This is a genomic window from Pseudorhodobacter sp. MZDSW-24AT (assembly GCF_002794355.1).
GTDB lineage: Bacteria > Pseudomonadota > Alphaproteobacteria > Rhodobacterales > Rhodobacteraceae > Pseudotabrizicola.
This window is the reverse complement of record NZ_PGOI01000002.1, coordinates 278,726-379,611: the sequence shown is the minus strand read 5'-3', so window position 1 is coordinate 379,611 and position 100,886 is coordinate 278,726. Positions and strand designations below refer to the sequence as shown.

The 100,886-nt window shown below is 64.8% G+C and carries 89 protein-coding genes (1 of these 89 cut by a window edge); 49 read left to right on the top strand and 40 right to left on the bottom strand.

The window, feature by feature from the left end; translation table 11 throughout:
* Positions 1–228 precede the first annotated feature (228 nt).
* From CUR21_RS03405 to CUR21_RS03375, 7 genes are all read right to left on the bottom strand, one after another.
* Entirely contained in the window at positions 229–2,649 is a 2,421-nt protein-coding gene (locus CUR21_RS03405; protein ID WP_100195595.1) for an FAD-dependent oxidoreductase, read from the bottom strand.
* 102 nt (positions 2,650–2,751) lie between these two features.
* On the bottom strand, positions 2,752–3,348 hold the full coding sequence (locus CUR21_RS03400) for a hypothetical protein (RefSeq protein ID WP_100195594.1): 597 nt from the start codon (positions 3,346–3,348) through the stop codon (positions 2,752–2,754).
* Between the two features lie 260 nt (positions 3,349–3,608).
* A complete protein-coding gene (locus CUR21_RS03395; protein WP_100195631.1) occupies positions 3,609–4,928 on the bottom strand; it encodes a branched-chain amino acid ABC transporter permease in 1,320 nt (439 codons plus the stop codon).
* Between the two features lie 23 nt (positions 4,929–4,951).
* Complete coding sequence (locus CUR21_RS03390; RefSeq protein ID WP_100195593.1) at positions 4,952–5,962, bottom strand: branched-chain amino acid ABC transporter permease; 1,011 nt, start codon at positions 5,960–5,962, stop codon at positions 4,952–4,954.
* A 3-nt stretch (positions 5,963–5,965) separates the two neighbouring features.
* The gene (locus CUR21_RS03385; RefSeq protein ID WP_100195592.1) at positions 5,966–6,676 is read right to left on the bottom strand and encodes an ABC transporter ATP-binding protein; all 711 of its coding nucleotides are present in this window, start codon (positions 6,674–6,676) and stop codon (positions 5,966–5,968) included.
* 101 nt (positions 6,677–6,777) lie between these two features.
* Positions 6,778–7,560, bottom strand: coding sequence for an ABC transporter ATP-binding protein (locus CUR21_RS03380; RefSeq protein ID WP_100195591.1), 783 nt, complete (start codon positions 7,558–7,560; stop codon positions 6,778–6,780).
* 116 nt (positions 7,561–7,676) lie between these two features.
* A complete protein-coding gene (locus CUR21_RS03375; protein WP_100195590.1) occupies positions 7,677–8,858 on the bottom strand; it encodes an ABC transporter substrate-binding protein in 1,182 nt (393 codons plus the stop codon).
* A gap of 223 nt (positions 8,859–9,081) precedes the next feature.
* Here CUR21_RS03375 and CUR21_RS03370 point away from each other — a divergent pair, with 223 nt between their 5' ends.
* A complete protein-coding gene (locus CUR21_RS03370) occupies positions 9,082–10,272 on the top strand; it encodes a PQQ-dependent sugar dehydrogenase (protein WP_232622667.1) in 1,191 nt (396 codons plus the stop codon).
* Positions 10,273–10,547: 275 nt separating this feature from the next.
* Here CUR21_RS03370 and CUR21_RS03365 read toward each other — a convergent pair whose 3' ends face one another.
* Both CUR21_RS03365 and CUR21_RS03360 read right to left on the bottom strand, forming a co-directional pair.
* Positions 10,548–12,245 carry a hypothetical protein gene (locus CUR21_RS03365; RefSeq protein WP_157791927.1) on the bottom strand — a complete coding sequence of 566 codons (1,698 nt, stop codon included), beginning with the start codon at positions 12,243–12,245 and terminating at the stop codon, positions 10,548–10,550.
* A gap of 211 nt (positions 12,246–12,456) precedes the next feature.
* Complete coding sequence (locus CUR21_RS03360; RefSeq protein WP_100195588.1) at positions 12,457–13,473, bottom strand: GlxA family transcriptional regulator; 1,017 nt, start codon at positions 13,471–13,473, stop codon at positions 12,457–12,459.
* Positions 13,474–13,653: 180 nt separating this feature from the next.
* On the opposite strand from CUR21_RS03360, the gene CUR21_RS03355 reads away from it, so the two are divergent.
* Positions 13,654–15,024, top strand: coding sequence for a class II 3-deoxy-7-phosphoheptulonate synthase (locus tag CUR21_RS03355; protein WP_100195587.1), 1,371 nt, complete (start codon positions 13,654–13,656; stop codon positions 15,022–15,024).
* A gap of 89 nt (positions 15,025–15,113) precedes the next feature.
* On the opposite strand, the gene CUR21_RS03350 is transcribed toward CUR21_RS03355, so the two are convergent.
* Positions 15,114–15,734: a PAS domain-containing protein gene (locus tag CUR21_RS03350; RefSeq protein WP_100195586.1), complete on the bottom strand. Its 621-nt coding sequence runs from the start codon at positions 15,732–15,734 to the stop codon at positions 15,114–15,116.
* 229 nt (positions 15,735–15,963) lie between these two features.
* Between CUR21_RS03350 and CUR21_RS03345 the strand changes: the two genes are divergently transcribed.
* From CUR21_RS03345 to CUR21_RS03335, 3 genes are read left to right on the top strand one after another with little or no spacing between them, the layout of a single operon-like run.
* Positions 15,964–16,860, top strand: a complete 897-nt coding sequence (locus tag CUR21_RS03345; protein WP_100195585.1) for a YicC/YloC family endoribonuclease — start codon at positions 15,964–15,966, stop codon at positions 16,858–16,860.
* Positions 16,861–16,862: 2 nt separating this feature from the next.
* Complete coding sequence (gmk, locus tag CUR21_RS03340) at positions 16,863–17,498, top strand: guanylate kinase (protein WP_100195584.1); 636 nt, start codon at positions 16,863–16,865, stop codon at positions 17,496–17,498.
* Positions 17,495–18,016, top strand: a complete 522-nt coding sequence (locus tag CUR21_RS03335) for a gamma carbonic anhydrase family protein (RefSeq protein WP_100195583.1) — start codon at positions 17,495–17,497, stop codon at positions 18,014–18,016. Before gmk ends, CUR21_RS03335 begins: the two co-directional genes overlap by 4 nt.
* A 6-nt stretch (positions 18,017–18,022) precedes the next feature.
* Here the strand turns inward: CUR21_RS03335 and CUR21_RS03330 are convergent, their stop codons facing one another.
* The gene (locus CUR21_RS03330; RefSeq protein WP_100195582.1) at positions 18,023–18,394 is read right to left on the bottom strand and encodes a hypothetical protein; all 372 of its coding nucleotides are present in this window, start codon (positions 18,392–18,394) and stop codon (positions 18,023–18,025) included.
* Between the two features lie 152 nt (positions 18,395–18,546).
* Between CUR21_RS03330 and CUR21_RS03325 the strand changes: the two genes are divergently transcribed.
* Positions 18,547–19,581, top strand: a complete 1,035-nt coding sequence (locus CUR21_RS03325) for an ATP-binding protein (protein WP_232622666.1) — start codon at positions 18,547–18,549, stop codon at positions 19,579–19,581.
* On the opposite strand, the gene CUR21_RS03320 is transcribed toward CUR21_RS03325, so the two are convergent.
* Entirely contained in the window at positions 19,582–20,526 is a 945-nt protein-coding gene (locus CUR21_RS03320) for a nucleoside hydrolase (protein WP_100195581.1), read from the bottom strand.
* A gap of 126 nt (positions 20,527–20,652) precedes the next feature.
* Between CUR21_RS03320 and CUR21_RS03315 the strand changes: the two genes are divergently transcribed.
* Complete coding sequence (locus CUR21_RS03315; RefSeq protein WP_100195628.1) at positions 20,653–21,720, top strand: sialidase family protein; 1,068 nt, start codon at positions 20,653–20,655, stop codon at positions 21,718–21,720.
* 48 nt (positions 21,721–21,768) lie between these two features.
* Here CUR21_RS03315 and CUR21_RS03310 read toward each other — a convergent pair whose 3' ends face one another.
* Entirely contained in the window at positions 21,769–22,776 is a 1,008-nt protein-coding gene (locus CUR21_RS03310) for a Fe(3+) ABC transporter substrate-binding protein (protein WP_100195580.1), read from the bottom strand.
* 76 nt (positions 22,777–22,852) lie between these two features.
* Positions 22,853–23,677 (bottom strand): nucleoside triphosphate pyrophosphohydrolase, encoded by an 825-nt coding sequence (gene mazG / locus CUR21_RS03305; protein WP_100195627.1) that lies wholly within the window; start codon positions 23,675–23,677, stop codon positions 22,853–22,855.
* A 66-nt stretch (positions 23,678–23,743) separates the two neighbouring features.
* Here mazG and CUR21_RS03300 point away from each other — a divergent pair, with 66 nt between their 5' ends.
* From CUR21_RS03300 to CUR21_RS03290, 3 genes are all read left to right on the top strand, one after another.
* Positions 23,744–24,907 carry an amidohydrolase gene (locus CUR21_RS03300; protein ID WP_100195579.1) on the top strand — a complete coding sequence of 388 codons (1,164 nt, stop codon included), beginning with the start codon at positions 23,744–23,746 and terminating at the stop codon, positions 24,905–24,907.
* A 248-nt stretch (positions 24,908–25,155) separates the two neighbouring features.
* The gene (speB, locus tag CUR21_RS03295) at positions 25,156–26,121 is read left to right on the top strand and encodes an agmatinase (RefSeq protein WP_100195578.1); all 966 of its coding nucleotides are present in this window, start codon (positions 25,156–25,158) and stop codon (positions 26,119–26,121) included.
* Between the two features lie 17 nt (positions 26,122–26,138).
* Positions 26,139–26,564, top strand: coding sequence for a DUF1499 domain-containing protein (locus CUR21_RS03290; RefSeq protein WP_100195577.1), 426 nt, complete (start codon positions 26,139–26,141; stop codon positions 26,562–26,564).
* Between the two features lie 28 nt (positions 26,565–26,592).
* On the opposite strand, the gene CUR21_RS03285 is transcribed toward CUR21_RS03290, so the two are convergent.
* Entirely contained in the window at positions 26,593–27,759 is a 1,167-nt protein-coding gene (locus tag CUR21_RS03285; protein WP_100195576.1) for an AI-2E family transporter, read from the bottom strand.
* Positions 27,760–27,922: 163 nt separating this feature from the next.
* Between CUR21_RS03285 and prfA the strand changes: the two genes are divergently transcribed.
* From prfA to CUR21_RS03270, 3 genes are all read left to right on the top strand, one after another.
* Complete coding sequence (prfA, locus tag CUR21_RS03280) at positions 27,923–28,978, top strand: peptide chain release factor 1 (RefSeq protein WP_100195575.1); 1,056 nt, start codon at positions 27,923–27,925, stop codon at positions 28,976–28,978.
* Positions 28,975–29,805, top strand: coding sequence for a peptide chain release factor N(5)-glutamine methyltransferase (gene prmC / locus CUR21_RS03275; protein ID WP_232622665.1), 831 nt, complete (start codon positions 28,975–28,977; stop codon positions 29,803–29,805). Before prfA ends, prmC begins: the two co-directional genes overlap by 4 nt.
* A gap of 248 nt (positions 29,806–30,053) precedes the next feature.
* Entirely contained in the window at positions 30,054–31,067 is a 1,014-nt protein-coding gene (locus CUR21_RS03270) for a DUF4167 domain-containing protein (RefSeq protein ID WP_100195574.1), read from the top strand.
* A gap of 168 nt (positions 31,068–31,235) precedes the next feature.
* Here CUR21_RS03270 and rsmA read toward each other — a convergent pair whose 3' ends face one another.
* The 6 genes from rsmA to lptF all read right to left on the bottom strand — a co-directional run bounded on the left by rsmA (position 31,236) and on the right by lptF (position 38,827).
* Positions 31,236–32,078: a 16S rRNA (adenine(1518)-N(6)/adenine(1519)-N(6))-dimethyltransferase RsmA gene (gene rsmA / locus CUR21_RS03265; RefSeq protein WP_100195573.1), complete on the bottom strand. Its 843-nt coding sequence runs from the start codon at positions 32,076–32,078 to the stop codon at positions 31,236–31,238.
* Positions 32,079–32,143: 65 nt separating this feature from the next.
* Positions 32,144–33,124: a 4-hydroxythreonine-4-phosphate dehydrogenase PdxA gene (gene pdxA / locus CUR21_RS03260; protein WP_100195572.1), complete on the bottom strand. Its 981-nt coding sequence runs from the start codon at positions 33,122–33,124 to the stop codon at positions 32,144–32,146.
* Positions 33,121–34,356 (bottom strand): peptidylprolyl isomerase, encoded by a 1,236-nt coding sequence (locus CUR21_RS03255; RefSeq protein WP_198431603.1) that lies wholly within the window; start codon positions 34,354–34,356, stop codon positions 33,121–33,123. The genes pdxA and CUR21_RS03255 overlap by 4 nt, the downstream gene beginning before the upstream one ends.
* A gap of 72 nt (positions 34,357–34,428) precedes the next feature.
* Positions 34,429–36,597 carry an LPS-assembly protein LptD gene (locus CUR21_RS03250; protein ID WP_100195570.1) on the bottom strand — a complete coding sequence of 723 codons (2,169 nt, stop codon included), beginning with the start codon at positions 36,595–36,597 and terminating at the stop codon, positions 34,429–34,431.
* Positions 36,597–37,694, bottom strand: coding sequence for an LPS export ABC transporter permease LptG (gene lptG, locus CUR21_RS03245; RefSeq protein ID WP_100195569.1), 1,098 nt, complete (start codon positions 37,692–37,694; stop codon positions 36,597–36,599). The genes CUR21_RS03250 and lptG overlap by 1 nt, the downstream gene beginning before the upstream one ends.
* A complete protein-coding gene (gene lptF, locus CUR21_RS03240) occupies positions 37,691–38,827 on the bottom strand; it encodes an LPS export ABC transporter permease LptF (protein WP_100195568.1) in 1,137 nt (378 codons plus the stop codon). The genes lptG and lptF overlap by 4 nt, the downstream gene beginning before the upstream one ends.
* A 200-nt stretch (positions 38,828–39,027) precedes the next feature.
* Here lptF and CUR21_RS03235 point away from each other — a divergent pair, with 200 nt between their 5' ends.
* Entirely contained in the window at positions 39,028–40,500 is a 1,473-nt protein-coding gene (locus tag CUR21_RS03235) for a leucyl aminopeptidase (protein WP_100195567.1), read from the top strand.
* A 5-nt stretch (positions 40,501–40,505) separates the two neighbouring features.
* The gene (locus CUR21_RS03230; protein WP_100195566.1) at positions 40,506–40,970 is read left to right on the top strand and encodes a DNA polymerase III subunit chi; all 465 of its coding nucleotides are present in this window, start codon (positions 40,506–40,508) and stop codon (positions 40,968–40,970) included.
* A gap of 149 nt (positions 40,971–41,119) precedes the next feature.
* Here the strand turns inward: CUR21_RS03230 and CUR21_RS03225 are convergent, their stop codons facing one another.
* From CUR21_RS03225 to serS, 5 genes are all read right to left on the bottom strand, one after another.
* On the bottom strand, positions 41,120–41,695 hold the full coding sequence (locus CUR21_RS03225; protein ID WP_100195565.1) for a TIGR02281 family clan AA aspartic protease: 576 nt from the start codon (positions 41,693–41,695) through the stop codon (positions 41,120–41,122).
* A 47-nt stretch (positions 41,696–41,742) separates the two neighbouring features.
* On the bottom strand, positions 41,743–42,357 hold the full coding sequence (locus CUR21_RS03220; protein ID WP_100195564.1) for a MarC family protein: 615 nt from the start codon (positions 42,355–42,357) through the stop codon (positions 41,743–41,745).
* A gap of 74 nt (positions 42,358–42,431) precedes the next feature.
* Positions 42,432–44,279, bottom strand: a complete 1,848-nt coding sequence (locus CUR21_RS03215; protein ID WP_100195563.1) for an ABC-F family ATP-binding cassette domain-containing protein — start codon at positions 44,277–44,279, stop codon at positions 42,432–42,434.
* 57 nt (positions 44,280–44,336) lie between these two features.
* Entirely contained in the window at positions 44,337–45,053 is a 717-nt protein-coding gene (locus tag CUR21_RS03210; RefSeq protein WP_198431602.1) for a tryptophan-rich sensory protein, read from the bottom strand.
* 52 nt (positions 45,054–45,105) lie between these two features.
* Positions 45,106–46,410, bottom strand: a complete 1,305-nt coding sequence (serS, locus tag CUR21_RS03205) for a serine--tRNA ligase (protein ID WP_100195562.1) — start codon at positions 46,408–46,410, stop codon at positions 45,106–45,108.
* Between the two features lie 244 nt (positions 46,411–46,654).
* On the opposite strand from serS, the gene yajC reads away from it, so the two are divergent.
* Genes yajC through CUR21_RS03185 form a run of 4 tightly spaced genes read left to right on the top strand, consistent with a single transcriptional unit; the run spans position 46,655 to position 50,018 of the window.
* Positions 46,655–46,981 carry a preprotein translocase subunit YajC gene (gene yajC / locus CUR21_RS03200; protein WP_100195561.1) on the top strand — a complete coding sequence of 109 codons (327 nt, stop codon included), beginning with the start codon at positions 46,655–46,657 and terminating at the stop codon, positions 46,979–46,981.
* Positions 46,982–46,994: 13 nt separating this feature from the next.
* Positions 46,995–48,662 carry a protein translocase subunit SecD gene (gene secD, locus CUR21_RS03195; protein WP_100195560.1) on the top strand — a complete coding sequence of 556 codons (1,668 nt, stop codon included), beginning with the start codon at positions 46,995–46,997 and terminating at the stop codon, positions 48,660–48,662.
* Positions 48,663–48,673: 11 nt separating this feature from the next.
* Positions 48,674–49,645 (top strand): protein translocase subunit SecF, encoded by a 972-nt coding sequence (secF, locus tag CUR21_RS03190; RefSeq protein ID WP_100195559.1) that lies wholly within the window; start codon positions 48,674–48,676, stop codon positions 49,643–49,645.
* Between the two features lie 4 nt (positions 49,646–49,649).
* The gene (locus CUR21_RS03185) at positions 49,650–50,018 is read left to right on the top strand and encodes an Mth938-like domain-containing protein (RefSeq protein WP_100195558.1); all 369 of its coding nucleotides are present in this window, start codon (positions 49,650–49,652) and stop codon (positions 50,016–50,018) included.
* Positions 50,019–50,055: 37 nt separating this feature from the next.
* Here CUR21_RS03185 and CUR21_RS03180 read toward each other — a convergent pair whose 3' ends face one another.
* The 6 genes from CUR21_RS03180 to miaA form a co-directional block, all read right to left on the bottom strand.
* Positions 50,056–52,176, bottom strand: a complete 2,121-nt coding sequence (locus CUR21_RS03180) for an ABC transporter ATP-binding protein (RefSeq protein WP_100195557.1) — start codon at positions 52,174–52,176, stop codon at positions 50,056–50,058.
* A 101-nt stretch (positions 52,177–52,277) separates the two neighbouring features.
* The gene (locus CUR21_RS03175; RefSeq protein ID WP_100195556.1) at positions 52,278–53,429 is read right to left on the bottom strand and encodes an ABC transporter permease; all 1,152 of its coding nucleotides are present in this window, start codon (positions 53,427–53,429) and stop codon (positions 52,278–52,280) included.
* Between the two features lie 10 nt (positions 53,430–53,439).
* Positions 53,440–54,525, bottom strand: a complete 1,086-nt coding sequence (locus CUR21_RS03170; protein WP_100195555.1) for an ABC transporter permease — start codon at positions 54,523–54,525, stop codon at positions 53,440–53,442.
* Positions 54,526–54,629: 104 nt separating this feature from the next.
* Complete coding sequence (locus tag CUR21_RS03165; protein ID WP_100195554.1) at positions 54,630–56,258, bottom strand: ABC transporter substrate-binding protein; 1,629 nt, start codon at positions 56,256–56,258, stop codon at positions 54,630–54,632.
* Positions 56,259–56,523: 265 nt separating this feature from the next.
* Positions 56,524–57,321, bottom strand: a complete 798-nt coding sequence (locus CUR21_RS03160) for an AraC family transcriptional regulator (RefSeq protein WP_100195553.1) — start codon at positions 57,319–57,321, stop codon at positions 56,524–56,526.
* A 121-nt stretch (positions 57,322–57,442) separates the two neighbouring features.
* On the bottom strand, positions 57,443–58,309 hold the full coding sequence (miaA, locus tag CUR21_RS03155) for a tRNA (adenosine(37)-N6)-dimethylallyltransferase MiaA (RefSeq protein ID WP_100195552.1): 867 nt from the start codon (positions 58,307–58,309) through the stop codon (positions 57,443–57,445).
* Between the two features lie 139 nt (positions 58,310–58,448).
* Between miaA and pyrH the strand changes: the two genes are divergently transcribed.
* From pyrH to lpxB, 13 genes are all read left to right on the top strand, one after another.
* Positions 58,449–59,183 carry a UMP kinase gene (pyrH, locus tag CUR21_RS03150; protein ID WP_100195551.1) on the top strand — a complete coding sequence of 245 codons (735 nt, stop codon included), beginning with the start codon at positions 58,449–58,451 and terminating at the stop codon, positions 59,181–59,183.
* A 113-nt stretch (positions 59,184–59,296) separates the two neighbouring features.
* Entirely contained in the window at positions 59,297–59,860 is a 564-nt protein-coding gene (gene frr, locus CUR21_RS03145) for a ribosome recycling factor (RefSeq protein ID WP_100195550.1), read from the top strand.
* Positions 59,861–59,927: 67 nt separating this feature from the next.
* Positions 59,928–60,689, top strand: coding sequence for a polyprenyl diphosphate synthase (gene uppS / locus CUR21_RS03140; RefSeq protein ID WP_100195549.1), 762 nt, complete (start codon positions 59,928–59,930; stop codon positions 60,687–60,689).
* Positions 60,686–61,486: a phosphatidate cytidylyltransferase gene (locus CUR21_RS03135; RefSeq protein WP_100195548.1), complete on the top strand. Its 801-nt coding sequence runs from the start codon at positions 60,686–60,688 to the stop codon at positions 61,484–61,486. Before uppS ends, CUR21_RS03135 begins: the two co-directional genes overlap by 4 nt.
* A gap of 5 nt (positions 61,487–61,491) precedes the next feature.
* Complete coding sequence (gene dxr, locus CUR21_RS03130) at positions 61,492–62,676, top strand: 1-deoxy-D-xylulose-5-phosphate reductoisomerase (protein ID WP_100195547.1); 1,185 nt, start codon at positions 61,492–61,494, stop codon at positions 62,674–62,676.
* Between the two features lie 45 nt (positions 62,677–62,721).
* Positions 62,722–64,059 (top strand): RIP metalloprotease RseP, encoded by a 1,338-nt coding sequence (gene rseP / locus CUR21_RS03125; RefSeq protein WP_100195546.1) that lies wholly within the window; start codon positions 62,722–62,724, stop codon positions 64,057–64,059.
* 61 nt (positions 64,060–64,120) lie between these two features.
* Positions 64,121–64,258, top strand: a complete 138-nt coding sequence (locus CUR21_RS18740) for a hypothetical protein (protein WP_198431601.1) — start codon at positions 64,121–64,123, stop codon at positions 64,256–64,258.
* A gap of 157 nt (positions 64,259–64,415) precedes the next feature.
* Positions 64,416–66,800, top strand: a complete 2,385-nt coding sequence (gene bamA, locus CUR21_RS03120) for an outer membrane protein assembly factor BamA (protein WP_100195545.1) — start codon at positions 64,416–64,418, stop codon at positions 66,798–66,800.
* The gene (locus CUR21_RS03115) at positions 66,800–67,465 is read left to right on the top strand and encodes an OmpH family outer membrane protein (RefSeq protein ID WP_100195544.1); all 666 of its coding nucleotides are present in this window, start codon (positions 66,800–66,802) and stop codon (positions 67,463–67,465) included. The genes bamA and CUR21_RS03115 overlap by 1 nt, the downstream gene beginning before the upstream one ends.
* Before the next feature lie 95 nt (positions 67,466–67,560).
* Positions 67,561–68,049: a 3-hydroxyacyl-ACP dehydratase FabZ gene (fabZ, locus tag CUR21_RS03110; protein WP_232622664.1), complete on the top strand. Its 489-nt coding sequence runs from the start codon at positions 67,561–67,563 to the stop codon at positions 68,047–68,049.
* Between the two features lie 3 nt (positions 68,050–68,052).
* Positions 68,053–68,850 (top strand): acyl-ACP--UDP-N-acetylglucosamine O-acyltransferase, encoded by a 798-nt coding sequence (gene lpxA / locus CUR21_RS03105; protein ID WP_100195542.1) that lies wholly within the window; start codon positions 68,053–68,055, stop codon positions 68,848–68,850.
* Positions 68,847–69,644: an LpxI family protein gene (locus tag CUR21_RS03100; RefSeq protein WP_100195541.1), complete on the top strand. Its 798-nt coding sequence runs from the start codon at positions 68,847–68,849 to the stop codon at positions 69,642–69,644. Before lpxA ends, CUR21_RS03100 begins: the two co-directional genes overlap by 4 nt.
* Positions 69,641–70,777 (top strand): lipid-A-disaccharide synthase, encoded by a 1,137-nt coding sequence (gene lpxB / locus CUR21_RS03095; RefSeq protein ID WP_100195625.1) that lies wholly within the window; start codon positions 69,641–69,643, stop codon positions 70,775–70,777. The genes CUR21_RS03100 and lpxB overlap by 4 nt, the downstream gene beginning before the upstream one ends.
* A gap of 53 nt (positions 70,778–70,830) precedes the next feature.
* On the opposite strand, the gene CUR21_RS03090 is transcribed toward lpxB, so the two are convergent.
* Positions 70,831–71,568, bottom strand: a complete 738-nt coding sequence (locus CUR21_RS03090) for a DsbA family protein (RefSeq protein WP_100195540.1) — start codon at positions 71,566–71,568, stop codon at positions 70,831–70,833.
* 127 nt (positions 71,569–71,695) lie between these two features.
* Between CUR21_RS03090 and CUR21_RS03085 the strand changes: the two genes are divergently transcribed.
* From CUR21_RS03085 to CUR21_RS03065, 5 genes are all read left to right on the top strand, one after another.
* Positions 71,696–72,844 (top strand): pyridoxal phosphate-dependent aminotransferase, encoded by a 1,149-nt coding sequence (locus tag CUR21_RS03085; protein ID WP_100195539.1) that lies wholly within the window; start codon positions 71,696–71,698, stop codon positions 72,842–72,844.
* Between the two features lie 71 nt (positions 72,845–72,915).
* Complete coding sequence (locus CUR21_RS03080; protein WP_369802499.1) at positions 72,916–74,115, top strand: N-acetylmuramoyl-L-alanine amidase; 1,200 nt, start codon at positions 72,916–72,918, stop codon at positions 74,113–74,115.
* A gap of 129 nt (positions 74,116–74,244) precedes the next feature.
* Positions 74,245–76,800, top strand: coding sequence for a penicillin-binding protein 1A (locus CUR21_RS03075; protein WP_100195538.1), 2,556 nt, complete (start codon positions 74,245–74,247; stop codon positions 76,798–76,800).
* Positions 76,801–76,895: 95 nt separating this feature from the next.
* A complete protein-coding gene (prfB, locus tag CUR21_RS03070; protein ID WP_100195537.1) occupies positions 76,896–78,020 on the top strand; it encodes a peptide chain release factor 2 in 1,125 nt (374 codons plus the stop codon).
* Positions 78,021–78,102: 82 nt separating this feature from the next.
* Positions 78,103–78,897, top strand: a complete 795-nt coding sequence (locus CUR21_RS03065; protein ID WP_100195536.1) for a DUF2189 domain-containing protein — start codon at positions 78,103–78,105, stop codon at positions 78,895–78,897.
* Between the two features lie 64 nt (positions 78,898–78,961).
* Here CUR21_RS03065 and CUR21_RS03060 read toward each other — a convergent pair whose 3' ends face one another.
* The 4 genes from CUR21_RS03060 to CUR21_RS03045 all read right to left on the bottom strand — a co-directional run bounded on the left by CUR21_RS03060 (position 78,962) and on the right by CUR21_RS03045 (position 82,297).
* The gene (locus CUR21_RS03060; protein WP_100195535.1) at positions 78,962–79,486 is read right to left on the bottom strand and encodes a polymer-forming cytoskeletal protein; all 525 of its coding nucleotides are present in this window, start codon (positions 79,484–79,486) and stop codon (positions 78,962–78,964) included.
* Complete coding sequence (locus tag CUR21_RS03055; RefSeq protein ID WP_100195534.1) at positions 79,476–80,816, bottom strand: M23 family metallopeptidase; 1,341 nt, start codon at positions 80,814–80,816, stop codon at positions 79,476–79,478. Before CUR21_RS03055 ends, CUR21_RS03060 begins: the two co-directional genes overlap by 11 nt.
* 183 nt (positions 80,817–80,999) lie before the next feature.
* Positions 81,000–81,824 (bottom strand): ferritin-like domain-containing protein, encoded by an 825-nt coding sequence (locus CUR21_RS03050; RefSeq protein WP_100195533.1) that lies wholly within the window; start codon positions 81,822–81,824, stop codon positions 81,000–81,002.
* Positions 81,824–82,297, bottom strand: coding sequence for a peroxiredoxin (locus tag CUR21_RS03045; protein ID WP_100195532.1), 474 nt, complete (start codon positions 82,295–82,297; stop codon positions 81,824–81,826). Before CUR21_RS03045 ends, CUR21_RS03050 begins: the two co-directional genes overlap by 1 nt.
* A 128-nt stretch (positions 82,298–82,425) precedes the next feature.
* Here CUR21_RS03045 and CUR21_RS18545 point away from each other — a divergent pair, with 128 nt between their 5' ends.
* The 9 genes from CUR21_RS18545 to CUR21_RS03000 all read left to right on the top strand — a co-directional run bounded on the left by CUR21_RS18545 (position 82,426) and on the right by CUR21_RS03000 (position 96,598).
* Positions 82,426–85,806 carry a hypothetical protein gene (locus tag CUR21_RS18545; protein WP_157791926.1) on the top strand — a complete coding sequence of 1,127 codons (3,381 nt, stop codon included), beginning with the start codon at positions 82,426–82,428 and terminating at the stop codon, positions 85,804–85,806.
* A gap of 14 nt (positions 85,807–85,820) precedes the next feature.
* Positions 85,821–86,852: a tRNA preQ1(34) S-adenosylmethionine ribosyltransferase-isomerase QueA gene (gene queA / locus CUR21_RS03035; protein WP_100195531.1), complete on the top strand. Its 1,032-nt coding sequence runs from the start codon at positions 85,821–85,823 to the stop codon at positions 86,850–86,852.
* Positions 86,853–87,021: 169 nt separating this feature from the next.
* On the top strand, positions 87,022–88,275 hold the full coding sequence (locus CUR21_RS03030; protein WP_100195530.1) for an MFS transporter: 1,254 nt from the start codon (positions 87,022–87,024) through the stop codon (positions 88,273–88,275).
* 50 nt (positions 88,276–88,325) lie between these two features.
* Positions 88,326–88,913, top strand: coding sequence for a DUF924 family protein (locus CUR21_RS03025; protein ID WP_369802498.1), 588 nt, complete (start codon positions 88,326–88,328; stop codon positions 88,911–88,913).
* Positions 88,914–88,988: 75 nt separating this feature from the next.
* Complete coding sequence (lpdA, locus tag CUR21_RS03020) at positions 88,989–90,386, top strand: dihydrolipoyl dehydrogenase (protein WP_100195528.1); 1,398 nt, start codon at positions 88,989–88,991, stop codon at positions 90,384–90,386.
* A 98-nt stretch (positions 90,387–90,484) separates the two neighbouring features.
* Positions 90,485–91,639 carry an MFS transporter gene (locus tag CUR21_RS03015; protein ID WP_100195527.1) on the top strand — a complete coding sequence of 385 codons (1,155 nt, stop codon included), beginning with the start codon at positions 90,485–90,487 and terminating at the stop codon, positions 91,637–91,639.
* Between the two features lie 99 nt (positions 91,640–91,738).
* The gene (gene uvrA, locus CUR21_RS03010; RefSeq protein ID WP_100195623.1) at positions 91,739–94,603 is read left to right on the top strand and encodes an excinuclease ABC subunit UvrA; all 2,865 of its coding nucleotides are present in this window, start codon (positions 91,739–91,741) and stop codon (positions 94,601–94,603) included.
* A 380-nt stretch (positions 94,604–94,983) separates the two neighbouring features.
* On the top strand, positions 94,984–95,553 hold the full coding sequence (locus tag CUR21_RS18840; protein WP_232622663.1) for a VPLPA-CTERM sorting domain-containing protein: 570 nt from the start codon (positions 94,984–94,986) through the stop codon (positions 95,551–95,553).
* Between the two features lie 67 nt (positions 95,554–95,620).
* Positions 95,621–96,598 (top strand): hypothetical protein, encoded by a 978-nt coding sequence (locus CUR21_RS03000; protein WP_157791925.1) that lies wholly within the window; start codon positions 95,621–95,623, stop codon positions 96,596–96,598.
* Between the two features lie 57 nt (positions 96,599–96,655).
* On the opposite strand, the gene CUR21_RS02995 is transcribed toward CUR21_RS03000, so the two are convergent.
* Positions 96,656–98,155 carry a CoA-acylating methylmalonate-semialdehyde dehydrogenase gene (locus CUR21_RS02995; RefSeq protein WP_100195525.1) on the bottom strand — a complete coding sequence of 500 codons (1,500 nt, stop codon included), beginning with the start codon at positions 98,153–98,155 and terminating at the stop codon, positions 96,656–96,658.
* Positions 98,156–98,249: 94 nt separating this feature from the next.
* On the opposite strand from CUR21_RS02995, the gene CUR21_RS02990 reads away from it, so the two are divergent.
* The 3 genes from CUR21_RS02990 (at position 98,250) to coaD (ending at position 100,321) form a co-directional block, all read left to right on the top strand.
* A complete protein-coding gene (locus tag CUR21_RS02990) occupies positions 98,250–99,143 on the top strand; it encodes a LysR family transcriptional regulator (RefSeq protein ID WP_100195524.1) in 894 nt (297 codons plus the stop codon).
* A gap of 81 nt (positions 99,144–99,224) precedes the next feature.
* Complete coding sequence (locus tag CUR21_RS02985; protein WP_100195523.1) at positions 99,225–99,659, top strand: CBS domain-containing protein; 435 nt, start codon at positions 99,225–99,227, stop codon at positions 99,657–99,659.
* Between the two features lie 161 nt (positions 99,660–99,820).
* Complete coding sequence (gene coaD / locus CUR21_RS02980; protein WP_100195522.1) at positions 99,821–100,321, top strand: pantetheine-phosphate adenylyltransferase; 501 nt, start codon at positions 99,821–99,823, stop codon at positions 100,319–100,321.
* Between the two features lie 7 nt (positions 100,322–100,328).
* Here the strand turns inward: coaD and CUR21_RS18735 are convergent, their stop codons facing one another.
* Both CUR21_RS18735 and CUR21_RS02970 read right to left on the bottom strand, forming a co-directional pair.
* On the bottom strand, positions 100,329–100,499 hold the full coding sequence (locus CUR21_RS18735) for a hypothetical protein (RefSeq protein WP_198431600.1): 171 nt from the start codon (positions 100,497–100,499) through the stop codon (positions 100,329–100,331).
* Positions 100,500–100,618: 119 nt separating this feature from the next.
* Positions 100,619–100,886, bottom strand: partial view of a cation:proton antiporter gene (locus CUR21_RS02970; protein WP_100195520.1) — the final stretch only. It continues 2,291 nt past the right edge of the window; 268 of the gene's 2,559 nt are visible here — the last part of the coding sequence; its start codon lies off the right edge, out of view; its stop codon occupies positions 100,619–100,621.

Sequence of the window (100,886 nt, the reverse complement as noted above, 5' to 3'; positions counted from 1 at the left end):
TTGACCGTGTGGGATTCATCTTTCGTTAAGAAGTGCCGCGGCTTTCCATCGTGCAGTCTGGCCGGGTGGGGCGGGCGCCGCAAGGGAAGATTGGGTCACAGGGGGGGCTGTGACGCGGGCGTGATGATTGGCGAGGCGCCGGGGGCGCGTGTGGGCGGGGGTGGGGAGGGGTGGGTGAACCCGGGGCTTTGCCCCGGAACCACCCACCCTACGGCGGGGGGCGTCGGGTCAGGCGCGCATGCGGCCGCCATCGTCCCAGAGGGGGGCAAGGTGGACGCGGGCGGGGCGGCGTTCGCCGAGGATTTCGATTTCCACCTCGGCCCCGTCGCGGATCTGGTCTGCGGGCAGGAAGCCCATGGCGACCGATTGCCCGGTGGTGTGGCTGTAGCCCCCTGAGGTGCAAAAGCCCTGCACCGTGCCGTTCAGCCAGATCGGCTCCCACGCCACCACATCGGCGTCGCGCGCATCGACGATGAACTGGGTCAGGCGGCGTTTGGGGCCGGTGGCCTTTTCTGCGGTGGCGGCGGCCTTGCCGATCCAGTCGGCAGGTTTGTTCCACGCGATGAAGCGGTCGAGCCCGGTTTCCGCGGGCGTGTAATCGGGACTGAATTCGCGGCCCCAAGAGCCGAACCCTTTGTCCAGACGCAAGGACATCATGGCGCGCATGCCAAAGGGGCGGAGGCCAAGGTCTTTGCCTGCCGCGGTCAGCGTCTCCCACAGATGGCGCACCGACATCTGGTCGGTGAAGATTTCAAAGCCCAGATCGGCAGTGTAACTCACGCGCTGCACAAGGCAATTGGCCATGCCGATGGTCAGGCGTTTGGCATCCATGAATTTAAATGCTTCGGCCGACACATCGGCGCGGGTGACGCGGGCGAGGAGCGCGCGCGCCTGTGGCCCCGCGATCTGAAAGCCCGAGCGGGCGTCGGAGATGTTTTCCACCCGGACGCCTTCAACCGCGTTCTGTTCGAACCAGCGCTGGTGCCAGCCTTGCGCGCCATAGCTGGCGGTCAGCTGGAATTCGGTTTCCGACAGGCATGTGACGGTGAAATCGCCGATGATCTTGCCGGAATGGGCGAGCATCGGGGTCAGGCTGAGCCGCCCCGGTTTGGGGATGCGGCCCGCCATGATACGGTCGAGCCACGCGCGGGCGCCTGCGCCGGTGACAAGGTATTTGCCGAAGTTCTGCACCTCGTTGATGCCGACGCCATTGCGGACCGCCATCACCTCGGCCTTGGTCGCTTCCCAGGCGTTGGAGCGTTTGAAGGAGGGTTCCTCATAACGCGGCTCGCCCGGCAGGGCGTGGTAGTTCACCACTTCGAGCCCGTATTGCTGGCCCCAGACCGCGTTCATTTGATCGAACACCTCATACATCGGGGTGGTGCGGAAGGGGCGGGCGGCAGGGCGTTCTTCGTTGGGGTAAGAGACGGAGAAGCGCATCTGGTAGTTCTCGATCACCTTCGGCACGGTATAGCCGGGGCTGGTCCAGGTGCCAAAGCGGCTGACGTCAAAGCCGCGCGGGTCGCGTTCGACCTCGCCTTCGATCATCCATTGGGCCAGCGCAAGGCCCATGCCGCCGCCTTGGCTGAAGCCGGCCATCACGGCGCAGGCGGACCAGTAATTGCGCAGCCCCTGCACCGGGCCGATCAGCGGGTTGCCATCGGGGGCGAAGGTGAAGGGGCCGTGGATCACGCGCTTGACGCCCGAGCGTTCGAGGACGGGGAAGCGGCGGTAGGCGAAATTGACGGAATCCTCGATCTTGTCGAATTGCTCGTTCAGGAGTTCATGGCCAAAGGTCCAAGGTGTGCCGTCGACGGCCCAAGGCTCGCAGGGCTTTTCATAAAAGCCGATGCACAGGCCGCGGCCTTCTTGGCGCAGGTAGGATTCGCCGCCCGGGTCCATCACATGCGGGAATTCGCGGCCCTGTTTCAGGATATCCATGATCTCGGGGATGTCGTCGGTGACGAGGTATTGATGCGCCATCGGCAAGAGCGGCAGGTAGACGCCGGCCATGGCCCCGATCTCGCGCGCCCAGAGGCCGCCTGCATTGACGAGGTGTTCGCAGTGAATCGTGCCTTTTTCGGTGACGACCTCCCAGCCGTCTTTCGTGGGGTTGGTTTCCAGCACGCGGTTGTGCAGGATGATCTCGGCCCCGCCCATGCGTGCAGCGCGTGCATAGGCGTGGGTGGTGCCGGAAGGGTCGAGATGGCCATCGAGCGGATCATAAAGCGCGCCGAGGATGCCTTCGAGGTTGACCATGCCATCGGTGAGTTTGTGGATCTCCTCGGGGCCGAGGATTTCCGTATCAAGCCCCATGTAGCGATGCTTGGCGCGTTCGGCCTTGAGCTGCTCAAACCGGGCGGGGTTGTCGGCAAGGGTGATGCCGCCCACGTGGTGCAGCCCGCAGGACATGCCGGTGATGGCTTCGAGTTCCTTGTAAAGGCGGATCGTGTAGCCTTGGAGGGCGGCCATGTTGGTGTCGCCGTTCAGGGTGTGAAAGCCGCCCGCCGCGTGCCAGGTGGAGCCGGAGGTGAGTTCGGAGCGTTCGATCAGGGTGACGTCAGACCAGCCCAGCTTGGTGAGGTGATAAAGCACGGAACAGCCGACGACGCCGCCGCCGATCACAACCACGCGGGTATGGGTTTTCATGTCAGGACTCCCTTGGATATGGCGCCAGAGTGGCGGGGCGCTGCGGGAGCGGCATGTCAGCGGGCGACAGGAAATGTCGCGGATGGGGTAGGTGTGGCGGCGTCAGGCCGGGGTGCCGTGGGTCTGGCCGCTGGCGTCGGTCCACCAGCAGGTGAAGCTGGGCTCGGCCCGGGTGCGGCTGTCGGGATCGCCGGGGAGCAGCGCGCGGTGGCAGGCGAGGCCCGCGATGAGGAGGGTGCCGGTGGCGCCATGCCCAAGGCGGGCGGAGAAGACCGTGTCGATCAGCTCGGGCGTGAGGTCCTCGGGGCGGGCGCTGGCAGGATCGGCGAGGATGGCCTCCATCCGGTTGCGCCGCCCGGTGTCGGCGGCGATGATCCGCGCGACCTCGGCCCGGAAGGCGGCTTCGGTGGCGATATAGGCGTCGAGTGCGGGCAGTGCCTTGGCGGGCGGCTTTTTCAGCTTGAGCGCGCCGCTGTCATGCAGGATCCGCAGCACCCGCGCGCCGATGGGCGAGGTCAGTTGCACATGCGCATCGTGAAAGGCAAGCTCCCGGTCTTCGTCGGTCAGGCGCAAGGTGGCGGGCCGCCCTTCGAAGACCGCGCGGCGCAAGGCGGCAAGGGCCGGGGTGCGGTGCACATTGGGGATCATGTCGATGACCGAGAGCGCCGGTCGCATCTGCTTGCGAATGTCCCACAGCATGAAGAGCGCCTTTCCCCGGCGAAAGGCCGGTGCGATGCCTATAGCCTGAAGGCTTGAGGATGGAAACCGCCGCCGGTGCGGTGCGGGCGCCAACGGCCCGAGGCCGCGCCTTGCACCCTCTGTGGGACGCCTCCGGCGGGAGTATTTAAGAAAGGTGCAAATCCACGACAGGACTTGCACCTTTTCCAAATACTCCCGCCGGAGGCGGCGACATCTGCGCCGGGGCGCGCGGCATCAGGCCTTGCGCCCCGGGGAGAGGGTCAGCGTTCGGGCAGCAGGCCCTTTGGAGCGAAGCGCAGCACCAAGAGCAGGATCAGCCCCATGGTCAACAGCCGCATATGGGCGGCGGAGTTGATCAGATGGCCCTTGAGCCAGCCTTCCGCCATGCCGGAGGTGACGACCGTCATCAGCCAGTTGCCGATCGGTTCCACCATCACCCAAAGCCACCAGATGAGAAAACCGCCGAGCACCGAGCCCCAGTTGTTGCCCGAACCGCCGACGATCACCATGACCCAGATCAGGAAGGTGAAGCGCAAGGGCGAGTAGGAGCCGGGGGTGAGCTGGCCGTCGAGCGTGGTCATCATCGCGCCCGCGATGCCGATGACGGCGCTGCCGAGGATGAAGACCTGCAGGTGGCGGCGGGTCACGTCTTTGCCCATCGCCTCGGCCGAGACTTCGTTGTCGCGGATCGCGCGCATCATCCGGCCCCAGGGGCTGTGCAGCGCGGCTTGTGACAGCCAGATCAGCAGCAAGAGCACGATGGCAAAGAGGCCCGTATACATCAGCCGCACCACGATGGAGGAGGCGGTGATCGGGTCAAAGCCGAAGCTGTTGGCCCAGTCGAGGAAGGCCTGCGAGCGTTGGAGATCCACCTCATAGGGCACAGGGCGCGGCAGCGAGATCACGTTCTTCACGCCGCGGGCCAGCCAGTCTTCGTTCTTGAGCACGGCCAGAATGATCTCGGCGATGCCCAGTGTGGCAATCGCCAGATAATCCGAGCGCAGGCCAAGGGCGGTCTTGCCGATGGCCCAAGCGGCGGCGGCGGCCAGAAGCCCGCCCACCGGCCAGGCCAGCAAGACCGGCAGCCCGAGGCCGCCCAGATTGCCATGCACCGAAGGATTGTTCGCCTCGACCGCCTGCACCGCAGGATCGAAAATCGCGCGGAAGATCAGGAAGCCTGCGATCAGGATGGCGGCCACGGCCAAACCACGGACACGGCCCTTGGGCAATTTCGCGGCGGCCATCACGGCGGCGGCAATGGTGGCCGCCCCCATGCAGAGCCCGAGAAGGATGCCGGGGCCGCCTGCGGCCCAGCCGCCCGGTGCCGGGGCCGAGGAGATCAGCACCACAGAGACGCCGCCCAAGGCGACAAAGCCCATGGTGCCCACCGAGAACAGCCCGGCATAGCCCCACTGGATATTGACCCCCAGCGCCATGATCGAGGAGACCAGCGCCATGTTCACGATCAACAGCGCCAGCGTCCAGCTTTGGAAGATCCCGGTGCCCAGAAACAGAAGCGCCACGAAGGCCGCCAGCAGCAGCGCGCGGCCCGGGCCTTGGGCCGGGGCGGCGGCTGTCATCGAAGGGGAAGCTGGTGCGCCGCTCATATCGATTTTCCTTTGAACAGGCCGGTGGGCATCACCAGCAAGACGATGATCAGGATCACGAAGCTGACCGCGAATTTGTAATCGGTGGACATCAACTGCACGAGCCCATCAGGGGCGAGGGAGTCGGGCAGCAGATAGGTGACGACCTTTTTCCAGGCGTAGGTCACCATCACCTCGGAAAAGGCGATGACAAAGCCACCGGCGATGGCGCCGAGCGGGCTGCCCAAGCCGCCGACGATGGCGGCAGCAAAGATGGGGAGCAGCAGTTGGAAATAGGTGAAGGGGCTGAAGCCCTTGTCGAGGCCATAGAGCGTGCCTGCGGTGGTGGCGAGGGCTGCCGCCACGATCCAGGTCACGGTGACCACGCGGTCGGGGTTGATGCCGGACAGCAGCGCCAGATCTTCGTTGTCGGAAAAGGCGCGCATGGATTTGCCGGTGCGGGTCTTTTGCAGGAACCAGAACAGCAGTGCGACCGCGATCAGCGCCACCACGACGGTGACGCCTTGGGTGGTGCGGATGGCCAGCCCTTCGGCAAGGCCGGTGGCGGCGCGGAAATCGCCGGCGGTCAGGATAAAGCGCTCGCCATCGGTGAAGCTGATGTCACTGGTGCCGATGATGAAGCGGGTGAGGGCGTTGAGGATGAACATCACGCCCAGCGAGGCCATCACGAGGATGACCGGGGCGGCCTTGACGCGGCGGTAATAGCGGTAGACCGCGCGGTCGGTGGCCAGAAGCAGGAGGGCGGTGAGCAGGATGCCCACGGGCAAGGCCAGAAGCGCTGTGGGCAGCGGGCCAAAGCCGATGCCCATGGATTGCAGCCCCCATGTCAGCAGGATCACGAAGACCGTGCCGATCGCCATGGTATCGCCATGGGCGAAGTTGGAAAAGCGCAGGATCGAATAGATCAGCGTGGCGCCCAGAGCGCCCAGCGCCAGCTGCGCGCCATAGGCAAGGCCGGGGATGAAGACGAAATTGAGAAAGGCCACGAGGGCGTTCAGGATATCCATGGATCAGCCCCCGAGGAAGGATTTGCGCACATCCGGATCGGCCAGCAGGGCCTGTCCGGTGCCGGTGAAGCGGTTGGCGCCTTGCACCAGCACATAGCCTTTGTCGGCGATCTCGAGCGCCTGACGGGCGTTCTGTTCCACCATCAGGATGGAGATGCCGGTGCGGGCAACTTCGATGATGCGGTCGAACAGCTCGTCCATCACGATCGGGCTGACCCCGGCGGTGGGTTCATCCAGCATGAGGACGGAGGGTTGGGTCATCAGCGCGCGGCCGACGGCGACCTGCTGGCGCTGGCCGCCGGAAAGCTCGCCCGCGGGTTGCAGGCGCTTTTGCTTGAGGATGGGGAAGAGGCCATAGACCTGTTCCATGGTGCCCTTGATGTCGTCGCGGCGCAGGAAGGCGCCCATTTCAAGGTTTTCCTCCACCGTCATCGAGGTGAAGATGTTGCTGGTTTGCGGCACGAAGGCCATGCCTTTGGCGACGCGGGCTTGGGGCGTGAGGCTGGTGATGTCCTCGCCCTTGAGCCGGACGCTGCCGCCGCGCAGCTTGAGCATGCCGAAGACCGCCTTCATGGCGGTGGATTTGCCCGCGCCATTGGGGCCGACGATGACGGCGATTTCGCCCGGTTCCACCGCGATGGTGCAGGCGTGCAGGATGTCGGCGCCGCCATAGCCGCCGGTCATGGCGTCACCGATCAGGAAAGGTTCAGCCATCGGTCCGGTCTCCCCCGAATTTTCTGCGAAAATTCGCGTCGTCCCTCTGCGCGCAAGCAGAGGGCGTGTTCTGATTCTCGCAGAAAATCAGCTGCGTCTGATCAGCCATGTGCCGTTACCTTGTTCTTCAATCCGGTGCCGAGATAGGCCTCGATCACCCGTTCATCATTCTTGACCTCGTCCACCGTGCCTTGCGCCAGAACCTTGCCTTCGGCCATGCAGATCACCGGGTTGCAGAGGCGGCCGATGAACTCCATGTCATGTTCGATGACGCAGAACGTGTAGCCGCGTTCCTGATTGAGCCGCACGATAGCGTCGCCGATGGTGTTCAGAAGGGTACGGTTCACGCCCGCGCCCACTTCATCGAGAAACACGATGCGCGCATCCACCATCATCGTGCGCCCCAGCTCCAAGAGCTTTTTCTGCCCGCCCGAAATCTGGCTGGCCTTCTGATCCGCCAGATGGTCGATGGTGAGGAATTTCAGCACGTCATGCGCCTTGGCGCGCAGGCGTTCCTCTTCGGCGCGCACGGCGCCGCGGCGGAACCACGCGTTCCACAGGGTTTCGCCCATCTGGGCGCCCGGGACCATCATCAGGTTCTCGACACAGGACATGGAGCCGAATTCATGTGCGATCTGGAAGGTGCGCAGCAGGCCCTTGTGGAACAGCTCATGCGGCGGCAGGCCGGTGATGTCTTCGCCCGCCATGCGCACGGTGCCGCTGGTGGGCTTCAGCCGCCCGGCCACCACGTTGAACAGCGTGGTCTTGCCCGCGCCGTTCGGACCGATCAGGCCCGTGATGGAGCCGGTGTCGATAGAGAGCGAGGCGCCGTCCACCGCACGAAAGCCGCCGAAATGGCGGTGAAGGTTGTCGACCTGGATCATTCATCATCCCCTGAGCCTTCCGTCGCAGCATCCGGATTTTCCGGGCGCGGAGGCCTTCGCTTGTGGCAACGGCCCGGAGCGCTCTCCGGGCCGTGCTTGGTGACCTTTGGCCGCGATCAGCGGAACCGGACGGTTTCGATCTTGCCGTCCTTGATCTCGATCTCACGGTAGTTGCCCGCGCTTTCGCCCGGCCCGATGAGTTCGACGGCGGTCGCGCCGACATAATCGATGTCGGTGCCGGCCGCGATCAGCTCCAGCGCCTTGCCGAGTTCGCCCGGCAGGATCGGCTCGCCCGGGGCGTTGGCCAGATCCATCACCTTGGTGGACCATTCCTTGGAGTCGGTCGACCCGGCGGCGGCCATGGCGAGCATGATCAGCGCGGCGGCGTCATAGGATTCCGGTGCGAAGGCCGAGGTGCCGTCGAATCCGGCGGCGGTGGCGAGGCCTTGGAAGAGCTCGGCGCCTTGGCTGTCGGTGCCGGGATACTGACCGAAGGAGCCGGTCAGGCCTTCGCCGATGTCATCGACCAGCTTCTGGCCGACCATGCCGTCGGGCAGAACGAAGGTGTCGAAAGCCCCCGAATCGAGCGAGGCCTGAATGATCGACTTGCCGCCCTTGTCGGTGTAGCCCGCGACCACCAGCACTTCGCCGCCCGCCGAGGCCAGCGAGGCGACTTCTGCCGAATAGTCGGCCTTGTCGTCTTCGTGGGGGGCGTTGATGGTGACGGTGCCGCCGGCCGCGGTGAAGGCTTCGGCGAAGCTGTCGGCCAGACCCTTGCCGTAGTCGTTGTTGGTGTAGGTCAGCGCGACGGTCTTGATGCCCTTGTCCATCAGGATTTCGGTCATCACCACGCCTTGGCGGGCATCCGACGGGGCGGTGCGGAAGAACAGGCCGTCATCTTCGGCGGTCGAGAGCGCGGGCGAGGTCGCCGAAGGCGAGATCATCCCGATCCCGTTGGTGCGGGCCGCGTTTTGCAGGATGGCACCGGTGACGCCCGAGCAATCGGCGCCCATGATGGCCTTGATGCCTTCGGCGGTGATCAGACGGTCGGCCGCAGCGGTTGCGGCGGCAGCGTCGATGCAGGTCGAATCGGCGCGGACCGGCACGACGTTGCCCAAGGTGAACTTGCCCGAGGCGTTCACTTCGCTGATCGCCAGCTCGGCGCCGGTGGCCATATTCGGGGTGATGGATTCCAGCGGGCCGGTGAAGCCGAGGATGATGCCCATCTTGATGTCTTCAGCCGCAGCGGCCCCGGCGAAAAGACCGGTGGCGGCCGTAGCGAGAAGCAGTTTTTTCATTGAATGTCTCCCTTGTCGGATTTTTATCCTGCGCCAGAGGTTAGTGGGCGGTTTGGCAAAAGAAAAGCGCATTGTGGGCGGGATTTTTTCGCGATGACGCATCGTCAAGCGGGGCTTGCCTGCGTCACGCGTGGTCACGCTTGCGCGAGAGGGGTGGAACCGCGCTGCAAAACGCCACGTTGTTAGGGCAGATTTGAAGACCGATCCCAAGACAGGAGAATTCATGACCCGTCCGCGTCCGACCGACCTTCGCCCCCATCCCAAAGCCGCACTCCGCACAACTGCCCTTGACGTGGCACCCGCGGTGGCGCCTGTGGTCCTCCTCGCTTCCGGGTTGGCTTTGATGGCCGGAATGGCCTTTGGCCAGACCACGGTGGAAACCTCGGCAGGCCCCATGCAGATCACGCCGGTGGCGACCGGGTTTGAAGAGCCTTGGGCGATTGGCATCTTGCCCGATGGCGGGGTTCTGGTGACCGAACGCGAAGGGCGGCTGCTGTTGGTGCGCGACGGAGACAGCACGGAAATCACTGGCGTGCCAGAGGTTTACGCGGAAGGCCAAGGCGGGCTTCTGGATGTGATGATCCCGCGCGACTTCGCCCAATCGCGTGAGGTCTGGCTGTCTTATGCCGCAGCGGTGGATGGCGGGGCCGCCACGGCGGTGGGCAAGGGGCGGTTGTCAGAGGATGGCAGCGCGCTGGAAGGCTTTGAGATGCTCTATGTGGGCGACGGATTGCCCGGCGGGCGCCATTTCGGCAGCCGCATCGTTGAAGCGCAAGATGGCAGCGTCTTTGTCACCACAGGAGACCGGGGGACCGGCCCAGAGGGGATGCAGTCGCAAGACCCCATGACGGTGGAAGGCAGCGTGATTCATCTGACGCGGGATGGCGCAACAGCAACCGCGCGCGAAGACTGGCGGCGGGGCGTGTATTCGATTGGCCATCGCAACGCCCAAGGTGCGACTCTTGGTCCCGATGGCAGTCTGTGGTTGGTCGAGCATGGCGCGCAAGGCGGCGATGAGCTGAATTGGGTGCGTGAGGGGGCCAATTACGGCTGGCCGGTGATCAGCTATGGCGTGAACTACAACGGCGACACCATTGGCGAAGGGCAGGCGGCGGAAGGCATGGAGCAGCCGGCGCATTACTGGGACCCGTCCATCGCGCCTTCGGGGTTGATCGTCTATTCGGGAACGCTGGTCCCGGAATGGGCGGGCGACGTGTTCACCGGATCGTTGAACCAAAGCTTCCTGTCGCGTCTGGATATGGATGCGGCGGCCCCGACCGGCTTTGAAGAAGAGCGGATCGAGGCAGAAGAGACGGGGCGGGTGCGCGATGTGCGCGAGGCGCCCGATGGCTCGATCTGGTTCCTGTCGGTGCTGGACGGGGCGATCTATCGGCTGGCCCCGGCGGAGGGTTAAGGTTCAAGGACAGGTCGCAGGCGGCATAGCACAGGCTGTCGCCGCCTGCGGCCCGATCCGCCGGAAAGATCTATTTGCAAGGACATTGAATAAATTGGATGGTTGGTACGCTTGGGACATTGCGCTCTCACCGCGCGAGTTCCCTCAACAAAAGGGCTTTGCTCCCCAGACGCTTCGCTGCCCGGGGAGCAGCCCGATTGCGATCACTACCATATCGCCCTGCGCGCAGACGGCGAGCTTGGGGCAAGCCGCAGAGCGATTTTTTTGTCGGCCTGCTAAACCGCCACAGTCGCCTTGCGACGCCCTGACAGTAAGCCCATAACCCCGAACGCCGTAACGAGTAGTAGCAGGCCGCTGGGCAGCGGCACTGGTGACACAGGGTTTTCTCCGACATACGTGCCGCTAAAGCCGTTATTGGTAACGCCGAGTGCAAACTCGGAACCGTTGATGCCAAGAAAAGAGACCGAGATCAATTCAGGGGTATCAAAAATTGAAGCCGATCCGCTCACTTTCAGAAAATCAAATACCGTCCCGCGCTCGGGCAGGAAGCCGTCAATCAAACTTAAGGTGATTGATAGGCCCTGCATGGCCAAAAGATCGCCAGTCACGAAAAGTTGGTCAAACATTCCGGCCCCCCCGCCACCGACTTCGAAGAACAAAGACCCACCAAAAACTTCTAGATCGCCGTCAATTGTCATACTTCCCGGCGAGGCACCGGGCGAGATCATTCCTCCGTCCAGGATGACATCGCCCACGATTGTGCCACCATTGCCCGACAACACACCGCCATCATTGAGGATCAAGCGGGAGGCCTCGACGCGACCACCCGAGCCGACAGTCAGATAGCCGGTGCCCGGCTCGCCGCTTTTTGACACCACAACATCCTTTGTGGTAGACATCAGACCGCCATTAACAACGGTCGCCTGCGCAGAGGTCGGACCAAAGATCGGTCCGGCATACTCTTCGGGGTTTTCATAGCCGATTAAAGCCTCGCCATATCCAATCTGGATGTTGCGGGTCACCGAAACAGCCGAGCCCGGCCCGTCAACCAACAAAGAGGACTCGCCGACGCCTGATCCAAGGCTAAAGGCTCCAAGGTCGTCTGGATTTATACCAAGAAATGCTGCCACCGCGTCGACGTCGCCAACCTCGTTCTGACGTATTACGCCACCGTCGATGACGAGGATCCTGTTGTTGCCGGAGTTCGTGAAAAAATTCGACGAATACACCAGTTCTGATCCGACACCAGTGATCGTCAGAGTATCAAGCGCCTGACCAGGTGCAAAAGTATCAAACCCACCAAGGGAAACACCGCCGCGCGAAGCCTCTGTCGGATCGAACGATGCATCCACCCGCGCTTCGAAATCATCAGGCTCTTGCACCACCACACGCGCGCCTTCCGAGATGGTCATGTCGTCGCTCAGCGCGTTGCCGAAGCCGAGCTCCAGCCTGCCATTTATCTCTAGATAAGAGTGTTCGCCTGTCACCGTCGTGGTGGTCGTGCCACTTCCAGGAATGAAATCCGCGTAGCTTCCTAATATGACGGCGCCGGTGCGACCGGTTTCAGGTGACGTGTAGATGACCTCCCCTCCGTTCGCGATAAAAAGGGATGTGTCAGCATTTGCTTCTAATCGCAATTGATTGCGCACCTCAACCCGTGCTGATCCGGCAGTGCCATCCCCAATCACGCGCAATGCACCTGCGTTGATTTCAATGTTGCGGACATTAGTCACGTCTGAGACAGCATTTGGCGTCGTCGCGGCGTTGACTTCCAGCGAGCCGGTGATGGACGTGCCCGTGAAGGTTGATCCAATCACAATTCTACCGCCGCCAAGATCGCCGTTGGTCGCGATGCTGACACTGGCTCCGCCCGCCGATCCGACAAATGTGTTGCCTAAGCGCACCGTGGCGGGCAAAGCGACCGAAGTGGATGCCAGCAAGGCGGTAAAAGAAATGACCCCGGTGTACTTCATCGAAATTGCCCCCCTAAAAAACTGTCAACATTGACTGGGAATCAGCCTACGGACGACGCCAAAGTCTGTCAAATGCTGAGGCAGCAAAGACCGAAACTTATCGTTTCCAAGGCTGGAACAATGGTTTTGGTTGGACGTGCAACAATGCTCTTGACAGTCTGCTGCAGAGCAACCTGGCGCGGCTGTTAACCGGACTTTTTGGCGCTGCCCGTCAAATCGACAGGCGGCCCGGTTGGGTTGGGCCTTGCGCGCCGCGTTCGCGGTAAGGCGTGGTGTTGTAATGGCTGCGATAGCATTTGGAAAAATGCGACGGGCTGGCAAAGCCGCAGGCCAAGGCCACGTTGATCACGCTCATATCCGTTTGCATCAGCAAGTTGCGCGCCTTGCCCAGACGCAGTTCCATGTAATAGCGCTTGGGGCTGCGGTTCAGATAGCGGCGGAACAAGCGTTCCAGTTGCCGGGTCGACATGTCGACCTGCTCGGCCAGATCGGCGGGTGAGAGCGGGTCTTCGATATTGCCTTCCATCATCTGGATGACTTGGCTGAGCTTGGGATGGCGCACGCCGATGCGGGTGGGAATGGACAGCCGCTGGGTGTCTTGATCGGTGCGGATGGTGGAATAGATCAAGAGATCGGCCACGGTATTGGCCAGATCCTGACCGTGATCGGCGGCGATGAGCTTGAGCACCAGATCGATCGAGGAAATGCCGCCCGCCGTGGTCAGCCGGTTGCCATCCATCACGAAGACCGATTTCGTCAGCTTCACCTGTTCAAATTCCTCGAGAAACCCATCCTGATTTTCCCAATGGATGGTGGCGCGCTTGCCGTCCAGCAGCCCTGCCTTGGCCAGAGCATAGGCGCCCGTGCACATGCCCCCGATGACATTGCCGCGCCGGGCCTCGCGCCGGAGCCAGTTGAGCACCGGTTTGGTGGTGGCGCGCTGAATGTCGATGCCGCCGCAGACAAGGATGGTGTCTTCGCGGTCGACATCTTCGAGGCCGATGTCGAGCTTGAAGGTGGCGCCGTTGGAGCAGGTGGCCTGTTCGCCGCCTTCGCCCGCGAGAATCCAAGTGTAAAGCGTTTTGCCGGTGACGTAATTGGCCAGACGCAGCGGCTCGATCGCGCCCGAGAACGACATCATGGTGAACCGGTCCAGCAACACAAAGACAAAGCGCCGCGGCGGCGTGGCAACATCGGACTTGGTGGCGCGGGTGAGAGGCGTAGACATCTTGCGACCTGTTCATGTCGGATCTGGCGCTATCAGACAGGAAATCCGGCGCTTCGCAAGGGCTGTATTGCGGCGGCATGCACAGGGTCTGTGGGGCGTTTGGGCCTTTGCAATTGGCGCATCAGACCGTATACAACGCCGCGATACCGCTAACGACCCCGGAGTGGGAAGGAGAAAGCCATGACCAAAGGCTGGCAGAAATCAGACTGGCGCGCGAAACCGCGGGTGCAGATGCCTGATTATACGGATAATGCCGCGCTGCGCGCTGTCGAGGCGCAGTTGGCCAAGTATCCGCCGCTGGTCTTTGCGGGCGAGGCGCGGCGGTTGAAAAAGCAGCTGGCTTTGGCCTCTGAAGGCAAGGCGTTCTTGCTTCAGGGCGGCGATTGCGCCGAGAGCTTTGCCGAATTCAGCGCCGATAACATTCGCGACACTTTCCGCGTGATGTTGCAGATGGCGGTGGTGCTGACCTTTGGCGCGAAAGTGCCGGTGATCAAGGTGGGCCGGATGGCGGGGCAATTCGCCAAGCCGCGGTCGGCGCCGACGGAAGTGATCGGCGGGGTGGAATACCCGAGCTACCGCGGCGACATCATCAACGGCTTTGACGCGACGCCCGAGGCCCGCCAGCCCGACCCGGCCCGCATGTTGCAGGCCTATACGCAGGCGGCGGCCAGCCTCAACCTGTTGCGCGCCTTCTCGACCGGGGGCTTTGCCGACATTCACCGGGTGCACAGCTGGACGCTGGGCTTTGCCGAACATGACAAGGCCGAGCGCTACCGCGAGCTGTCGAACCGGATTTCGGACGCGCTGGATTTCATGAATGCGGCCGGGGTGAATTCCGACACCGCGCATGAGCTGAGCCGGGTGGATTTCTACACCAGCCACGAGGCGCTGCTGCTGGAATATGAAGAGGCGCTGTGCCGGGTGGACAGCATCTCGGGGCAGAATGTCGCCGGGTCGGGCCATATGATCTGGATTGGCGACCGCACGCGTCAGCCCGATGGGGCGCATGTGGAATTCTGCCGGGGCGTGCTGAACCCGATCGGGCTGAAATGCGGACCGACCACGACGGCGGAAGATCTGAAGGTGCTGATGGCGAAGCTGAACCCCGCCAATGAGGCCGGGCGGCTGACGCTGATCGCGCGCTTTGGCGCCGGGAAGGTGGGCGAGCATCTGCCCCGCCTGATCAAGGCGGTGCAGGAAGAGGGCGCCAATGTGGTGTGGTCTTGCGACCCGATGCATGGCAACACGATCAAATCGCCTTCGGGCTACAAGACACGGCCGTTCAATGCGGTGCTGTCCGAGGTGCGTGAGTTCTTTGCGGTGCACAAGGCCGAAGGCACGGTGCCGGGCGGCGTGCATTTCGAGATGACCGGCAAGGACGTGACCGAGTGCACCGGCGGCTTGCGCGCGGTGACGGATGAAGACCTGTCGGACCGCTACCACACGGCTTGCGACCCGCGCCTGAATGCCAGCCAATCGCTGGAACTGGCGTTTCTGGTGGCGGAAGAGCTTTTGGCCGCGCGGCAGGAAGGCCAGCGCGTCGCGCTGTAAGGGGTCGAATTTTCTGCGAAAATTCGGAAAGGGGCGGCACCGGGGGTGCCGCCCCTTTCTGTTGCCGGAAGCGGTGTGCCAGACGCGGCTTAGGCCTTGACCAAGCGCAGATGTGGCACGCCTGCGACAGCGCGCGGCGGGCGTGGCGCGGCGATCGGGGCGGCGTTTGAGGCGGCAGCGGCCCCCAAGGGTGTGAGCCGTGCCTCGGCAATGCCAAAGCGGCAGGGCACGCGGCCAATCTCGCCCAAGGTTTCAATGCAGCCGAGGGCAAGCGTGCAGGCATCGCTGCGGTCGAGCATTGGCAGAATTTGCAGCCGCGCGCGCAAGGGCAGGCGGCCCAGCCGGCGTTCGGCCACGAGCGTGAGCGACAGGGCGGCCGGGGTAGAAAACAGGTGTTCTAGATCGGTTTGCAGGCTGTCCCGCGCCGGGCCAAGAAACAGGCAAGACAGCGGCATCCCGCGAATGTCCATGCCCATCAGATCGTTGTAGAGCAGACCTGCGATGCGGAAGCGGGCGATGCCGGGGGCCACCCGCTCGATGAGAAAGGTGTTTTCCAGCGCGTTCGCGATGCCGCGCGGATCGACCTGCGCCCGGCGCGGCAGGCTGTCGCCGTCGCGCAGCGCCTCCCAATAGGCGCGCACGGCGGCGATCATGCCGCCGGGATAAGGCGGGGGTCCGTCGGAGGGGCTGCCGTTCCATCCAGAAGTCATGGGTGCTGTCCTTATCGTCAAAGCCCGGGCGGTGGCGGCGGCGGGCGGGGATTGGTTGATCCGGCGCTTCGGGCCGTGGTATGTCAGCCGTGCTGGCCGCCGCCGGGAACGGAAGCCGCGCCGACTCGATATCCTTACTGGGATGTTAAGATACACCAGCGCGCGCGCCTTTTCGCCGCGTTTCTAAACAAATGGTAAACACTGCCGGGATGCGGCGAGGAGAAAGCCGATGACCGTTTCGATGACCGGATTTGCTGCCCGCAAAGGGCAGGCTTTGGGCTTTGTCTGGGCATGGGACATCCGGTCGGTCAATGGCAAGGGGCTGGACCTGCGGCTGCGCCTGCCGGACTGGATCGACGGGCTGGAGCCTGCGCTGCGCGCCGAGCTGCAAAAGGCGCTGTCGCGGGGCAATGTCAGCCTGTCGTTGAAGGTGGCGCGCGAGGCGGCCGGTGCTGAATCTGGGGTGCAGGTCAAGCCGCACGCGCTGGCGGCGGTGCTGGCGGCCTTGCAAGAGGTGGAGGCGGCGGCCTTGCAGGCGGGGGTAACGCTGGCGCAGGCGACCGCGGCCGATGTGCTGGCGGTGCGCGGCGTGCTGGACGCTGCGGCTGTGGAAGAGGAAAGCGCACCGCTGCGGGCGGCGCTGCTGGCGGATCTGCCGGCACTTCTGGCGGCCTTTGCCGAGATGCGGGCTGCGGAAGGATTGGCGCTGCAAGGGGTGATCGCCGGGCAGCTTGACCAGATCGCGGCGCTGACGCGCAGCGCCAAGGCCGAGGCCGAGGCCCGGCGCGACACCGCCGCCGCCACCTTGCGCGCGGCGCTGGCGCGGGTGCTGGACCATGCCGAAGGCGTGGATGCGGGCCGCGTGGCGCAAGAGCTTGCCATGATTGCGGTGAAGCAGGATGTGACCGAGGAACTGGACCGGCTGGAGGCACATGTGGCGGCAGCCCGCGCGCTTTTGGCCGAGACCGGGCCGGTGGGGCGCAAATTCGATTTCCTGATGCAGGAATTCATGCGTGAGGCCAATACCTTGTGTTCCAAGGCGCAGGCCTTGGCGCTCACCCGGATCGGGCTTGACCTGAAAACGGTGATCGATCAGATGCGCGAACAGGTTCAGAACGTGGAGTGACGATGCAGCGGCGTGGTCTTTTGCTTATCTTGTCTTCGCCTTCGGGGGCGGGCAAATCGACGCTGGCCAAGCGGTTGATGGGCTGGGACCCCACGATCCGCTTTTCGGTTTCCGCCACCACGCGGGCGCCGCGCCCGGGCGAGGAAGAGGGGCGAGAGTATTATTTCCGCAGCCGTTCGGCCTTTGAAGCGATGATCGCGGATCAGCAGATGCTGGAACATGCCGAGGTTTTCGGCAACCTCTACGGCAGTCCGCGCGGCCCGGTGGAGGCTGCGATGGCCGAAGGGCGCGACACGCTGTTCGACATCGATTGGCAAGGCGGCCAGCAGATCCGCAACTCGGCCTTGGGGCGCGATGTGGTTTCGGTGTTTGTGTTGCCGCCGTCGATCGCCGAGCTGGACCGCCGGTTGCGGGGGCGCGCACAGGATTCGGAGGCGGTGATCGCGGGCCGGATGGCGAAGAGCCGCGATGAGATCAGCCATTGGGCGGAATATGACTATGTGCTGGTGAATGACGATATTGATCAGTCTTTCAAGCAGTTGCAGACCATTCTTGAAGCAGAGCGCATGCGGCGTGACCGTCAGCCTGCGCTGTCGGAGTTTGTGCGCGGGTTGAACCGGGAGTTTGAGCAGCGATGATCTATGCGCTTGAGGATATTGCCCCCGAGATTGATCCCGGCGCGTGGGTGGCACCGGGCGCCACGCTGATCGGGCGGATCGTGCTGGAGGCCGAAGCCTCGGTCTGGTTCGGGGCCATCTTGCGCGGAGACAATGAAGAGATCCGCGTCGGGAGCGGCAGCAATGTGCAGGAGTCCTGCGTGTTGCACACCGATATGGGCTTTCCCTTGACGATCGGTGCCGATTGCACCATCGGGCACAAGGCCATGCTGCATGGGTGCAGCATCGGGGCGGGCAGTCTGATCGGGATGGGGGCCACGGTGCTAAATGGGGCAAGGATCGGGCGGGGCTGTCTGATCGGGGCGGGCGCGCTGATCACCGAAGGCAAGGAGATTCCCGATTTCAGTCTGGTGATGGGCAGTCCCGGCCGGGTGGTGCGGGAGCTGGACGGGGCGGCGCAAGCGCGGCTGATGCGCTCGGCCGAGGGCTACCGCGCCAATGCGCAGCGCTTTCGCCAAGGGTTGCGCCAGATCGGCTGAGGCGCCTTAGCGGAGGATGAGCTTGATCGACATGCGTTTGGCGGCGCGCTTGAGTTCACGCTCTACCATGCGGGGGTTCGGCATCGCGGGCGCGACCACCCAGACCGCGCCGTGATAAGAGGCGGCGGCCAAAGCCTCGATCACATCCAGCGCGTCGACGGTGGTGCCCAGAAGCGGGCAGGCCACTACCACATCGGTCATCCGTGACAGGGTGACCGCGGTCAGATCTTCCGGCACCATGAGCGAGATGCGGCGTGTGCCCGCCAATTCCAAGGCTGTGCTGGCCGAAAGCGCAATGGCGATGAAATCGCCCGGGGTCGAAACGGAGGTATGATCCGGGCCATGGGAGCCATTGGTGGTTCGCGGACGAGTGGTCACGCCGACACTCCTGCATCGGGGGGAGAAAGGGGTACGGGACAAGATGACGCTACGGAAACCAGTGCCCAGAGGTTTAACGAGGAATTGTCACAGTTCAAGTGCATGTCGCTTCACTGTCGCATATTCAGGCTAGCGAAAGGTCGGTCACAAGGATGTGGAACGGGACGATGATCGAAGCGGCTTTGCTGACCGGGGTGCCCTTGCCTGCGCTGATCGTGGATGCGGATGAGCGCATCCGGGTGATGAATCCGGCGGCGGTCGCGCTTTTGGGCGAGGCCATGCTGGGACGGCACCATGCGATTGCGCTGCGCCATCCGGAGGTACAGGCCGCCTTGGGCCGGGCCTTGCGCGAGGGCGTGGGCGGCGTGGCGCGACAGGTGGTGCCGGGGCCGTCGCAGGATGCGGTGCACCGGGTGACGGTGACGCCGCTGCCGCAAGGCGCGGGCGTGCTCTGTGTGCTGGAAGACCTGTCCGAGGCGGAGCAGATGGGGTTGATGCGGCGGGAATTCGTGGCGAATGTCAGCCACGAGCTGCGCTCGCCCCTCACGGCGCTGAGCGGGTTCATCGAGACGCTGAAAGGCGCCGCCAAGGATGACCCGGTGGCGCGGGAGCGGTTTTTGAACATCATGGAGCGTGAAGCGGGGCGGATGAACCGGCTGATCCGCGATCTGCTGCATCTGAGCAAGGTGGAGGCGGAAGAGCGCGTGCGCCCTACCGCTTGGGTGGATCTGGTGGAGATCTTGCGGGCGACGAAGGCGACGTTGCGGCCTTTGTCGGATGCGGCGGGGGTGGCGGTGCGGCTGGAACTGGCCGAGGGGCTTGCGACCAAGGTGCCCGGGGATGCCGATCAGCTGGTGCAGGTGTTCCAGAACCTGATGGAAAACGCGGTGAAATACGGGGGCGCTGGCGGTGATGTGGTGGTGCGGCTGACGGCGGACAGCCTGCCAAAATCACCTGCGCTGCGGGTGGAGGTGATCGATCAGGGCGAGGGCATCGAGGCGCAGCATCTGCCGCGCCTGACCGAGCGATTCTACCGGGTGGATGGCCACCGCTCACGCGAGAAGGGCGGCACCGGGCTGGGGCTGGCGATCGTGAAGCACATCGTGCAGCGCCATCGCGGGCGGCTGAAGATTGACAGCGTCAAGGGTGCGGGCAGCACCTTTGCCGTGATCCTGCCCTTGGAGTGATCAGAGCCGCCCGATCCGTTCGGTCAGCAGGGCGAAGAAGCCCTCTGCATCCAGCGCGCCGATGAACAGCGCATTGGCGGGCCGCTTGGTGACGCCCCACCAATCGGCAACCGTCATGCCCATGGTCAGTTCTGACTGGGTTTCGATCTCGACATTGATGTGACGCCCGCTGAACAGCGCGGGCCGCAGCAGATAGGCGATCACGCACGGATCATGCAAAGGCGCGCCGGAGCTGCCGTATTTCTGCTTGTCGAAGCGTTCGAAAAAATCGGTCCATTCTGCGACCATGCGCCCCGGTTCGGTGCCAAGGGCGCGGAAGGCTTCGATGCGCGGGGCCGTCGCCAGCGCCTTATGGGTGACATCCAGCGGCATCACCACAATAGGAATGCCGGATTTGAAAACCATATCAGCGGCTTGTGGGTCGACGTAAATGTTGAACTCTGCCGCTGGGGTGATGTTGCCCACCTCGAAATAGGCGCCGCCCATCAAGACGATTTCCTGCACGCGCGCGATGATATCGGGCGCGCGCTGGAACGCGGTGGCAATGTTCGTGAGCGGCCCGAGCGGGCAAAGCGTGACCGATTTCGCCGGCTCGCGGCGCAGCGTCTCGATCAGGAAATCGACCGCGTGCTGATCTTGCAGTGGCATCGTCGGATCGGACATCTGCGGCCCGTCCAGCCCGGTCTTGCCATGCACATGCTCGGCCGTGACCAAAGGGCGCTGCAGGGGCCGGTCACAGCCTGCAAACACCGGAATGTCGCGGCGGTTGGCCAGTTCGCAGATGATGCGCGCGTTGCGCTGGGTGAGCGCCAGCGGCACGTTGCCCGCCACGGCGGTGATTCCGAGCACCTCGATTTCATCGGGGCTGCCCAAGGCCAGCAGAATGGCGACGGCATCATCCTGCCCTGGATCGGTGTCGATGATAATCTTGCGCGGCAGATTCATGAAAGCTCTCCTGTTCGGACGCAGTGAATCGACAGGCGCCGTGGATTGTCCAGATCAGAAAGACATGACACATCGGGTTGAGGGATGGTAGTGTCGGGCGTGGCGCAGACGCGGCGGAGACGCGGGATGGCACAAGCACGTTTGACATCAGATCTGCTCGTGGGCACCAGCAAGGGCCTGTTCATTCTGCGCGCGGGCGACGCGCGGCGCGTGGAAGGGCCGCTGTGCGATGGGATGGGGATCAATCATGCCATTGGCCACGGGAACCAGATCTGGGCGGCGGGAGGCGGGGGCTGGCACAAGCCGGGCGTCTGGCGGTGCCGCAGCGGGCAATGGGCGCTGTCACAGGCTGGCTTTGCGCCAGAGGTGCAATCGGTCTGGTCATTGGCGCGGGATGGCGGGCGCCTGCTTGCGGGGACCAAACCGGCGGCCTTGTATGAATCGCGCGACGCGGGCGAAACCTGGGCCAAGTTGCCCGCGCTGAACGCCTTGCCCGGTGCCGATGCATGGTCGCCCGGGGCGGCGGGGCTCACGCTGCACAGCATTTTGACGGATGGCACAGGCGGCATCTGGGTGGGCATCTCGGCGGCGGGTGTGTTTCATTCTCCCGATGGCGGTCAGTCGTGGGAGGTGCGCAACCGCCGCAGCAACCGGCCCGGGCCCGCGGGGGATCTTCCCCGGCATTGGGAGGGCGCGGAGCACCGGCGCGAGGATGAGATCTTCCATTGCGTGCACAACATGGCTTGGGGCGAGGCGCCGGGGCTGATTTACATGCAGAACCATCAGGGTGTGTATCGCAGCCGCGACGGGGCGCTGACGTGGGAAGAGGTGACGCAAGGTTTGCCGTCTACCTTTGGCTTTCCGGTGGCCGCGCATCCGCATGAGGCCGGAACCTTGTGGACCTTTCCCTTGAACGGAGACAGCGCGGGCCGCTTTCCGCCAGACGGACGGGCGGCGGTTTGGAGATCGCGCGATGGCGGCGAAAGCTGGCAGGGTTTGGGTGAAGGTCTGCCCGCAAAAGACTGTTTCTTCACTGTTTTGCGGCAGGCCATGGCCGTGGATGCCCAAAGTGCGGCCGTGTATTTCGGCACCAATTCCGGTTCGGTGTTTGGCAGCACCGATGAGGGCGACAGCTGGCACGAATTCGCGCGCCATCTGCCCACCGTGTTGAGCGTTGAGGTGCTGGCGCCATAGAAAAGGCCCCGGAAACACTGGGGCCTTTTCTTGTTCTCTTTCCGTATATTAGCCGTCGAAATTGACTTCTTCGATCAACTTCAGCGCTGCCGGACGCAGCTTTGCCACCTCGGTCAGCGGTTTGGTGTCGGGGGTGACGTCGCCCCAGCTTGCCACCAGTTCCGAACGGGCCACGCCTGCCTTGACCGGGTATTCGTAGTTGGTTTCGGCATAGATCTGCTGGGCGGTGTCGCTCGTCAGCCATTCCATGAACTGGATCGCGTTTTCCTTGTTCGGTGCGGCCTTGGTCAGCGCCACGCCCGAGACGTTCACATGGGTGCCGCCATCGGTGAAGGTCGGGAAGACGATGTTGACAGCCTCGGCAGCGGGGGCCTGCTCGGGGTCGGCCAGCATTTGACCGATGTAATAGGTGTTGCCGATGGCGATGTCACATTCGCCTGCCGCAATCGCCTTGACCTGATCGCGGTCCCCGCCATCGGGTTTGCGCGCGAGGTTGGCTTTCACGCCTTCCAGCCAGGTTTTTGCGGCCTCTTCGCCATGGTGGGCGATGACAGCAGCGGCCAAGGCGACGTTGTAATCATTGGTGCCCGAGCGCACGCAGATGCGGCCTTTCCATTTCGGATCGGCCAGATCTTCATAGGTGGTGACTTCGCCCGGGGCCACGCGGTCTTTGGAGGCATAGACGATGCGGGCGCGGGTGGTGACGCCGAACCACTGGTTGGCTTCGTCGCGCAGTTCGGCCGGGATATTGGCGGTCAGAACCTCTGACTCGACGGGTTGGATCACACCGGCATCCACCACTTGTGTCAGGCGGGCGATGTCGACCGTCAGCACCAGATCGGCCGGCGAGCGGTCGCCTTCGGCGGTCAGACGCTCGGCCATGCCCTTGTCGACAAAGGCGATGTTCACCTTGATCCCGGTTTCGGCGGTGAAGGCGTCAATGATCGGCTGGATCAGTTCCGGCTGACGGTGGGAGTAGATGTTGATCTCTTGCGCCATGGCGGGCAGAGCCACCGAGGTGAGGGCAAGGGCGGCAAGGGACAGGCGAAGGGTCATGGTTGAGTCCTTTGGTCGGAAATTATGCCGCCCTTAAACCTGACTATTTTACTTCGGTCAATAGTTGAGTGATTTGCTAGGTCAGCTTTTTCGCGGCCTTTTCTTCGGCCTTGGCGCGGTTCCACAGCGCGTCCATTTCGGCCAGATCGGACTGAGCGGGGGTGCGACCAGAGAGTTCAAGAAGATCTTCTATGCGGTTGAAACGCCGTGTAAATTTGGCATTGGCTGCACGCAGGGCCGCTTCGGGATCTACATCAAGATGCCGCGCCAAGTTGGCCATGACAAAAAGCAAATCACCAAACTCTTCGTCCACCTCCGCCTTAGTCAAAGTGTCGCGGGCCTCAATCAGTTCGGCCGCCTCTTCGGTGATCTTGGCCAGCACCTCTTCGGTAGAGGGCCAGTCAAAGCCGACGCGGGCGGCGCGCTTTTGCAGCTTGACCGCGCGCATCAGCGCCGGAAGGCCAAGTGCCACCCCGTCGAGCACCCGGGCGGGCCCGCGTTCGCGCGCCTTGATCGCCTCCCAATCGGCGGTTTGCTGGGCGGCGGATTTGTCACGCGGGTCCGGCCCGAAGACATGCGGATGGCGGGTGATCATCTTGTCACAGATCGCGCGGATCACATCGTCCAGATCGAAATGGCCGGCCTCCTCGGCCATTTGCGCGTGAAACACCGATTGGAAGAGCAGATCTCCCAACTCGCCCCGCAGATCGTCCCAGGCCTTGCGCTCGATGGCGTCGGCGACCTCATAGGCCTCTTCGATGGTGTAGGGCGCGATGCTGGCGAAGTCTTGCTCCAGATCCCAAGGGCAGCCCAAGGCCGGGTCGCGCAGGCGGGCCATGATGGCACGCAAGCGGGGCAGGCCGCCCTGCGGATCGTGAAGGAGCGGGAGATCATCCGGCATGGGGGGCATTGCAGGCACCTTGGTTTTCAGATTTGATCAAAGGCAGTTGTCCAAAGGAGAAGACCCATGCCCGTCCTGAACCGTATCGCGGCTTTTGCCGAAGAAATGAAGGGCTGGCGTCGGCACCTGCATGCAAATCCCGAGCTTGAGTTCGAATGCCACGAGACGGCGGCGTTTATCGTGGCGCGGCTGCGCGAGATGGGGGTGGATGAGATTCACGAAGGCATCGCCAAGACCGGGGTGGTGGCGATCATCAACGGGCAGGCACCGGGGCCGACGATCGGCTTGCGCGCCGATATGGATGCGCTGCCCATCGCGGAGATGACGGGGGTGGCCCATGCCTCGACCGTGCCGGGGCGGATGCATGCTTGCGGCCATGACGGGCATGTGACGATGGCGTTGGGGGCGGCGAAATATCTGGCCGAGACGCGCAATTTTGCGGGGCGGGTGGCGATCTTGTTCCAGCCGGCCGAGGAAGAGGGCGGCGGCGGTGGCGTGATGGTGCAGGAAGGGGTGATGGACCGCTTCAACATCGCCCGCGTCTTCGGGATTCACAACGCGCCCAATGTGCCGCTTGGGCATTTCCAGACCACGCCGGGGGCGTTGATGGCTTCGGTGGACACGGCTTGGGTGACGGTGACGGGGAAAGGCGGGCATGGGGCGACGCCGCATGAATGCATCGATCCGGTGGTCGCGGTGGTGGCGATGGTGCAGGCGGTGCAGACCATCATCCCGCGCAACGTCTATGCGATGGATGAGGCGGTGATCTCGGTCACCCAGATTCATGCGGGGACGGCGTCGAACATCATCCCCGAGGTGGCGACCTTTTGCGCGACGATCCGGGCGTTCCGGCCTGAGGTGCGGGACTTGTTGAAGCGGCGGGTGCTGGAGATTGTGGCGGGGCATGCGCAGGCCTTCAACGTGACGGCGGAGGTCGACTATGACTGGGGGTATCCGGCCACGGTCAACCACCCCGAGGAGGCGGATTTCGCGGCGGCGGTCGCGGCAGAAATCTCGGGGGAGGCGGCGGTGAATGCGCGGGCCAACCGGGAGATGGGGTCCGAGGATTTCAGCTATATGCTGGAGGCGCGGCCGGGGGCCTATCTGTTCATGGGGATCGGGCCGGGGGCAGGGCTGCACCATGCGGGCTATGATTTCAACGATGAGGCGGCCCCGGTGGGGGCGAGCTTCTTTGCCCGGCTGGTGGAACGGGCGCAGCCTTTGGCCTGAGGAGGCGCGCAGAGCCCTCTCCCTGTGTTACACGAAATGAAGCCCTTTGAGATCAAGGGCTTGACCTGCGGGCGTTAAGGAATTTTCAACCTTTGCGCCCGCCGCCCTGTGCCGCAAACGGCAAGGCTGGGGATGAGATCGGGGGCGGGGTTGACAGGCGCGCGCGGCTTGGGTCATGTCAGCCCAACCGGATCTGGCGCGTCTCCGAGGGACAGAACGACGACCCTATTGGCCAAGGGGAGACGAACATGGCTTTGGAAGATGCAAAAAAGCAAGTGGACACCGCCTTTACCCGCAAGGGATTGACGGGGCTGGCGTTTGAGAACGCCTTTGCCGGGGCCACCAGCTTTTTGCGCCGGACCTATAGCAAGGATCTGACGGGGGTGGATCTGGCGATCACCGGGGTGCCGTTCGACCAAGCGGTGACGCATCGCAGCGGGGCGCGCTTTGGCCCGCGCGCGATCCGGGAGGCGAGCGCCCTGCAACCCTTTGATCCGCCCTATGGCTGGCCCACCAACCCGCTGGAAGAGATGGCCATCGTGGATTACGGCGATCTGGCCTTTGATTATGCCCATACGCCGAGCTTTCCCGGCCTGCTCAAGGCGCATATCGGCGGCATTCTGGCGGCAGGTGCGGGCACGGTGACGCTAGGGGGCGATCACTTCATCACCCTGCCGATCCTGCGCGCCTATGCCGAAAAATACGGGCCGATGGCGGTGATCCATTTCGACGCGCATTCCGATCTTTGGGCCGATGACGACATGGAGCGGATCGATCACGGCACCTTTTTCTACAAAGGCGTGAAATCTGGGGTGATCGATCCTGCCGCCTCGGTCCAGATTGGCATTCGCACCCATTGCGAGGATTATCTGGGGGTGGAGTATATCGATGCCCGCACGGTGCATGAGCGGGGCGTGGCCCATGCGGTGGCGCGGGCCAAGGCCATTGTGGGGGATCGCCCTGTCTATGTGACCTTTGACATCGATTGCCTTGATCCTTCGGTTGCGCCCGGCACCGGCACGCCGGTCTGGGGCGGATTGCACAGTTGGCAGGCGGCGGCAGCCTTGCGTGACTTGGCCGGGATCAACATGGTGGGGGGCGATGTGGTTGAGGTGTCGCCCGCCTATGACACCAGCGGAGCCACCGCGATTGCCGGGGCGCATGTGGCGCATGAGCTGATCTGCCTGTATCATTGGGCGAAGGTTCACAGGTGAAACGGGGCAGGCGCAAAATGGAATGGGTGATCGGCGGCGTTGTCGTTGTGGTGCTGGGGCTGATGACGGCCATTCGGCTGGCCCCGCTGGAGCGGGAGACGTGGCATGTGTCGCCGCAGGCCACATGGGGGGCGTGGAATGAGGTGGTGCCGATGACAGGCGGGGCCAGCTTGCGCCTGTCGCCCGAGAAGGGGCGCCCGCAAGAATTGCTGGTGCGGTTGGACAAGGCCGCCATGGCGACGCCGCGCACGATGCGGCTGGCCGGATCCGAAGAGGAAGGCCGGGTGACATGGGTCACACGCTCGGCCTTTTGGGGGTTTCCCGATGTCACCACCGCCGAAGTGCGCGAGGACGGGCTGTATGTGCTGGCCCGCCTGCGCTTTGGCCGCGAGGATATGGGCGTGAACGCCAAGCGGCTGCGGCGCTGGCTGGCGGCGCTGTAGCGCACGCCCGCCCGGCGGCACCGTCCGGCTAGATATTGCCAGACCGCGCGGCGGGGGCGGGTTCATCCTCGGCCAGCGGGACCGGGTCATCTCCGGCAAGGAAGTTGCCCAGCTTTTCCAGCCCCGGCACGTGATCGCAGATCACCGAGATCACCACCAGCAGCGGCACGGCGATGATCATGCCGATGACGGACCAGAGCCATGCCCAAAGAGCGACGGTGAGAAAGACGACCACGGCGTTCATTTGCAGGCGGCGGGCCACGAAATAGGGGGTGATGAGCTGGCCTTCGAGCGTGGTGAGGGTGAGATAGGTGAGCGCCACCATGATGGGCCAGAAGATATCGGAAAAGCTGACCAGTGCCACCAAGAGCGCGATGCCGACCCCGGTGATGGCGCCCAGATAGGGAATGAAGTTCAGCGAGAAGGCCAAAAGACCAAAGAGCAGCGGCGAGGGCATGCCAAGCGCCCACATGGCCAGACCGATGGCAAGGCCAAGGCAGGCATTGATGAGGGTGATGGCGCCAAGATAGCTGCCCAGAGAGTCTTCGATTTCGCGCAAAGCCGAATAGGCGAGGCGCTTTTCGTGCAAGGTGTCAAAGCTTTGCACGATCTTGAGATAGATCATGTCGCCCGAGGCGATGAGGAAGAACAGCAAGAACAGCGTGAGCGCGATTTGCCCGATGATGCCGGGCGTGGTGTAAAGCCCGTTCAGAATGGCCGAGGCCACATCGAAGCCCGGGGAGACCGCGCCTTCTTCCACCGGGGTGGCGGGGTCGGTTTCGGTTTCCATCTGGGCCATGGCGGTGTCGATGGTTTCAAAGGTGCCGCGCAGGCGTTGCAGTTTTTCCGTCAGCGCGGACTGGATTTCGGGCATGTCGGCGATGAGCTGGCCGGCGGGGCCGGAGATGAACCAGACCAGCGCGATGATCGCGAAGAACAGGCCGAAGACGATGAGCGTTGCGGTGATGGCAGGCGCCACCCCCAGCCGCGACAGGCGGCGGCGGACCGGGACGAAGACGAAGAACAGCAGCATGGCAAAGGTGATGGGCATCAGGAAATCGCGCGCCAAGGCGATGGCGGCGATCACGGCAATGATGAACAGGCCGATCACCGGCCATGAATTGGGGCGTCGGGGGCTGGGACGGTCACGCTCGCGTGGGAATTTGTGGACGGCTTGGTAATTGACAGGCGCCATGATTGGTGATTCCCCCCGGACCCCGCTGCGGCGCGCGGGGTGACTGAAGCAGGAACGCAAGGCCGCGCAGGGCGGTTCCGGTGGGGCGCAAAGATTTCCGCCGGGGGATCGCCGGGCGCCGCCGGGCCTTGACCAAAGGGCGCAATCGCGCGACACCGCGCGCATGGTTCCGTTTGACAGACTTGCCCAGATCACCCAGCGGTTCGAGTTTCTCGAGGCGCAGCTGAATGCCGGGGCCTCTCCGGCGCAGATCGCGGCCTTGAGCCGTGAATATTCCGCGCTGAAGCCGGTGGTGGACCAGATTGCCGCCTATCGGCGCGCGCTGGACGATATGCGCGATGCCGAAGGCTGGCTGTCGGACCCGGAGATGAAGGCGCTGGCCGAGGAAGAGCTGCCCCGGCTGCGGGCGCGGATTCCCGAGATCGAGCAAGAGTTGCGGCTGGCGCTGTTGCCCAAGGATGCGGCCGATGCGCGGCCCGCGATTCTGGAGATTCGGCCCGGGACCGGGGGCGATGAGGCGGCGCTGTTCGCGGGGGATCTGCTGCGCATGTATCAGCGCTATGCCGAAACCAAGGGCTGGCGCTTCGAGGTGCTGGAGCAGCAGATCTCGGATCTGGGCGGGATCAAATCAGTGACGGCGCATGTGCAGGGCGAAGGTGTCTTTGCCCGGCTGAAATATGAGGCCGGGACGCACCGCGTGCAGCGCGTGCCCGAAACCGAGGCGCAAGGGCGCATCCACACGAGTGCGGCCACGGTGGCGGTGCTGCCAGAGGCGGAAGAGGTGGATCTGGAGATCCCGGCGAGCGACATCCGGATCGATACGATGCGCGCTTCGGGCGCGGGCGGGCAGCATGTGAACACCACGGATTCGGCGGTGCGCATCACCCACCTGCCCACGGGCATGATCGTGACGAGTTCTGAAAAGTCGCAGCACCGCAACCGCGAGATCGCGATGCAGGTGCTGCGCGCGCGGCTGTTCGAGCTGGAGCGCGAGCGGATCGACGCCGCACGCTCGGCCGATCGCAAGGCGCAGGTGGGTTCGGGCGACCGCAGCGAGCGCATCCGCACCTATAACTTCCCGCAAGGCCGGATGACGGATCACCGCATCAACCTGACGCTTTACGCGCTGGCGCAGGTGATGGCGGGGGATCTGGACGCGATCATCGACGCCTTGCAGGCCGAGGATCAGGCGCAAAAGCTGGCCGAGGCGGGGCTGTGACCACGCTGGGCGCGGCCTTGGTGCAGGCGGTGCGCGCGCTGCGCGCGGCCGAAGTGCCCGATGCCGCCGGGGATGCGCGGCGCCTTTTGGCCCATGCCGCGGGGATCGCGCCAGACCGCCTGACGCTGCACCTGCCCGAACCGGCGCAGGCCCCCGTGCTCGCGCGCTTTGAGGCGCTGGTCCAGCGGCGCGCCGCGCGCGAGCCGGTGTCGCATCTTGTGGGCGGGCGGCTGTTCTGGGGCCGCTGGTTCACGGTGACACCGGCCGTGCTGGACCCGCGCCCCGAGACCGAGGTGCTGGTGGCCGAGGCCTTGCGCGCGCCCTTTGCCCGCGTGCTGGATCTGGGCACCGGATCGGGGGCGATCGTGCTGTCGCTCTTGGCCGAGCGGCCCGAGGCCGAGGGCGTCGCCGTCGACCTCTCCGCCGCCGCGCTGGAGGTGGCGCGCGCCAATGCCCAAGCGCAGGATCTGAGCGCGCGCTGCGCCTTCCACCTTGGAAGCTGGTTTGCCCCCGTGCAGGGCCGCTTTGATCTGATCGTCTCGAACCCGCCCTATATCGCCGCCGAGGAGATGGCCGCACTTTCCCCCGAAGTCCGCCTGCACGAGCCGCACATGGCGCTGACCCCGGGGGGCGACGGACTGGACGCCTATCGCGCCATCGCGGCCGGGGTGGGCGCGCATCTGGCGCCGGGAGGGCGGCTCTTGCTGGAAATCGGCCCCAGCCAAGGGGCGGCGGTGCTGCGCCTGATGCAGGCGGCGGGCCTGCGCGCCCGGCTGATCCCGGATTTCGACGGGCGCGACCGGGTGGTGGCCGCCACCGCCGCCTGATCGCTGACCCGCCTCCGCGCGAAAAACATCACAGAACCGCCGATCCTTGCAATATGACACAGAATCGACTTGTCAGGACCGGTGGGGCGTGATTATTCGACAAAAGGCGCTGTCACAGCGCGGCAGGCCCGGTGGCCTCCGTTCAGACCGTGCTCAAACCCGACCTTGCCTCTGAACCCCTTCGCAGGGCCTGCACCACCCGGGTGCGTCAGAGCGGGGCAAGTCGGACATTCGGATCAAAGGACAAGATGCGCTCTTCCAAGTCCCGTTCGCGTTCCAAGCAGAACCGCCCGCGCACGCTCGGCAATATCATCAACCGTGTCTTCGAAAGCTCTGGGCCCGAAGGCAAGGTGCGCGGCACGCCGCAGCAGATCATCGAGAAATATCAGCTGCTCGCACGGGATGCCCAGCTCTCGAATGACCGGGTGGCTGCCGAGAATTTTCTTCAGCACGCCGAGCATTACACCCGCATGCTGAGCGAGGCGCAGCGCGAGATGGCGGCCGAGCAAGAGGCGCGCCAGCAGCAGTTCGGCCAGAACGGGGGGCAGAACCCGGGCCAGAATGGCGGGCATGGGCAGAACGGCGGGCGCGACACCCGCGACACCCGCCCATGGCGTGATGAGCGCAGCGGGGCCGAGCACGGCTATGCCGAAGCGTCCGAGCCTGTGGCCACAGATGATCCGCGCGGCGAAGACAGCCAGCTGGTCGAAACGCCCGAAGCGCGCCCGGCCGGAGAGCCGCGCCGTGAAGAGCGTCCGCGCCGCAACGACCGCCCCGAAGGTGAGCGCAACCGCAGCCGCGAGGACAACCGCAACCGCGATGAAAACCGCAACAGTCGCGGCCCGCGCCCGCCGCGCCCCGAGCGGGGCCAAGAGCGTGTGAGCGAAGAGCGCGCTGCCCCCGCCGAGGCCGGACAGGCGGACGCGCCGCGTGGTGAAAGCGAAAAGCGCGCCGCGGACGCGACGCGGGGCGAAGGCGAAAAGCGCGCCTTTGACAAGCCGCGGAACGAACGGGTCCGGGCCGATAAGGCGACGGGCGATATGTTCGAACGTGCCAAGGCCCCGGCAAGCGGCGGCACCGAAGCGCCGGTGGCCGCAGCGGCGGGTGCCGACAGCGCCCCCACCGCCGAGGCCGCAAAGCCCGAAGGTGAGGCCAAGGTGCGCCGCCCCCGCGCGCCGCGCAAGCCCAAGGGCAGCGCCGAGGGCGCCGAGACGGGCGCCGACAAAGGGAGCGAAGGCGGCCCGCGCGAGGCTGCCGAATAAGCGCCGCCGACTAAGCCCAAGGGTGGCCCAGTCGCGGCACCTGTGGCACCCCGCATCCCCGACATGCCAAACGCCGCCCGATCGGGGCGGCGTTTTGCGTCTGACAGGGGGAAACCGAAGGCTGGCGAAACGGAAGGCTGGGAAACCAAAGGCCGGGTTGGCCGCGCCTCAGCGCGCGGCCACCGCCCGGGCCAAGGCGCAAAACGCCTCCAGCCCGATCTCTTCGGCGCGCTGGGTGGGGGTGATGCCCACGCTTTCCAGCAGCGCCTCGACATCGCCGCCCAAAGCTTTGAGGCTGGAGCGCAGCATCTTGCGGCGCTGGTTGAAGGCCATCGCGGTCACCCGGCTGAGCACCGCCGCATCGGCGGGAAAACGCGGCGCGTCCAGCCGGGTCAGATGCACCACCGCCGAATGCACCTTGGGCGCGGGCGTAAAGGCCTCGGGCGGCAGATGCATCACGATCTTCGCCTCGGCGCGCCACTGCGCCAAAAGGGCGAGCCGCCCGTAATGATCGGTGCGCGGCTTGGCCACGATGCGCTCGGCCACTTCTTTTTGGAACATCAGCGTGAGCGAGGTCCAGAACGGCGGCCAGACGGGCGGCGACAGCCAGCGGATCAGCAGTTCCGTCCCCACATTATAGGGCAGGTTCGACACCACCCGGATCGGGCCTTGCAGGCGCGTGGCCACATCCAGTTCCAGCGCGTCGCCTTGCACGATCTCCAGCCGTCCGGGATAGGTGGCGGCAATCTCTTCAAGCGCGGGAATGCAGCGCGGGTCTTTCTCCACCACCAGCACCCGGCGCGCGCCTTCGGCGAGCAACCCGCGCGTGAGCCCCCCGGGCCCGGGGCCCACCTCCAGCACATCCGATCCCGCCAGATCGCCCGCCATCCGCGCGATCTTGGCGGTCAGGTTCAGATCCAGCAGGAAATTCTGCCCCAGCTGCTTTTTCGCCACCAGATCATGCGCCCGGATCACCTCACGCAAGGGCGGCAAGCCATCAATCGTCGCCATGGCCTTGCTTCCTCATCATCTGTTTCCAAATATCCCGGGGTCTGGGGCAGAGCCCCAGTCGACGCCTACACCACGCGCTGCCGCGCCAAAGCCATCTCCCACGCCATCCGCGCCGCCGCAACCAGAGAGTCGGGCAGCGCCAAGCCTTTGCCCGCGATGTCAAAGGCGGTGCCATGGTCGGGCGAGGTGCGGATGAAGGGCAGGCCCAGCGTCACATTCACGCCGCCGTCGAAATCCAGCGTCTTGATCGGGATCAGCGCCTGATCGTGATAGGCGCAGACCGCAGCCTCATAGCCCGCGCGGGCGCGGCTGTGAAACAGCGTGTCGGCGGGCCAAGGGCCGGTGACGGCAAGGCCTTCGGCGGCCAGACGCGCCACCACCGGGGCGATCACGGCGCCATCTTCATGTCCCATGGCGCCGCCTTCGCCCGCATGGGGGTTCAGCCCGGCCACGGCGATGCGCGGGGCCGCAAAGCCGAAATCGCGGATCAGCCCGGCATGGGTCAGGCGGATCACCTGTTCCAGATGCGCTTGCGTCAGGGCGGCGGGCACCGCCGCAAGGGGGATGTGGATGGTGGCGGGCACCACGCGCAGCAAGGGCGAGGCCAGCATCATCACCACCGGCACATCACCGGCCAGATGGGCAAGATATTCGGTGTGGCCGGGGAAGGCAAAACCTGCGCCGTCTTTCAGCACCTTCTTATTCAAGGGCGCGGTGACGATGCCGCCCGCCGCGCCTTCCTGCACCAGCGCCACCGCGCGGGCAATCACCTCCACCACGCCGATGGCATTGGCGGGGTCGGCGGTGCCGGGGGTGGCGGGGGCGGCAAAGCGGTGCGGCAAGACCGGCAGGTGGCTGGCGGGCACATCGCGCGCCGCCGCCGGATGCGCGACTTCGGCCCAAGGCGTGCCGGGGGGCAGGTGGCGCGGGTCGCCCAGCCAGACAAAGGGCACCGCGCTGCCCAGGATCGCGCGGGCGCGGGGGGCAAGCTCGGGGCCGATGCCCGCGGGCTCGCCACAGGTCATGACCAGCGGTTGCGGGGTCATGGGGTTTTGATGATGGCTTCCGAGCGCAGCTCTTCCATCAGGGCCTCGGCCTGAAGGGCAAGGCGGCGCGAGGTCAGCTGTTCGCGGATGGCCTCGCGGTTGATCGGGCCTTCGGCGATGACGGGGGCGCGGCTGCACAGCATCAGGAAGACGCGGGCGCCGCCCCGCGTGAGCGCGGTGGAATACTCCCCCGGATCCAGCTGCGCCAGTTGCAGCGCCACATCGGCCGGGATCTCGGAGACCGGGCGGGTCTCGACGCGCAAACGGTCGGCAGGCAGGTCGCGCGCTTCGGCGTAAAGGTCGCTGCAGCTGTCGATCCGGCCATGCAGCGCGGCGGCCTCGGCCTGCACGGTGGCTGTGTTGGGCAGCAGGAATTCGGCATAGCTGAGCTCGACCGGGGTGGCCGGGGCGGTGGTGTCTTCGGCGACGTCCCGCAGCTGGAACACCGCCACCGCATTGGGCAGGGTGATCGGCTGCGACACCTGACCGGGGCCGAGCGCCAGCACGAGTTCCACGATCTGCGGCGGCAGTTCCGAGGTGAGCGTCCAGTCCAGACGGCCCCCGCGCCCGGCAGAGGGCGAGGCGGAATAGCGGCGGGCGGCGGCGGCGAAGGCTTCTTCGCTGCGGATCTCGGCGCGGAGCTGGCGGGCCAGTTCCTGCTGGGCTTCGGGGTCGCCTTCCACCGGGAGGATGATTTCAGACAACAAAAGCCGCATCGCGGTGTTCACGGTGCCGCTGGCGATGGCGCGGTCAATCTCGGCTTCGGAGACGGTGAAGGTGCCCGCATAGCGCGCGCGCACCAATTCTCGCCAGAGCAGCCCGTTGCCGACGAAATCGCGGAAGGTTTCGGTGGCGACGCCCGCCTGTGCGAGGGCTTGAATGAACTCCTCGGCGCTGAGTTGGGCGCGGCCTGCGAATTCTTCCATCCCGGCGTTCAACTGGGCCGGGGTGAGCCGGATGCCGAAGCGCTTGGCCTGATCGATGGCGAGGCGGTCCTGCGTGAGGCCTTCGAGCGCCTCTTTCTCGGGGTCGCCGGGGACACGCAGGAGCTTGAGGAACAGCTTGCGCTGATCCAGTTCATAGCGGGTGATGACCTGATCATTGATTTGCAGCACCGGCGCGAAGGGCGAGGCCCCTTGCGCCATGGCAAGGCCCGGCGCAAAAGCCACCGGGGCTGCGAGCGTTGCAATCAGGGCGGTGGCCCCGAGAAATCTGGACAAAGCTTTCGTCATGCGTTCTGCCGTCACTGGTCTTGCGCCTTTCCCGTCTTGCGCCCGATTGGTCTGCCTGATGTGTCCCATGCGCTAGCGCCTGCAACTGCGCGCGGGGCCGGCGCCGGTTCCTGCGCCAAAGCCGACCAGATCGACCGAAAGGCCGAAATCCGTTGTGGGCTTCACACTAGTCGAGGACGTGAACCGACGCGAGAGAGAAAGATCGACCGCGACGCATTCGTTGCGGAACTGGACGCCAAGCCCGGCGCGGTTGGCGCGCTGTGCCTCGATGTCATAGCGGGCCTGTGCGCGCGCGGTCCAGACATCGGAAAGTTTGTAGCTGCCATCAAAGGCAAGCTCGGCGATGTCGGCGGGGCGGTCTTCCATCGGATCGGCGCTGAGAAACACATAAGAGCCCGCAAGCCCGTAGCGTTCGCCCGACAGATCCAGCCGGGTTTCCGATTTGGTGAGCTGAAATCCATTGTCGAGGAGGACGCGCTGGGTGAGGCCCATGCCCATCGGCAGCGCCAGTTGCGCGGCGGCCAGCCAGTCGGAGCGGCGGCCATCAAGGCCCGAGGCGGCAGAGAACTGGCCAAGGTCGTCGCGCCGCAACACGCGGCCCACGGCGGTGGAGAGCGTCCAGCCCGCAGGGTCGACCCGGGTGTAGGTCACGCCCAGATTGAGCCGCCCGCCGCGTTCGATGGCATCGGAGCCGGGGTAGCGGTTGATGGCAAAGAGATTGCCTTCGTCGAATTCTACGAGGATGGAATCCTCATTGGGCAAGCGTTCGGTGCCTTTTGGCGCCCAGACGAATTGCATCACGGGTTCGATCACATGGCCCGCGCCGCTGGCGCCGGACTTGGCCCAAGGCCAGCGCAATTCGACCGCCGCCCCGCCGTGCAGACGCGAGGGGCTGCCGCCAAAGCTTTCGTCCTGCCCGATCTTATAGGCATCGCCCGAGACTTCGGCCAAGGTGCTGGCGATCATGCCCAAGGGCAGTTCCCAGTTGCGCCGCCAGTCCAGCCGCAGGGAGGCGCGGGTGACATCGCGCCCCAAGGCGGGCAGCGGGCCGTCGATGCCATCGGGATCGGTCGGGTCGGTCGCGCTGCGGTAATGGCCATGGGTCTGGAAGCGCAATCCCGCCTCGCCGCCCAAGGGGCCGCCAGAGAAGCGGCGGTGATAGGTCATGTCGGTGATGACGGTGGGCAGGGTGGAATTCACCTCGCCCGCGCGGATCGAGCGGATGCCGATAAGGCGGCCCGAAATGTATTCGTTGCGGCGGGTCCGGCTGACCTCGACCCGGCTGGTGAGGCGGTCGGCGGCGGGCAGGCCGTAATCGAGCAGATAGGCGGGATCGCTGACAAGAATGCCGTCGAAACTGAGCTGGAAGCCGCGCGGCAGATCGAAATTGCCGGTGGCGGTGAGATAGTGGCGGGTTTCGCCGGGGCGCAGTTCATCGCGCGAAAGCGCGCCGTTCAGCTCGATCTCGCCGCTGGCGAAGGCTTGGCGATAGCGCAGTTCGACGGTGCGCCCGGATTTGGTGGAGAGATAGGGCGTGATGGTTAGGTCGCGGTGCGGCCCGAGGGTGAGGAAATAGGGCAGCTTCACCCCGGTGCCGAGGCCCGAGGTGGTGCGCACGCTGGGCATGAGCACGCCCGAGGTGCGCGCGAGCGTGGGATCGGGCATCCGCAGGCGCGGGAAGTAGAGGATGGGAAGGCCCGAGACGCGGAATTGCGCGTGGTCGAAATAGATCTGGCGTTCCTGTTGATCATGCACCACGCGGCGGGCGCGGATTTCCCACAAGGGGGGGGCGGTGTCACAGATGCGGCAGGAGGAGGCCACCGCATTGTCAAGCTGGGTGTAGCGTCCGCCGATGCGCTGGATCTGATTGGCGGCCATCTGCAATTCGCGGTTCAGCACCAGCCGCGCGCTGGTGAGCACGCCTTCGGTGAGATCGGCGGCGAGATCGGCCTGAGAGGCGACGAGGATCGCCTCGGCGCCATCGACCAAGGTAATCGGGCCTTCGATGGCCAGACGGTCGGCGCCACGGTCATAGGTGATGCGGGCGGCGCGCAAGGTGCGGCCTTGGTAAAACACCTCGACCCCGCCTTCGGCGATGAGTTTGCCTGCTGCATCGATGCGGACAGAATTGGCGACGAGCGCCGCCATGTCCTGCGCCTGCGCCGCCGGCGCGGGGCTGAGCGCGAGCAGGGCCAGCGTGGCAAGGGTGGCCAGAAGGTGGCGGCGGGGGCGGCGGGGCATCAGCCTTCCTCCAGATGCAAAAGGAGGCCAAGTGCCAGCAGGATCGCCGCGACCGGGGCGGCCCATGCCGAAAGCAGGATAGGGATTTGGCCATTGCTGCCAAGGACTTGCGCGAAGTTGCGCAAGAAGAAGATAAAGAAGCCGCCCAAGACGGCCATCAGCACCAGAACGCCGGTGCGCCCAAAGCGCGCGTGGCGCATGGTGAAGCCTGCGGCGATCAGCACCATGGCGGCAAAAAGCAGCGGTTGCGCCAGTTCCATCTGATACCAGACACGATGGGCGCGGGCGGAAAATCCGGCGCGCTCCAGCCCGGCGATATAGGCGGGCAGGCCCCAGAACGGCACCGCCGAGGGTTCGCCAAAGCTGTCGCGGATGCGCGCGGCGGTGAGGTTCGAGGACAGGGTGGCATCGGCGGGCAGGATCTGGGCCTCTCGTTCCGGGTTGGCCCCTGCCATGTCCCATCGTTTGGCCCCCGTCAATGCCCAAGCGCCGGGGATCAGGCGGGCGCTTTCCGCCTCGACCCGCTGGGCGGCGAGGCCATCGGCGCCGAAGAGGATGAAGGTGACGCCGAAGAGTTCGGTGCCATCGGCATTGGCGCGCAAGGCGCGGATGACGGTTTGCCCGTCTTCGGTGCCTTGCCGCAACCACAGGCCGGAGTCGGCGAGCGACAAAGTGCTGGAGGCGCCTTCGGCGGCGGCGGCCCAGAGCCGGTCATATTCCTTTTGGGTGGCGGCGACGAGCGGGTTGAACACCGCCACCGTGACCGCGCCGATGGCCAGCGCCATCAGCACGGGCGCCACCAGAAAGCGCAAGGCCGAGCGCCCGGCGGCGCGGATCACCACCAGCTCGGACGAGCGCGCGAGCGAGAGGAACAGGGTGATCGCGGCCAGAATGGTGATGAGCGGCAGGATGCGATAAAGGCTGGCGGGCGTGTTCATCGCTGCCAGATGCAGCGCGCCCCATGTGCCGATGCCTTGGCCGGAAAAGCGGCGCAACTGCTCGACCATGTCGATCAGCATCATGATCGCCCAAAAGGCGCCCAGCACCTGTGCATAGGCCCAGAGAAAGCGGCGCGCGATATAGGTGGAGAGGATCATGCCAGACCTCCGGCCGCGGCGCGCTGTTTCCGGCTGAGCCAGCGGGGCCGCTGTGACAGCCACAGAAGAAAACCGCCGATCAGGGTGCCGACCACGGGCGCGGCATAGACGGCGGGCCAAGCGTTTTCCGAGCGGATCGCCAGCCCGGTGCCTTGGGTGTTCACCAGTTGCACGACAATCAGCAGCCCCACCGCCACGGCGATCTGCCGCCACAGGCCAAAGCGGCTGAAGGCCCCGAGCAGCAGCGCGCCAAAGCCGATGAGGGCGGCGGCGACGGCGAGGAAGGGCTGGGCGATGCGGCTGTGCCCCTCTTGCAAAAGGCTGGCGCGCGGGATGCCCAGTTCCACCACCAGCGAGGGCGCGGCCCTCAGCAGTTCCAGCGTCGAGGCTTCGTCCACGCTGCGCGCGTCCGACCGGCCCGCGCCCAAGAGCCCCGCCAGATCATAGGTCACATCGGCGAAACGGGTGACGGAAAGGCGGCGGCTGGCCTGATCAAGCTGTTGGGTCATGCCATCGAACATCAGAAGCTTTGGCCCTTGGTCGCCGCGGGCCAGCAGCGCCCGGCGGGCGGTATAGGTGAGCGTGGTGCCTGCGGTGCGGTCATCCGACAGAAACACATCGCGCAGCTCGCCATTGGGCGCGATCTCGCGGATGTAAAGCGTCAGCCCTTCGGCCGGGTGCATGAACTGGCCATCGCGCAGGAAGCGGGCGGTGATGTTGTCGGCAATCTCGGCGCTGCGGTCGCTCAGCGCGGCGCGGCTGGCCGGCACCAGCACATGGGTGAGCATCGACATCATCAGCATCACGATCAGGCCGAACAGCAGCACGGGGCGCGCCAGCCGGAACGAGGAAAACCCGGTGGCCTGCATCACCACCAGTTCGGAATCATTCATCAGCCGGTTGGCGACATAGACGGCGGCGGCGAAGGTGGAGATCGGCAGCACAAGCCGGATGACGTTGGGCAGCGTCAGCAGCGAGAATTCGACAAAGACCAGCGCCGACTGGCCATCGCCGATCAGCTGATCGAACAGCCCCACGGCGCGGTTGACCCAATAGACGGACACCAGCAACAGCGAAAAGAATCCAAACAGCGCAAGAAGATGCGACAGCAGGTATCTGTCAAATCTCGGCACGGCTCTGTCTGCTCCCTCACACGGCTTGGCGCCAAACTAGGACAAATGCCAGAGGTTGGAAACTGGTATCTGGTCATTGCCGGGGGCGCGGGCTAGCCTTTGGGGCGATGTGGCGCAAAACCGCCGGACCCGGGGCCTTGTGGCACGGGGGCGGGGGCGCGCCAGACCCATCGTGCCAGACCCATGACGTGAGGACGAAGATGACCCAACCCGTAGCAATCGCCTTTCAGCAGACCGATGCCGAGGCCTTGGCCACCGCCGCAGGCCGTATTGCCCTGCTGGCCGAGCCCGGCGTGGCCTTGTCGCCCTTGGCGCGCAAGCTCGACCGGCTGACACGCGGTGCGGTGGCGCGGGCCGTGGGGTCCGAGGCCTTTGCGGCGCTGAAATCCGGCGAGGCGCTGGAGCTTGCCTTCCCGGCGGGGCTGGCCGCCGAGTCGGTGCAGATCCTGCGCCTGCCGCGCAAGGCGCCGCTGGATCAGGCGCGCAAGGCCGGGGCCAGTGTCGGGCGCAGCCTGTCGGGCAAAGGCACGCTGGTGCTGGCCGAGGCGCATCCGATGGCGGCCGAGATCGCCTTTGGTCTGGCGCTGCGCGCCTATGATTTCACCCCGCACAAGACCACCGCCGTCAAGACCCCGGGGCCGGTGACGGTGATGGTGGCGGCCCCCGAACAGGTGGCGGCCGCGGCGCGTGCCGGGGCTGCGGTGGCCGAAGGCGTGTTTTTCACCCGGGATCTGGTGAATGAGCCCGCCAATGTGCTGACCACCGATGATTTCGCCGCCCGTCTGGCCGCCATGCAGGAATTGGGGCTGGAGGTCGAGATTCTGGAAGAAGAGGACCTGCGCAAGCTGGGCATGGGCGCGCTTCTGGGCGTGGGCATGGGGTCGGAAAGCCCGTCGAAAGTGGTGGTGATGCAATGGAAGGGCGGCGCCGAAGGCGAGGCGCCGTTCGCGCTGGTGGGCAAGGGCGTGGTCTTCGACACCGGCGGCATTTCGATCAAGCCTGCGGCCGGCATGGAAGACATGACGATGGACATGGGCGGCGCCGGGGTGGTGGCGGGCGTCATGCGGACGCTGGCCTTGCGCGGCGCCCGGGCCAATGTGGTGGGGCTGGTCGGTCTGGTCGAGAACATGCCCGACGGGCGGGCGCAGCGTCCGGGCGATGTGGTGACATCGATGAAGGGCGACACGATCGAGGTGATCAACACCGATGCCGAAGGGCGTTTGGTGCTGGCCGATGTGCTGTGGTATGCGCAAGAGCGGTTCCAGCCTTCGGGGATGATCAACCTGGCCACCTTGACGGGGGCGATCATCATCGCGCTGGGGCATGAGAATGCGGGCGTGTTCTCGAATGACGATGCGCTGTGCGAGGCTTTCTTGCAGGCCGCGCGCGCCGAAGGCGAAGGCGCATGGCGGATGCCGATGGGCGAGGCCTATGATGCCAAGCTGAAATCGCGCATTGCCGACATGATGAACGTGGGCGGCCGCGACGGTGGCGCCATCACCGCGGCGCAGTTCCTGCAACGCTTCGTCAAACCGGGGATGCCGTGGTGCCATCTGGACATCGCGGGCACCGCGCTGGTGAAGGCGGAAACCGCGCTTGCCCCCAAAGGCGCCACCGGTTGGGGCGTGATGGCACTGGACCGGCTGATCCGCGACCGCTTCGAGGCGAAATAGCCCCGATGGGCAGCGTGATGTTCTACCATCTGACGCGCTCGAGTGCAGAACAGACCGCGCGGGTGCTGATCACCCGCGCGCTTGCGCAAGGCTGGCCCTTGATGCTGCGTGGCACCGATCCGGCCGAGCTGAATCGGCTGGACGCGCGGCTGTGGACGGTGCCCGAAACGGGATTCGTGCCGCATGGGATGGAAGGGGGGCCCCATGATGCGCGCCAGCCGCTGCTGCTGGGGACCGGGGCCGCCGTCAATGGCGCGCAAGGCCTGCTGCTGATCGACGGCGCCGAAACCACGGCCGAGGAGGCCCGCCGTCTGGAACGGGTCTGGATCCTGTTCGACGGCGACAACCCCGCGCGTCTGGCCCATGCCCGCCAGCAATGGAAAGACCTGACCGCCGCCGGATTGCCCGCGCAATACTGGTCAGAGGAGACGGGCAGATGGGCCAAGAAGGCGGAGAAGCCGCCGTCCTGAAAGGCCGCGCCCTTGGGCCAATGTCGGCCGCTCCGCGGGGAGTATTTCAGAAAGGTGCAATGGCATGGGAAAGCGCCTTGATTTGCACCTTTTCCAAATACTCCCCGCGGAGCGCTCCCGCCTTGTCGACCCGCGCGCCTTTGGGGCGCTCAGCGCCGCAGGATCATCTCGCCTCCCGTGATCTGGAGGTCATAGCGGCCGAGATAGGACATGCCCAAGAGCGATGTGTCCATCTCGCCCTCGTTGACCACCGCCGTCAGGCGGGCGTCGTGGTGAGGGCCGAGGCGCACATCGTTCAGGGTCACGCGCGCGGTGCGCACGGTGCCATTGGCGGTGCGCGCCTCGCCAATGAAGGCAAGCCGCGCCAGATCGATGCCAAGACGTGTCGCATCGCTGCGGCTGAGCACCACCTGACTGGCGCCGGTGTCCACCATGAACGGCACAGGCGTGCCGTCGATGGTCAGGGTCAGGTAGTAATGCCCGTCCGGGGCGCGGGGCAGGCGGATCTCTTCTCCGGCGACAACGCTTTGGCGGGGCAAGGGATCGGGGCGCAGATCCTGCCAGAGCCCGTAGCCTGCCATCAGCCCGATCACGATCAACCCCCAGGCGGCGGCGGTGCGCAGGGCCTGCCCCATGCGGCCGCGGAACTCCACCACCAGATAGCCGCCAAGCGCCACGAGGAGCAGGCCCAGATAGGCCAGACGTGCAAGGGTATCGCCATCCATGCGCGACAGGGTCCTTTCCTTTTGGGGTCAGATATGGGGGATGCGCGTCAGATCAAGCCGGTCTGGCGGACACCGTCGATCACGAATTGCACGGACAGGGCGGCAAGAAGCATGCCCAGAAGCCGGGTGATCACGATGGTGCCGGTGCGGCCCAGCATCCGCTCCAAGGGCGGCGAGGCCAGCAGGAAGAAGAAGGTCACCAGGATCATCCCCCAGGTCAGGCCGAGCACGGCGAAAGTGGCGGCCCAGTCGCCGCCGCCTTGGCCGATCAGCAGGATGATCGAGGCAATCGCGCCCGGCCCGGCGATCAGCGGGGTCGCCAGCGGAAACACCGAAGGATCATGGTCGTCATCCGGGGTCTGGCCTTCGCGGCGCTGTGTGCGGCGTTCGAACAGCATGTCGAGCGCGGTGAGAAACAGCAAGATGCCGCCCGCGATGCGGAAGGCGGACATCGAAATCCCGATGAAGCCAAGGATCGCCTCGCCCGCGAGGCCGAACATCGTGAGCAGCACCGCCGCGATCAGGCAGGCGCGTTGCGCCATGGCCCGGCGTTGGGCAGCGGTCATCCCGCGGGTGAGTGCGATGAACAGCGGCACCAGACCCGGTGGGTCGATCACCACGAACATCGTGGCAAAGGCGGTGATGAGAAAGGCGGTTTCCATCGCCTCACCCTAAGGGCCTTCCCCCCCGTGGCGAAAGGGGGGATCTGATTTTTCGCAGAAAAATCGTGCACCGATCAGGCGGCGGCTTCCAGCTTTTCCTGTGCGCTCAGCCACATCGCCTCGGCGCGGTCGAGCGCTTCCATCACTTCGGCGTATTTCTTGTTCCAGGTTTCCAGCTCGCCGATGCGGGCGGCCTCATAAAGCTCTGGATCGGCCAGTTTTTTCGCCAGCTTGTCGCGCATGTCGTTGAGTTTCGACAGACGCTCTTCGCATTTGCGCACCTCGGCCTTGAGGGCGAGCAGTTCATCCCGGCTGGCTTTCTTGGGCTTTTCCACCGCCTTGGGCGCGGGCTTTTCCACCTCGTCCCCGGCGAGGAGCATGCGGCGATAGGCCTCGAGGTCTTCGGTATAGGGCGTGACGGCCCCGCCCTTGACCAGCCAGAGCCGGTCGGCCACGAGGCTGAGAAGGTGCATGTCATGGCTGACGAGGATCACGGCGCCGGAATATTCGGTCAGCGCCTCGACCAGCGCTTCGCGCGATTCGATATCAAGGTGGTTGGTGGGTTCGTCGAGGATCAGAAGATGCGGCGCGTCGATGGTGGCAAGGAGCAGCGAGAGCCGCGCCTTTTGCCCGCCCGACAGGCGCCCCACCACGGTTTCGGCCTGATCGGCGCCAAGGCCAAAGCCCGCGAGCCGCGCGCGCAGGCGGGGCTGGCCTTCGGCCGGGCGCAGGCGTTGCAGGTGTTGCAGCGGCGTTTCGTCGATGTAGAGTTCATCCACCTGATGCTGGGCGAAATAACCGATGCGCAGCTTGGACGATCGGGTGATGCGCCCCGCCATCGTTTCCAGCTTTCCGGCCAGCAGTTTCGACAGGGTCGATTTGCCTTCGCCATTGCGGCCCAGAAGGGCGATGCGGTCATCCTGATCGATGCGCAAGCTGAGGTTTTTCAGGATCGCGGGGCCGCCATAGCCCACCGCCGCCGTTTCCATGTTGATGATGGGGGGCGAGAGTTCCTCGGGTGCGGGGAAGGTGAAGACCACTTTCTTCGCATCTTCCGGCGCGGTGATGGTTTCCATCTTTTCCAGCATCTTCACGCGGGATTGCGCCTGCACAGCTTTGGAGGCCTTGGCCTTGAAGCGGTCGACGAAGCTTTGCAGGTGGGCGCGGCGGGCTTCTTGCTTTTTCGCCTCGGCCTGAAGCACGGCGCGGCGTTCGGCCACCTGACGCGCGAATTGGTCGTAAGGGCCGGACCAGTAGGTGAGTTTCTTCTGATCCAGATGCAGGATGCCGGTCACCGCGCGGTTCAAGAGCCCGCGATCGTGGCTGATGATCAGCACGGTGTGCGGATATTTGACCAGATAGCTTTCGAGCCAGAGCGCGCCTTCGAGATCGAGATAGTTGGTCGGTTCGTCGAGCAGCAGGTAATCGGGCTGCGCAAACAGCACGCCCGCGAGCGCCACCCGCATCCGCCAGCCGCCCGAGAAATCCGAACAGGGGCGCTTTTGCGCCTCGGCGTCAAAGCCAAGGCCCTTGAGGATGGCGCTGGCGCGGCCTTCGGCGGACCATGCGTCGATGTCGGAGAGGCGCGCCTGAATCTCGGCGATGCGGTTGGGGTCTTTCGCGGTTTCCGACTCGCGCAGGAGCGCGTTGCGTTCGGTATCGGCTTCGAGCACGGTGTCGAGCAGCGAGGTCGAAGATGAGGGCACCTCTTGCGCGACGCCGCCGATGCGGGCGCGGGCGGGCAGGCTGATGGTGCCGCCTTCCAGCGCAAGCTCGCCCCGGATCAGCCGGAACAAGGTGGTCTTGCCCGCGCCGTTGCGCCCGACAAGGCCAACCTTATGGCCGGTGGGAATGGTGGCCGAGGCCCCTTCAAAGAGGGGGCGGCCTTCGACGTTATAGGTGATGTCTTCGATGCGTAACATGCGGCGTGGCTTGCCTGAGCCACGCCGCAAGGTCAAGCGTTCGCATGGGGAGCGGCGTCAGAGAGTGACGCGGCGCTTGCTCCAGACATAGAAGGTGAGGGCCGCCATTGCCGCCGCTGCGGCGGCGGCGGTGCCCGCCACCAAAACATTGCTTTGCGCATTGGTCACGATGATGCCGATCAGCGCCCAGACCACGGTGGCCCCGTAGACCGGCATGTAAGGGCGGAGCCATTGCACGAGGCTCGCCACCGCCAGCACCACGCAGATCATCACCAGCGCCGATTGCGTATCGGTGAGCACCCCATAGCCCGCAAGCAGGATGCCGATGGAGACCGAGCTTGCCGCGCTGAGCCAGCCCGCATAGATGGCCAAGGGGGCCGACAGCAGCCAGCGATCATAAAATTCGTCGGCGTGGAAATAGGCGGCAAGCGCGGTGGCGGCCATCACGAGGATGACGACGGTGGCGATCACCGGATAGCTGGAGGCGATGGCAAGCCAGAGGCTGCCCAGCAAGAGCGAGACCAGCAGCGGCAGGCGCACGGCATCGAAATCGGGGCTATGCGCCCGTTTCCAGAAGCCATAGGCGGCGTGGATCAGCAGCCAGATGTAGATGACCGACCAGATTGAAAAGGCATAGCCCGCAGGTTGCACGGCGGGGTTTTCGATCGGCACCGGGAACAGGCTGGGATCGAAGCCGCTGAAGGACGGGGTGAAAAAGGGCGCCAGCACGAAGGCCAGCGTGGCGAGGATCAGAAAAATGGCGCGGAGGGTCATGATATGCCTTGGATAAGTGTCAAAAGACAAACGCCGCCCGCGCCCTTTGGTTTCACGCAAGCTGGCCATCGGCGGTGATTTTCGTGCGCCCGCCCAAATAGGGGTGTAGCACGGCGGGAAGCAGGACCGAGCCATCGGCCTGCTGGCCGTTTTCCAGCACGGCGATCAGGCAGCGCCCGACAGCAAGGCCAGAGCCGTTGAGCGTGGCAACGAACTCGGGCTTGCCGCCGCCAGTCTCTGTCTTTGCGGCGCGGTAGCGCGCATTCATGCGGCGGGCCTGAAATTGGCCGCAGGTGGAGACAGAGGAAATCTCGCGGTAGGTGTTCTGGCCGGGGAGCCACGCCTCGAGGTCATAGGTGCGCTGCGCGCCAAAGCCCATGTCGCCGGTGCAAAGGGTGACGGTGCGATAGGGGATTTCCAGCTTTTCAAGGATCGCCTGCGCGCAGTCGCGCATGCGGTCTTGCTCGGCCAGATGGGTGTCGGGCGTGCAGATGGTGACCATTTCCACCTTCTCGAACTGGTGCTGGCGCAGCATGCCAGAAGTGTCTTTGCCTGCCGACCCTGCTTCGGAGCGGAAGCATTGGGTGTGGGCGGTCATGCGGATGGGCAGGACGGCTTCGTCCAGAATGTCGCCCGCGACCGAGTTTGTCAGCGTGACTTCAGAGGTGGGGATCAGCCACCAGCCATTGGTGGTTTGATAGCTGTCTTCGGCGAATTTGGGCAGCTGGTTGGTGCCATACATCGCGTCATCCTTGACCAGCACGGGCGTCCACATCTCGGTCAGGCCATGCTCTTCGATATGGGTGTCGAGCATGAATTGCGCGAGCGCGCGGTGAACGCGGATCACCGCGCCCTTGAGCACGACAAAGCGGCTGCCCGAGAGTTTGGCGGCGGTCTCAAAGTCCATCCCGGGTTTGACGGCTGGGATCTCGAAATGTTCGCGCGGGGGGAAGTCAAAGGCGCGCGGGGTGCCCCAGCGGTGGATTTCGACATTCTCCGCCTCATCCTTGCCATCGGGAACTTCTGGCAGGGGCAGGTTGGGGATGCCCATCAGAAGATCGCGCAAGGCCACGTCCTGCGCATCGGCTTCGGCCGTCAGTCGGGCGATATCGGCCTTGCTCTGCGCGACCAAAGCGCGCAGGCGTTCGAACTCGGCCTCATCGCCGCGGGCCTTGGCGGCGCCCACCTCTTTGGACGCGCGGTTCTGTTCGGCCTGCGCGGTTTCAGCGGCCACGATCTTGGCGCGGCGGTCGGCATCAAGGGCCAGAATCTGCGGCGACAGCGCGGAAAGACCCCGGCGAGACAGCGCCGCATCAAAAGCGGCAGGATTTTCGCGGATGGCTTTGATGTCGTGCATGATGGCCTCTTGATGTCTGTGCCGGGCTTATGCCCCAAATGCGGGCGCGGGAAAAGGTGGTGCGAAAACGTGACCAAAAGCCCTACCATTTCGCAGCCGCGCCGCATATATGGCCAGCCAAGGGCCGCAAAAGCGCCCGTTGGGCCCGAAACGGGCCCGTCTTGCAGCCGTGGCCCCCCGCAGATAGGGTGCGCGGCGATGAAATCCGGGGGTTTTCCCCGCCCGACAGTGATGAGGATGCCGAATGTTCGCAACCCCCGCCTATGCTCAAGCCGCCGGTGGCGGCGCCGCTGCTGCCTTTACCAGCTTTGTGCCGCTGATCCTGATTTTCGCGATCATGTATTTCCTGCTGATCCGTCCGCAGCAGAAAAAACTCAAAGAGCATAAGGCGCTGGTCGAGGCGCTGCGCCGGGGGGATCAGGTGCTGACCCAAGGCGGCATCGTCGGCAAAGTGACGCATGTGAATGATGATGGCACCATTCTGGTGGAAATCGCCGAGGGCGTGAAGGTCAAGATCGTGAAGGCCACCATCGTTTCGGTGATGAACAAGACCGAACCGGCCGCCGCCTGAAGGGACTGACGCGATGAACGCCATGCCGCTGTGGAAGCGTGTGATCATCCTTGCCATCTGTGCATGGGGAATTGTCGCGGCTGCTCCGAACCTGAACTACACCAATATCGAACGTCACAATGACGCCCGCGCCGCGGTTGAGGCGGCGGGCGGCATTGCGACGCCGGAACAACAGGCCGATCTGGACCTGTGGCCGAACTGGCTGCCGTCCAATCTGGTGAATCTGGGTCTGGATTTGCGCGGGGGCGCGCATCTTCTGGCCGAGGTGAAGGTGGAAGACGTCTACAAGGCGCGGATGGATGCGCTGTGGCCGGAAGTCCGCGATGCCTTGCGCGATCAGCGCGAGGCGGTGGGCAATGTGCGCCGCCTGCCCAGCCCCGATGGCACCTTGCGGGTGGCCATTACGGAAGCGGGCGGCATGGCGGCGGCGCTGCAATCGGTGCGGGCGCTGGCCACCCCGGTCGTCAGTCTGACGGGCGTCGGCCAGAACGACATCGACGTGACCGCTGACGGGCTGGAAATCGTGATCGAGCTGTCGCAGGCCGAACGCGCCGCCACCGATGACCGCACCATCCAGCAAAGCCTTGAAATCGTGCGCCGCCGGGTGGACGAAGTGGGCACGCGCGAGCCGACGATTCAGCGGCAGGGCGCGGACCGCATCTTGATTCAGGTGCCCGGCATCGGCTCTGCTGCCGAGTTGAAGGCGCTGATCGGCACCACCGCAAAGCTGACCTTCCATCCGGTGATCGGGCGCAGCACCGATGCGGGCGCAAGCCCCGGCGCGCGCAACCTGCTGCTGCCGTCGATGGATGAGCCGGGGGTGTTCTACATCGTCGAGGAAACCCCGGTGGTGACCGGGGAAGAGCTGGTCGATGCCCAGCCTGCCTTTGATCAGAACAACCGTCCGGCAGTGAACTTCCGCTTCAACCCGCAAGGCGCGCGCAAGTTTGGCGATTACACCGCCGCCAACATCGGTGCCCCCTTTGCCATCGTGCTGGATTCCGAGGTGATTTCCGCCCCGGTGATCCAAAGCCATATTCCGGGCGGGTCGGGGATCATCACCGGGTCCTTCTCGGTGGAAGACAGCACCGAGCTTGCGGTGCTGTTGCGCGCGGGCGCGTTGCCGGCGGAGCTGACCTTTCTGGAAGAGCGCACGATTGGCCCGGAACTGGGGCAGGACAGCATCGATGCGGGCCAGACCGCGGCGGTGATCGCCATGGCGGCGGTGCTGGTGCTGATGATCGCAAGCTACGGGCTGTTTGGCGTCTTTGCCACCGTGGCGCTGGGGATCAACGTGGCGCTGCTGTTTGGCGCGCTCTCCACCATCGGCGGCACGCTGACCTTGCCGGGCATCGCCGGGATCGTGCTGACCATCGGCATGGCGGTGGATGCCAATGTGCTGGTGTTTGAACGCATCCGCGAGGAATTGCGCAATGCCAAGGTGCCGGGCCGGGCGATCCAGCTTGGCTATGAAAAGGCGCTGTCGGCGATTGTGGATGCCAATATCACCACCTTCATCACCGCCACCGTGCTGTTCGCCGTGGGCTCTGGCCCGGTGCGCGGCTTTGCGATCACGCTGGGGATCGGCATTCTGACCTCGGTCTTCACTGCCCTCTTCGTGACGCGGGTGCTGGTGGAACTCTGGATCGGCTGGCGCCGGCCCAAGACCATTGTCGTGTAAGGGAGACACCCATGGCTTTTCGTCTGCGGCTTGCGCCTGAGCACACCAATATCAACTTCTTTGCCTATCAATGGCCGATGCTGATCGGGTCCTGCATCATGATGCTGGCCTCGATCGCGCTTTGGGCGGTGATGGGGCTGAACTTCGGGATCGATTTTCAAGGCGGCACCACCATCCGCACCGAAAGCAACCAGCCGGTGGATGTGGCGGCCTATCGTCAGGCGCTGACCGGGCTGGAACTGGGCGATGTGGCGATCACCGAAGTGTTCGACCCCACTTTCGCGGAGGATCAATTCGTGGCGCAGGTGCGCATCGCGGCACAAGATGGTGCGGAAGCGGTGACGCCGGAAACCATCGCGCAGGTGGAGGCGGCGCTGCAAGGCGTGGACCCGTCGATCACCTTTCCTTCGGTGGAATCGGTGGGGCCCAAGGTCTCGGGCGAGCTGATCTGGAGCGCGGTCTTGGCGGTGCTGGGCGCTTCGGGGGCGATCCTCGTTTACATCTGGCTGCGCTTTGAGTGGCAATATGCGGTTGGGGCCGTCGCAGCGCTGGTGCATGACATCATCCTCACCATTGGGGTGTTTGCGCTGTTCCAGATCAAGTTCGATCTGGCCATCGTGGCGGCGCTGCTGACGATTCTGGGCTATTCGATCAACGACACCGTGGTGATCTTTGACCGCCTGCGCGAGAACCTGATCAAATACAAGACGATGCCCTTGCGCGATGTGATGAACCTGTCGGCCAATGAAACGCTGAGCCGCACCTTGATGACCACGGGCACCACGCTGATCGCGCTGATCGCCATGCTGATCTTTGGCGGCGACGTGATCCGCGGCTTCGTCTTTGCCATCACCTTCGGCATCGTGATCGGCACCTATTCCTCGGTCTATATGGCCAAGAATCTGGTGCTGATGATCGGGCTTGACCGCACGGAAAAGCCAAAGACCGGCACGCCCGACGATTTCGCCAATATCGACGCGTGATGCCATGCGCCTGACGGAAATCAGCTATGGCACCGCAAAGCCGATCGATGGCTATGGCCCCGGCTTTTTCCGGGTGGGCGGGCATGTTCTGCGGGGCGCCTGCCTGATCACGCCTTGGGATGCCGGGCTGTGGGGCGGGTTTGACGACACGGAAACCCCGCTCTCGCTGGCCGGGCGGATTGACGTGCTGTTCGTGGGCACCGGGGCCGAGATCGCGCATCCACCCGCGGCCTTTCGTGCCGCGATGGAAGCGGCGGGCATCGGGGTCGAGGTGATGAATTCCCCCGCCGCCTGCCGCACTTATAATGTGCTGTTGTCCGAAGGCCGCCGCATCGCCACTGCGCTGTTGCCGGTTGCCGCTGTCAAAGGCTGACCAAAGGGCCTAGGCGCCCTTTGCCATTGCACCTTTCTTAAATACTCCCGCCGGAGGCGCCGCCGGTTCCGCCCGCGCTGTCGGTGACGCGCGTGAGCACCGGTTCCATCTGCGCCAATTGCGCGTCGGTCAGGTGACATTTGATCTGATGCCCCCCCGCGAGGACCTTTACGGGCGGCATCTGGGTTTCGCATTTGGCGTCGGGGACCAGCCGCTTCCAGCGGCAGCGCGTCTGGAAAGGGCAGCCGGGTGGCGGATTCATCGCGGAGGGAATGTCGCCTTCCAGCACGATGCGGCGCTTTTTCACGCGGGTGTCGGCGATGGGCACGGCCGACAGCAGCGCCTCGGTATAGGGGTGATAGGGCGGAGCGAAGACCTGATCGGTGGTGCCCAGTTCCACGACATGGCCCAGATACATCACCATCACCCGGTCGCTGAGATAGCGCACGATGCTGAGGTCATGGCTGATGAACAAAAGCGTGGTGTGGTTTTCGCGCTGAATGTCCATCAGAAGATCAGTCACCGCCGCCTGCACCGAGACGTCGAGGGCCGAGACCGGTTCATCGGCCACCACCACCTTGGCGCCGCCCGCAAAGGCGCGGGCGATGCCGACGCGCTGTTTCTGCCCGCCCGAAAGCTGGCGCGGCATGCGTTCGGCAAAGGCGCGCGGCAGTTTCACCATGTCGAGCAGGTGGAGCATCATCTCTTCGCGCTCGGCATCGGAATTGCCTTTCTGGAAAATCTCCAGCGCGCGGATGATCTGACGGCCCACGGTCATCGAGGGGTTCAGGGTGTCGAAGGGGTTTTGGAACACCATTTGCAGTTTGGAGACCGTATCGGTGTTGCGGGCCTGAATCGGCGTGTCCTGCACGTTTTCGTCAAACAGCATGATCGAGCCGCTGGTGGCGGTTTCCAGCCCCATCAGCACCTTGGCGAAGGTGGACTTGCCGCAGCCGGATTCGCCCACGATGGCCAGCGTTTCGTTTTCATGCGCTTCAAAGGAGAGGGATTCGTTGGCCTTGACCACCTTTTCCGCCCCACCGCCAAAGGCGCCGGAGGAGACTTCGTAATATTTCTTGAGATCCTCCATCTTGAGGACCAGCCGCCCGGGTGGCCGTTTTTCGGTGACGCGCCCGATCTTGGGCGGGGCGTTCCAGTCGATTTCGGGCCAGCGCAGGCAGCGGGTGGCGTGGCGGTCATGGCCGGGGACCGCTTCCATCGGCACCTCGGTGGCATTGCAGAACCCGTCGCGGAAGTAATCGCAGCGCGGACCAAAGTTGCAGCCGGGGGGGCGCTCATGCGGCAAGGGGAAGTTGCCGGGAATGGCGATCAGGGGGCTTGCGTTCTTGTCGGCACCGGGCAGCGGGATCGAGCGGAACAGCGCCTGCGTATAGGGGTGGCGCATCTGGTCGAAGACCTCGTGCACGGTGCCGGTTTCCACCGCCTCGCCGGAATACATCACGCAGAGCCGGTCGCAGACATCAAGGATGAGGCCGAGGTTGTGCGAGATGAACAGCATCGAGGTGCCGTATTTCTCGCCCAGTTCTTTCACCAGATCGACGATGCCTGCCTCGACGGTGACATCGAGCGCGGTGGTGGGCTCATCCAGGATCAAGAGCGCCGGCTTGGCCATCAGCGCCATGGCGATCACGATGCGCTGCTGCTGGCCCCCCGAGAGCTGATGCGGATAGGCGCGCAGGATGCGGTCGGGATCGGGGAGGCGGACATCGGCGACGATCTCGCGCGCGCGTTTGAGCGCCTCGGCCCGCGCCATGCCCTGATGCAGCATCGGCACTTCGGCGAGCTGGTCGCCGATGCGCATGGCCGGGTTCAGCGAGGCCATGGGTTCTTGATAGATCATCGCGATTTCCGAGCCGCGGATGTGGCGCAGCTCTTCCTCGGTCAGGGTGGTGAGATCGCGGCCCTTGAAGCGGATGTGGCCGCCGGTGATGCGGCCCGTGCGGCCCAGATCGCGCATCACCGCCAGCGCCACCGTGGATTTGCCGCAGCCGGATTCGCCCACCAGCCCCATCGCCTCGCCCGGCATCACGCTGCAGGAAAAATCCATCACCGCCGGGATTTCGCGGGTGCGGGTGAAGAAGGAGATCGAGAGGTTCTCGATCTCGAGGATGGGTTTGGACGGGTCCCAGTCGGTCATGGCGCGGTTCCTTTGGGAAAGGTCGGGACCGGGGGTTTCACACCCCCGGACCCCCGTGGGATATTTATGAACAGATGAACGCGGGCGGCCTTTGGCATGGGTCAATCGCGCATCGATTCTTCGCGCAAGCCATCGGCGAGGAGGTTGAGGCCGAGGACGAGGCTCATGAGCGCGAGGGCGGGGACGACGGCGGGGTGGGGGTAGATCGACAGGAGGCGGCGGCCATCATCAATGGTGCTGCCCCAGTCGGGGGATTCAGGGGAGACGCCGAGGCCGAAGAAGCCCAGCGTGCCGAGAAGGATGGTGGTATAGCCGATGCGCAGGCAGAAATCGACGATCAGCGGCCCGCGGGCGTTGGGCAGGATTTCCCACAGCATGATATACCACGGGCCTTCGCCCCGGGTTTGGCCTGCGGCGACGTAATCGCGGGATTTCAGATCCATCACGATGCCGCGCACGATGCGGAACACGGTGGGGGCGTTGACGAAGACCACCGAGACGAAGACGTTCAGCAGGTTGGGGTCCATGGACCACAGGCCGGTGGGATCGGCGTTGAAGGCAAGGCCGGAATAGGCCCAGAGCCCGAGGGCGAGGGCCACGCCGACATAGAGGTTGCGCTTGGCGGGGGTGGTGAAATAGCGGCTGTTCAAGAGCACCGAGACGAAGATGACCGGGAACAGAAAGAGGATGGCGGCCAGCACCACCGGCACCCCGGTCTGGCGGATTTCCGGCGTGACGAGCAGGTAGAACAGCAAGATCACCGGGAAGGCCAGCACCAGATTGGCGATGAAGCTGAGCCCGGTGTCGAGCTTGCCGCCGAAATAGCCAGCCGGCAGGCCGAGGGTGATGCCGACCATGAAGGCGATGACAGTGGCGGCGGGGGCGATCGTGAGCACGCGGCGCGCGCCCATCACCACCCGGGAGAAGACATCGCGCGCGAGGTGATCGCCGCCAAGAAGATACCACGCATCGCTGCCCGGCACCGGGGTGCCGGGGCTGACGTTCTTCATCTGAGAGATCTGCGCCAGCGGGTCGAAGGTGATGATGAGATCGGCAAAGATCGCGGTGAAGACCCAGAACATCACGATGACAAAGCCGAGGATGCCGACGGTCGAGTCAAACAGCTTGCCATACAGCCCGAGGCGGCGGCGGAAGTGGAGCGAGAGCGCCACGGTGACGATCAGCGCGGCCCAGACCGGCCAGAACTGCACGGCCATCTTGGCGAAAATCAGGGGCCAGGAGAGAGAGTCCATGGGTGCGTCCTTAGCTCAGCCGGATACGGGGGTTCAGGAACACATAGCCGACGTCGGAAATGAGCTGGGTGACCAGCACGACGAAAACGGCGACGACGGAACAGGCAAGCAGAAGCTGGATGTCATTGTTGCCGGCGGCTTGCACCAGCGTCCAGCCGAAGCCTTTGTAATTGAACAGGGTTTCCACGATCACGACACCGTTCAGCAGCCAAGGGAATTGCAGCATGATGACGGTGAACGGCGCGATCAGCGCGTTGCGCAGCGCGTGTTTGAGGATCACTTGCGGGAAGGAGACGCCCTTGAGCCGCGCGGTGCGGATGTATTGCTGGGTCATCACCTCGGTCATGGAGGCGCGGGTCATGCGGGCGATATAGCCGATGCCGTAGAGCGCAATGGTCATCACCGGCAGGGCGAAGTTCCAGAAGGTGATCTGGTCGATGGCGGAGGTGGCGGTGCCCAGAAAGAGTGTGCGCCCCTCAATCCAGCCCCATTCGGCGAGGAGCGGCGAGAGGCCGGTGGTGGCCGAGGCGAAGATCACCACGAGGATCACGCCCGAGACATATTCCGGGGTTGCGGTGGTGGCGATGGCGAAGGTGGAGAGCACCCGGTCGGTGCGGCTGCCTTCGCGCATGCCCGAGAGCACCCCGATGAGGAGCGAGACCGGCACCATGACCAGCATCACCCAGAGCATCAGCCAGCCGGTGGCGGCAAGCTTTTCGGTGACGGTCTTGCTGACGGGTTCGCGGAACACGGTGGAGGTGCCCCAATTGCCTTGCAGGATGCCACAGAAGCGCGGCGCGGTTTCGGCGGTGAGCGTGCCTTGGATGCAGCGGCCGCGGGTCACGCCTTGGGCATCGGTGCGGACCCAGCCCGGCACCACGCCCAGCCATTGGCCATAGCGCATCACCATGGCGCCGCCATGGCCGTTGTTCTCGATCCAGGAGTCCACCGCCTCATCCGACATGCGGACCGAGCCTTCGGTGCGGGCGAGCTTTTCAAGGTTGGGCGCGAGATTGGTGAGGCAGAAGACGATGAAGCTGAGCGTCAGGGCCGTCAGGAACATCACGCCGACCCGGCGCAGGAGAAACGGGAGCATGGGGGATTCCTTCCCTTGCGGCGGCGGCGAAGGGTGGGGGCGTCAAGAGCGGCGGCGGGAGGAGCGCCGGGGCGGCGGCGATGCCGCAGCCCCGGCAGGCCGGATCAGGCCAGCGACCATTTGTAATGGTGGTGTTCAAACGACGGGTGCATGTCGATGTTCACCCCGGCGCGGGCATGGCGGTAGAGCGAGCGCCAGAACGGCTGGATGATATAGCCTTCGTCCTGCAGGATGGTTTGCAGCGTCACCATCACCTCGCGCCGGGCATCGGCATCGGCGAGCGAAAGCGCTTGGGTCATCGCCGCGTCAAACTCGGCATTGGCCATGCCGGTTTCGTTCCAAGACCCGGTGGAGGTATAGGCAAGGCTCATGTTCTGCACGGCCAGCGGGCGGTGGTTCCAGGTGGTAGAGGAGAAAGGATATTTCTGCCAGTCGTTCCAGAAGGTGGAGCCCGGCATCACGGTGCGCTTGATATTGGCGCCCGCATCGCGCAGTTGCGCGGCGACAGCATCGGTGGAGGCGGCTTCCCAGCCATCGTCGAGCGAGATCAGCTCGAATTCGGTATCGGCAAGGCCAGCGGCTTCGAGCGCAGGGCGCAGACCCGCGGGATCGATCGTCTGCTTGGGGATTTCGGCATATTCCGGGTGGACCGGGCAGGCGTGGTGGTTTTCTGCCGTGGTGCCAAGGCCGTTGTAGCCCAGTTCCAGAATGACCGCCGGATCGACCGCCTTCTGGATGGCCTGACGAACCGCCTTGTCCTTGTAGAGATCGCCATTGGCCGAGTTCATCCGCATCACGATGGTGGAGGCGGTGACGGCTTCGAGCTTGTTCCAGCCCAGACCATCGAGCACATCGATGAATTCGCCGGTGGATTCGTAATTGCAGTCGATCTCGTCGGAGCCGGCGAGGGCGACCATGGCGGCGGGGTCGGTGCCGAAATCGATGTAATGGATTTCATCGAGCGGAACGGTGCCGCCCCACCATGTGTGGTCGGTGTTGCGGGCAAGGATGGCGCGCTGGCCCACCGAAACCTCACGCGGGAGATAGGGGCCGGTGCCGATCGGGTTGGCCGAAGGATCGGAGCCGTCGACGTAAGACGCATGGGTCACGGCGGCAGGATAATCGGCGAGGTTGGCGATAACGGCCACGTCGGACATCGACATCACCAGTTGCACCGTCATGTCATCGACCTTGACCACCGCGCCGTCGCGCAGCGATTTGGTGTTTTCATCGACAAGCCCAAGGAAGCGCGAGGCCATGGCATTGCCTTCGACCGAGCCGTCGGTCCAGCGGGTGAACATGCGCAGCACGTCATCGGCGGTGAAGGCATCGCCGTTGTTCCAGGTCACGCCGGGGCGCACCTTCAGCGTGTATTGGGTTGCATCCTCGTTCGCTTCCCAGCTTTCCAACAGGCGGCCTTCGAAGCTGCCATCGGGGTTGTATTGCACGAGATATTCCAGCCAGCCGCGATAGACATTGGCGATATGCGGCCAGTCGGCGGTGCGCGGGTCTTTCTGCGCCTTCACCTCCATGCCGACGCGCAGGATGCCGCCCGTGGCGGCGGCCTGTGCCTGAACCGGCGCCTCGAGGCCCAGAAGCGCATAAGCGGCGGGCGCGGTGACGCCGAGCGCGGTGGCGCGCGAGAGGAATTCGCGGCGGCTGAGCTTGCCCGCTTGCGCCTCACGCGCGAGCATGGGGGCGGCCGGATGCAGGGCTCGGGTGGTGTCGGTCATCTCTTGTCTCCCTGATGGTCATGCCATCTTGATTTCGTTTTGCACGACTGCGCCGGACTGGGCCGAAGCGGGGCACGTCCAGTCTTGTGTTGCCCGGCGCGCATTGTGATGCACCGGGGCATTGGGCCCATTGCGCCTCACTTTAGGCTCCGCGTCAACGCCCGGAGTCGTCTCTTTGTGGCGCAAAAACGACATGGTGTCGACCGCTGCACAGAATTTTTTCCCGCAAAACGGGAAAATTCGCGGCAAAAATCAAGGATTTGCTTCAGATTTCCCGGCGGAAGGCGGTGGGAGAGCGCCCGGTGAGGTGCTGGAAGGACCGGGTGAAATAGGCGGGAGAGGCAAAGCCAAGCGCCTCGCCGATGCGGGCGACGGGCAGTTTGGTTTCGGCCAAGAGGCGGCGGGCTTCGAAGATCCGGCGGTCTTGCAGCACTTCGATGGCCGAGCGGCCACAGGCGATGCGGCAGCAGCGGGTGAGATGGGTGGGGGTGACGCCGAGCGCGGCGGCGAAGGCGCCGACCCCGGTGCCCTTGCGGAACTCTTGCTCCATCAGCGCGGTGTAGCGCGCGACCAGACGGCGGGCCGCATCGGGTTTGGGGGTTTCCGGCGCGGCCTTGACCGCCTGCCGTTCCAGCCAGACGCCGAGCAGCCCAAGGTAATGCCGTGTGGCCCGGTCATGGGCGGGAATGTCGCTTTCCATCTCGCGCTGGAGCGAATCAAGGATCACATTGACCTCTTGCTGGGCGTGCACCTCGCGGATTCGCAGGTGCTGCGCCGTTTCGGGCAGGGTCACATCGGTGTCACGCCCGAAGAAGACCGCGGTGCCAAACACCTGCGGCCCGACCTCGAAGCCATGCATGACGCCGGGCGGGATGAACACCGCATTATGTGCAGTATAGCCCCGGGTCACACCGGCAATGGTGATGCGGCCTTGCCCTTTGGTGAACCACAGCAGCATGGGTTCCGAGATCGCACGCATCGCCTCCACCCGCCAGCGGCCGCCCGCGGCCAGTCTCGGGATGGCAGTGACACGCAATTGGGACAGGGCGCGAGAGGTGTTCATGGCATCTGTTCGTTTGGGACTGCGAGGAGATAAGCAGCCCATCGCAGGCAACCCAAGCAAAATTATGACTTTCTCCACAGTTCCGAGGTGCCCCTGTGGATAACTTGCCGCGCCGTCCGGTTCAGGGCAACGCCAGCGCGGTCCAGTCCCGCATGCGGTTGCGCATCCAGGTGCGCTGGCGCTTGGCATATTGGCGGCTGGCAAGCTTGGCGGCGGCAATGGCTTGCGCGCGCGTCAGATCGCCGCGCAGATGCGCGATCAGCTCGGGCGCGCCGATGGCGCGGGCCGACGGGCGTTCGGGCTGCCAGAAGGGCGCTTCGGCGCGGGCCTCCTCCAGCGCGCCCTGATCCATCATCTGGTCGAAGCGGCGGTCGATGCGGGCATTGAGCCAGGCCACATCGGGGCGCAGCACCACCGCCTCGGCCTTGGCGCGCGGGATCAGCGGGGCGGGCGTGTCGGCCTGCCAGGCGGCAAGGCCGCGTCCGGTGGCCTGCAACACCTCCCAGGCGCGCTGCACGCGGGCCGGATTGGCCAGATCGATGCGCCGGGCGGTGGCGGCATCCAGCGCGGCCACCATGGCGGGCAGATCGGCCGCGCGCAGCGCATCTCCGGCCGCGCGCACTTCTGCCGGGATCTCGGGCACCTCGGCCAGCCCTTCGGTCAGCGCCAGAAAGTAAAGCCCGGTCCCGCCCACGATCACCACCGGCTGGTCCAGCACCTCGCGCAGCTCGCGCAGCCAATGGCCCACCGAATAGGGCTGATCGCGCCCGACATGGCCATAGAGCAGATGCGGCGCCGCCGCCTCATCGGCAACCGATGGCCGCGCCGTCAAAAGCCGCCAGCAGCCATAGACCTGCAAGGCATCCGCATTCACGATGCGCCGCCCGTCGCGCGCCGCAAGCTCCAGCGCCAGCGCCGACTTGCCGCTGGCGGTGGGCCCGGCGATCAGCACCGGTGCGTCGCGGGAAAGCTTGGCAATCCATGTCATCTGTTCAGAAATATCCCACGGGGGGCGCGGGGGGTGTGAAACCCCCCGCACCGACGCTCGTCACAGGTTGAACCCGCCGCCGTTTTGCGACATTTTGCGCGGCAGTCCAATCGCAAAAGAACCACACGAAGGAAAGCCCATGACCCCAGCGGCCCAGGAAAGCGGCGTGAAATACAACCGCGTCATGCTGAAAATCTCGGGTGAGGCGCTGATGGGAGATCAGGCCTATGGTCTGCACCCGCCCACGGTGGAACGGGTCGCGCGCGAGATCAAGGCGGTGCATGATCTGGGGGTCGAGATCTGCATGGTGATCGGCGGGGGCAATATCTTCCGCGGGCTGCAAGGCTCGGCCCAAGGGATGGAGCGCACCACCGCCGATTACATGGGGATGCTGGCCACGGTGATGAACGCGCTGGCGATGCAGGCCGCGCTCGAATCGCTGGGGGTCTACACCCGGGTGATCAGCGCGATCCCGATGGATCAGGTCTGCGAGCCCTATATCCGTCGCCGCGCCGTGCGCCATCTTGAGAAAAAGCGGGTCTGCATTTTCGCGGCGGGCACCGGCAACCCCTATTTCACCACCGATACGGCGGCGGCGCTGCGCGCCAGTGAAATGGCCTGCGAGGCGATCTTCATGGGCAAGAATGTGGATGGCATCTATGACAGCGATCCCAAGCTGAACCCCGATGCCAAACGCTATGGCGACATCACCTATGATGATGTGTTGCAGCGCAATCTCAAGGTGATGGACGCAAGCGCGATTGCGCTGTGCCGCGACAACCGGATGCCGCTGGTGGTCTTTGCTTTGTCCGAGCCCGGCGGGTTCAAAGGCATCATGGCCGGGCGTGGCACCTATACCATCGTGCACGACTGATCCGGCGGCGGGGGGCGCGCGGGGCTATACCCCTGCGCCCGCTTCGCATATAGAACAGAAAAACGCCTGCCGGGCCGGTTGCTTGGCCCGGGCGCTGACGAAGGGACGAACCGATGGCTGACGATTTCGAACTGGACACCGAGGATCTGGCGCGCCGCATGGACGGCGCCATCAACGCGCTGCGCACGGAATTTGCGTCTTTGCGCACGGGCCGGGCCTCGGGCTCCATGCTGGAACCCATTCAGGTGGATGCCTATGGCCAGATGACGCCGATCAACCAGCTGGGCACCGTCAACGTGCCTGAACCGCGGATGGTGACGATCAATGTCTGGGACAAGGGCATGGTCAACAAGGTGGAAAAGGCGATCCGCGAATCCGGGCTGGGCATCAACCCGCAGACCAACGGCACCATCATCATGTTGCCGATCCCCGAGCTCAACGAACAGCGCCGCAAGGAGCTGACCAAGGTCGCGGCCTCTTATGCGGAAAATGCGCGCGTGGCGGTGCGCAACCTGCGCCGCGACGGAATGGACCAGATCAAGAAGGCCAAGGCGGACGGCATTTCGGAAGACGACGTCAAGTTCTGGGAATCCGAGGTGCAGGAGATGACGGACAAATACATCAAGCTGGTGGACCAGACGCTTGAGGGCAAGCAGGCCGAGATCATGCAGGTCTGACCTGCGGCCTTGCCCGGGAGGGGGCGGGGCAGGGAAGTCTGGTTGCGGGCGGCAGGCCCGGCGCACAATGAGCACAAAGGGACAGGGCTTGGCTTTACGCGACACGGCACAGAAAGGGCAGGCCCGTCCGGCGGAACATGTGGCCATCATCATGGATGGCAACGGGCGGTGGGCCACGCAGCGCGGCTGGCCGCGTCTGGTGGGGCATCGCAAGGGGGCCGAGCGGGTCAAGGAAATCGTGCGCTGCGCGCCGGATCTGGGCATCCGTTGGCTGACGGTCTACGCCTTTTCCACCGAGAACTGGAAGCGGTCCACCGAAGAGGTGGTGGGGCTGATGTCGATCTTCGCGCGCTATATAGAGCGCGAGGCGGACAGGCTGGCGGCCGAAGGGGTGCGGATGCGCTTTATCGGCGACCGCACGCCGCTGAACCCCAAGCTGCGCCGCTTGATGGACGGGATCGAGGCGCGCACCGCGCCGTTCAATCGGCTGAACCTGACGGTGGCGATCAATTACGGCGGCCGCGATGAGCTGACCCGGGCGATGCGCGCGATGGCGGCGGATGTGGCGGCAGGGCGGCTTGCGCCCGAGGCGATCACGGATGCGCTGATCAGCGCGCGGCTGGACACGGCCGATCTGCCCGACCCGGATCTGGTGATCCGCACCAGCGGCGAGACGCGGACGTCCAACTATCTGCTGTGGCAGACCGCTTACGCCGAATATGAATTCACCCCCACGCTTTGGCCCGATTTCTCGCCTGCGGAACTGGCGCAGATCGTGGCGCGCTTTGGCAACCGCGAACGCCGCTTTGGCGGGGTCGTATCGGCATGACCGAGGCGATTGCCCGTTGGGGAGATTTGAAGAAGCGCGCGATTTCGGCGGCCTTCATGCTGGCGGTGGGCGCGGGCGAGCTGTGGCTGGGGGGCTTGCCTTTTTCAGTGCTGGTGATCGCGCTGACCGGGGTGATGTATTGGGAACTGGCCAATATGACCGCGCCCGAGCGCAAGCGCACGCCGGTGGCGATGGGTCTGCTGGCGGCGGCCTGTCTGGCCGGGGCGGAGCTGTTTCGCGATGATCTGGCCAGCACGCTCTTGATCTTGCCGGGGCTGGCGTTGGCGCTGACCCCGCGGCGGGACCGGCGGATTGCCACGCTGTACGGCATTGCGATCATGGTGGCGGGCTATGGGCTGATCGAGCTGCGCGGGCCCGGGGTTCCGGCGATCCTGTGGATCGTGACCATCGTGATCGTGTCGGATGTGATGGGCTATTTCGTGGGGCGGATCATGGGCGGGCCGAAGTTCTGGCCCGCGATCAGCCCGAAAAAGACGTGGTCCGGCACCGTGGCGGGCTGGGTTGGGGCGGTTGTCGTGTCGCTGATCTTCGTGGCGGCGGGCTATGCGCCTTGGCTTGCGGTGGTGCTGGCGCCGTTCGTGGCCTTTGCCGGGCAATTGGGCGATATTGCCGAAAGCTGGATCAAGCGGCGGTCGGGGGTGAAGGACAGTTCCAGCCTGATCCCCGGCCATGGTGGTTTTCTGGACCGGTTTGACGCGATGATCGGGGCGGTGGTGCTGATCATGCTGCTGGGGCTGTTCACCTCTTTGCCGATGCCCGCGCCGCTGGGGGGATAAGGATCATGCGCAGCATCTCGATCTTTGGCGCCACCGGATCGGTGGGGGAAAGCACCTATGACCTGATCTGCCGGGCGGGCGGGCCTGCGGCCTTTCGCACCGTGGCGCTGACGGGCGGGCGCAATGTGGCGCGGCTGGCCGAGATGGCGCGGACCTTGCGGGCCGAGGTGGCGGTTTGCGCGGATGAAAGCTGCCTGCCCGCCTTGCGCGCGGCGCTGGCGGGCAGCGGGATTGCGGTGGCAGCAGGAGACGCGGCGATTGCCGAAGCCGCCGACCGCCCCGCCGATTGGGTGATGAGCGCCATCGTGGGCGCGGCGGGGCTGGTGCCGGGGTTGCGCGCGCTGCGCCACGGGGGATGCCTTGCGCTGGCGAACAAGGAAAGTCTGGTCACGGCGGGGCCGCTGTTGATGGCCACCGCCGCCGCGCATGGCGCGCGCATCCTGCCGGTGGATTCGGAGCATTCGGCGATCTTTCAGGCGCTGGTGGGCGAAGACATCGGCGCGGTCGAGCGGATCATCCTGACGGCGTCAGGGGGCGCTTTGCGCGACTGGCCGCTGGAGCAGCTGGCGCGGGCCACGGTGGCTGAGGCCTTGGCGCATCCGAATTGGGCGATGGGGCAGCGCATCACCATCGATTCGGCGTCGATGTTCAACAAGGCGCTGGAAGTGATTGAAACGCGCGAGTTTTTCGGCGTGGACCCCGATCAGATCGAGGTGATCATCCACCCCGAAAGCCTGATCCATTCGCTGGTGGGATATCAGGATGGCGCGATCATGGCGCATCTGGGCGCGCCTGACATGCGCCATTCCATCGGCTATGCGCTGAACTGGCCCCAGCGCGCGCCGCTGCCGGTGGCGCGGCTGGATCTGGCGCAGATCGCCACGCTGAGCTTTCGGGCGCCGGATCTGGCGCGCTATCCGGCGCTGCGGCTGTGCCGCGCGGTGATGGCGCAGCGCGGGCTGGCGGGGGCGGTGTTCAATGCCAGCAAAGAGATTGCGCTGGACCGCTTTCTGGAGGGGCGCATCGGGTTCATGGACATGGCGGGGGTGGTGGAAGACACGCTTGCCCGGGTAATGCCGGAGATGTGCCTTGAAAGCGACGCGATGACCCTTGAGGACATCCTTGGCGCAGACCATCTTGCGCGCGTGCGGGCCGGTGAGGCCGCCACTGCGCTTGCGGCGCGGCGCTGAGACTGCAACCCATGCCCCGCGGGGCGGTGACACGAAGGATAGCCCTTGGATCTGATTGGTCTTGTTCCCAGCTTTGGTGGCCTTGTCTGGACGGTGATCGCCTTTGTGGTGGCGCTGTCGATCATCGTGGCGGTGCATGAATACGGCCATTACATCGTGGGACGCTGGACGGGCATTCATGCCGAGGTGTTCAGCCTTGGCTTTGGGCCGATCCTGTTTTCGCGGGTGGACAGCCGGGGGACGCGCTGGCAGGTGGCGGCGCTGCCCTTTGGCGGTTACGTGAAATTCCTAGGCGATTCCAACGCGGCCTCGGGCAAGGATGGGGCGGCGATCAGCGGGCTTTCCGCCGCCGAGCGGCGGCGGACCATGCATGGTGCGCCCTTGTGGGCGCGGGCGCTGACAGTGGCGGCGGGGCCTGCGTTCAATTTTGCCATGGCGCTGGTGATCTTTGCCGGCATGGTGCTGGTGCGCGGCGTGGCGACCGAAGAGGCGGTGGTGGGGCAGGTGCCCGCGCTGCCCTTTGAAGGACAGACCTTGCAGGCGGGGGACCGGGTGCTGGAGTTGGCAGGACAGCCGACGCCGGATCTGGCCGCGCTGGTGGCGGTGGCCGAGGGGCTGAGCCCGGCCGAGACGGTGCCTTATGTGGTGGAGCGCGCGGGCGCGCGGGTGGCCTTTGACGGGCCTTATCCCTTTCCGCCGCTGGCAGGCGGCGTGCAGCCGCAGACGGCGGCCTTTGATGCCGGGCTGCGGGCGGGCGATGTGATCCTTGCAGTGGATGGCACCGAGATTGCGGCCTTTTCCGAATTGCGCAGCATCGTCGGAGAGTCGGACGGGCAGGATCTGCGGCTGACGGTCTGGCGCGGGGGCGAGGTGTTCGAGGCGACGCTGACGCCACGGCGGATGGACATTCCGCGGCAGGGCGGCGGCTTTGAGACGCGCTGGCTGATCGGGTTGACGGGGGGCATCGGCTTTGAACCGGTGGTGCGCACGCCCGGCCCGCTGGAAGCGGTGGAGATTGGCGCGCGCCAGACATGGACGATTGCCACCACGTCTTTGTCGGGCCTGTATCATATGGTGACGGGCGCGATTTCCAGCTGCAACCTGCGCGGGCCGATCGGGATTGCCGAAAGCTCGGGCGCGGCGGCGAGCCAAGGGGCGGAAAGCTTTATCTTTTTCATCGCAATGCTGTCGGTGGCGGTGGGTTTGATGAACCTGTTTCCGATCCCGGTGCTGGATGGCGGGCATCTGGTGTTTCACGCCTATGAAGCGGTGGCTGGCAAGCCGCCTTCGGACCGGGCCTTGCAGGTGATGATGATGGGGGGGCTGGCGCTCCTGCTGTCGCTGATGGTGTTTGCGCTGACCAATGATCTGTTCTGCCCCTAAAGGGTCATAATCGGGCCGCATTCCCTGCCTATCCCGAAGGCGTTCAGTCGGGGAGTGCGCCATGAAGCTGGTGGTTCAAGGGTATCGTGGTTTGTCGTTTCTGGTCTGGCTGAACGCGGACCGGATTTTCAGCTTGGGCACCGTCGTCGCGGGATTGCTGGCGGGTGCGTTTTTGGGAAGCGTGATCCTGGGCTATTGAGCGTTTCGCGCGCGCGAAACCCGGCCATGCCCCGCCGGTTGCTGCACAGGTGCAACGCCCCGCCAACACAGGAAGAAATCCTGCCCGCAACGCTTTGACAACTCCGGTGCTTCCCGCTAGTGAAGACACAACAGATTGTTGAAGATGGGGCGTTGTCATGCACGATACAGCGGGTGCCGCGGCGAAAGCCTCGCGTGACGGGGCGCGTTTGCGCAAGCGTTTGCTGACAGCGCTTTTCCTTTCCACCGCAACGGCTTCGGCGTCGATCCTGATGCCCGCCTTTGCGCAGGAATATGCGTTCAATCAGGTGGTGATCGAGGGCAATCAGCTGGTCGACAATGCCACCATTCTTGGCTTTGCCGGAATCAGGCGCGGCACGGCGCTGACGCAGGCCGGGCTGAATGACGCCTATCAGGGCTTGGTGCGGTCGGGCCTGTTCGAGACGGTCGAGATCGAGCCGCGCGGGGCGCAGCTGGTGATCCGGGTGCAGGAATACCCGATTGTCAACGTGATCAACTTTGAAGGCAACCGCCGCATCAAGGATGAGGATCTGGCGCAGATCATCAGTTCGCAGCAGCGCCGGGTCTATTCGCCCAGCATGGCCGAAGCCGATGCCGCCGCGATTGCCGAGGCCTATCAGGCGCGGGGCCGGATTGCGGCGACGGTGGAGCCCAAGTTGATCCGCCGCAGCAATGGGCGGGTGGATCTGGCTTTCGAGATCACCGAAGGCCGCGTCACCGAGATTGAGCGTTTGTCCTTTGTGGGCAACCGCGCCTTCAGCGACCGCCGTCTGCGGCAGGTCTTGCAGACCAAGCAGGCCGGGCTGCTGCGCAACCTTATCCAGCGCGACACCTTTGTGGCCGAGCGGCTGGAGCTGGACAAGCAATTGCTGCGCGATTTCTATTTGGCGCGCGGCTATGTCGATGTGCAGGTCTCTGACGCATCGGGTGAGGTTTCGCGCGAGCGGGACGCGGTTTTTGTGAGCTTTTCGATCCGCGAAGGGCGGCAGTACCGCTTTGGCAATATCACCACGGTGTCGGAAGTGGACGGGGTGGATGCGGCCGAGTTCGGCGATCTGAGCCGCGTGCGGTCGGGCGTGCCCTATTCGCCGCTGGTGGTGGAAAACACCATCGCGCGGATGGAAAATCTGGCGCTGCGCAAGGGTTTGAATTTTGTGCGGGTCGATCCGCGCATCACCCGCAATGACCGCGACGGCACGCTGGATCTGCAATTCGCGCTGGTGCGCGGCGAGCGGGTCTTTGTGGAGCGCATCGACATCGAGGGCAACACGACGACGCTGGATCAGGTGATCCGGCGGCAGTTCCGCAGCGCTGAAGGCGACCCCTTCAACCCGCGTGAAGTGCGGCAATCGGCAGAGCGCATCCGGGCGCTTGGCTTCTTCTCGGATGCGCAGGTGGATGCACGCCCGGGTTCGGCCAGCGATCAGGTGATCGTGGATGTGAACGTGGAAGAGCAGCCCACCGGGTCTTTGTCGCTGGGCGCGAGCTATGGGGTGGATGCCGGGGTTGGCATCAACATCGGCTTCTCGGAGTCGAACTTCCTTGGCCGGGGGCAGGCGTTTTCGGTTGCGATCTCGTCGGGGTCGGATGACACCAGTTCGTCGATCTCGATCACCGAGCCCGCGTTTCTGGGGCGCGATCTGTCGTTGTCGCTGGGGGCGTTCTACAACCTGACCAACCAGAAGAACGCGATCTATGACACCGCCAATGTGGGGCTGCGCACCGCGCTGTCTTTCCCGGTGGGGGAATTGAGCCGGTTGGAAGTGCGCTATGGGCTGTCGAAGAACACGATCAAGAATTATCGTGGGCGTGACGTGGATGGCGACGGATCGATTGATCCGGAGACAGAGCTCAACCCGACGCTGCGAAGAGAATCGGCGCGGGATGGTGAGTTCACCTCGGCTTTGGGCTATACCTATAGCTATGACACCCGCGTGGGTGGGCTGAGCCCGGACCGGGGCGTGGTGTTCCGCTTCAGTCAGGATTTCGCCGGGCTGGGGGGCGATGCGAAGTATATCTCCTCGGAAGTTCAGGGGCTTGCCGAGCGCAAGGTGCTGAGCGAGGAAGTGACCTTGCGCGCGATTTTCGAGGCCGGGGCGATTTCGCCGCTGAGCGGATACAGCACGCGGGTGACCGAGCGCTATTTCGGCAATGGCAAGCTGCGGGGCTTTGAAGGCAATGGCATCGGCCCGCGCGATCTTGTGACGGGGGACGCGCTTGGCGGCAACTTCTATGCCGTGGCCCGTTTCGAGGCGGATTTCCCGATCGGCCTGCCCGAGGAATATGGGCTGAGCGGCGGGGCGTTTCTCGACGTGGGTTCGGTCTGGGGTTTGAAGGGCGATGTGGTGGATGCCTTGGGCGCGCCGATCGACACCGGTTTCAACCCGCGGGCGGCGGTGGGCGTTTCGGTGCTGTGGGATGCGCCGATCGGTCCGCTGCGCTTTAACTTCTCGCGTGCGTTGAAGAAAGAAGACTACGACAAAGAACAGAACTTCGACCTGACGATTTCGACGCGGTTCTGATGCGCGGTGGCGGTGCTGGGGTGGGGTTGCGCAGTGCGCTGATGGCGGCTGCGGTGGCGATGGCCACCCCGCTTGCGGCGCAAGTGACCACGCCCGCGCCGACGGATGGGCCTTCGGGAACGTTTTCATCCGTGGTGATGCTGGACCGCGAGCGGTTGTTCGAAGACTCGCAGATGGGACGGGCGATTCTGGCGCGGATCGAGGCGGCCTCGGCCGAGTTGATCGCCGAGAACCGTCGGCTGGAAGCGGCGCTGGAGGCAGAAGAGCGGTCTTTGACCGACCAGCGGGCCGCTCTGCCGCCCGAGCAGTTCAGAACGCTGGCGCGGGATTTCGACACCAAGGTGGAAGATCTGCGGGTGGCGCAAGAGGTGAAGAGCCGCAGCGTGACGCGGATGCGCGACACCGAGCAGCAGCGTTTCTTTGAACTGGCGGTGCCGGTTCTGGGGGCCTTGATGCAGGATCTGGGGGCGGTGGCGATCATCGACCGTTCGGCGGTGATCCTGAGCTTTGACCGCATCGATATTACCGATCAGGCGATTGCCCGGCTGGATGCGGAACTGGGCGACGGGGCGGCCTTGCCGCTGCCGCCAGAGGGCGGCGAGGCGCAAGGGCCGGTGCCCGAACAGGTGCCACAGGCGCCTGAGCCTGCGCCGGTGCAACCCTGAGCGGATGCTCTGCGCCTTGCTCTGGCGCGTTTCAATTGTTAGCAAAGCCTGAACAGTCGTGCCACGCGCGCGCAAGGAAAAGACGGGGACCGTGAATGACCGAGACTTCAATGGATGCGGCGACTGCCGCCGAGGGCCAGAGCGCAGACATCGCCTTGATCCAGCGAATCCTGCCGCATCGCTATCCGTTCCTGCTCGTCGACAAGGTGGTGGATATCCATATCAACAAGAGTTGCGTCGGCATCAAATGCGTGACGATGAACGAGCCGCAGTTTACGGGGCATTTTCCCGGCACGCCGATTTTTCCGGGTGTGATGATCATCGAAGCCATGGCGCAAACCAGCGGGATTCTGGTAGGCTTGTCGATGGATCTGGTCGACAAGAATGCGAATGTGTTTTTCATGGGCGTTGATGCTGTGAAATTCCGCCGCAAGGTGGTGCCGGGCGATGTGCTGGAGCTGCATGTGCGCGCCCTTCGCGGCGGCGGCCGGGTGTGGAAGTTTGAAGGCCGCGCCATGGTGGGCGACGAGCTGGCCTGCGAGGCCGAGTTCACCGCGATGTTCGACGTGCCGAAAAAGGCCTGACGCATGAGCATTGACCCGAGCGCCCGCATTCATCCGATGGCCGTGGTCGAACCCGGGGCCGTGATCGGGGCCGGGGCCGAGGTGGGGCCTTTTGCCGTGATCGGACCCGAGGTGCGCTTGGGCGCCGGGGTGGTGGTCAAGCCGCATGGCGTGGTGACGGGCTGGACCGAGGTGGGGGACGGCACCGTCATCTATTCCTTTGCCTGCGTGGGCGAGGTGCCGCAGGATCTGAAGTTCAAGGGCGAGCGCACGCGGTTGATCGTGGGCGCGCGGTGCAAGATTCGCGAAGGCGCGACGCTGAACACCGGCACCGAAGGCGGTGGCGGCGTCACGCGGGTGGGCGACGATTGCCTGCTGATGACCGGCGCCCATGTCGGGCATGATGCGGTGGTGGGCAACCGGGTGGTGCTGGCCAATCAGGCGGCGATTGCCGGGCATTGCCAGATTGGCGATGATGTCATCGTGGGGGGCCTGTCGGGCGTGCATCAATGGGTGCGCGTGGGGCGCGGCGCGATCATCGGGGCGGTCACCATGGTGACGAATGATGTGCTGCCGCATGGCTTGGTGCAAGGGCCGCGCGGCGTGCTGGACGGGCTGAACCTTGTGGGGCTGAAGCGCCGCGGGGTGGAGCGGGCCGAGATCACCGCGCTGCGGGCCGGGTATCAGATGCTGGCGCAGGGGGAAGGGTCTTTCCTTGATCGGGCGCGGCGTTTGGCGGATGAGACGGAAAGCGCGCATGTGCGCGAGATGACCGATTTCATCCTGTCGGCCAGCGACCGCAGCTTTCTGACACCGAAATGAGCCGGACTGCGATCATCGCCGGGGCTGGCCGCTTGCCGGCTGCGGTGGCGGGTGCGCTGGAGGCGCCTTTGGTCTGTGCGCTGGACGGCTTTCACCCCGAAGGGCTGGCGGTGGATCAGCTGTTCCGGGTGGAGCGTCTGGTGCCGTTCTTTCACGCGCTGGAGGATGCGGGGGTCACATCGGTGACTTTTGCGGGCGCGGTGCAGCGGCCAAGGCTGGACCCGGCGCTGTTCGATGCAGGCACGGCGCAATTGGTGCCGCGCTTGATGGCGGCGATGGCCCAAGGTGATGATGCCACCTTGCGCGCGGTGATCGGGCTGTTTGAAGAGGCGGGCTTTGCGGTGCAGGGCACCGCCGAGATTGCGCCGGATTTGGTGCCGGGGGCAGGTGTGCTGTGCGGCACGCCCGCGCCGCAGGATGAGGCCGATGCCGCGCGGGCCGCGCAGATCGTGCAGGCTTTGGGCGCGGTGGATGTGGGGCAGGGCTGCGTGGTGGCGCAGGGCCTGTGCCTTGGGGTCGAGGCTTTGCCCGGCACCGATGCGCTGTTGCGCGGGGTGGCGGCGCTGCCGGCGGGGCTGCGGCCTGTGGCCACGCGCGGGATCTTCTACAAGGCCCCGAAGCCCGGGCAGGATATGCGGGTGGATCTGCCGACCCTTGGCCCCGAAACCGTGGCCCGGGTGGCCGAGGCGGGGTTGGGCGGCATCGTCTGGCAGGCGGGGGGCGTGATCTGCCTTGACCGTGCCGCGATGATCGCGGCTGCGCAAGACGCGGGCCTGTTCCTGTGGGCGCGCTGACGCTTTTCCTGATTGCGGGCGAGCCTTCGGGCGACAGGCTGGGGGCTGCGCTGATGGCGGGGCTGAAGCAGCTGTCGGCGGAGGTGCGCTTTGCGGGCATCGGCGGGCCGATGATGCAGGCCGAAGGGTTGGAAAGCCTGTTCCCGATGGAAGAGCTGTCGGTGATGGGGCTGGTCGAGGTGCTGCCCAAGTATTTTGCGCTCAAGCGCCGGATCGCGCAGGCGGCGGAGGCGATGCTGGCCTCGGGCGCGCAAGCCATGGTGACGATCGACAGCCCGGATTTCTGCTTGCGGGTGGCGGCCATCGTGAAGGCGGCGCGGCCCGAGATGCCGGTGATCCATTATGTGGCGCCTTCGGTCTGGGCGTGGCGGCCGGGGCGGGCGGCGAAGATGGCACGGGTGGTGGATCATGTGCTGGCGCTGCTGCCCTTTGAGCCGCCCTATATGACCGCCGCCGGAATGAGCTGCGATTTCGTGGGCCATCCGGTGGTGGCAGAGCCGCTGGCAACAGCGGCCGAGGCCGAGCGGATGCGCGGCCATGGTCCGCTTGTTCTGGCGCTGCCGGGGTCGCGCAAGGGCGAGGTGACGCGGCTGGCCCCGGTTCTGGGGCGGGTGGTGGCGGGGATCCGTGCGGTGCATCCCGATGCGCGGGTGGCGCTGCCCACGGTGCGCGGGGTGTCGGGTCTGGTGCAGGAGCTGACCGCCGATTGGGCGATTGCGCCGCAGATCATTCAGGACGCGGCCACCAAGCGCGCGGCCTTTGCCGCCGCCGATGTGGCGATTGCGGCCTCGGGCACGGTGAGCCTTGAGCTGGCGGCGAATGATTGCCCGATGGTGATTGCCTATGACATGAACCCGCTGACGCTGTGGCTGATGCGGCGGGCGGCACTGATTGACACGGTGACGCTGGTCAATCTGGTGTCGGAGACACGGGTGGTGCCTGAATTCATCGGGCCTGACTGCCGGGAAGATCGGATCGTGCCGGCGGTGTTGCAGGTGCTGGAGGCGGGGGCGGCTGCGCAGCATGCGGCGATGCGGCTGACGATGGAGCGCTTGGGGCGCGGTGGGCCAGCACCGGGCCTGCGGGCGGCGCAATCGGTGCTGGACTTTTTGTCGGCGCGGGGCGTGGTGTAGCGCGGGCGGTCAGCCTGCGCGTTGACCAAGGTCAACCCTCGCGTTGACCAAGGTCAACCCTCGCGTTGACCGGCGACGATCTGCTGCATGCCTTGCAGGGGCACATAGCCGCGCACCATGGTTTCGTCGATGACGAAGGTGGGGGTGCCGTTGATCTCCATCATGGCGCCAAGCGCGTGGTTGGCGTCGATGACGGCCTGCACTTCGGGCTTTTGCATCTGCTGGGCAAGCGCCGCCGGATCGTGGCCGAGATCGGTGGCCAGACGGGCGAGGGTTTCGGGGGTGACATCGCCGCGCAGGGTGATCAGCGCATCATGGGCGGATTTATAGGCGTCATCCCCATGCAACTGCCGCACGGCGATGGCGAATTGCGAGGCCATGGTGGATTGCTCTCCCAAGATCGGGAATTCCTTGAGCACAAGGCGGATGTTGCCATCCGATTCGACAAGCTCGGCCACTTCGTCATGCGCGCGGCGGCAGTAGCCGCAGCGGTAATCGACGAATTCAACGATTGTAAGATCGGCCTCGAGATTGCCGCCAGCCCAAGAGTTCGGGTCGCGGTAGATCACCTCGGCATTGTCGCGCAGCATGGCCAGATCGCGCTGCACGGCATCCTGTTCCTGCTGCATTTGCAGGACTTCCATCGCCTCGACCAGCACCTCGGGCTCTTCCAGAAGGAAGGCGCGCACCTCGGCCCGGAAGGCTTCACGCTCGCTCTCGGTCATCTCGGCGAGCGCGACGGTGGAGGTCATCATCATGGCGGTGATGCCGATCAGGGTTCTGAGGATCATGGGGCGTCTCTGCTGGGGGGCGACGGCGGACTGCCGTGGGCGTTTCTTTGACTTGAGCCGGTTCAGGTCGGCCTTGACCTTGCCCCGTGAACCGGGACACTTCGGCGCAAAGCATAGAGGGGCAGGCATGAAAAGTTCAAGTCGGGGTGAGGTTGATCCCTTCATTGTGATGGATGTGATGGAAGAGGCGCGCCAGCTTGAGGCGGCGGGTCGGCGGATCATTCATATGGAGGTGGGTCAGCCCGGCACCCCGGCGCCCGAGGCCGCGCGGGCGGCGCTGGGGCAGGCGATGGCGGCGGGATCTTTGGGCTATACGGTGGCCTTGGGCTTGCCGGAGTTGCGGGCGGGGATCGCGGCGCTCTATCAGCGCTGGTACGGGGTGGATCTGGACCCGAACCGGGTGGTGGTGACGGCGGGGTCTTCGGCGGCGTTCCTGCTTGCCTTCACCGCGCTGTTCGAGGCGGGCGACCGGGTGGCTTTGGGAGAGCCGGGCTATCCGAGCTATCGCCAGATCCTGCGCGCGCTTTCGTTGCAGCCGGTGGGCATTCCGACGCGCGCGGAAAACCGCTTGCAGCCGGTGCCGGCCGATCTGGCGGGGGTGGAGATGGCAGGGCTGATCGTCGCCTCGCCGGGGAATCCGACCGGGACCATGCTGGACCATGCGGCGCTGTCGGCGCTGATCTCGCATTGTGCGGAGCGCGGGATCTCCTTCGTGTCGGACGAGATTTACCACGGGCTGCACTACGGCGCGCGCGCGGTTTCGGCGCTGGAGATCACGGATGAGGCCTATGTGATCAATTCGTTCTCAAAATATTTCAGCATGACCGGTTGGCGGGTGGGCTGGATGGTGGTGCCCGAGGCACATGTGCGCAAGGTGGAGCGGCTGGCGCAGAACATGTTCATCTGCCCGCCGCACGCGAGCCAGGTGGTGGCCTTGGCGGCGCTGGACTGTGTGGATGAGCTGGAGGCCAACCGCGCGACCTATGCCGCCAACCGGGCCTTGCTGCTGGAGGGTTTGCCGCAGGCGGGGTTTACCAAGGTGGCGCCGCCGGACGGGGCGTTTTACGTTTATGCCGATGTGTCGGAGCTGACCACGGATTCGCTGGCCTTCGCGCGCGAGATCCTGCACGAGGCGGGGGTGGCGGTGACGCCGGGGGTGGATTTTGACCCGCTGCGCGGGCGGCAGACCTTGCGGTTTTCCTACGCGCGCGGCAAGGCGGATATTGTCGAGGGGCTGGCGCGGTTGCGCGCGTTCATGGCGTCCCGGGGCGTCTGACGGGAACGCCCGGGGCCGATGTGCGCCTCCGGCGGGGATATTTGGAAACAGATGAGCGGCAGGGGCGCGGGATGATGCGGTGGGTGCTGGTTCTGGGGCTGATGCTGGCGCCCGTGATGGCGGCGGCGCAGGAGTTGTCGGCGCTGGCGCGGCTGGTGCCGGAGCGGTCTTTCGTGGAAGAGCGGCGCGGCGGGGTGGAGGTGGAGCTGATGCTGAGCCAGCCGGTGCCGTGGCGGGTCCGGGTGCTGGATCAGCCGCCGCGGCTGGTGCTGGACATGCGCGAGGTGGACTGGGCGGGGCTGGACCGGATGCCGCGCAGCAGTGAGGCGGTGGCGGGTCTGCGGGCCGGTGTGGTGCGGCAGGGCTGGTCGCGGCTGGTGATGGAGCTTGCGGGGCCGCATCTGGTGGCACAGGCGGGGATGCTGACCGGGGCGCAGGGCGCCAAGGTGCGGCTGCGGCTGGAGCCTGCCGATGCGGCGGCCTTTGCGGCGGCGGCGGCGGTGCCCGAGCCCGAGGCCTGGGCCTTGCCGGAGGTGGCGGATCTGCCCGCGCGGGCGCCGCGCGGCAGCGGGCCGGTGGTGGTGGTGCTGGACCCGGGGCACGGCGGGATTGATCCGGGGGCCGAGCGCGCCGGACACAGCGAGGCCGCGCTGATGCTGACCTTTGCGCGTGAGTTGAAGGATGTGCTGCTGCGCGATGGCGGCTTTACGGTGATTATGACGCGGGACGAAGATGTGTTTGTGCCGCTGGAGACCCGGATCTCGATCGCGCGGGCGGCGGCGGCGGATGTGTTTGTCTCCTTGCACGCCGATGCGATTGCCGAAGGCGAGGCGGTGGGGGCCACGCTTTACACGCTGTCGGAAGAGGCGTCGGATGCGGCGTCGCAGGCGCTTGCCGAGCGGCATGACCGGGCCGATCTGATGGCGGGGGTGGATCTGACGGCGCAGGATGACATGGTGGCGACGGTGCTGATGGACATGGCGCGCACCGAAACCGGACCACGGATCGAGCGGCTGGCCTTGGCGCTGGAGGCGGCCATCTTGGGGGCGGGGGTGCGGATGCACCGCCACCCGCGCCAGACGGCGGGGTTTTCGGTGCTGAAATCGCCCGACATCCCGTCGATTCTGGTGGAGCTTGGCTTCATGTCTTCGGCGCAGGATCTGGCGCGGCTGGTGGATGCCGAGTGGCGGGGCCGCATGGCGCTGGCCTTGCGCGACGGGTTGCGTGCTTGGGCGGCGGAGGATGCGGCGCTGTCGGCCTTGCCGCGCTAGCGGTGGCCTTGGACCCGAGGCGCGGGCCGGGGTGACGATTGCGCGAGGGAACGCCCGTGCCCCGGCGTTCGTTTTGACCCGAAGCCGCCTGGCATGTATAAGGCGCGCATAAACTTCGGGAGTTGTCGGTTGGTCCGCTTCATAGGCTCGTTCTTCGGTGGAATATTCACGCTGATCACGATGGGGGTGCTGTTTGCAGCCCTGTCGGTGGGTGCGATTTTCTATATGTATTCCCGAGACTTGCCGAGCCATGAGCGCCTTGCGCAGTATACGCCGCCCACGATCAGCCGAATCTATTCGGTGGAAGGCCAGATCATCGACGAATTCGCCAAGGAGCGGCGGTTGTTCGTGCCGGTGGAAGAGATCCCCGATCTGGTGAAGCAGGCGTTCATCAGTGCCGAGGACAAGAATTTTTACACGCATGGCGGCTATGATGTGACGGGCATGGCTTCGGCTTTCCGCGATGCGGTGGTGAGCCGGGGTGAAAACCTGCGCGGGGCGTCGACCATCACCCAGCAGGTGATGAAGAACTTCCTGCTCTCGAGCGACAAGACCGGTGAGCGCAAGATCAAGGAATTGATCCTTGCGAGCCGCTTGGAAGAGACGCTGAGCAAGGACAAGATCCTTGAGCTGTATATGAACGAGATTTTCCTTGGGCAGAACAGCTATGGGGTGGCGGCTGCGGCGCAGACCTATTTCAACAAGCCCTTGACCGATCTGGCGCCGCATGAGGCGGCGATGCTGGCGGCGATGCCTCAGGCCCCGAGCCAATATCACCCCGTGCGCGCCAAGGAGCGGGTGACGCAGCGGCGGAATTATGTGCTGCGCGAGATGTGGCAGAACGGTTATATCGACGAGGCGACCTATGAGGCCGAGCGGCAGTTGCCGCTGCGGTCGGTTCAGAACGGTGATTTCCCGGCCTTCCGCGAGGCGCTGCCGCCGCGTGATTACTTTACCGACGAAATCCGGCGCCAGCTTTCGGGCAGTTTTGGCGAGGAGGAGTTCTTTGGCGGCGGTCTGTCGATCCGCGCGACGGTAGACCCCGATTTGCAGGAAGATGCCGCCCGTGCGCTGCGCCGGGGGCTGGAGCGCTATGACCGGGGGCAAGGCGTGTGGCGCGGCACCGGCAAGACCATTCCGGCCGATCAGCTGGGCAGCGAAGAGGCGTGGCGCGCCGCATTGGCCGAAGTGGAGGTGCCGCGCGACGTGGAAGGCTGGTTCCCGGCGGTGGTGCTGGAAACAGGCGAGCGGTCGGCCCGGATCGGGATCGAGGGGCAGCCCGAGGATGAGGACGGGCATTTCATCCCGGCAGAGGATGTGACTTGGGCGCGCAAGCGGCTGGAGAACGGGCGGCTGGGGCCGAAGGCAAGCCGCGCCAGTGATCTGGTGGACGTGGGCGACGTGGTGCTGGTGCGTGCGGTGACCAAGGACAGCGATGGCAGCTTTGTGCGCTGGTCCTTGCGGCAGGTGCCCGAGGTGCAGGGCGGCTTTATGGCGATGGACGTGTTCACCGGCCGGGTGATCGCGATGCAGGGCGGTTTCAGCTATCAGGATTCGGTGTTCAACCGCGCCACGCAAGCCGCGCGGCAGCCCGGTTCGAGCTTCAAGCCCTTTGTCTACGCAGCGGCCTTGGACAGCGGCTTTACCCCGGCGACCATCGTGGTGGACGCGCCGATCGAGGTGAACACGCCGCAGGGGCTGTGGCGGCCAAAGAACGCGTCGAACCGTTTCTACGGGCCGACGACCATTCGCACCGGGATTGAACAGTCGCGCAACCTGATGACGGTGCGGATCGCGGAAGAGATCGGCATGGACACGGTGGCAAGCTATGCCGAGCGCTTCGGCGTTTATGACCGCTTGCCCGCGTTTCTGGCCAATTCGCTGGGCGCGCAGGAAACCACGCTGTTCAAGATGGTGGCGGCCTATGCGATGTTCGCCAATGGTGGCGAGCGGGTGGAGCCCACGCTGGTGGACCGGGTGCAAGACCGCTTTGGCCGCACCGTCTATCGGCATGACCAGCGGATCTGCGAGGATTGCCAATCGGCCAGCCTGAACCCGGGCGCCGGGCTGCGGGTGACCTCGCAGCGCGAGCGGGTGATGGATGCGATCACGGCCTATCAGCTGACATCCATGATGGAAGGCGTGGTGCAGCGCGGCACGGCGCGGGGAATCAACCTGCCGGTGCCGGTGGCGGGCAAGACCGGGACCACCAATGACAACAAGGATGTGTGGTTCGTGGGCTATACCAGCAATATCGTGGCGGGCTGCTACATCGGCTATGACCAGCCGCGCACGATGAACGGCGCTTCGGGCGGTGGCTTTTGTGGCCCGGTGTTCGAGGAGTTCATGCGCAGCGCGATCAAGCAATATGGGGGCGCCAAGTTCAAGGTGCCGCCGGGCGGCTATTTCATCAACATCGACCGGTTCAGCGGCGCACGTTTGCCGGATGGCGCCACCGGGGACAATGTGGTGGCGGAATATTTCCGGGAAGGCGAAGAGCCGATCTTTGGCTTGGGCGCGATGGTGGACGGGGGCTTCCAGATGGGGGGCAATCTGCCGCTGTTCGCCTATGGCGAGACAGACCGGGGCGGCAGCTCGGCTACGGTGACCACGGCCACGGGGGAGCGGGTTTCGGTGCCGTCGAAGGCTGATTTTGGCACGCTCAGTTCGGGCGGATTGTATTAACCCTTGCGCAAGGCGGGCGCGGGGCGGGGGCGCACCCTTGCCGCGCGGCCGCCTTTTCGCTATGTGCCGGGCAGCAGCCCGAAGGATAAAGAGCCATGCGCGCCGAGACGCAGAACAATGTTGCCGCAATTGAAAAATCGCTGAAACTTCTGGGTCAGCGGATGGACCGGGAAACCGCGTCGCATCGGCTGGAAGAATTCAATGCGATGATCGAAGACCCCAATCTGTGGAATGATCCCGCCAAGGCGCAGAAGCTTATGAAAGAGCGTCAGGCGCTGATGGAGGCGATTTCCACCTATGAGCTGATCGAGCGGGGTCTGCGCGACAATGTGGAGCTGATCGAGATGGGCGAAGCCGAAGGCGACGCCGAGATCGTGACCGAGGCCGAAGGCGCTTTGCGCGACCTGACCAAGCTGGCCGCCGAAAAGGAGCTGGAGGCGCTGCTGGATGGCGAGGCCGACAGCAATGACACCTTCCTTGAGGTGAACGCCGGGGCCGGTGGCACGGAATCCTGCGATTGGGCCAGCATGCTGGCGCGCATGTATGTGCGGTGGGCCGAGAAAAAGGGCTACAAGGTGGAGATGCAATCGGAAACCGCCGGGGAAGAGGCGGGCATCCGGTCGGTGTCTTACAAGATCACCGGGCACAATGCCTATGGCTGGCTGAAGTCGGAATCGGGCGTGCACCGTTTGGTGCGGATTTCGCCCTATGACTCGGCAGCACGGCGGCACACGTCGTTTTCCTCGGTCTGGGTCTATCCGGTGATCGACGACAATATCGAGATCGTGGTCCCGGACAATGAGATCCGGATTGACACCTATCGGTCGTCGGGTGCGGGGGGGCAGCACGTCAACACCACCGACTCGGCGGTGCGGATCACGCACTTGCCGACTGGGATCGTGGTCACCAGTTCGATGAAGTCGCAGCACCAGAACCGCGAAATCGCGATGAATGCGCTGAAATCGCGGCTGTATCAGATGGAGTTGGACAAGCGGAACGCCGCGATCAACGCCGCCTATGACAACAAGGGCGAGGCGGGCTGGGGCAACCAGATCCGGTCTTATGTCTTGCAGCCCTATCAGATGGTCAAGGATCTGCGCACCAGCGTGGAAACCAGTGACACCCAAGGCGTGCTGGACGGGGATCTGGACCAGTTCATGGCGGCGACGCTGGCGCTGGACGTGGCGGGCAAGAGCCGCGCCGAGGCGAATGCCGAGTGATCGGCAGCCTGTCCTTTGCCTGAAATACATCTTTGAGCCCTGCGGCCTTTCCGCTTAGCCTTTGCGCAAAGCGGGAGGGGCTATGAAGAGCGACGCGGCATCATCGCATCCGGGGGCCAACCCGGCCTCGGACATTCTGGAACTGGATCTGTCGGATCTGCGCGCCGCGCTGGCGGCGGGCTGGCGGGATTTTCGGACAGCGCCGCTTTATGGGCTGGCCTTTGCCTCGGTCTATGTGGCGGCGGGTTGGTTGATCACTTGGGCGCTGCTGGCCAAGGGGCAGGTGTGGTGGACCATCATCGCGGGCGCCGGCTTTCCGATTCTGGGCCCGTTCATCGCCTGCGGCTTTTATGAAGTCTCGCGGCGGCTGGAGGCGGGCGAGCGGTTGAGCCTGACCGGCGTGGCAGGGGTGATCTTTCGCCAGAAGGACCGGCAGATCCCGTCGATGGCGGCGGTGGTGGTGGTGTTCTTCCTGTTCTGGAACTTCCTTGGCCATATGATTTTCGCGGTGTTTCTGGGCCATGCCACCATGACCAATATCAGCACCAGCCTTGCCGTGTTTCAGACGGTGGAGGGGATGATGATGCTGGCGGTGGGCACTTTGGTGGGCGCGGGATTCGCGGGCACGCTTTTCGCGCTGACGGTGGTGAGCCTGCCCTATCTGCTGGACCGGGAGGTGGATTTCATCAGCGCGATGATCACCAGTTTCGCGGTGGTGACAACCAACCCCGGCCCGATGCTGATTTGGGCGGCGCTGATCGCTGGCTTGCTTTTCGCCGGGATGGCGCTGGGGTTTCTGGGTTTGTTTGTGGTGCTGCCGGTGCTGGGCCACGCGAGCTGGCATTTGTATCGGCGGGCGCTGGCCTTTGAGGCGTGACGCGGCGCCATGAAAAAAGCGCGCCCGGTGGGGCGCGCCTTGATGGTGGGAAACCGGACCGAGCTTAGACGCCGTCGCCGGGCTTTTGCGCCGGGGCGCCGGTGGGCGGGGCCAGTTGAGCCTGCGCCGTTGGGGCCGCGATGCGGCCTTGGGCCAGCGGGTCTTCCTGACGCTGCACCGAGCCTTCGAAATGGGCGCCGGACTCGATCGCGATGGTCTTGTGGATGATGTCCCCCTCGACCCGCGCGGTGGCGGTCAGGCGGACCTTGAGGCCGCGCACGCGGCCGATCACACGGCCATTGACCACGATGTCATCGGCGACGATCTCGCCGCGAATGGTCGCGCTTTCGCCCACGGTCAAGAGATGGGCGCGGATATCGCCCTCGACCGTGCCTTCGACCTGAATGTCGCCCGTGGTGCGCAGATTGCCCACGATCGTCAGATCGGAGGAGAGGACAGATGCAGAAACTTTGCCCTTGGGGGCCGACGGCGTGAAGTCCATGTTCGGTTTCGTGGCCTGGGTTTCGGGGGCCTTGGACTTGTCGTCTGCCTTTGGCCCGGGTTCGTTGATTCGGCTCTTAGAAAACATGGTTCGCTGCCTTTATGAAGGTCATCGGATTCACGGCTCTGCCGCCGATGCGGATTTCGTAATGGAGGTGGGTCCCGGTGGACCGTCCCGTGTTGCCCATACCACCGATCTTTTCGCCGCGCGATACCCTATCGCCAACCTTGACGTCGATCGCTGACATGTGAGCGTAGCGGGTCTCGATCCCGAACTCGTGCCGGATCTTGACCAGACGGCCATAACCCGAGGACCAGCCCGCGAAAGTGACGACGCCATCGGCGGTGGAATAGATCGGCATGCCATGCGGCCCGGCCATATCGGTGCCTTCATGCATCCGGCGGCCCATGCCTTTGGGATCGTTGCGGGTGCCAAAGCCGCTGGTCCAGCGGAAGTTGCCTTTGACGGGCATGGCGAAGGGGGCTTTGAACGCGGCCAGACGATAGAGGTTCATCCGATCCAGCCCTTGCAGGATGGCATTCGCGCGCTGTTCATCGGCGTTGGAGACCGAGCCTTTGGTGGAGAGGGTCAGGGGCGTCAGCGGGCCGCCTTGGCCCGAATAGCCCCGGCGCACTTGGCTGAGCAGATCATCAGGCGACATGCCCGCGGCCCGGAACATCTTGTCGAGCGGTTCCATCGAGACGCTGACCGCCTCTTCCAGCTTGGCGAAAATCTCGTTGTTGCGGTTTTGCAGCGCGCGCTTTTCGGCGAGAATGGTTTCGACGCGTTCGGCGGATTTCTCGGCCGCCCCTTGCATCAGATCGCGCTGCTGCGCGGTGGCGGTGAGCGCATCGGCGAGGATGTCGACGGTGGCCAGCGCATCCTTGGCCCGGCCTGCATCCGTTTTGGTGACGCCGTTCTCGGCCACCACCATCACACCGGCCGCTTCAGCTTGGGCGCGGGCTTCGTCGCGTTCCTTGATGGTGCGGCGCAGCGTGTTCTGAATCACGTCGATCCCGGTTTCCAACTCGCGCCGACTGTCTTCGGAGGCGAGCAGGCGGGCCTGCATTTCGGCCACTTGGGTCAGCGCGAGGTTGAAGCGTTCCTGCGCGCCGGCCGCTTCGTCGGCGCGGGCGTCGCGGTCTTGGCTGAGCGCGTTGAGGCGCTGTTCGTAAAGGGCCTGCTGACGCAGGGCCTGATCGCGGCCGGAACCGGCGCTGATCGAATCCATCAAGATGATGGAGGTGGCAAGGATCGTCCACCCGAGCACGACAGTCCCGCCTGCAACGGCCACCGCCTGCGTGACAGGACGGAGCCGGATGAAACGGGTTTCGGTGTCGGATTTGAGGAACAGACGTTGTTCGGGAAAATACCGTTCAAGTCCAAGATTGATGCGATAGGTAAGTCGCGTGAGCACTGCTGGTGTTCCGTTCGTGACCTTCGGGAAGGGCGAATGCAAGGGCGCCCCACCCGGGGCATCAAGCCCCCTTTGATTAGAGGGCTGTTTACACTCTCGCAACAAATTTGACTCTCCACTGCCCGGAACCTGCCAGTTGGAGGAGGGAATCGGCGAGTTCCCGCCGATGGCGCGCGGTTGTCTTCAAGCCACGCTGTCTTGGTCTTCGGTGAGAGGCCAGTAGAAATCGGGGGGCAGACCGGCATCGGCGCGCTTTTCTTCATTGAACGGCGGCTTCAGGGTGCCGTGGAAGTAATGGCGCACCAACCGGTGAAACACCTCTTTCGGATCGCTGCCATCGCGCCCGCACAGCCAGTTGAACCATTTCGAGCCATAGGCGACATGGCCGACTTCTTCGGCATAGATCACCTCGAGCGCCTCAACCGGGCCCGATTCCCCCGCCTTGCGGAACAGGTCGATCATGCCGGGGGTGACATCAAGGCCGCGGGCTTCGAGCACCATGGGCACCACCGCAAGACGGCCATGCAGATCGGCGGCGGTGTCGGCGGCGGCGCGCCACATGCCCGCATGGGCGGGCATGGCACCATAATGGCTGCCCAGCGCTTCGAGGCAATCGGCCATCAGGTTGAAGTGCTTTGATTCTTCATCCGCCGCTTTCACCCAATCATCGTAAAAGCCCAAGGGCATCGGTTGATCGGTGAAACGGGCGATGATGTCCCAGTGCAGATCGACGGCATTGAGTTCGATATGGGCGACCGCGTGCAACAGCGCGATGCGCCCGGTGGGTGAGCCCGGGCGGCGGCGGGGCACATCGCGCGGGTCGAGCAGTTCGGGACGCGCGGGCCGGGCGGGCGCATCCGGTGGGGTTGCCTTGCCGATCGGCAGCGGGGTGCCAGCGGCGCGGGCGGCAAACCAGTCGGCCGCGTGGGCGCGGGACAGCGCGCATTTCGCACGGCCATCGGCGGTGGTCAGCACCTGAACGGCGCGTTCGGCAAGGCTGAGTGGCATCAGAGCGCCTGTGCGGCGGCCAGCACCTCATCGGCATGGCCCTTGACGCTGACCTTTGGCCAGACTTGGGCGATCTTGCCTGTGCCGTCGATCAGGAACGTGGCGCGGGTGATGCCCATATAGGTTTTGCCATACATGCTTTTCTCTGCCCAGACGCCGTAATCCTCGCAGGTCTGGCCTTCTTCGTCGCTGGCAAGAATGACGGAGAGCCCGTGTTTCTTACAGAATTTGTCATGCGCTTTCACGCTGTCTTTACTGATCCCGATCACCGTGGTGTCTGCGGCGGCAAAATCCGCCGCGCGTGCGGTGAAATCCTGCGCTTCGAGCGTGCAACCGGGGGTGTCGTCCTTGGGGTAGAAGTAAAGCACCACCTTGCCGGGGCGGAAGGCAGAGAGCGTGACGCTGTCCCCCCCGTCGCGGGGCAGGGTGAAATCGGGTGCGGGGGTTCCAACCTCGGGGATCTGGGCGGTCATTTCAGCGGCTCCTTGCCTTGGGGGGTCACGACCCTTTGCGTTTTAGTTGCCGATCCGCGAAGATAAAGGCAAGCCCAAGTGACAATTGGGCATAAGGGGCGGGACTTGGTCGGAAGGGCACAGGCGCGATGACGCAACAGTCCGCGCAAGAGGACAGGGGCCGGGCAGAGAACGCGGAGGCAGAGCGCCCCCGCGCGCGCAAGGCTGGCTTGCGCCGGGCAGGCCGGGCGGGGCTGGTGGTGCTGATGCTGCTGGTCGTGCTGTCGGCCTTGTCGCTTTTGGGGGTGCTGGCGATCACCGGAAAGGCGATCCGTCTGCCGACATGGACGGTGGCCGAGGTCGAGACCCGCGCCAATGCGGCGCTGGACGCGGCCTTGCCGGGGGCGGCCTTGTCGGTGGGGGGAATCGAGGTGCGGCTGGACCCGGACTGGACCCCGCGCCTGCGGCTGGAAGATCTGCGCCTGATGCAAGGCACCGGCCACACGCTTTTGGAATTGCCCGATGTGCGGATGAGCTTTGATGCCCGCGCCTTTTTGACGGAGCGCGCGTTGCGCCCGGCCAGTTTGCGGGTGATCGGCGGGGCGGTGAGCCTGAACCGGCGTGAAGACGGCAGTCTGGATTTGCAGATCGGCGCGGGGGGGACCGCACCGCCGATCACCGGGTTGAGCATGCTGCTGGCCGAGGTGGACCGCGCGCTGGATTTGCCGGTGCTGTCGCAATTGGATGTGATCGAGGCGGAAGGCGCGAGCCTGACGCTGACCGATGCGCGCTCGCGGCGGACGTGGACGGTGGGCGATGGCCGCATCACGCTGGAAAACCAAGCCGATGCCTTGGCCGCCGAGGTGGGCATGTCGCTGGTCTCGGGGGGGGCGGAGCCCGCGCAGGCGCTGGTTACGCTGGTGCGGCCCAAAGGGCAGGCGCTGGTGCGGGTCACGGCGGCGGTGGAGCGGGTGGCCGCGGCGGATATTGCGGCGCAGACACCGGTGCTGGCGTGGCTGGGGGTGCTGGAGGCTCCGATCTCGGGGCGGATCTCGGCGGAGGTGAATGACGACGGGCTGAGCGCGCTGAGTGCGCAAATGTCGCTGGGGGCCGGGGTGCTGCAGCCTGACCCCGCCGCTGCCCCCATCGGCTTTGACGGAGCGACGCTGTCCTTGGGCTATGATCCGGCGCAAGGCCGGGTGGTGATCGGCGATGTGTCGGTGGAAGGACCGACGCTGCGGCTCAAGGCGGCCGGCCATGCCTATCTGTTGGGCGAGGCCGGAGACATTCTGACCGGACCGCTGGGGCGGCGCTTGCCCGGCGGCTTTCTGGGGCAGGTGCAGATTTCCGAGGTGCAGCTTGACCCTGAGGGCCTGTTCGAAGCGCCCTTGCGCTTTACCGGGGGGGCGATGGATGCGCGGCTGACGCTGGACCCATTCCGCGTGGAAATCGGGCAGGTGTCGCTGATCGAAGAGGCGGGGCGGCGTTTGGGGCTGGCCGGAGAGGTGGCGGCGATCCCGGCGGGCTGGCAGGTGGCGCTGGACCTGACGCTGGACGCGATTGCGCATGACCGGTTGTTGCAGCTTTGGCCCAAAAGCGCGGTGCCGCGCACGCGGGAGTGGATCGGGCAGAATGTGGCGCAGGGCCTGCTGAGCAATGTGAAGGCGGCGCTGCGGGTGACGCCGGGCGCGGACCCAAAGCTGGCGCTGGGGTATGAATTTGACGGCGCAGAAGTCCGGTTTCTGCGCACGCTGCCGCCGATCCGCAACGGGCGCGGGCGGTCGACGATGGAAGGCACCGCCTATACGCTGGTGCTGGATGGCGGCACGGTCGAGGCGCCCTTGGGGGGCGAGATCGACGTGGCGGGATCGGTGTTTTCGGTCCCCGATGTGCTGATGCGCCCGCCGCGCGCCGAAATTCGGCTGCGCACGGAAAGCGCGCTGACGGCGGCGCTGTCCTTGCTGGACCTGCCGCCCTTTGGCTTCATGACCAAGGCGGGCCGCACGGCGGAGCTGGGCGAAGGTCGGGCGGTGATGGACACCCGGCTTTCGCTGCCGCTGGCACGGCGGGTGGAACTGAAGGATGTGGATTACGCGGTCCGCGGGCAAATTCTGGGCCTGTCGAGCGAGGCGCTGGTGCCGGGCAAAACCATCACCGCAGACGGCCTGACGCTGACGGCGGACCCTTCGGGCCTGCGCATCGAAGGGCCGGGGCGGATCGGGCGGGTGCCGTTCGAGGTGGCCTTTACCCAAGGGTTCGGTCCGGATCAGCGTGGCAAAAGCCGGGTGGCAGGATCTGTGACCCTGTCACAGGAGACGGTGGCCGAGTTCGGCTTGGGCTTGCCAGCGGGCATGGTGAGCGGGTCGGGGCAGGCCGAGGTGACGATTGATCTGGAAAAGGACAAGCCCGGGCGCCTGCGGCTAAAATCCGATCTTGCCGGGATCGGGCTGCGCCTGCCGCCCGTGGGCTGGAGCAAGGCGGCGGGCGCCTCGGGCGCGTTGCAGGTGGAGGCCGAACTGGGCCCGGTGCCGCAGATCAACCGTCTGGTGGTGCGCGGCGGCGGGCTGGAGGCAGAGGGCGCGGTGCGTCTGGCGGCGGGCGGCGGCTTGCAAGAGGCGCGCTTTGGCTCGGTGCGGTTGAACGGGTGGCTGACGGGCGGGGTGACCCTGACCGGGCGGGGGGCTGGGCGGGCGCCGGACATCACGGTGACGGGGGGCACGGTGGACCTGCGCCGCTTTGATGTGCCTCAGGGTGCCGGAGGTGGCACGGGGGCCGCGCAGGCGCAAGGGGCGCTGGAGCTGAACCTTGACCGGCTGGTGGTGAGCGAGGGCATTGTGTTGACCGGGTTTCGCGGCAGCTTTTCGCAGCGGGGCGGGCTGAACGGCAGCTTTCGCGGCAGTGTCAACGGGGAAGCGGCGGTGCAGGGGGCAGTGGTGCCCTCGCGCCACGGGACAGCGGTGCGGGTGCAATCAGCGGATGCCGGGGCGGCCTTGCGGGCCGCGGGCATCTTTGCCTCGGCCCGGGGAGGGGCGCTTGATCTGCAGCTGACCCCGCGCGCGCAAAAAGGCGTTTACGATGGGCGCGCGGTGATTGACCGCCTGCGGGTGCGCGGGGCGAGCGTGCTGGCAGAGCTGTTGTCGGCGATTTCGGTGGTGGGGCTTTTGGAGCAGCTGAACGGCGAAGGTATCTCGTTCAGCACGGCGGAGGCGGATTTCATCCTGACGCCCGAGGCAATCGAGGTGACGCGCGGATCCGCCATGGGGGCGAGTCTGGGCGTGTCGATGGCGGGGGTTTATGCCACGCGCAGCAAGCAGTTGGCCTTGCAGGGCGTGGTGTCGCCGATCTATCTGGTGAATGGCATCGGAGCATTGCTGACGCGGCGCGGCGAAGGGGTGTTTGGCTTCAACTATGCGCTGCGCGGCACATCGGATGCGCCACAGGTTCAGGTGAACCCGCTGTCCATCCTGACGCCGGGCCTGTTCCGCGAGATTTTCCGCCGTCCCGCGCCTGTGCTGCGGCAAGGCAACTGACACATGGGGTTTCGATGAAACTGTCGGATTTCGATTTTGACCTGCCCGAGGCGCTGATCGCCACCCGGCCTGCGCGGCCACGGCCTTCGGCCCGCCTGCTGCTGGCGCAGGGCGAGGGGATGCGCGATTTGCATGTGCGCGATCTGATCGAGGTGTTGCAGCCCGGAGATCGGCTGGTGCTGAACAACACGCGGGTGATTCCGGCGCGGCTGACCGGGCAGCGCACGCGCGGGGAGGCGGTCGCCAAGATCGAGATCACGCTGATGGAGCCCAGCGTCACAGGCTGGCGGGCGATGGCCAAGCCTTTGCGCAAGGTGGCGGTGGGGGAAGAGATCGTCTTTTCGCCCGAGCTGTCGGCGCGGGTGGCCGAGAAATCCGACACCGACTTGCGGCTGGAATTCAATCTGACGGGGGATGATTTCGATGCCGCTTTGGCGCAGGCCGGGGCCATGCCGCTGCCGCCCTATATCGCCGCCAAGCGCGCGCCCGATGCGCAGGATGCCGATGACTACCAGACGGTCTTTGCCCGCCACAAAGGTGCCGTGGCGGCACCGACGGCAAGCCTGCATTTTGACGGCCCTCTGTTGGAGGCCTTGCGCGAAAAGGGCGTGCAGTTCACCGAAGTGACGCTGCATGTGGGGGCAGGCACGTTCCTGCCGGTGAAGGTCGAGGATGTGGCGACCCACAAGATGCATGCCGAATGGGGGCAAGTCACCCCGGCCGCCGCCGCGCAGATCAATGCCACGCGCGCGGCGGGGGGGCGGGTGATTCCGGTGGGCACCACCGCGCTGCGGCTGATCGAGACGGCGGCCCGGTCGGGGCAGGTGGAACCGTGGGAAGGGCCCACGGACATATTCATCTATCCCGGCTTCACATTCCACGCGACCGATGCGCTGATGACCAATTTCCACCTGCCGAAATCGACGCTTCTGATGCTGGTCTCGGCCTTGATGGGCAAAGCGCGGATGGACCGGATCTATGCCCATGCCATTGCCGAGCGCTATCGGTTCTTCAGCTATGGCGATGCCTCACTGCTGATTCCCTGAAGCCTGCGCGCACGGGCCTGTGTGCACGGGCCCATACGCACGGGATTGTCGGTTGCCTTTGCGGGCGATGGGGTGCAAAGGCGCCCGGTGCGGCGTTGGCGCCGCGATGAGATGACATTCGGGCGCGGCTTGCATAGACTGACCGCACTGACCAAAGGAAGCCTGCACCATGCTGACCGTTTTGCGCAACACTTGGGCGCTGTTGCTGGGCCTTGGCCTTTTGATGTTGGGCAACGGGATGCAAGGCACCCTGCTGGGCATCCGGGGCGGGATCGAGAATTTCAGCACCTTCCAGATGTCGATCGTGATGTCGGCCTATTTCGTGGGCTTTCTGTTTGGCAGCCGTCTGGCGCCCGACATGATCCGCCGCGTGGGCCATGTGCGGGTGTTTGCGGCCCTTGGCTCCATGATCTCGGCGGTGCTGATCCTCTATGCGGCGGCCCCGGATTGGATGGCTTGGGCGGCGCTGCGGGTGCTGATCGGGTTTTCCTTTTCGGGCGTCTATATCGCCACCGAAAGCTGGCTGAACAACGCCTCTACCAATGAAAATCGCGGTCAGGCGCTGTCGCTTTATCTCATCGTGCAGATGATCGGAATCATCGCGGCGCAGCTGTTGCTGAACGTGGGCGATCCGTCGGGCTATATCCTGTTCGTGATCCCGTCGGTGCTGGTGTCGCTGGCCTTTACGCCGATCCTGCTGTCGGTCAGTCAGGCTCCGGCCTTTGAATCAACGAAACCCTTGTCTTTCCGGCGGCTGTATCAAGCCTCGCCTTTGGGCTGTGTCGGCATGTTCCTGCTGGGAGGCGTGTTTTCGGCACAGTTCGGGATGGCGTCGGTTTGGGGGACGCAGGCGGGGCTCAGCATCGCAGATCTGACGATCTTTGTCTCGGCGATTTACGTTGGCGGGTTGGTGCTGCAATATCCGATCGGCTGGCTGTCGGACCGGGTGGACCGGCGTCTGGTGGTGTTCTGGCTGGCGATTCTGGGCGCAGTGGCGCTGATGGTGCCGGTGATCTTTGACCCGCCTTTTGCGGTTCTGGTGGGGATTGGTGCGATCTGCGGCGGGGTGTCGAACCCGCTCTATTCGCTGCTGCTGGCCTATGTGAACGATTATTTGGACAAGAGCGACATGGCGGCGGCTTCGGCCGGATTGATGTTCATCAACGGTTTGGGCGCGATCTCTGGCCCTGTCATCACCGGCTGGATGATGAGCGAGATCGGATCCTCGGGGTTCTTCCTGTTCATCGGCATTCTGTTTGCGGTGCTGGCGGCCTATGCGGGCTGGCGGATGACCCAGCGGCGCGAGACGCCGATGGTGACGTCTGGCTTTACCCCGGTGTCGCCCACGGCCTCGGTCGTGGCAGTGGAGACGGCGGCCTTGGTGGAGGCCGAGGATGCGCGGCAGGCCAAGGGGCGGAACTGATTTGCCTTTCGCGCGCTGCCCTGTCACGCTGAAGCAAAAGGGGACATATCATGTCTGATCCGATCGAGGTTCTGGATTTCTGGCTGGGCGAGATTGGCCCCGAGGGCTGGTATGCCGGAGGGGAAGAGATTGATGACGCCTGCGCGGTGCGCTTTGGCGCGCTGACGGAAGCGCTGGAACAGGACGGACTGGAGCATTGGGTGGAGGGCGTGGTGGGCACGCTGGCCTATCTGATCGTGGCCGACCAGTTTTCGCGCAACATCTATCGCGGCACGGCGCGGGCCTTTGTGAATGATGCGCGGGCACGGGCGGCGGCGCGGCGCGCCCGCGATGCAGGCTGGGACACACTGGCCCCGGTGCCGGAGCGGCAGTTCTTCTATATGCCCTTTGAACATTCCGAGGACATGGCCGATCAGGATCTGGCGGTGTCCTTGATGGCCACAGAAATGGAAGGGGATGCCGAAGCGCTGCTGCATGCCCGCGCACATCGCGAGATCATCGCGCGCTTTGGCCGCTTCCCGTTCCGCAATGCTGCATTGGGGCGGGAGAGCACGCCGGAAGAGGCGGAATTTCTGGAAAACGGGGCCTATATGTCGGTGGTGAACACGTTGCGAGCAAGCCATGCATCAGATGCATAGGCCATAGGCGTCAGCTTCGTTGCTTGGTTTTCAGAAATAGTTTAAGGCTAAACCACTTTTTCCAGGGAGGGACGAATGGCAGCTCAGGGCTTTGATGTGATCGTGGTGGGCGCAGGCCCCGGCGGCTATGTGGCAGCGATCCGCGCCAGCCAGTTGGGCCAGAAGGTGGCGATCGTCGAGCGTGAGCATCTGGGCGGCATCTGTTTGAACTGGGGCTGTATCCCGACCAAGGCGATGCTGCGCAGCGCCGAGGTGTTTCACCTGATGGAGCGCGCCAAGGAATTCGGGCTGAAGGCCGAGGGCATCGGCTATGACCTGCCTGCGGTGGTGGCGCGCAGCCGCGCGGTCGCCAAGCAGTTGTCGGGCGGCATTGGCCATTTGATGAAGAAGAACAAGGTGACCGTGTTCATGGGCGCGGCCACGCTGCCCAAGGCAGGGGTTGTCTCGGTGAAGACCGAGAAGGGCACCGAGGAGCTGACCGCAAAAAACATCATCCTTGCCACCGGCGCGCGGGCGCGCGAATTGCCGGGGCTGGAGGCCGATGGCGATCTGGTCTGGTCCTACAAACATGCGTTGGTCGCCAAGCGGATGCCGAAGAAGCTGCTGGTGATCGGATCGGGTGCCATTGGCATTGAATTTGCCAGCTTCTTCAACACGCTGGGATCGGACACCACCGTGGTCGAGGTGATGGACCGTATCCTGCCGGTGGAGGATGCCGAGATTTCCGCCTTTGCCAAGAAATCCTTTGTGAAACAGGGGATGAAGATCATGGAAAAGGCGGCGGTCAAGAAGCTGGACCGCAAGCCGGGTGTGGGTGTCACCGCGCATATCGAGGTGGGCGGCAAGGTCGAGACGCATGAGTTCGACACCGTGATTTCTGCCGTGGGGATTGTCGGCAATGTCGAGAATCTGGGGCTGGAGGCCTTGGGTGTGAAGATTGACCGCACCCATGTGGTGACGGATGAATATTGCCGCACCGGGGTTTCGGGCCTGTTCGCGATTGGCGATATTGCGGGGGCACCGTGGCTTGCGCACAAGGCGAGCCATGAGGGGGTGATGGTGGCCGAATTGATCGCGGGCGGGCATCCGCATCCGATCAAACCGGGCAGCATTGCGGGCTGCACCTATTGCCATCCGCAGGTCGCCAGCGTGGGGATGACCGAGGCCAAGGCGAAGGAAGCCGGGCATGAGATCAAGGTTGGGCGCTTCCCCTTTATCGGCAATGGCAAGGCGATCGCGCTTGGCGAACCCGAAGGCATGATCAAGACGGTGTTCGATGCCAAGACCGGCGAATTGCTGGGCGCCCATATGATTGGCGCGGAAGTGACCGAGCTGATCCAAGGCTATGTGGTGGGCCGCAGTCTGGAGACCACCGAGGAAGATCTGATGAACACGGTGTTCCCGCATCCGACGCTGTCGGAGATGATGCACGAGGCCGTGCTGGACGCCTACGGCCGCGCGCTGCATATGTGAGCACGATTTTTCTGCGAAAAATCAATGGGGGGCCTCGGCCCCCCTTGGCGCTTTGCGCCACCCCCCGAGGATATTTGTGAACAGATGAAGGGGCGGCCATGCGCGCGGTGATGACGGTGTTGGCGATCTGGGGCGCAGGTCTGGGGGCTGCGGCGCAGTTTGGCAAGATCTCGGTGCTGTTTAACACCTTGGGCGCCCAGTATGTGGGTGCCTCGGCGGTGGGGTTGGGGCTGATCGTGTCGATCGTGGGCATGGTGGGATTGGTGTTTGGCACCACCGCCGGCCTGTTCGTCGCCCGCATCGGGCCACGGCGTGCGATTGTGGCGGCGCTGCTGATGGGCGCGGTGATGAGTGCCGTTCAGGCGCTTGGGCTGTCTTATCCGGCCATGCTCTTGTCGCGCGTGGTGGAGGGGGGGTCGCATCTGGCCATCGTAGTGGTGGGGCCCACCGTGATTGCCGGGATTGCGACCGCGCGCTTTCGTGGGCTGGCGATGACGCTGTGGTCGAGCTTTTTTGGCGTGACCTATGCTGTGTTGGCGCTGCTGGCGCCGCCCTTGATGGCGGCTTATGGCGGGCAGAGTGTGTTTGTGGCGCATGGGCTGTGGATGGCGCTGATGGCTGGCGCGGTCTGGGCCTTGCTGCCGCCGGACCCTGAAGCCCATCCGATGCCCGCCGGGGGGATCTTGGCCCAGCATGTGGCGATCTATGCCTCGCCCCGGCTCTCGGCCCCCGCGCTGGGGTTCTTTTGCTATACCTTTTTATATGTGGCGGTGCTGACCTTGGTTCCGCCCGAGGTGCCGGTGGCGCAGCGGGCGCTGGTGGCGGCGGGGATGCCGCTGATCTCGATTGCCCTGTCGCTGACGCTGGGGGTGTGGCTGCTTGGCCGGATGTCGGCGGTGCGCTTGGTGCAAGCGGGGTATCTGGCCGCACTGCCGGGATTTGTGCTGCTGGCGCTGTTCTGGGGGCAGGGCTGGGGCATGGTTGTGGGCGGGCTGTGGGTGGCGGGGGCGCTGGGTGTGGTGCAAGGCGCGAGCTTTGCGGCGATCCCTGAGCTGAATGCCAGCGCCGAGGCTCGGGCGCAGGCGTCGGGCGCGATTGCCCAACTGGGCAATCTGGGCACGACCACCGGCACGCCGCTGCTGGCGGCCCTGCTGCTGGCGGCAGGGCCTTGGGGTTTGGCCGGGGTGGCAGGGCTGGCCTGCGCGCTGGGGATTGGCCTGCACGCGGTTCAGGCGCGGCGGCGCGCGGGCTGAGACGCGCCTTTTTGCGGTGTTCTTAATCTGTTCTTAATTTGACCTTGGAGACTCGCGGGAAAGACCCTATCTCTGGCCTTCGGTAGTGCGGGGATGATCATGGCGGAACAGAAGTTCATCGAGGTGCGCGGGGCGCGCGAGCATAACCTCAAGAGCATTGACGTGGATATTCCGCGCGATCAGCTGGTGGTGATCACCGGGCTGTCGGGGTCGGGCAAGTCTTCGCTGGCCTTTGACACGATCTATGCCGAAGGGCAGCGGCGCTATGTGGAAAGCCTGTCGGCCTATGCGCGGCAGTTTCTGGACATGATGGGCAAGCCGGATGTGGACCATATCAGCGGTCTGAGCCCGGCGATTTCGATTGAGCAGAAGACCACCAGCAAGAACCCCCGGTCGACCGTGGGCACGGTGACCGAGATTTACGACTATCTGCGCTTGCTGTTTGCGCGGGTGGGCACACCCTATTCTCCGGCGACCGGGCTGCCGATCACGGCGATGCAGGTGCAGGATATGGTGGATGCCGTCATGGCGATGCCCGAGGGGAGCCGCGCCTATCTGCTGGCGCCGATCATCCGGGATCGCAAGGGCGAGTATAAGAAAGAGTTTCTGGACCTGCGCAAGCAGGGCTTTCAGCGGGTGAAGGTGAACGGCGCCTTCTATGAGTTGGAAGAACCGCCGGTTCTGGACAAGAAGTTCCGCCACAACATCGATGTGGTGGTGGACCGGATCGTGGTGCGTGAGGGGTTGGAAACGCGGCTGGCCGACAGTTTCCGCACGGCGCTGAACCTTGCCGACGGGATTGCGGTGATCGAGACGGCGCCCACGGAGGGTGAGGGCGAGCCGGAGCGGACCACGTTTTCCGAGAAATTCGCCTGCCCGGTGTCGGGCTTTACCATCGCCGAGATCGAGCCGCGGCTGTTTTCCTTCAACGCGCCCTTCGGAGCTTGCCCGGTGTGCGACGGGTTGGGGGTGGAGCTTTTCTTTGACGAACGCTTGGTGGTGCCCGATCAGGGGCTGACCCTGATGCAAGGCGCGATTGCGCCGTGGTCAAAATCCAAAAGCCCGTATTTCACGCAGACGATTGATGCGCTGGCCAAGCATTACGAATTTGACAAGAAGAAGAAGTGGAAAGACCTGCCCGCGCATGTGCAGCAGTTGTTTCTGCATGGCTCGCATGGCGAAGAGATCGACTTTTCTTATGATGAGGGCGGCCGGGTTTACAAGGTCCGGCGGGTGTTCGAGGGCGTGATCCCCAATATGGAGCGCCGCTACAAAGAGACGGATTCCGCTTGGTCGCGCGAAGATATGGAGCGCTTCCAGAACAACCGCGATTGCGGCGCCTGTGGCGGCTATCGGCTGCGGCCCGAGGCTTTGGCGGTGAAGATCGGCGGGCTGCACATCGGGCAGGTGGTGCGCATGTCGATCCACGAGGCGCATGACTGGATTCAGACGGTGCCAGAGGCGCTGACCGGGCAGAAGAACGAGATTGCGCGCGCGATTTTGAAGGAGATCCGCGAGCGCTTGGGCTTTCTGGTCAATGTGGGGCTGAATTACCTGACGCTGTCGCGCAATGCGGGGACGCTTTCGGGCGGGGAGTCGCAGCGGATTCGTCTGGCAAGCCAGATCGGTTCGGGCCTGACGGGGGTGCTTTATGTGCTGGACGAGCCGAGCATCGGCCTGCATCAGCGCGACAATGACCGTTTGCTGACCACGCTGAAGAACCTGCGCGATCAGGGCAACACGGTGCTGGTGGTCGAGCATGATGAGGATGCGATCCGCGAGGCGGATTATGTGTTCGATATAGGTCCCGGCGCCGGGGTGCATGGCGGGCAGGTGATTGCCCATGGCACGCCCGCGCAGGTGGCGGCAGATCCGGCGAGCCTGACCGGACAGTATCTGTCGGGCGCGCGGGAAATCTCGGTGCCGTCGGTGCGGCGCAAGGGAAGCGGCAAGAAGCTGACGGTGGTGAATGCGACCGGAAACAATTTGCAGAATGTGACGGTGAGCTTTCCCTTGGGCAAGTTCGTCTGCGTGACCGGGGTGTCGGGCGGCGGGAAATCGACGCTGACCATCGAGACGCTGTTCAAGACGGCGGCGGGCAAGCTCAACGGCGCGCGGGAGACTCCGGCCCCGTGTGAAACGATCACCGGGTTTGAGCATCTGGACAAGGTGATCGACATTGACCAGCGCGCGATCGGGCGCACGCCGCGGTCGAACCCTGCGACCTATACCGGGGCGTTCGGGCCGATCCGCGACTGGTTTGCCGGTCTGCCCGAGGCGAAGGCGCGCGGCTATCAGCCGGGGCGGTTTTCGTTCAACGTCAAGGGCGGGCGCTGTGAGGCGTGCCAAGGTGATGGCGTGCTGAAGATCGAGATGAACTTCCTGCCCGATGTTTACGTGACCTGCGAGACGTGCAAGGGCAAGCGCTATAACCGCGAGACCTTGGAAATTAAGTTCAAAGACAAGAGCATATCAGACGTTCTTGATATGACATGCGAAGAAGCGCAGGGCTTTTTTCAGGCAGTGCCCAGCATCCGCGACAAGATGGATGCCCTGTGTCAGGTGGGGCTTGGCTATATCAAGGTTGGTCAGCAGGCGACCACGCTGTCGGGTGGTGAGGCGCAGCGGGTAAAGCTGTCGAAGGAGTTGTCGCGCCGGGCCACGGGCCGCACGCTGTATATTCTGGACGAGCCGACCACCGGTCTGCACTTTGAAGACGTGCGCAAGCTGTTGGAAGTGCTGCACGAACTTGTTGAGCAAGGCAACACGGTGGTGGTGATCGAGCACAATCTGGATGTGATCAAGACCGCCGACTGGATCATCGACATTGGCCCCGAGGGCGGTGATGGCGGTGGGCAGGTGGTGGCCGAAGGCACGCCAGAGGATGTGGCCAAGGTTGATGCCAGCCATACCGGACGCTATCTGAAAGACATGCTCAAGCCCCGGCGCCACGCCGCAGAGTAACCTGTGGGGTTTCACCAGCCTCTGACACCCTCGCCTGCGGCGGCGTGGTCTTGGTCAGGGGCCGCCTCCGCAGCGCGCATATGCGCTGCGGAGCGGGGCGATCGGGTGAAATGATTCGCGCCCCTTTTCTGCGCAGTTTCCGAAAAGTTGACAGTTGCACAGGCGGCGGGTGCATTTGACATGCTTTGCCAACGCAACTGCGCGTGCAGGTTGTAAATGCGGTCGCGCCGCAGATTTCCTTCGCCGCGCCCTATAAAACAAGGCATTTTAAAGACCGGGGTGCTGCTGGCGCTGAGGCAACGTCACGTTGCTGGGCGCCTTTTTTGGGAGAGTAAAAAGTGGGTATTCGGTCCAATGTTGCGGGCGCAGTTGCGGGGCTGGTGATTGCCGCCGCCGCAAGCAGCGCCTCTGCTGCAACGTGCAGTGCATTCGTGCAGACAGGGGTGACTCCCTCGACGGCTTGTTTTGTCGGTGAGGACGGGGTTGGCGGGTCGGGCAACGACAGCGCTGCCATCTTGAACGCAGTGTCGCCGAGCGGGTTGTTTGGCTTGACGGGCTGGGAATTGATCGCGCGCGACAACGATCTGGACGGCACCGACACGGGTATGGTCTCGGCGCTGACGGTGGTTGGTTCGCTCACATCTGGTGCGCTGAGCATCGCGTCTACGCTTTACGCGACCTACAGCGACATCGTGATTGTCTTGAAATCAGGCGGTGGTTTGACGCCGGATTTCTGGGTTGCCTACAAGGCCAAGACCGGGACGGTGGATTTTGACTACCAGTCTATCTTCATGAACAAGAAAGATAAGATCGGGGACTTGAGCCATATCTCGCTTTACGGCGTGAAGGGAGACGAGCCCCCCGCGCCGGTGCCGCTGCCGGCGGCAGGGTGGTTGATGGTTGCGGGTTTGGGTGGCTTGGCGGCGCTGCGGCGGCGCAAGCGCGCCTAAGACGGGTGTGACGTGCGAGTGAACGGGCGGCCCTTGTGGCCGCCCTTTTTCATGGCGGAGGCACTGCATGTTGGCCGCCGCCCCCCCTTTGCTGAGGCCTGTGTTCCTTGGTGGGAAACACTGTGTTTGCCGCAGGATAGGGCAAAACAAAGGCCATTCTGTGGCGGGAAGGTCAAAAATCTGTCATCATTCAAAGACGGATCGGACTGGGGTAATGGGCATTGTCGGATCAGCAACAATCTTACGTTACAAATTATTGGAGCTGATGATGAGCACGACGAAACGCGCTGCCGCCGCTGTGTTGGCTGCCATGGTGACGGCCGGGTCGGCGCAAGCTGCGTCTTATACTTTTGATTTTACCACGTCGACGCAAAGCTGGCTGGAGACGATTTCTTTTGGGTCGCTGCAGGACCCTGCCATGAAGAAAGCCAGATCTGGCGCCACCCAGCAAGACAAGACCGGCCTCCGTCGGCAGGACGCGGCTGCGGCGATGCGGAAGGGAGCGGTGCGTGGGGTGTGCGGCGATCTGGCCAAGACAGGCCATGTTTGCGTGCAGAAAAACCTCGGCCTGCACAGCAAAAGCCCAGATGATCTGGCGGTTTTTGTCTTTGAAACGGCGATGTCGGTGACGTCGATGTCCTATTCCTATTTTGACAGCGTTTTTGCACCTGCCAAATATGCGTATCAGAAGGCCAGCTGTAAGACGAAAGTGCAGGACGCGTGCAAGGTCTGGAATTACGGCTATGTTCTGGTGGTGCCGCCGCAGACGAAGTTTGACATGTTTGATCTTTTCCTGAGCGCGGATGATGTGCGCAGGCGGCTTGTCGCGCCGAGACTGGCTTTTGCCGATGCGCCATCGGCCCGGCGTTTTGGGATTGGCGCACCTGAGAGCACGGAGGGTTTCGGGATCGCAGGGCTGACAGCCCAACCTGCGCCGGAACCGGAGGAGGTGCCATCCCCCGTGCCGCTGCCCGCCGGAGGGTTGCTGCTGCTGGCCGCCTTGGGTGGGGTTGCGAGCGCGGCGCGGCGGAGCCGCGCGGGCTGACTGACCGTTTCTGCGCGTAACGCAAAAGGGGTGGTCTTGCGACCACCCCTGAGCTTGTCAATCCATCTGCTTGAAGTTGAGGCTGGCGCCTTCCTTGATGCCGCTTGGCCAGCGCGCAGTGATGGTTTTGGTGCGCGTGTAGAAGCGGAAGGCATCGGGCCCGTGCTGGTTGAGATCGCCAAAGGAGGATTTCTTCCAGCCGCCGAAGGTGTGATAGGCCAGCGGCACCGGAATCGGCACGTTGATGCCGATCATGCCCACATTGATGCGGGCGGCGAAATCGCGCGCGGTGTCGCCATCGCGGGTGAAGATGGCGATGCCATTGCCATATTCATGGTCCATCGCATAGCCAAGCGCCTGTTCATAGGACTCGGCCCGGACGGTGGAGAGGACAGGCCCGAAGATCTCTTTGCGGTAGATGTCCATGTCGGTGGTGACATGGTCGAACAGATGAGGGCCGACGAAGAAGCCGTTTTCATATCCTTGGAGCTTGAAGTTGCGGCCGTCGACCACGAGTTTGGCGCCCTGTGCCACACCCGATTCCACCAGTTTCAGGATATTGGCTTTGGCCGCGGCCGTCACCACGGGGCCATAATCCACATCGTTTCCAGCGGTGTAGGGGCCAACCTTCAACTTCTCGATCCGCGGGATCAGCTTTTCGATCAAGCGGTCCGCCGTTTCCGCGCCGACCGGAACCGCCACCGAGATCGCCATGCAGCGCTCACCCGCCGCGCCATAGCCTGCGCCGATCAGTGCATCGGCGGCCTGATCGAGATCGGCGTCGGGCATGATGATCATGTGGTTCTTGGCACCACCAAAGCATTGCACCCGCTTGCCGTTGGAACAGCCGCGACCGTAGATGTATTCGGCGATCGGGGTGGAACCCACAAAGCCCACACCGGCGATCTGCGGGTTGTCGAGGATGGCGTCCACGGCCTCCTTGTCGCCGTTGATCACCTGTAGCACGCCATCGGGCAGGCCAGCTTCTTGCATCAGTTCGGCCAGCATCAAGGGCACGGTGGGCGCGCGTTCCGAGGGTTTCAGCACAAAGGCGTTGCCGCAAGCGAGCGCCGGGCCCATCTTCCACATCGGGATCATGGCGGGAAAGTTGAACGGCGTGATTCCGGCAGCAACGCCAATGGGTTGGCGCATGGAATACATGTCGATTCCCGGCCCTGCGCTGTCGGTGAATTCGCCCTTCAAAAGATGTGGCGCACCGATGCAGAACTCCATCACCTCCAGCCCGCGCTGGATATCGCCCTTGGCGTCCGGAATGGTCTTGCCGTGTTCGGCAGAAAGCGCCTCGGCCAGCTTGTCCATATCGCGGTTCAAGAGGTCGACAAACTTCATGATCACGCGCGCGCGCCGCTGCGGGTTGGTCGCGCCCCATTTCACCTGCGCCTGCGCGGCATCGGCGGTGGCGGCATCCAGCTCGGCCTTGGTGGCAAGGGACAGCCGGGCCTGCACTTCGCCGATGGCGGGGTTGAAGACATCGGCAAAGCGGCCCGAGGTGCCGGGAACATGCTTGCCGTTGATCCAGTGACCGATCTCTTTCATAGGAACCTCCCTTTGGGTTGGGGGCAGTATAGTCTTGCACAAAAGTCGGATAAAGCGACATTATCCCAAAAGGGTTTTGCAGGATTGCAAAGGTATGGATTGGGATGATCTGCGCGTGTTTCTGGCCGTGGCGCGGGCGGAATCGCTTTCGGGCGCTGGCAAGCGCTTGCAACTGGACCCGGCGACGGTGGGGCGGCGGGTGGCGCGGCTGGAGGAAGGTGCGGGGGCGCGGCTGTTCCTGAAATCGCCGCAGGGATATGCCCTGACCGAAGAAGGGGCGCGGCTTGTGCCACATGCCGAAGCGGCGGAGGCGGCGCTGATCGGTGCCACAGAGGCGCTGAGTGGTGGCAGCGGTGTCGGCCTGTCCGGGCAGATCCGGCTGGGTGCGCCAGATGGGTGCGCCAATTACATCTTGCCGCAGGTGGTCAGGGCCATCTGCGATGAGAACCCGGCGCTGGAGGTGCAGATCGTGGCGCTGCCGCGTGTGTTCAACCTGTCGCGGCGTGAGGCCGATCTGGCGATCGGCGTGAGCCGTCCGCAGGCGGGGCGGTTGACGGTGCAGAAACTGAGCGATTATCGGCTGCATCTGGCGGCGCATCCCGACTATCTGGCGGCAGCGCCGCCCTTGCGCGGGCTGGCCGATTTGGGGGCGCATCGGGTGGTGGGCTATATCGCCGACATGATTTTCGACAAGGAGTTGGATTATCTGGCGAGCCTTGGCACCCAGCCGCCGCGCGCCGCATCGAATTCGGTTTCGGTGCAACTGAATTTGCTGCGGGCCGGGGCAGGCGTGGGGGTGGCACATGATTTCGCGCTGCCTTTTGCGCCGGAACTGGTCAAGGTGTTGCCCGAAGCGCTGAGCTTGACGCGGACCTTCTGGCTGATCCGGCACGAGGCCGATGCGCATTCGGCGCGGCTGTCGCGCTTTGCGGACAGATTGGCACATGGCATCCGGCGCGAGGTGCAACGGCTTGAATCCCTTACCTGAGATGGGAGCAGGGCGACAGGAGGCTTGACAGACAGTCGCGTCAGGCGGACGCTTTCGTGATCGCGCCATGGGAGGACGAGGATGATTGTTCAGCAGATTCTGAAACTCAAAGCCAATACGTCAGTGACGACGGTTCCGCCAGGCACCGATCTGTGCCATGTAGCCGAAATTCTGGCCACGCAGAAGATCGGCACGGTGGTGGTTTCACCGGATGGCAAGACCATTCTGGGCATCCTGTCCGAGCGCGACATCGTGGCCGAGGTGGCGCGCAGCGGCCCCAGCGGCCTGACGGCGCCGGTGGAGACGATCATGACCAAGGCGGTGCAAAGCTGCAAAAGCGCCGAAAGCGCGGATTCGGTGCTGGAGCGCATGACCTCGGGGCGGTTCCGCCACATGCCGGTGGTCGAAGGCGATCAGATGGTGGGGTTGATCTCGATCGGCGATGTGGTGAAGGCGCGGCTGATGGAATTGGCCGCTGAAAAGGATGCGCTGGAAGGGATGATCAAGGGTTTCTGAGCACTGCGCGCTCAGCCGCTCTGACGGGCGTTCTTGGGGCGGGCTTGACGCCACCAAGAGCGAGCGCGGAACGCGAGGCGCGCGCCCCTGCCGGGACTTTCCTGCTTGCATTCCTGTGCCTAATATTGTTGCGTGCCCGCAGTTTGCAATCGGGGGGTCCCATGCGCATCGGCCTTTATCCGGGGACATTCGATCCTGTCACGCTGGGGCATGTCGACATCATTCAGCGCGCCATGGCCTTGGTGGACCGGCTGGTGATCGGCGTGGCGATCAACCGCGACAAGGGCCCGTTGTTCAGTCTGGAAGAGCGTGTGGCGATGGTCGAGGCGGAGAGCGCGGCCATCACCGCCCGCACCGGGGGCGAGATTGTCGTGCACCCGTTTGAAAATCTGCTGATCGATTGCGCCAGCGATGTGGGCGCCACCGTGATCGTGCGCGGCCTGCGCGCCGTTGCGGATTTCGAGTATGAATTCCAGATGGTGGGCATGAACCGCGCTTTGGATGCCAGCATCGAGACGGTTTTTCTGATGGCCGATGCGCGGCGTCAGGCGATTGCGTCAAAGCTCGTCAAGGAAATCGCGCGGCTGGGGGGGGATGTGTCGAAATTCGTCACGCCCCCGGTGGACGCTGCCTTGCGCCGCAGGTTCGGGACCCGGCTGTAAGCGCGGATCAGGCCGTTTTCCCATAGATCGCAGCGCATGCGATGCGCGGCGCATCTTCGCGGAACAGGCCCAGATCCTGTGCCACGTCGAGCGGCAGATTGGCAATTTCGTCGCGGGTCTTGCGATAGCGCGCATAGGTGCTGGCGGCGTCGCGCCACCGTTGGATCATCTTGACCATCTGTCTTTCCTTCGGGAGCGCCCGGCGCCGGATTGCGCCTTGGCGTGCCTTGGATGTGGGCATGATGGGCCGGGGGGCAAGGCGCGGGCGGGCCGTGCCGCCTTGCGCACCGCGCATAACTAGCGCAGGCGTGGCATCCAGCGCTGTAGCCAGCCCCAGCGCGCGGCGGGGCGCAGCGGCTCGGGCAATTGGCTGGCGTCAAAGGCCACACCGCGTTTTTCCGCACTGGCCTGAACGGCGGAGCAGAGTTGGGGCGCGCGGCGCAGCAGGTTGATGAAATGCGCTTCTTCCAATGTCAGCAGCGTGGTGTGGCTGATCGCTGTCACCCGCGCGCGGCGCGAGCGGCGCAACAACAGCGAGAGTTGGCCAAACATTTCACCGCGCCCC

Excerpts from the sequence above, each read along its gene's own strand:
- CUR21_RS03080 (WP_369802499.1), top strand. The coding sequence starts at position 72,916 with ATGATGCGGTGGGTGCTGGTTCTGGGGCTGATGCTGGCGCCCGTGATG.
- CUR21_RS03060 (WP_100195535.1), bottom strand. The coding sequence starts at position 79,486 with ATGTTTTCTAAGAGCCGAATCAACGAACCCGGGCCAAAGGCAGACGAC.
- fabZ (WP_232622664.1), top strand. The coding sequence starts at position 67,561 with ATGACCGAGACTTCAATGGATGCGGCGACTGCCGCCGAGGGCCAGAGC.
- miaA (WP_100195552.1), bottom strand. The coding sequence starts at position 58,309 with ATGACATGGATTGCCAAGCTTTCCCGCGACGCACCGGTGCTGATCGCC.
- CUR21_RS03180 (WP_100195557.1), bottom strand. The coding sequence starts at position 52,176 with ATGACCGACTGGGACCCGTCCAAACCCATCCTCGAGATCGAGAACCTC.
- CUR21_RS03355 (WP_100195587.1), top strand. The coding sequence starts at position 13,654 with ATGACCAAAGGCTGGCAGAAATCAGACTGGCGCGCGAAACCGCGGGTG.
- CUR21_RS03090 (WP_100195540.1), bottom strand. The coding sequence starts at position 71,568 with ATGATCCTCAGAACCCTGATCGGCATCACCGCCATGATGATGACCTCC.
- lptG (WP_100195569.1), bottom strand. The coding sequence starts at position 37,694 with ATGATCCTCTCCACCTATATCGCGCGCCGCTTTCTCTGGGCCTATGCA.
- CUR21_RS03290 (WP_100195577.1), top strand. The coding sequence starts at position 26,139 with ATGGAATGGGTGATCGGCGGCGTTGTCGTTGTGGTGCTGGGGCTGATG.
- CUR21_RS03345 (WP_100195585.1), top strand. The coding sequence starts at position 15,964 with ATGACCGTTTCGATGACCGGATTTGCTGCCCGCAAAGGGCAGGCTTTG.
- CUR21_RS03050 (WP_100195533.1), bottom strand. The coding sequence starts at position 81,824 with ATGCCACTCAGCCTTGCCGAACGCGCCGTTCAGGTGCTGACCACCGCC.
- lpdA (WP_100195528.1), top strand. The coding sequence starts at position 88,989 with ATGGCAGCTCAGGGCTTTGATGTGATCGTGGTGGGCGCAGGCCCCGGC.
- CUR21_RS03375 (WP_100195590.1), bottom strand. The coding sequence starts at position 8,858 with ATGAAAAAACTGCTTCTCGCTACGGCCGCCACCGGTCTTTTCGCCGGG.
- CUR21_RS03225 (WP_100195565.1), bottom strand. The coding sequence starts at position 41,695 with ATGGATGGCGATACCCTTGCACGTCTGGCCTATCTGGGCCTGCTCCTC.
- prfA (WP_100195575.1), top strand. The coding sequence starts at position 27,923 with ATGGTTCCGTTTGACAGACTTGCCCAGATCACCCAGCGGTTCGAGTTT.
- CUR21_RS02990 (WP_100195524.1), top strand. The coding sequence starts at position 98,250 with ATGGATTGGGATGATCTGCGCGTGTTTCTGGCCGTGGCGCGGGCGGAA.
- CUR21_RS03100 (WP_100195541.1), top strand. The coding sequence starts at position 68,847 with ATGAGCCGGACTGCGATCATCGCCGGGGCTGGCCGCTTGCCGGCTGCG.
- CUR21_RS03230 (WP_100195566.1), top strand. The coding sequence starts at position 40,506 with ATGGGCAGCGTGATGTTCTACCATCTGACGCGCTCGAGTGCAGAACAG.
- CUR21_RS03135 (WP_100195548.1), top strand. The coding sequence starts at position 60,686 with ATGACCGAGGCGATTGCCCGTTGGGGAGATTTGAAGAAGCGCGCGATT.
- CUR21_RS18545 (WP_157791926.1), top strand. The coding sequence starts at position 82,426 with ATGACGCAACAGTCCGCGCAAGAGGACAGGGGCCGGGCAGAGAACGCG.
- speB (WP_100195578.1), top strand. The coding sequence starts at position 25,156 with ATGGCTTTGGAAGATGCAAAAAAGCAAGTGGACACCGCCTTTACCCGC.
- CUR21_RS03255 (WP_198431603.1), bottom strand. The coding sequence starts at position 34,356 with ATGACGAAAGCTTTGTCCAGATTTCTCGGGGCCACCGCCCTGATTGCA.
- CUR21_RS03315 (WP_100195628.1), top strand. The coding sequence starts at position 20,653 with ATGGCACAAGCACGTTTGACATCAGATCTGCTCGTGGGCACCAGCAAG.
- CUR21_RS03030 (WP_100195530.1), top strand. The coding sequence starts at position 87,022 with ATGCTGACCGTTTTGCGCAACACTTGGGCGCTGTTGCTGGGCCTTGGC.
- CUR21_RS03270 (WP_100195574.1), top strand. The coding sequence starts at position 30,054 with ATGCGCTCTTCCAAGTCCCGTTCGCGTTCCAAGCAGAACCGCCCGCGC.
- queA (WP_100195531.1), top strand. The coding sequence starts at position 85,821 with ATGAAACTGTCGGATTTCGATTTTGACCTGCCCGAGGCGCTGATCGCC.
- coaD (WP_100195522.1), top strand. The coding sequence starts at position 99,821 with ATGCGCATCGGCCTTTATCCGGGGACATTCGATCCTGTCACGCTGGGG.
- CUR21_RS03160 (WP_100195553.1), bottom strand. The coding sequence starts at position 57,321 with ATGAACACCTCTCGCGCCCTGTCCCAATTGCGTGTCACTGCCATCCCG.
- prfB (WP_100195537.1), top strand. The coding sequence starts at position 76,896 with ATGCGCGCCGAGACGCAGAACAATGTTGCCGCAATTGAAAAATCGCTG.
- dxr (WP_100195547.1), top strand. The coding sequence starts at position 61,492 with ATGCGCAGCATCTCGATCTTTGGCGCCACCGGATCGGTGGGGGAAAGC.
- pyrH (WP_100195551.1), top strand. The coding sequence starts at position 58,449 with ATGACCCCAGCGGCCCAGGAAAGCGGCGTGAAATACAACCGCGTCATG.
- uvrA (WP_100195623.1), top strand. The coding sequence starts at position 91,739 with ATGGCGGAACAGAAGTTCATCGAGGTGCGCGGGGCGCGCGAGCATAAC.
- CUR21_RS03015 (WP_100195527.1), top strand. The coding sequence starts at position 90,485 with ATGCGCGCGGTGATGACGGTGTTGGCGATCTGGGGCGCAGGTCTGGGG.
- CUR21_RS03065 (WP_100195536.1), top strand. The coding sequence starts at position 78,103 with ATGAAGAGCGACGCGGCATCATCGCATCCGGGGGCCAACCCGGCCTCG.
- CUR21_RS03385 (WP_100195592.1), bottom strand. The coding sequence starts at position 6,676 with ATGGCTGAACCTTTCCTGATCGGTGACGCCATGACCGGCGGCTATGGC.
- CUR21_RS03400 (WP_100195594.1), bottom strand. The coding sequence starts at position 3,348 with ATGCTGTGGGACATTCGCAAGCAGATGCGACCGGCGCTCTCGGTCATC.
- pdxA (WP_100195572.1), bottom strand. The coding sequence starts at position 33,124 with ATGACCCCGCAACCGCTGGTCATGACCTGTGGCGAGCCCGCGGGCATC.
- CUR21_RS03175 (WP_100195556.1), bottom strand. The coding sequence starts at position 53,429 with ATGGACTCTCTCTCCTGGCCCCTGATTTTCGCCAAGATGGCCGTGCAG.
- gmk (WP_100195584.1), top strand. The coding sequence starts at position 16,863 with ATGCAGCGGCGTGGTCTTTTGCTTATCTTGTCTTCGCCTTCGGGGGCG.
- CUR21_RS03235 (WP_100195567.1), top strand. The coding sequence starts at position 39,028 with ATGACCCAACCCGTAGCAATCGCCTTTCAGCAGACCGATGCCGAGGCC.
- CUR21_RS03320 (WP_100195581.1), bottom strand. The coding sequence starts at position 20,526 with ATGAATCTGCCGCGCAAGATTATCATCGACACCGATCCAGGGCAGGAT.
- CUR21_RS03210 (WP_198431602.1), bottom strand. The coding sequence starts at position 45,053 with ATGACCCTCCGCGCCATTTTTCTGATCCTCGCCACGCTGGCCTTCGTG.
- rsmA (WP_100195573.1), bottom strand. The coding sequence starts at position 32,078 with ATGGCGACGATTGATGGCTTGCCGCCCTTGCGTGAGGTGATCCGGGCG.
- CUR21_RS03310 (WP_100195580.1), bottom strand. The coding sequence starts at position 22,776 with ATGACCCTTCGCCTGTCCCTTGCCGCCCTTGCCCTCACCTCGGTGGCT.
- CUR21_RS18735 (WP_198431600.1), bottom strand. The coding sequence starts at position 100,499 with ATGGTCAAGATGATCCAACGGTGGCGCGACGCCGCCAGCACCTATGCG.
- CUR21_RS03025 (WP_369802498.1), top strand. The coding sequence starts at position 88,326 with ATGTCTGATCCGATCGAGGTTCTGGATTTCTGGCTGGGCGAGATTGGC.
- CUR21_RS03285 (WP_100195576.1), bottom strand. The coding sequence starts at position 27,759 with ATGGCGCCTGTCAATTACCAAGCCGTCCACAAATTCCCACGCGAGCGT.
- CUR21_RS18740 (WP_198431601.1), top strand. The coding sequence starts at position 64,121 with ATGAAGCTGGTGGTTCAAGGGTATCGTGGTTTGTCGTTTCTGGTCTGG.
- CUR21_RS02985 (WP_100195523.1), top strand. The coding sequence starts at position 99,225 with ATGATTGTTCAGCAGATTCTGAAACTCAAAGCCAATACGTCAGTGACG.
- frr (WP_100195550.1), top strand. The coding sequence starts at position 59,297 with ATGGCTGACGATTTCGAACTGGACACCGAGGATCTGGCGCGCCGCATG.
- CUR21_RS03220 (WP_100195564.1), bottom strand. The coding sequence starts at position 42,357 with ATGGAAACCGCCTTTCTCATCACCGCCTTTGCCACGATGTTCGTGGTG.
- uppS (WP_100195549.1), top strand. The coding sequence starts at position 59,928 with ATGAGCACAAAGGGACAGGGCTTGGCTTTACGCGACACGGCACAGAAA.
- bamA (WP_100195545.1), top strand. The coding sequence starts at position 64,416 with ATGCACGATACAGCGGGTGCCGCGGCGAAAGCCTCGCGTGACGGGGCG.
- CUR21_RS03170 (WP_100195555.1), bottom strand. The coding sequence starts at position 54,525 with ATGCTCCCGTTTCTCCTGCGCCGGGTCGGCGTGATGTTCCTGACGGCC.
- mazG (WP_100195627.1), bottom strand. The coding sequence starts at position 23,677 with ATGCCGGATGATCTCCCGCTCCTTCACGATCCGCAGGGCGGCCTGCCC.
- CUR21_RS03185 (WP_100195558.1), top strand. The coding sequence starts at position 49,650 with ATGCGCCTGACGGAAATCAGCTATGGCACCGCAAAGCCGATCGATGGC.
- yajC (WP_100195561.1), top strand. The coding sequence starts at position 46,655 with ATGTTCGCAACCCCCGCCTATGCTCAAGCCGCCGGTGGCGGCGCCGCT.
- CUR21_RS02995 (WP_100195525.1), bottom strand. The coding sequence starts at position 98,155 with ATGAAAGAGATCGGTCACTGGATCAACGGCAAGCATGTTCCCGGCACC.
- CUR21_RS03325 (WP_232622666.1), top strand. The coding sequence starts at position 18,547 with ATGTGGAACGGGACGATGATCGAAGCGGCTTTGCTGACCGGGGTGCCC.
- secD (WP_100195560.1), top strand. The coding sequence starts at position 46,995 with ATGAACGCCATGCCGCTGTGGAAGCGTGTGATCATCCTTGCCATCTGT.
- CUR21_RS03395 (WP_100195631.1), bottom strand. The coding sequence starts at position 4,928 with ATGACAGCCGCCGCCCCGGCCCAAGGCCCGGGCCGCGCGCTGCTGCTG.
- CUR21_RS03045 (WP_100195532.1), bottom strand. The coding sequence starts at position 82,297 with ATGACCGCCCAGATCCCCGAGGTTGGAACCCCCGCACCCGATTTCACC.
- CUR21_RS03165 (WP_100195554.1), bottom strand. The coding sequence starts at position 56,258 with ATGACCGACACCACCCGAGCCCTGCATCCGGCCGCCCCCATGCTCGCG.
- CUR21_RS03115 (WP_100195544.1), top strand. The coding sequence starts at position 66,800 with ATGCGCGGTGGCGGTGCTGGGGTGGGGTTGCGCAGTGCGCTGATGGCG.
- CUR21_RS03335 (WP_100195583.1), top strand. The coding sequence starts at position 17,495 with ATGATCTATGCGCTTGAGGATATTGCCCCCGAGATTGATCCCGGCGCG.
- CUR21_RS03405 (WP_100195595.1), bottom strand. The coding sequence starts at position 2,649 with ATGAAAACCCATACCCGCGTGGTTGTGATCGGCGGCGGCGTCGTCGGC.
- serS (WP_100195562.1), bottom strand. The coding sequence starts at position 46,410 with ATGCACGACATCAAAGCCATCCGCGAAAATCCTGCCGCTTTTGATGCG.
- CUR21_RS03250 (WP_100195570.1), bottom strand. The coding sequence starts at position 36,597 with ATGCCCCGCCGCCCCCGCCGCCACCTTCTGGCCACCCTTGCCACGCTG.
- CUR21_RS03300 (WP_100195579.1), top strand. The coding sequence starts at position 23,744 with ATGCCCGTCCTGAACCGTATCGCGGCTTTTGCCGAAGAAATGAAGGGC.
- CUR21_RS03350 (WP_100195586.1), bottom strand. The coding sequence starts at position 15,734 with ATGACTTCTGGATGGAACGGCAGCCCCTCCGACGGACCCCCGCCTTAT.
- CUR21_RS03215 (WP_100195563.1), bottom strand. The coding sequence starts at position 44,279 with ATGTTACGCATCGAAGACATCACCTATAACGTCGAAGGCCGCCCCCTC.
- CUR21_RS03390 (WP_100195593.1), bottom strand. The coding sequence starts at position 5,962 with ATGGATATCCTGAACGCCCTCGTGGCCTTTCTCAATTTCGTCTTCATC.
- CUR21_RS03000 (WP_157791925.1), top strand. The coding sequence starts at position 95,621 with ATGTTGGCCGCCGCCCCCCCTTTGCTGAGGCCTGTGTTCCTTGGTGGG.
- secF (WP_100195559.1), top strand. The coding sequence starts at position 48,674 with ATGGCTTTTCGTCTGCGGCTTGCGCCTGAGCACACCAATATCAACTTC.
- CUR21_RS03365 (WP_157791927.1), bottom strand. The coding sequence starts at position 12,245 with ATGAAGTACACCGGGGTCATTTCTTTTACCGCCTTGCTGGCATCCACT.
- lpxA (WP_100195542.1), top strand. The coding sequence starts at position 68,053 with ATGAGCATTGACCCGAGCGCCCGCATTCATCCGATGGCCGTGGTCGAA.
- CUR21_RS03380 (WP_100195591.1), bottom strand. The coding sequence starts at position 7,560 with ATGATCCAGGTCGACAACCTTCACCGCCATTTCGGCGGCTTTCGTGCG.
- CUR21_RS03370 (WP_232622667.1), top strand. The coding sequence starts at position 9,082 with ATGACCCGTCCGCGTCCGACCGACCTTCGCCCCCATCCCAAAGCCGCA.
- CUR21_RS03085 (WP_100195539.1), top strand. The coding sequence starts at position 71,696 with ATGAAAAGTTCAAGTCGGGGTGAGGTTGATCCCTTCATTGTGATGGAT.
- CUR21_RS03360 (WP_100195588.1), bottom strand. The coding sequence starts at position 13,473 with ATGTCTACGCCTCTCACCCGCGCCACCAAGTCCGATGTTGCCACGCCG.